92 protein-coding genes and 1 pseudogene (1 of these 93 running past the window's edge) are annotated in these 115,343 nt (G+C 42.8%); 44 read left to right on the forward strand and 49 right to left on the reverse strand.

The window, feature by feature from the left end; genetic code table 11:
- Together FQ082_RS07545 and glnE are read right to left on the reverse strand one after the other, a co-directional pair.
- Positions 1-89: pseudogene (locus FQ082_RS07545) on the reverse strand (IS1595 family transposase); the annotation flags it as partial.
- A gap of 145 nt (positions 90-234) precedes the next feature.
- Positions 235-3,081 (reverse strand): bifunctional [glutamate--ammonia ligase]-adenylyl-L-tyrosine phosphorylase/[glutamate--ammonia-ligase] adenylyltransferase, encoded by a 2,847-nt coding sequence (gene glnE, locus FQ082_RS07550; protein WP_149492637.1) that lies wholly within the window; start codon positions 3,079-3,081, stop codon positions 235-237.
- Positions 3,082-3,502: 421 nt separating this feature from the next.
- Between glnE and tusD the strand changes: the two genes are divergently transcribed.
- From tusD to FQ082_RS07570, 4 genes are all read left to right on the forward strand, one after another.
- Positions 3,503-3,934: a sulfurtransferase complex subunit TusD gene (gene tusD / locus FQ082_RS07555; RefSeq protein ID WP_149492638.1), complete on the forward strand. Its 432-nt coding sequence runs from the start codon at positions 3,503-3,505 to the stop codon at positions 3,932-3,934.
- Positions 3,935-4,003: 69 nt separating this feature from the next.
- Positions 4,004-4,327, forward strand: a complete 324-nt coding sequence (locus FQ082_RS07560; protein ID WP_149492639.1) for a hypothetical protein — start codon at positions 4,004-4,006, stop codon at positions 4,325-4,327.
- A 75-nt stretch (positions 4,328-4,402) separates the two neighbouring features.
- The gene (locus FQ082_RS07565) at positions 4,403-4,741 is read left to right on the forward strand and encodes a hypothetical protein (protein WP_020443373.1); all 339 of its coding nucleotides are present in this window, start codon (positions 4,403-4,405) and stop codon (positions 4,739-4,741) included.
- Positions 4,738-5,094, forward strand: a complete 357-nt coding sequence (locus FQ082_RS07570) for a TusE/DsrC/DsvC family sulfur relay protein (protein WP_149492640.1) — start codon at positions 4,738-4,740, stop codon at positions 5,092-5,094. The genes FQ082_RS07565 and FQ082_RS07570 overlap by 4 nt, the downstream gene beginning before the upstream one ends.
- A 65-nt stretch (positions 5,095-5,159) precedes the next feature.
- On the opposite strand, the gene FQ082_RS07575 is transcribed toward FQ082_RS07570, so the two are convergent.
- On the reverse strand, positions 5,160-5,723 hold the full coding sequence (locus FQ082_RS07575) for a tRNA (cytidine(34)-2'-O)-methyltransferase (protein WP_149492641.1): 564 nt from the start codon (positions 5,721-5,723) through the stop codon (positions 5,160-5,162).
- A 261-nt stretch (positions 5,724-5,984) separates the two neighbouring features.
- On the opposite strand from FQ082_RS07575, the gene FQ082_RS07580 reads away from it, so the two are divergent.
- Positions 5,985-6,125, forward strand: a complete 141-nt coding sequence (locus FQ082_RS07580) for an entericidin A/B family lipoprotein (protein ID WP_011280495.1) — start codon at positions 5,985-5,987, stop codon at positions 6,123-6,125.
- A 95-nt stretch (positions 6,126-6,220) separates the two neighbouring features.
- On the opposite strand, the gene hemW is transcribed toward FQ082_RS07580, so the two are convergent.
- On the reverse strand, positions 6,221-7,531 hold the full coding sequence (hemW, locus tag FQ082_RS07585) for a radical SAM family heme chaperone HemW (RefSeq protein WP_149492642.1): 1,311 nt from the start codon (positions 7,529-7,531) through the stop codon (positions 6,221-6,223).
- Positions 7,532-7,760: 229 nt separating this feature from the next.
- On the opposite strand from hemW, the gene FQ082_RS07590 reads away from it, so the two are divergent.
- From FQ082_RS07590 to accC, 4 genes are all read left to right on the forward strand, one after another.
- A complete protein-coding gene (locus tag FQ082_RS07590) occupies positions 7,761-8,258 on the forward strand; it encodes an EVE domain-containing protein (protein ID WP_149492643.1) in 498 nt (165 codons plus the stop codon).
- Between the two features lie 379 nt (positions 8,259-8,637).
- Entirely contained in the window at positions 8,638-10,005 is a 1,368-nt protein-coding gene (locus tag FQ082_RS07595) for an MATE family efflux transporter (RefSeq protein ID WP_011513501.1), read from the forward strand.
- A 261-nt stretch (positions 10,006-10,266) separates the two neighbouring features.
- Entirely contained in the window at positions 10,267-10,698 is a 432-nt protein-coding gene (accB, locus tag FQ082_RS07600; RefSeq protein WP_149492644.1) for an acetyl-CoA carboxylase biotin carboxyl carrier protein, read from the forward strand.
- A 204-nt stretch (positions 10,699-10,902) separates the two neighbouring features.
- Positions 10,903-12,264 carry an acetyl-CoA carboxylase biotin carboxylase subunit gene (gene accC, locus FQ082_RS07605; protein ID WP_149492645.1) on the forward strand — a complete coding sequence of 454 codons (1,362 nt, stop codon included), beginning with the start codon at positions 10,903-10,905 and terminating at the stop codon, positions 12,262-12,264.
- Between the two features lie 122 nt (positions 12,265-12,386).
- Here accC and FQ082_RS07610 read toward each other — a convergent pair whose 3' ends face one another.
- Positions 12,387-13,001 (reverse strand): hypothetical protein, encoded by a 615-nt coding sequence (locus FQ082_RS07610; RefSeq protein ID WP_149492646.1) that lies wholly within the window; start codon positions 12,999-13,001, stop codon positions 12,387-12,389.
- A gap of 278 nt (positions 13,002-13,279) precedes the next feature.
- Positions 13,280-15,064 carry a 2-isopropylmalate synthase gene (gene leuA / locus FQ082_RS07615; RefSeq protein ID WP_149492647.1) on the reverse strand — a complete coding sequence of 595 codons (1,785 nt, stop codon included), beginning with the start codon at positions 15,062-15,064 and terminating at the stop codon, positions 13,280-13,282.
- Between the two features lie 217 nt (positions 15,065-15,281).
- On the opposite strand from leuA, the gene FQ082_RS07620 reads away from it, so the two are divergent.
- On the forward strand, positions 15,282-15,770 hold the full coding sequence (locus FQ082_RS07620) for an Lrp/AsnC family transcriptional regulator (protein WP_149492648.1): 489 nt from the start codon (positions 15,282-15,284) through the stop codon (positions 15,768-15,770).
- Between the two features lie 19 nt (positions 15,771-15,789).
- Here the strand turns inward: FQ082_RS07620 and FQ082_RS07625 are convergent, their stop codons facing one another.
- From FQ082_RS07625 to FQ082_RS07645, 5 genes are all read right to left on the reverse strand, one after another.
- Entirely contained in the window at positions 15,790-17,091 is a 1,302-nt protein-coding gene (locus FQ082_RS07625) for a YbfB/YjiJ family MFS transporter (protein WP_149492649.1), read from the reverse strand.
- A gap of 103 nt (positions 17,092-17,194) precedes the next feature.
- A complete protein-coding gene (locus tag FQ082_RS07630) occupies positions 17,195-18,550 on the reverse strand; it encodes an ABC1 kinase family protein (protein ID WP_149492650.1) in 1,356 nt (451 codons plus the stop codon).
- 74 nt (positions 18,551-18,624) lie between these two features.
- On the reverse strand, positions 18,625-19,419 hold the full coding sequence (locus FQ082_RS07635) for a HesA/MoeB/ThiF family protein (RefSeq protein ID WP_149492651.1): 795 nt from the start codon (positions 19,417-19,419) through the stop codon (positions 18,625-18,627).
- A 15-nt stretch (positions 19,420-19,434) separates the two neighbouring features.
- The gene (gene prmC, locus FQ082_RS07640; protein ID WP_149492652.1) at positions 19,435-20,361 is read right to left on the reverse strand and encodes a peptide chain release factor N(5)-glutamine methyltransferase; all 927 of its coding nucleotides are present in this window, start codon (positions 20,359-20,361) and stop codon (positions 19,435-19,437) included.
- Positions 20,362-20,408: 47 nt separating this feature from the next.
- Positions 20,409-22,082, reverse strand: a complete 1,674-nt coding sequence (locus tag FQ082_RS07645) for an AmpG family muropeptide MFS transporter (RefSeq protein ID WP_149492653.1) — start codon at positions 22,080-22,082, stop codon at positions 20,409-20,411.
- Positions 22,083-22,577: 495 nt separating this feature from the next.
- Between FQ082_RS07645 and FQ082_RS07650 the strand changes: the two genes are divergently transcribed.
- The 3 genes from FQ082_RS07650 to FQ082_RS07660 all read left to right on the forward strand — a co-directional run bounded on the left by FQ082_RS07650 (position 22,578) and on the right by FQ082_RS07660 (position 27,654).
- Positions 22,578-23,507, forward strand: coding sequence for a LysR substrate-binding domain-containing protein (locus FQ082_RS07650; RefSeq protein WP_011280508.1), 930 nt, complete (start codon positions 22,578-22,580; stop codon positions 23,505-23,507).
- A gap of 238 nt (positions 23,508-23,745) precedes the next feature.
- The gene (locus FQ082_RS07655) at positions 23,746-26,310 is read left to right on the forward strand and encodes a membrane-bound PQQ-dependent dehydrogenase, glucose/quinate/shikimate family (protein WP_262498183.1); all 2,565 of its coding nucleotides are present in this window, start codon (positions 23,746-23,748) and stop codon (positions 26,308-26,310) included.
- A gap of 324 nt (positions 26,311-26,634) precedes the next feature.
- Positions 26,635-27,654 (forward strand): LLM class flavin-dependent oxidoreductase, encoded by a 1,020-nt coding sequence (locus tag FQ082_RS07660; RefSeq protein WP_149492655.1) that lies wholly within the window; start codon positions 26,635-26,637, stop codon positions 27,652-27,654.
- Between the two features lie 124 nt (positions 27,655-27,778).
- Here FQ082_RS07660 and FQ082_RS07665 read toward each other — a convergent pair whose 3' ends face one another.
- From FQ082_RS07665 to ispF, 5 genes are all read right to left on the reverse strand, one after another.
- On the reverse strand, positions 27,779-28,738 hold the full coding sequence (locus tag FQ082_RS07665; protein WP_011513488.1) for an AEC family transporter: 960 nt from the start codon (positions 28,736-28,738) through the stop codon (positions 27,779-27,781).
- A 248-nt stretch (positions 28,739-28,986) separates the two neighbouring features.
- On the reverse strand, positions 28,987-30,885 hold the full coding sequence (gene mnmG, locus FQ082_RS07670) for a tRNA uridine-5-carboxymethylaminomethyl(34) synthesis enzyme MnmG (protein WP_149492656.1): 1,899 nt from the start codon (positions 30,883-30,885) through the stop codon (positions 28,987-28,989).
- A 276-nt stretch (positions 30,886-31,161) separates the two neighbouring features.
- A complete protein-coding gene (locus FQ082_RS07675; RefSeq protein ID WP_149408418.1) occupies positions 31,162-31,689 on the reverse strand; it encodes a hypothetical protein in 528 nt (175 codons plus the stop codon).
- A gap of 255 nt (positions 31,690-31,944) precedes the next feature.
- Positions 31,945-32,295: a Grx4 family monothiol glutaredoxin gene (gene grxD / locus FQ082_RS07680; RefSeq protein ID WP_011280514.1), complete on the reverse strand. Its 351-nt coding sequence runs from the start codon at positions 32,293-32,295 to the stop codon at positions 31,945-31,947.
- Positions 32,296-32,444: 149 nt separating this feature from the next.
- Positions 32,445-32,951: a 2-C-methyl-D-erythritol 2,4-cyclodiphosphate synthase gene (gene ispF / locus FQ082_RS07685; RefSeq protein ID WP_149492657.1), complete on the reverse strand. Its 507-nt coding sequence runs from the start codon at positions 32,949-32,951 to the stop codon at positions 32,445-32,447.
- A gap of 252 nt (positions 32,952-33,203) precedes the next feature.
- Between ispF and mnmA the strand changes: the two genes are divergently transcribed.
- The 3 genes from mnmA to purB all read left to right on the forward strand — a co-directional run bounded on the left by mnmA (position 33,204) and on the right by purB (position 37,797).
- Positions 33,204-34,430 (forward strand): tRNA 2-thiouridine(34) synthase MnmA, encoded by a 1,227-nt coding sequence (gene mnmA, locus FQ082_RS07690; RefSeq protein ID WP_149492658.1) that lies wholly within the window; start codon positions 33,204-33,206, stop codon positions 34,428-34,430.
- 55 nt (positions 34,431-34,485) lie between these two features.
- Positions 34,486-36,324, forward strand: a complete 1,839-nt coding sequence (locus FQ082_RS07695; RefSeq protein WP_149492659.1) for a hypothetical protein — start codon at positions 34,486-34,488, stop codon at positions 36,322-36,324.
- 81 nt (positions 36,325-36,405) lie between these two features.
- Positions 36,406-37,797, forward strand: coding sequence for an adenylosuccinate lyase (purB, locus tag FQ082_RS07700; RefSeq protein WP_149492660.1), 1,392 nt, complete (start codon positions 36,406-36,408; stop codon positions 37,795-37,797).
- Between the two features lie 123 nt (positions 37,798-37,920).
- On the opposite strand, the gene FQ082_RS07705 is transcribed toward purB, so the two are convergent.
- Entirely contained in the window at positions 37,921-38,106 is a 186-nt protein-coding gene (locus FQ082_RS07705) for an NF038104 family lipoprotein (RefSeq protein WP_149492661.1), read from the reverse strand.
- Between the two features lie 131 nt (positions 38,107-38,237).
- Between FQ082_RS07705 and FQ082_RS07710 the strand changes: the two genes are divergently transcribed.
- A complete protein-coding gene (locus tag FQ082_RS07710) occupies positions 38,238-39,410 on the forward strand; it encodes a cupin domain-containing protein (RefSeq protein WP_149492662.1) in 1,173 nt (390 codons plus the stop codon).
- Positions 39,411-39,571: 161 nt separating this feature from the next.
- Here the strand turns inward: FQ082_RS07710 and guaD are convergent, their stop codons facing one another.
- From guaD to FQ082_RS07745, 7 genes are all read right to left on the reverse strand, one after another.
- Complete coding sequence (gene guaD, locus FQ082_RS07715) at positions 39,572-41,029, reverse strand: guanine deaminase (protein ID WP_149492663.1); 1,458 nt, start codon at positions 41,027-41,029, stop codon at positions 39,572-39,574.
- Positions 41,030-41,242: 213 nt separating this feature from the next.
- Positions 41,243-42,229: a xanthine dehydrogenase accessory protein XdhC gene (gene xdhC / locus FQ082_RS07720; RefSeq protein WP_262498184.1), complete on the reverse strand. Its 987-nt coding sequence runs from the start codon at positions 42,227-42,229 to the stop codon at positions 41,243-41,245.
- Entirely contained in the window at positions 42,222-44,792 is a 2,571-nt protein-coding gene (xdhB, locus tag FQ082_RS07725) for a xanthine dehydrogenase molybdopterin binding subunit (protein ID WP_149492664.1), read from the reverse strand. The genes xdhC and xdhB overlap by 8 nt, the downstream gene beginning before the upstream one ends.
- Positions 44,793-44,956: 164 nt before the next feature.
- Positions 44,957-46,615 (reverse strand): xanthine dehydrogenase small subunit, encoded by a 1,659-nt coding sequence (locus FQ082_RS07730; protein ID WP_149492665.1) that lies wholly within the window; start codon positions 46,613-46,615, stop codon positions 44,957-44,959.
- Positions 46,616-47,378: 763 nt separating this feature from the next.
- Positions 47,379-48,068, reverse strand: a complete 690-nt coding sequence (locus tag FQ082_RS07735) for a 1-pyrroline-5-carboxylate dehydrogenase (RefSeq protein WP_149492666.1) — start codon at positions 48,066-48,068, stop codon at positions 47,379-47,381.
- 11 nt (positions 48,069-48,079) lie between these two features.
- On the reverse strand, positions 48,080-51,337 hold the full coding sequence (gene putA / locus FQ082_RS07740) for a bifunctional proline dehydrogenase/L-glutamate gamma-semialdehyde dehydrogenase PutA (RefSeq protein ID WP_149492667.1): 3,258 nt from the start codon (positions 51,335-51,337) through the stop codon (positions 48,080-48,082).
- Positions 51,338-52,097: 760 nt separating this feature from the next.
- The gene (locus FQ082_RS07745) at positions 52,098-53,393 is read right to left on the reverse strand and encodes an NCS2 family permease (RefSeq protein ID WP_149492668.1); all 1,296 of its coding nucleotides are present in this window, start codon (positions 53,391-53,393) and stop codon (positions 52,098-52,100) included.
- Positions 53,394-53,904: 511 nt separating this feature from the next.
- On the opposite strand from FQ082_RS07745, the gene tolQ reads away from it, so the two are divergent.
- From tolQ to FQ082_RS07765, 4 genes are all read left to right on the forward strand, one after another.
- On the forward strand, positions 53,905-54,636 hold the full coding sequence (gene tolQ, locus FQ082_RS07750; RefSeq protein WP_020443339.1) for a protein TolQ: 732 nt from the start codon (positions 53,905-53,907) through the stop codon (positions 54,634-54,636).
- A complete protein-coding gene (tolR, locus tag FQ082_RS07755) occupies positions 54,633-55,091 on the forward strand; it encodes a protein TolR (RefSeq protein ID WP_133104210.1) in 459 nt (152 codons plus the stop codon). The genes tolQ and tolR overlap by 4 nt, the downstream gene beginning before the upstream one ends.
- 107 nt (positions 55,092-55,198) lie before the next feature.
- Entirely contained in the window at positions 55,199-56,206 is a 1,008-nt protein-coding gene (locus FQ082_RS07760) for a cell envelope integrity protein TolA (protein ID WP_149492669.1), read from the forward strand.
- Positions 56,207-56,342: 136 nt separating this feature from the next.
- Positions 56,343-57,635 carry a PD40 domain-containing protein gene (locus FQ082_RS07765; RefSeq protein WP_149492670.1) on the forward strand — a complete coding sequence of 431 codons (1,293 nt, stop codon included), beginning with the start codon at positions 56,343-56,345 and terminating at the stop codon, positions 57,633-57,635.
- A 117-nt stretch (positions 57,636-57,752) separates the two neighbouring features.
- Here FQ082_RS07765 and FQ082_RS07770 read toward each other — a convergent pair whose 3' ends face one another.
- The 3 genes from FQ082_RS07770 to FQ082_RS07780 form a co-directional block, all read right to left on the reverse strand.
- Positions 57,753-58,397, reverse strand: a complete 645-nt coding sequence (locus tag FQ082_RS07770) for a c-type cytochrome (RefSeq protein WP_149492671.1) — start codon at positions 58,395-58,397, stop codon at positions 57,753-57,755.
- Positions 58,398-58,441: 44 nt separating this feature from the next.
- Positions 58,442-60,043: a flavin monoamine oxidase family protein gene (locus tag FQ082_RS07775; protein ID WP_149492672.1), complete on the reverse strand. Its 1,602-nt coding sequence runs from the start codon at positions 60,041-60,043 to the stop codon at positions 58,442-58,444.
- 198 nt (positions 60,044-60,241) lie between these two features.
- Positions 60,242-61,696 carry a cytochrome c gene (locus FQ082_RS07780; protein ID WP_149492673.1) on the reverse strand — a complete coding sequence of 485 codons (1,455 nt, stop codon included), beginning with the start codon at positions 61,694-61,696 and terminating at the stop codon, positions 60,242-60,244.
- A 582-nt stretch (positions 61,697-62,278) separates the two neighbouring features.
- On the opposite strand from FQ082_RS07780, the gene FQ082_RS13015 reads away from it, so the two are divergent.
- Entirely contained in the window at positions 62,279-62,449 is a 171-nt protein-coding gene (locus FQ082_RS13015; RefSeq protein ID WP_020443333.1) for a hypothetical protein, read from the forward strand.
- A 92-nt stretch (positions 62,450-62,541) separates the two neighbouring features.
- On the opposite strand, the gene FQ082_RS07785 is transcribed toward FQ082_RS13015, so the two are convergent.
- The 3 genes from FQ082_RS07785 to FQ082_RS07795 all read right to left on the reverse strand — a co-directional run bounded on the left by FQ082_RS07785 (position 62,542) and on the right by FQ082_RS07795 (position 65,621).
- Entirely contained in the window at positions 62,542-63,159 is a 618-nt protein-coding gene (locus tag FQ082_RS07785; RefSeq protein ID WP_149492674.1) for a flavodoxin family protein, read from the reverse strand.
- Positions 63,160-63,426: 267 nt separating this feature from the next.
- On the reverse strand, positions 63,427-64,392 hold the full coding sequence (locus FQ082_RS07790; protein WP_149492675.1) for a polyphenol oxidase family protein: 966 nt from the start codon (positions 64,390-64,392) through the stop codon (positions 63,427-63,429).
- Between the two features lie 38 nt (positions 64,393-64,430).
- Complete coding sequence (locus FQ082_RS07795; RefSeq protein ID WP_149492676.1) at positions 64,431-65,621, reverse strand: RluA family pseudouridine synthase; 1,191 nt, start codon at positions 65,619-65,621, stop codon at positions 64,431-64,433.
- A gap of 760 nt (positions 65,622-66,381) precedes the next feature.
- Here FQ082_RS07795 and FQ082_RS07800 point away from each other — a divergent pair.
- The 11 genes from FQ082_RS07800 (at position 66,382) to yfaE (ending at position 79,409) form a co-directional block, all read left to right on the forward strand.
- Positions 66,382-67,461: an outer membrane protein assembly factor BamD gene (locus FQ082_RS07800; protein WP_149492677.1), complete on the forward strand. Its 1,080-nt coding sequence runs from the start codon at positions 66,382-66,384 to the stop codon at positions 67,459-67,461.
- A 178-nt stretch (positions 67,462-67,639) separates the two neighbouring features.
- Positions 67,640-69,790, forward strand: a complete 2,151-nt coding sequence (locus FQ082_RS07805; RefSeq protein WP_149492678.1) for a DNA primase — start codon at positions 67,640-67,642, stop codon at positions 69,788-69,790.
- 553 nt (positions 69,791-70,343) lie between these two features.
- Positions 70,344-72,263 carry an RNA polymerase sigma factor RpoD gene (gene rpoD / locus FQ082_RS07810; protein ID WP_020443327.1) on the forward strand — a complete coding sequence of 640 codons (1,920 nt, stop codon included), beginning with the start codon at positions 70,344-70,346 and terminating at the stop codon, positions 72,261-72,263.
- Positions 72,264-72,441: 178 nt separating this feature from the next.
- A complete protein-coding gene (locus FQ082_RS07815; RefSeq protein ID WP_011513459.1) occupies positions 72,442-72,801 on the forward strand; it encodes a YbeD family protein in 360 nt (119 codons plus the stop codon).
- A gap of 562 nt (positions 72,802-73,363) precedes the next feature.
- Positions 73,364-75,640: a class 1a ribonucleoside-diphosphate reductase subunit alpha gene (nrdA, locus tag FQ082_RS07820; protein ID WP_149492679.1), complete on the forward strand. Its 2,277-nt coding sequence runs from the start codon at positions 73,364-73,366 to the stop codon at positions 75,638-75,640.
- A gap of 99 nt (positions 75,641-75,739) precedes the next feature.
- Positions 75,740-76,609, forward strand: a complete 870-nt coding sequence (locus FQ082_RS07825; protein ID WP_149492680.1) for a cell division protein — start codon at positions 75,740-75,742, stop codon at positions 76,607-76,609.
- Positions 76,610-76,787: 178 nt separating this feature from the next.
- Positions 76,788-77,039: a type II toxin-antitoxin system Phd/YefM family antitoxin gene (locus FQ082_RS07830; protein WP_149492681.1), complete on the forward strand. Its 252-nt coding sequence runs from the start codon at positions 76,788-76,790 to the stop codon at positions 77,037-77,039.
- The gene (locus tag FQ082_RS07835; protein ID WP_149492682.1) at positions 77,029-77,316 is read left to right on the forward strand and encodes a type II toxin-antitoxin system RelE family toxin; all 288 of its coding nucleotides are present in this window, start codon (positions 77,029-77,031) and stop codon (positions 77,314-77,316) included. The genes FQ082_RS07830 and FQ082_RS07835 overlap by 11 nt, the downstream gene beginning before the upstream one ends.
- 39 nt (positions 77,317-77,355) lie before the next feature.
- Positions 77,356-77,739, forward strand: coding sequence for a hypothetical protein (locus FQ082_RS07840; RefSeq protein WP_149492683.1), 384 nt, complete (start codon positions 77,356-77,358; stop codon positions 77,737-77,739).
- Positions 77,740-77,811: 72 nt separating this feature from the next.
- A complete protein-coding gene (nrdB, locus tag FQ082_RS07845; protein WP_149492684.1) occupies positions 77,812-78,945 on the forward strand; it encodes a class Ia ribonucleoside-diphosphate reductase subunit beta in 1,134 nt (377 codons plus the stop codon).
- 197 nt (positions 78,946-79,142) lie between these two features.
- Positions 79,143-79,409 (forward strand): class I ribonucleotide reductase maintenance protein YfaE, encoded by a 267-nt coding sequence (yfaE, locus tag FQ082_RS07850; RefSeq protein ID WP_149492685.1) that lies wholly within the window; start codon positions 79,143-79,145, stop codon positions 79,407-79,409.
- A gap of 124 nt (positions 79,410-79,533) precedes the next feature.
- Here yfaE and FQ082_RS07855 read toward each other — a convergent pair whose 3' ends face one another.
- Positions 79,534-80,862 carry a S1C family serine protease gene (locus FQ082_RS07855; protein WP_149492686.1) on the reverse strand — a complete coding sequence of 443 codons (1,329 nt, stop codon included), beginning with the start codon at positions 80,860-80,862 and terminating at the stop codon, positions 79,534-79,536.
- A gap of 259 nt (positions 80,863-81,121) precedes the next feature.
- On the opposite strand from FQ082_RS07855, the gene FQ082_RS07860 reads away from it, so the two are divergent.
- Both FQ082_RS07860 and FQ082_RS07865 read left to right on the forward strand, forming a co-directional pair.
- On the forward strand, positions 81,122-81,940 hold the full coding sequence (locus tag FQ082_RS07860; protein ID WP_149492687.1) for a Nif3-like dinuclear metal center hexameric protein: 819 nt from the start codon (positions 81,122-81,124) through the stop codon (positions 81,938-81,940).
- 983 nt (positions 81,941-82,923) lie between these two features.
- Positions 82,924-84,132, forward strand: coding sequence for a transglycosylase SLT domain-containing protein (locus FQ082_RS07865; protein WP_011513450.1), 1,209 nt, complete (start codon positions 82,924-82,926; stop codon positions 84,130-84,132).
- Between the two features lie 92 nt (positions 84,133-84,224).
- On the opposite strand, the gene FQ082_RS07870 is transcribed toward FQ082_RS07865, so the two are convergent.
- The 3 genes from FQ082_RS07870 to FQ082_RS07880 form a co-directional block, all read right to left on the reverse strand.
- Positions 84,225-87,290 (reverse strand): LysM peptidoglycan-binding domain-containing protein, encoded by a 3,066-nt coding sequence (locus FQ082_RS07870; RefSeq protein ID WP_149492688.1) that lies wholly within the window; start codon positions 87,288-87,290, stop codon positions 84,225-84,227.
- 175 nt (positions 87,291-87,465) lie between these two features.
- Positions 87,466-87,960, reverse strand: a complete 495-nt coding sequence (locus tag FQ082_RS07875) for a hypothetical protein (protein ID WP_011513448.1) — start codon at positions 87,958-87,960, stop codon at positions 87,466-87,468.
- Between the two features lie 382 nt (positions 87,961-88,342).
- Positions 88,343-89,623, reverse strand: a complete 1,281-nt coding sequence (locus FQ082_RS07880) for a CNNM domain-containing protein (RefSeq protein ID WP_149492745.1) — start codon at positions 89,621-89,623, stop codon at positions 88,343-88,345.
- A gap of 502 nt (positions 89,624-90,125) precedes the next feature.
- Here FQ082_RS07880 and yajC point away from each other — a divergent pair.
- From yajC to FQ082_RS07900, 4 genes are all read left to right on the forward strand, one after another.
- Positions 90,126-90,452, forward strand: coding sequence for a preprotein translocase subunit YajC (gene yajC, locus FQ082_RS07885; protein ID WP_011513446.1), 327 nt, complete (start codon positions 90,126-90,128; stop codon positions 90,450-90,452).
- 305 nt (positions 90,453-90,757) lie between these two features.
- A complete protein-coding gene (gene secD, locus FQ082_RS07890; RefSeq protein WP_133104192.1) occupies positions 90,758-92,635 on the forward strand; it encodes a protein translocase subunit SecD in 1,878 nt (625 codons plus the stop codon).
- Between the two features lie 9 nt (positions 92,636-92,644).
- Entirely contained in the window at positions 92,645-93,889 is a 1,245-nt protein-coding gene (gene secF, locus FQ082_RS07895; protein WP_149492689.1) for a protein translocase subunit SecF, read from the forward strand.
- Positions 93,890-94,096: 207 nt separating this feature from the next.
- On the forward strand, positions 94,097-95,515 hold the full coding sequence (locus tag FQ082_RS07900; RefSeq protein ID WP_149492690.1) for an MATE family efflux transporter: 1,419 nt from the start codon (positions 94,097-94,099) through the stop codon (positions 95,513-95,515).
- On the opposite strand, the gene FQ082_RS13020 is transcribed toward FQ082_RS07900, so the two are convergent.
- A complete protein-coding gene (locus FQ082_RS13020; protein WP_188018929.1) occupies positions 95,488-95,631 on the reverse strand; it encodes a hypothetical protein in 144 nt (47 codons plus the stop codon). The genes FQ082_RS07900 and FQ082_RS13020 overlap by 28 nt on opposite strands.
- Before the next feature lie 77 nt (positions 95,632-95,708).
- On the opposite strand from FQ082_RS13020, the gene FQ082_RS07905 reads away from it, so the two are divergent.
- Both FQ082_RS07905 and FQ082_RS07910 read left to right on the forward strand, forming a co-directional pair.
- On the forward strand, positions 95,709-96,440 hold the full coding sequence (locus FQ082_RS07905) for an AzlC family ABC transporter permease (RefSeq protein ID WP_149492691.1): 732 nt from the start codon (positions 95,709-95,711) through the stop codon (positions 96,438-96,440).
- Entirely contained in the window at positions 96,430-96,789 is a 360-nt protein-coding gene (locus FQ082_RS07910; protein WP_149492692.1) for an AzlD domain-containing protein, read from the forward strand. The genes FQ082_RS07905 and FQ082_RS07910 overlap by 11 nt, the downstream gene beginning before the upstream one ends.
- A gap of 110 nt (positions 96,790-96,899) precedes the next feature.
- Here the strand turns inward: FQ082_RS07910 and purF are convergent, their stop codons facing one another.
- The 11 genes from purF to FQ082_RS07965 all read right to left on the reverse strand — a co-directional run bounded on the left by purF (position 96,900) and on the right by FQ082_RS07965 (position 108,151).
- Positions 96,900-98,435, reverse strand: a complete 1,536-nt coding sequence (purF, locus tag FQ082_RS07915) for an amidophosphoribosyltransferase (protein ID WP_149492693.1) — start codon at positions 98,433-98,435, stop codon at positions 96,900-96,902.
- A gap of 253 nt (positions 98,436-98,688) precedes the next feature.
- Positions 98,689-99,186 carry a CvpA family protein gene (locus FQ082_RS07920; RefSeq protein ID WP_011513439.1) on the reverse strand — a complete coding sequence of 166 codons (498 nt, stop codon included), beginning with the start codon at positions 99,184-99,186 and terminating at the stop codon, positions 98,689-98,691.
- Positions 99,187-99,284: 98 nt separating this feature from the next.
- A complete protein-coding gene (locus FQ082_RS07925; RefSeq protein WP_149492694.1) occupies positions 99,285-100,319 on the reverse strand; it encodes a quinone-dependent dihydroorotate dehydrogenase in 1,035 nt (344 codons plus the stop codon).
- Between the two features lie 309 nt (positions 100,320-100,628).
- Entirely contained in the window at positions 100,629-101,030 is a 402-nt protein-coding gene (locus FQ082_RS07930) for a DUF4870 family protein (protein ID WP_226939338.1), read from the reverse strand.
- Positions 101,031-101,268: 238 nt separating this feature from the next.
- On the reverse strand, positions 101,269-101,832 hold the full coding sequence (gspM, locus tag FQ082_RS07935; RefSeq protein WP_262498185.1) for a type II secretion system protein GspM: 564 nt from the start codon (positions 101,830-101,832) through the stop codon (positions 101,269-101,271).
- The gene (gene gspL / locus FQ082_RS07940) at positions 101,832-103,130 is read right to left on the reverse strand and encodes a type II secretion system protein GspL (RefSeq protein ID WP_149492696.1); all 1,299 of its coding nucleotides are present in this window, start codon (positions 103,128-103,130) and stop codon (positions 101,832-101,834) included. Before gspL ends, gspM begins: the two co-directional genes overlap by 1 nt.
- A gap of 117 nt (positions 103,131-103,247) precedes the next feature.
- Positions 103,248-103,706, reverse strand: a complete 459-nt coding sequence (gene sixA, locus FQ082_RS07945; RefSeq protein ID WP_149492697.1) for a phosphohistidine phosphatase SixA — start codon at positions 103,704-103,706, stop codon at positions 103,248-103,250.
- Between the two features lie 99 nt (positions 103,707-103,805).
- Positions 103,806-105,101: an NAD(P)H-dependent glycerol-3-phosphate dehydrogenase gene (locus tag FQ082_RS07950; RefSeq protein WP_149492698.1), complete on the reverse strand. Its 1,296-nt coding sequence runs from the start codon at positions 105,099-105,101 to the stop codon at positions 103,806-103,808.
- A 198-nt stretch (positions 105,102-105,299) separates the two neighbouring features.
- The gene (locus tag FQ082_RS07955) at positions 105,300-105,959 is read right to left on the reverse strand and encodes a nitroreductase (RefSeq protein WP_149492699.1); all 660 of its coding nucleotides are present in this window, start codon (positions 105,957-105,959) and stop codon (positions 105,300-105,302) included.
- A gap of 182 nt (positions 105,960-106,141) precedes the next feature.
- Positions 106,142-107,248: a cell division protein ZapE gene (gene zapE / locus FQ082_RS07960; protein ID WP_020443299.1), complete on the reverse strand. Its 1,107-nt coding sequence runs from the start codon at positions 107,246-107,248 to the stop codon at positions 106,142-106,144.
- 243 nt (positions 107,249-107,491) lie between these two features.
- Positions 107,492-108,151, reverse strand: coding sequence for an alpha/beta hydrolase (locus FQ082_RS07965; protein ID WP_149492700.1), 660 nt, complete (start codon positions 108,149-108,151; stop codon positions 107,492-107,494).
- 502 nt (positions 108,152-108,653) lie between these two features.
- Between FQ082_RS07965 and FQ082_RS07970 the strand changes: the two genes are divergently transcribed.
- The 3 genes from FQ082_RS07970 (at position 108,654) to xseB (ending at position 111,070) form a co-directional block, all read left to right on the forward strand.
- Entirely contained in the window at positions 108,654-109,022 is a 369-nt protein-coding gene (locus FQ082_RS07970) for a hypothetical protein (protein WP_149492701.1), read from the forward strand.
- A 199-nt stretch (positions 109,023-109,221) separates the two neighbouring features.
- A complete protein-coding gene (gene xseA, locus FQ082_RS07975; protein WP_149492702.1) occupies positions 109,222-110,766 on the forward strand; it encodes an exodeoxyribonuclease VII large subunit in 1,545 nt (514 codons plus the stop codon).
- A gap of 58 nt (positions 110,767-110,824) precedes the next feature.
- Positions 110,825-111,070: an exodeoxyribonuclease VII small subunit gene (xseB, locus tag FQ082_RS07980; protein ID WP_149492703.1), complete on the forward strand. Its 246-nt coding sequence runs from the start codon at positions 110,825-110,827 to the stop codon at positions 111,068-111,070.
- Positions 111,071-111,109: 39 nt separating this feature from the next.
- On the opposite strand, the gene pncB is transcribed toward xseB, so the two are convergent.
- From pncB to FQ082_RS07995, 3 genes are all read right to left on the reverse strand, one after another.
- The gene (pncB, locus tag FQ082_RS07985; protein ID WP_149492704.1) at positions 111,110-112,351 is read right to left on the reverse strand and encodes a nicotinate phosphoribosyltransferase; all 1,242 of its coding nucleotides are present in this window, start codon (positions 112,349-112,351) and stop codon (positions 111,110-111,112) included.
- A gap of 405 nt (positions 112,352-112,756) precedes the next feature.
- On the reverse strand, positions 112,757-114,607 hold the full coding sequence (gene msrAB / locus FQ082_RS07990; protein ID WP_149492705.1) for a bifunctional peptide-methionine (S)-S-oxide reductase MsrA/peptide-methionine (R)-S-oxide reductase MsrB: 1,851 nt from the start codon (positions 114,605-114,607) through the stop codon (positions 112,757-112,759).
- 575 nt (positions 114,608-115,182) lie between these two features.
- Positions 115,183-115,343 carry the end of an ATP-binding cassette domain-containing protein gene (locus FQ082_RS07995; RefSeq protein ID WP_149492706.1) on the reverse strand. 754 nt of this gene lie beyond the right edge of the window, so 161 of the gene's 915 nt are visible here — the last part of the coding sequence; its start codon lies off the right edge, out of view; it ends in the stop codon at positions 115,183-115,185.

The raw sequence follows: 115,343 nt of genomic DNA on the forward strand, positions 1-115,343 counted from the left end.
GCGGCTGTTCTAGCGGTTACTTCAGCCGTGAAAAACTCTAACAGTCGTCGCTGTACTTTTTTACTTAGTTTACAACGGGTTATCTTCATAAAAGCAGTCTAGCATAGTGCTTATCTACTACAGCCCCAATATTTTAGTTCATTACTGCAGTGCCTTTATTTATATGGCGTTAAATATCAGTGCCAAGACTGTCTTAACACTGTCCTTTCATTCAGCACAGCCGTTTTAATACCGCTATTCTGTCGATTCTACACCCATCAAATGCTGCCACTGCGCCTGTACGAGTGCACGGGTTTCAGTCCAAAGCGACTCATCGACCAGTAATGACTGCTCGGATAGTGCCAATTGATGCGTTGCAGCCCTTATGCGCAAATAAGCATCCGTCAAATCTTGACAGATCTCACTCTCCCAAATACCTAGTGTCGCCATCTCCTCAAAGATACGGACGTTATCGCTCCATTTGGTCAAGGTTGGATGCTCATGCGAATAGGCCAGTACGGCAAATTGTGCCAAAAACTCGATATCAATGACACCGCCTGCATCTTGTTTAAGATGAAACTTACCCGCTTGCTGTTGCCATTGGCTCGTACCCAGATGCTTTTGCATTTTGATACGCATACTTGTCACTTCGATACGTACTTCCTCAATTGTGCGCGGTAATGCTAAGACCGTACGGCGAATATCACAAAAACGGGCTGTGACGCGTTTATCACCGCAGATTGCACGCGCCCGTACCAGCGCTTGATGCTCCCATGACCAAGCTTTCTCAAGCTGATAGGTTTCAAACGCATGACAAGACACCACCATCATGCCAGCATTGCCGGAGGGACGCAGGCGCATATCCACCTCATAAGCACGGCCATCACGGGTTTGGGTATTAAGATAGGTCATGAGCTTTTGCGCCAAGCGTGCCGCAAACTTCATGCCACTGACCGAATTTTCACCCGTGGTCATACCCTGCTCTTTTATCTTATGCAAAAACACCAAATCTAAATCTGATGAATAAGACAACTCAAGACCGCCAAGCTTACCGTAGCCTATAATCGCAAAGCCGCAATCTGCTTCGGTCACCGGATCGCCATCTTGACCGATAGGATAACCATAACGTTTCACAATTTCAGCAAAAGCGCGCTCAAGCGCTGCTTCTAATACCACCTCGGCAATGTATGTTAAAGAATCCGACACTTTCATGATTGGACGTTCAGCCAACACATCACTGGCGGCAACCGCTAATACTTGATTCTTTTTAAATAATCGTAATACGCTAAGCAGCTTTTCTTCGTCATTAGGCTCTACTCTTAATAACTGCTGACGCAAGATATCACGCAGCTCAAGCTTGTCTGGTAAATGCCGATAGCGTTGCTGTAAAAATGTATCTAATAACACTGGATACTGTGCCAGCTCTTTGGCAATCCAAGGGCTAGCAGACAGCATCGGAATCAACTCAACCGTGGCGTTTGGGTTCTCTGCAATCATGACTAAGTAGATAGAACGACGACAAATCGCTTCAAGCAAGGCAATCAAGCGCGGCAATGCAGTATTCGCCAGTTGCTGCTGATCTTGATGAGCAAGTAGCGCATGCACAATTACTGGATACGCTCCGTCCAAGCGTTCACGAGCCTCATCGCTTAAATTGGCAACCATTTTTGACTGCCAAAAATTTTGCAATTGGCTATGATTCTCTTCCGTCAACACGTCATTTAAACGAGCCACTTGCTCATCCAAGTTAGCAGGTTCTAGCTCATCATCGTGATCCGGTACTTGCCTTTCAGTAACCATACGCTCAAACGGCACATTGACATGATATCGATGATAATTAAGCGTATTTAATAATGCAGCCCAGTCTTCAAACCCAAGCGTGAGCGCAAGATTGTGCTGCCAATGCACATCATGAGGAAGACGCTGGGTTTGCTGGTCATTGATTGCTTGAATACCGTGCTCAAGCCGGCGTAAAAACCGATAAGCACTCTGCAGTTCTTGATAAGTGGTTTCTTCTAAATACTTAAGCTCATACAGCGCCTGCATTGCCTTTAAACAAGATTTGACCTGTAGTTGCGGATGCCGTCCGCCATAAATCAACTGGAAAGCTTGAACGATAAACTCGATATCTCGAATACCACCAGCACCGAGTTTGATATTGTCCAAATCTTCACGCTGGGCGACTTGATTTTGAATCAGAGACTTCATCTCTCGTAATGCCGAAAAAGCACTATAATCGACGTAATATCGAAAGACAAACGGCTTAATAAGTGCTTGAATGTCATCATAGAACGGTCGCTCTATGTGTCCAACCACGCGGGCTTTTAACCAAGCAAATCGTTCCCATGCCCGCCCATGTTGAGAAAAGTACTTTTGTAACGCCGATAGATGAATCGCTAAATCGCTACCATCGCCCCATGGGCGCAGGCGCATATCTACCCGAAATACAAAACCATCCGCAGTATTGTTATCGAGCAGCTTAATAATACCTTGACCTAGGCGCGTCATAAAACGTTTATTGTCGATACTACGCGTGCCTTTAGCTTTATCACCGTCAGTTTCACCGCGCGCTTGATGGATAAAGATCAGGTCAATATCACTCGATAAATTCAGCTCATGAGCGCCAAGCTTGCCCATTGCCATAATCGCCATATCATCGACTTGTACATTGCCTTTCTCATTAATAAAGGTAGGCTGACCATATTGAGTCACCAACTGCTGATAGGTATAGTTTTTCGCAAATAAAATACAACCATCAGCGAATTCGGACAACTCGTCGGTCAATTGCTCAAGTTCAATCACTGCCAACGCGTCTTGCCATACCCAACGCATCATCAGTAGCATACGCAAATTGCGTAAACCACTCATCACTTTGGTTTCATGACCAAGCTGATAATTTTCGTCCAAGGTATAATCTTGTATTAGGTCATCAATCTGTTGGCGCGTTAAGGTCGTGTCTAAAGGATAACTGCGTAAAAACGTCTGGCAGGCGCCCGTGCGACTTTGCCAAATTTGATAAGCAAACTCACTGGCAGTTTGCAATACTTGTAGCTGTTCTGATGTGGGCTGATAGCCGTTACCATTTGGAGTGGTAGATAGCATAATGATGTTACCTCATTGCAGCATAGAGCCATAAGCCTACGTGAACTGGGCGAATAAGTTTATTGTTTTTTCTTACGGAACGGTCACAACTGCTATGGATCAGTGAAACACCATGCTTTTATAGTAACATAAATAAAGTAATGCGCTGCCAAGAGCAAGCATATAGCGAATTCAGTATTAAAGCGCTACAGTAGGACTGGGATGAATTTTACGCAGCCTCTGTCGGCGTAGGCACAGCACGCCAGAAAAATTTATACCAGTACTACGTTGGAACATAACGTATCTGTTTTATTTAGAATTGACTATACTTGCAAAAAATGAAAAAGCGCTGAATGATGATACAATATACAGCCACAGGGTCTCAGTTCTTTTTCAATACTCATTTATTCAATGCTTATTAATACTATGTGATACCGCGATTATGACACTCTCAACGCCTCTACTTTTGATCACCGCTGACCCAAGCCATCCACTTGCCTATCTGGCATTACGCTATGCGCGCGCTTATCTACAAAACGCCTCTTTAGCCGATAATGCGCCTAATAGCGCGGATCATGAAAACTCTGTATTAAGCATCTTTTTTTATGCAGATGCAGCACATACTGCCAATCGTTTAAGGTGGCAGTCAGCCGATCAATCAAATATTACCCAAGAGTGGCAGGCACTGGCAACACAGTATAATCTTGTACTGCCAGTATGCGTCAGTACGGCACTCAGTCGCGGTATTAGTGATACGGACAACAGCAGCCGCCATCAGTTAGAGACAGAAAATCTAGCGACAGGTTTTAAGCTAGTAGGTCTGAGTGAGCTTGCTATGATGATGCAAGGCGACTGTCGCTTACTACAATTCTAATAAAAATGATGGAAATAAAAATTCAGTTTGATACTAATAGATAGCGACAAACAAGATTAGGAATACCTCATGAAATTACTCATTCGGCTGCATACGCCCACTGAAATGGCAAGCTATGAAGGCTCTGCGCTGGCTTTGACTTTGGCAACCTTTGGGCACGAAGTGCAGCTGTATTTGGATGCGCCCGTCTTTGGATTTTTAATGCAGCCAAACTCACGCTTGCAAGGTATGATTCAAGCGCTTGAGCTTTATGACATGCCGCCAGCGTGGCTACCTGACGATGTTTTTAGTGGCTGGATAGCTGGCATGCTACCGACGGACTTGGCAATGCAGTTAGTCTTGATGCCAGAAGAAGTAAATTTACAAGTATTTGAGCAAATTCTCACTTTTTAATCTTAAAGCTATAAATAGCAAAGCTGATGTAAAATTTTATTGTTTCAAACCTATAGCAAGCAATCGGACACGAGTATGGCAACTTTATATCAATTACATAGCAGTATGGATACGCTCAGACGCACTACGGAACAAATGGCGTTGTCATGGCAGGCGGGCGATAGCATCCTTTTATTGGGTACAACCGTCGCATTTATAGATTGGTTCAATGCGTATTTGGGCGATATCGAGAATATGGAAATAGAAACCATTGCAGGTATTTACGCGCTTGCCGACGATGTGGCACAGTTGCATGAAAATACCGCAGCGAAGCTTAATCTAGCGGCAAAGCTCACTGGTATTTTAAGCGATGCCGAATGGGTAGCGATGACCCAAGACAGCCGCTTTGATAAAGTAGTGACGATTGCCTTATGAGTATGTCTACTAACTCGTCTACATCCTCTCTGACCTCAATCAATGTGGCATTAGACCAAGATGGGCATTTATGTGACCACACTATCTGGACGCCCATTATTGCACAGCAGCTAGCTAATACCTTGGATATCGTCTTAGATACTGAGCGCTTGGCTGTGTTACAGCAAGTACGAGCTTTTTTTGTAAAATTCAATCACGCACCTGCCACGCGCCCACTAATAAAATGGCTGCAGCAGACTTTACCTGATGATGACATCAGCAATCAAAAGTTGCAGCAGCTGTTCAATACTGGCTTGGTCGCCCGCCATGTCAATCGCCTTGCTGGGCTGCCCAAACCGCCTAATTGCTTATAAATGACCATAAAAAAGGCAGATAAATCATTTTCTTTATCTGCCTTTTTTAATTTTAATAATAAAAATCACTCTTTAGGGTCGTAGACGGTGAGTGTCTCATAGCCGATACTACGACCTTCATCACCGCCAAATCCTTGTTGTCGCCATACCTCGTATAAACATATTGCCACGCTGTTCGACAGATTCAAACTGCGTGAATCTGCTAGCATTGGCAATCGTAGCCAGTTATCAGCGCCAATATCTTCACGTATATCATCTGCCAGTCCCGCTGTTTCTGAGCCAAAAACCATGGCCACGTTATTTCCAGAAAACTCACTGCCCGATTCTGCAGTTGCTTGTCCACCAAAGTCATAATCATAAAAAGGCTTACTTAACTTGGTAGTCAACGCCGTAATGGCATGACAGTCAGCATCTTGCAGTGCTTGCTTTGCCATTGACCAATTGTCGTGCACTTGTAGATGAGCATACTCATGATAATCCAATCCTGCACGGCGCAATTTTTTATCATCCAGCTCAAACCCTAATGGTTTGACCAAATGCAGCTGCGCCCCACTATTGGCACACAGACGAATGATATTGCCCGTATTACTGGGCATTTTTGGCGCTACCAGCACGATATGAATGGTCATACTCTCTCCGTCATTAGCATTAGGGTTATTTTTCTGACTTATATAGCAAAGGTAATTAAAAGTTACAGTTTACTGCCAATAATTACATTTTGATACTGGGCACGTATTTTAACTTTGATTATGATGGCTGTAACGGACAAAGGGATGATATAAAAACATTGTCATCGTCTGTTATCATCTTGCAGTGCAACTTAGGATCAACATCAGGTTTCACTGTTACTACACTACTTATCTGTATCTGTCTTTTTTGAGGAATATACCATGAAAAAATTAGTTATCGCATCTTTGGCTGCTATGTTTGTATTAACTGGTTGTAACACTTTTAAAGGTCTAGGCCAAGACGTATCAAGCGCTGGTAGTGCTGTAAGTGGTACTGCACAAGAAGTACAAAACAAAATCTAAGCTTTAAATATTTAGGTTGTTTAAAGGGCTTATCATCTATGTGATAAGCCTTTTTTATTAAGCTTAAGTTCTGAACATTTAACAAGCATACTTCGCTATAAAAATGCTCTTAATATTTGATTGAGATACCTTTTACCAAGTTCTGTCGGTTGCAACTGTTCCGGATGATCTATCAATAGACCTTGCTCGATTAATGTAGCAACTTGTATGGCAATGCTGTCATAACTTAGCCCCGTACGTGCTTCAAATAACGACCATGCTACGCCACCATGCAAACGTAAGGCATTAAGCATAAACTCACTAACCAACTCTTCTTCATCAATCGCTTGCCAGCCAACCATTTTTGGCGCTGATATTGATGCCCCATCTTGGACATGAGCTTCTTCATATTCCATATAACTTTTTGGCATACGGGATTTACTAAAGCGATAGATACCTGCTTGGTTGGTTTCATTATCAATAGTCCAGAAATCAGTCGTCATCTCATTGCCAATACCTTGTCCAATAGTGACTTTTCCATGAGCACCCGCCCCGATTGCCAAATAGTCACCAAACTGCCAGTAGTTGACGTTATGTTGACAAGGCTTATCCGCTGCCCCAGACCATGCGGATACCTCATAATTGCAATAGCCTAAATTCTGTAATAATGTCTGACCAGATTCTTCTATATCTGCCAAGCGATCCTCATTGGGTAAAATTGGCTGACTGCGATAGAATACGGTATTTGGCTCAATGGTCAGCTGATACCATGAGATATGGGTCGCACCAGCATCGTGTGCCATTTGAATATCGTCTAACGCCTCGCTCATGGTTTGCTCTGGCAGTCCATGCATCAAATCCACGTTTACGCGCTCAAATCCAGCTTCTCGAGCTGCTTTAATTGCAGATAGCGCTTGAGTAGGATTATGAATACGTCCAAGCGTGGTTAATTGTTCAGCAGAAAAGCTCTGCACACCTATCGATAGGCGATTAATACCCACCTCTAAATACTCAGCAAATGGCGCATGCTCAAGGGTACCTGGATTTGCCTCCATGGTGATTTCGATGTCGCTAGAAAATTGATAATATTTCCGTAAACCATCAAACAAGCGCTGGTATTGAGCAATGGGCAACAACGACGGCGTACCACCGCCGATAAATATGGAGCTAATCTCACGTCCTTGGGTCAATATCTGCTGCATCGCAGCATCTTGCAATAATGCATCTACATATTCATCATACATGGACAGCTGACTATCAACTGGTAGCTCATGTGAATTAAAATCACAGTATGGGCATTTTTTGACACACCACGGGATATGGATGTATAACGCCAATGGAATGTCTGTCACTTCTACTGCATTCGAATGAGCATCATGAAAAGGCTTTGCTTGCTGAGACAGTTGATTAGGTTTGATATTTGACATAAGCGGACTTATCTATAAATAGGTAACTGCCATCAGTAGCAGAAAATACCGCTAGGATAACGGCTAAGCACAGTAAAAAAAAGCCTAACTTCAAGAAAATTCTATCGATAACAAAACCCATGACAAAGGCTCATGTTAAAAATTCTTAGTTATAGGCAAAATAACTAAGAATCACCATTATTATATAAAATAATTATAAATAACCAACTATATAAAAAGGATAAAAACCATGGCATATTGGCTTATAAAATCTAATCCAAGCTGTTTTAGTATAAAAGACTTAGAAGGTGCAGGAACAGAGATGTGGGATGGCGTGCGTAACTACCGAGCCCGCAATTTTATGCGTGATGATATGCAAGTAGGTGACAAGGCGTTTTTTTACCACTCTAGTGCTAAACCCTCAGGCGTTGCTGGTATCGTGACTATTAGTCAAGCTAGCTATCCTGATATTACTCAATTTCATCCTGAACACCGGCATTACGACCCGAAAGCCACCGCAGAGAATCCGCGATGGTATATGGTGGATGTGACTTTCAATCAAGCTTTTAACAATATATTACCACTGTCAGAGCTAAAGTTTCTGCCCGCGCTCGAGGACTCATTATTACTGAGAAAAGGCTGTGAGCAATTGACCATCATACCGCTTGAGCCTAAACACTGGTATGCAATCATGGATATTGCAGAAAATCTTAATTTAATGTCAGAAGATACTGACTCTATTGAATGAATAATTCTGGCTTACAAGCACAAAATTGATGTTTAATTCTTCTATTAAGGGCTGAGTACACCTATAAATGCGAGATTTATCAAACCTTTGTAAAACATTTACATTATAACCTAACTTCTTTACCATTCTATTAACTTATGACCTGTCACTTCATCACTTGGATTGACGGGTCATTTTTATTTTAGCATCAGTGATTCTTTTTTCACTCTGCATGCTTAGTGTTATTAAAAATGGACTTGCTCATATTATTTATCGGAGTATTATCGTCGCACACCTCCTATTTTACTGTCTCGCTATTGATTTATTAATGGCTGTGTTTGTTCATTAGTAAAATTTGTTTATCAAAAATAATTATTGTAAAGAATAAAAGTTGCTCATTATGGTTTTCCCGTTGTCTTTTGTAGATTTTAAAAGTTACAGTTTACGCTTAGGTATACTCGCGCTGCCCATCTTAATCACCCAGTTTTGTCAAGCTGCGCTTGGTGTTGTCGATGCCATTATGGCAGGTCAAGTTTCGGCACTTGATTTGGCTGCTGTCGCTGTCGGCTCAGGTATTTGGCTACCATTATTTTTATTAGCAACAGGTATTTTGATTGCGACTACGCCTCTGATCGGTGAAGCCATTGGTCAAAACCAACTCGATAAAGTACCACATATCACGCAGCAGTCATTATGGACGGCTGGTGTCATTGGTATCCTTGGTTTTATCATTGTCAACCTAGCACCCAATGTACTTGCCCTCATGGGTGTTCCTGAAAATATACAACCGATAGCAACTCAGTATTTGCATGGCGTATCATTTGGCTTCCCTGCAATTGCCGTTTATGCGGTGCTGCGTAGTTACTGTGAAGCGCTTGGTCGACCTGAGCCAGTGACAGTTATTAGTATCATAGGGCTGCTTGCAGATATCCCGCTCAACTATATTTTTATCCATGGCTTGTTTGGCATGCCTGAGATGGGTGGCGCTGGTTGCGGGGTAGCAACTGCTATCGTTTTGTGGATTAACGTCTTATTATTAGCCGCTTATACCAGCTTTACTAAGCGTCAGCAATTTGCCAGTACGCGCTTTTTTTATGCCTTTGCCAGCCCAAATCGGGCACAGATAAAAAAACTTCTCAAGCTTGGTATTCCGATTGGCGTCTCTATCTTTTTTGAAGCCAGTCTATTTAGCTTAGGCGCACTGGTGATTAGTCCATTGGGTGAGCTGGCAACCGCATCGCACCAAGTCGCCCTATCAGTGACCTCGCAGTTGTTTATGATCCCAATTTCGGTCGCGATGGCACTGACCATTATGGTATCCAACCGCTTTGGTGAAAAAAACCTAATGGCACTGCGTCAAGTACAAGCAACCGGTCTTATATGGACGGTACTTATTGCATTTGCTTGTATGATTGGTGTTTGGCTATTTAGACCACAATTGGCAGCGGCATTCACTGACAATCCTGTAGTACGAGCTCAAGCCATGCATTTGCTCATCTTTGCGCTTGCTTATCAGCTATTTGATGGCTGGCAAGTCAATGTCGCAGGCATATTACGGGGCATGCAAGATACTACAATACCGATGTGGGTTACCCTATTTTGCTACTGGATAGTGGCACTGCCGCTTGGTATTTATCTAGTACGCTTTACTGATATTGGGGCGCAAGGTTTTTGGATGGCTTTAATTACAGGGTTATTTTTATCGTCTATTTTACTTACCATACGTTTACGCTACCAACAAAAGAGATTGCTGGCAATGTGGGGATAATAATAAGACTAGGTTTACACAAGTTTATCTAAATGTTATCTCTCATAATCATCACTGGCGCTCGCAAGTCACATAGACTATGATAAATTCTTGAGCATTTCTTACTCAAACGAGCGCTTACGTCATAATATGTAAAAAAACTCAGTTAACAACTGTACATCGATTGCTCATTGCCGTGAATATAGGTATCATTAGCAATTATCTACACAATATTTAGTTACACTATTTTTCTCGAATTTGTTACAAGGCAAAAATACAATTATGGATATTGAAAAAATACGCACCCTCATTGCACTCATGGAAGAAAGCGAACTGGTTAATTTGGAAATCAGCTCAGATGACGAGCATATCAGTTTGACTCGTCACTATGATGCACCGGCGCCAACGATGATGGCTGCACCTACTGCTGGTGCTGCTACACCTCATACTGCCGAATCGCAGCCTGCGATGAAAGCAGGTAGTGTTGAGACATCACCTATGGTTGGCGTTTATTACTCAGCCCCTAGCCCTAATGATCCACCATTTATAAAGGTTGGACAAAAAGTGCAAGCTGGTGATACGCTTGGCATCATTGAAGCGATGAAAATTATGAATCCTCTTGAGGCGACTCAAAGTGGTGTCATTGATGAGATCTTGGTCACTAATTCTGAAGTGGTACAGTTTGGTCAGCCTATCGTACGCTATAAAGCGTAACCAGATTTGCCAACCTTTACCTCGTTCTGATGGAGAGCGTGCTATTTATCAGGCAATACCAACTTATGCTTAGGCTATTTTAGCTTAATCATATCTAAGCTTAAAGGTTTTAAAGTTAGATAATCATTATGCTTAATAATAAGTTTTGATATTGCTGAATATAGTGACTCCATTAAAAAACGCCGCTTCAATAAGGATGACCCCATGATAAAAAAACTGCTCATCGCCAATAGAGGTGAGATTGCTCTACGTATCGTTCGCGCTTGTAAAGCCCTTGGTATTCAAACCGTTGGTGTTTACTCTACGGCTGATGCCAATTTGATGCACTTACGCTTTGTTGATGAAGCCATTTGTATCGGCAAGCCTAATGCCAATCAAAGCTATCTAAATATCAATACTATCTTGACTGCTGCTGAGATTACTGGCGCTGATGCCATTCACCCCGGTTATGGTTTTTTGGCTGAAAATGCTGAATTTGCTGAACGTATTGAAGAAGCTGGACTAACCTTTGTAGGCCCTACTGCAGATCATATTCGTCTGATGGGCAACAAGGTTTCTGCTATCAATGCCATGAAAAAAGCGGGCGTGCCAACAGTACCTGGTTCAGTAGGTGCTGTAACGCTACACAATGCTGAAGAGCAAGCGCGCAATATTGGTTTTCCCTTGTTGATTAAAGCAGCATCGGGTGGCGGTGGTCGTGGTATGCGTGTGGTTGAGCGCTTTGAAGAAATTATCGGTCAAGTGCAAGCGGCTAAGCAAGAAGCTGAGCTATGGTTCGGTGATGATACGGTTTACATGGAACGTTATCTTCAAAACCCGCGACATGTAGAGATACAAGTACTTGGCGATGGTAATGGTAATGCCATTCATTTATATGACAGAGATTGCTCATTGCAGCGCCGTCATCAAAAGGTTTTAGAAGAAGCCCCTGCCCCTGATATTCCTGATGATGTCCGTCAGCCTATCTTAGATGCTTGTGTAAAAGCATGTAAGCTGGTCAAATACCGCGGTGCTGGTACTTTTGAGTTTTTATTTGAAAATAATGAATATTTCTTTATTGAGATGAACACTCGCGTACAAGTTGAGCATACTATTACTGAGATGATTACAGGCATCGATGTGGTCGTTGAACAGTTAAAAATTGCAGCTGGCTACGGTCTATCGTATCGCCAAAGTGAGATTGAAATTCAAGGTCATGCGATCGAATGTCGTATCAATGCTGAAGATCCAGTGACCTTTATGCCATCACCTGGTACTGTTACTCAGCTGTATTCACCTAGTGGGGCTGGTATCCGCTTTGACTCACATCTATATCCTGGCTATGAGATTCCAAGTTACTATGATTCTTTGATTGGTAAGCTTATTTGTCATGGTCAAACCCGTCAGCAAGCGATTTCTAAAACGCTACAGGCACTTGATGAGTTGGTTATCGAAGGTATCAAAACAAATATCCCGATGCATCGTGATGTAATCTTATCAGATGATAATTTTGTTCATGAAGCACAGAATATTCATTATCTTGAAAGAGAATTGTTAACTGCTAATAAAGAAAAAGCTAACTTGTGAACTGATCACATATTGTTATCCTAAAGATTTGTTCTCATTAAAAAAACCGCTATCCATGCAGATAGCGGTTTTTTAATGATGATTGTAATTAAAGCTAAAGCAAAGTCACCGAAAAACCATTACTATGGCAGAATTCTATTAAAATTCATAAAGCACTCTTTGCCATCAGGATCAGCACACCACTGCATTTGATTGCCATCATGATTTAAAAATGCAATCAACGCCTCATTGCTCTGATCTATCTGGCTGCCGGAGCAATCCACTTCATTGTTATCGTAAACGGTTTTAATAGCAATGATAGGTAGCCCCTCTTCACGGTGCGTAATCAAATAACGTCCATAAGTCCACTCTTTGCCACTGACTGACCACATTTCATTATCAGCAGCAAAGTTGTAAAGCTCACGGCACTGAGCAGATTTCTTTGCTGACGCAATGAGTTTTTTGCTGGTATCAGTTTGAATATTAATAAGACGTTTTTCGTTTTGTGTCAATAGTCCTGCACCGGCGTCGAATTTAGGTTCGTTACTTTTAATCTGACTCTTATCTTTTAACGCTGCTTGCCGCGCCTCAGCTTCTTTGGTCATCGTGATACTACTGTTTAAATCAATCTCCCACTGTCCAGCAATTGCAGGACTAATATGTGTGGTAATGGTCGGCTTACTAACTGCTTCGCCATTTACTGGCAATGATGCCAAAATAGCAGCTAATGAAAATGAAGCAAATGAGAGAGGTTCCATAATTAACCTTGTTATTTATACTATTATAATAATGAATGCTATGTACATTAGCGTAAGTCTTAGTCACCGAAAACACAAGTAACATTATGATATTAGGCTTTAACCTCTCAGTGGTAAGCACTTCAATAAGATCTCTAATTACTGAGGTTCAAACATAGGTTCAAGCATAAAAAATAACGCCATGGCTCTAATTTGCTTATCGCAATGAGCCATGGCGTTATACTTATATAAACGTAAACTTATATACCTAAATATTTAAATTCTTAAGTACTTAGTTCTCAAACAGCAGCGATACTAACTGATTGAGCAAAGGCTGACAATGCGCCCTTTAGCATGGCTGATACCGTGCTGCTACAAGTACCGATACCGGAATAAACTTCACCATCTACATTTAGCTGTATATAAGCAGCAGCATTGGCATTTGTCTTATTGTCTCTATTGTTATCATCATTGATACCATCACCGCTATTATGCTGCGGATTAATTGCATGCTCAGCGTAGTTAATGACATGGATTGATTTACCTGTGTGCTGCGCCAATCCATCGATAAACGAAGATAACGGCCCATTACCATCACCATCTATAGTGATGGTATCGCCATTCATCTGAACTTGACCGTTAAAGTAGACTTCGCCGCCTTTATTGTTGACCGTATAATCTAACAGCTCAAAACTGCCTTGCTGTAAATAAGTGTCTTCAAAGGTCTGTAAGATTTCATCATTCTGCAATTCACGAGCCGTGGTTTCAGCTTGTTTTTGTACCACACCACTAAAGTCAATTTGCATCCAACGTGGTAAATTAAAGCCATAGTTGCGCTGCAAGATATAAGCCACACCGCCTTTACCAGATTGGCTATTGATACGAACCACATCCTGATAGCTGCGACCAATATGTGCAGGATCAATTGGTAAATATGCCACATCCCAGACGTTTTCTGTCTTCTCCACATGCTTCTCATTATAGTCGAGGCACTTTTTGATTGCGTCTTGGTGCGAGCCGCTAAAGGCAGTAAATACAAGCTCACCCACATAAGGATGACGTGGATGCAGAGGCAAGTTATTGCACTCGCTAACGACTTGTACAATCTCACTCATGTTACTAAAATCAAGCTCAGGATCAATACCTTGGCTAAACAGATTCATCGCCATGACCATGATATCCATATTGCCGGTACGCTCGCCATTACCAAGCAAGGTGCCCTCAATACGATCTGCGCCAGCAAGCACACCAAGCTCAGCCGCTGCCACCGCACAGCCTCGGTCATTATGCGTATGCAAGCTAATAGTCACATGCTCACGCTTGGCAAGATTACGACAAAAATACTCGACTTGATCAGCGAATACATTGGGCATTGACGCCTCAACCGTCGCAGGTAAGTTTAAGATTACCTCTTGACCATTCTCGGGCTGCCAAACATCACAAACGGCATCACAGACTTCAACTGCATATTCAGTCTCAGTTTGGCTAAAGCTCTCAGGTGAATACTGGAATACCCATTCTGTTTCTGGATATTTAGCAGCATATTCAACCAATAATTTAGCACCAGTGACAGCTATCTCTTTGATTTCAGCTTTATCTTTAGCATATACTTTTTCGCGCTGAATACGGCAAGTTGAGTTATAAACATGAACGATGGCACGCTTTGCGCCTTTTAAGGATTCAAAAGTACGAGCAATCAAATGCTCACGTGCCTGCACCAATACCTGCAAAGTCACGTCATCAGGCACATGATTTTCCTCGATCAATTTACGAGCAAAATCAAACTCGACTTGTGCCGCTGAGGGAAAACCTATTTCAATCTCTTTAAAACCCACCTCTACCAAGGTTTCAAAAAAACGCATTTTTTGTTCAATAGTCATCGGATCAATCAATGCCTGATTACCATCACGCAGATCCACACTTGCCCATATCGGTGATTTCTCTAGCGTTTTGCTCGGCCATGTGCGATCTGGCAACAGTGGCGCAAATGCAAAAGGGCGATATTTACGGAAATCGAAAGCGGCTTTTTTTGGTGTGCTCTTTGCAGCGGCAGGCGCTACAGGGCGTGTTGCTTGGTCAGACATAATCAATCCTTAGATGGCATTAGGTTGGTATTTTTAGTGAGGCAATCAATGCCAAGATCCTGCTTTATCATACGAGATAATACGAACTTATGCCATTATAATAACAAAGTTTATAAGGTGAATATCGGCTTTATAATAAGTATATTTACCTTATATTAGTGAAATACGATAAATAAATCTCTATAATTGGCATAATCCACTAATAAAAATACTTATTATGCAATATACTCATTCTAATCAGCTGTTAATTGCAGATATTGATGACACAGATAAACGCTTATTGCGCTTATTACAGACCGATGCACGTATGAGCATTACTGAGCTTGCCGAGCGCGTTAATCTCTCGGCAACCCCTTGTGCGCGCCGTATTAAGCGCTTAGAAGATAGTGGCGTTATCACCGGTTATCATACTCAAACCGATGCCCAAAAACTTGGCTATCCCTTGGCAGTTTTCATTGCTATCAGTATGGACCGTCACACAGCTGACCGTTTTGAGCAGTTTGAGCGCAAGGTTAAAAGCTTCAATGAAGTCATCAGCTGTAGTATCGTCACTGGTCGCTCTGAGGACTACCTGATTAAAGTACGCGTACGGGACATGGCTCACTATGAGGAGTTTTTATTGCATCGGTTAAATCGTATCGAAGGCGTGGCACAAGTCCATACTAGCTTTGAGCTGCGAGAAGTATTCAGCCGCAGTATGGTTTAATCATACTAAAATGATTCGCTTAAATGATTATTTTTTGCAGTCGGTTCGTTTGACGCCAGAAAAAGAATACCAAAACCAGTCCTGTCAGTAGTCCTATAGCCGCTACCAACAACCCTGCATTAAAGTTATCATTCTCTCCCGCCAGCGCTACCGTTACTAATGGTCCGATGAACTGCCCTATTGCATAGGCTAATGTTGCCAGTCCTATCAGCAGATTTGAATAGATGGGATTTATGTTTTTAATAATCGTCAAGGTCATAGAGACCATACCCACAAAGGTTAAGCCTAAAATCATAGCATTAGCATATAAACCAATAGCGCCATCAAACCCTATTGGCAAATACATGCCAAACGCTTGCAATAACGTCAAGCCCATTAAGGTTTTGACTTCACCAATACGCTTGGCAAGAGCACCCCAAATCGGGTTTGAGAGCATGGCAAATATACCTACCACCAACCAAATAGACAGTCCAGCAGAATTTTGAGTGGTCAAGCGCTGAGCTGCCATTACCGGCAAAAAAGTCGCCGATGTAATATAACCAAAGCCTGCCAGCACATAACTGGTCAACAATAACGCAATGGGCTTGCTATGACCTGCTAGCGCCTCGTATAAAGAACGCTTAAAATTAATATAGGTTTGATATAGCGAGGAATAATGATTACTCTGGGGTGTTTCTGAGCTTACTGATGTTGGATTTGATGATGTTGAACCAGATAAAGTAACCATAGCAGACGGACGTATGCCATACAGCAACCATAAAACAGGTAAGCTAATCATTCCAGCGATCAGCCAAATCACGTCGAAATGGTAGCCAAGCGTCAGTAACCACCACGTCAGTATTGCGGAGGCACTGATACCGACGCCGATACCTGCATAGTGTACTGCCGATAGCACCGAACGGCGCTCAAGACTGAAACTTTGAATAACCAAAGATGAGCTTAAAATCATCGCCACACCACTTGCGATACCTGATATCAGCCGAATGCCATACCATAGATTTAATGACATATTTGGCACGACCAACAGCATGGTAGTAATGACACTAACTATTGTCCATAATATTAACATGTGCCATGTTAAACGCTGCGGCACAAACATCGCGATAAGCGCGCCAATAAAGTAGCCAATATAGTTGATTGAAGCGAGCCAACCTGCAATGGTCGTGGATAGCGACAATTGCAGCATAATATCAGGTAAAGTGGCTGTAAATAAAAAGCGTCCAAACCCCATCACCACTGCCATACAGTACATACCAATCAACGCAACAGCTGTTTCATTGGTGACAGTAATAACAGCACGGCTTTTGAGAGCAGTCATCATGACAGGGCCATTTTGTGGCAAAAAGCACACAATCCTTTGTGTTAAAGCAGTAAACAACAATTATGAACGAGTATTAGAACAGCATTAAATATAGTATTTAATCCTACGAAACATTGAGTGTTGGACGATTTTCTTGTTCATTTTTCTCTGCTTGTCCCAACATCTGCACGCGCTGATCACTAAACATATCCATATCAGGTGCAAGCGTACGCATAAAGCGGTCAAAATAGAGCATCTGCTTGGTCAATAAAGCAAAATCACGCGGAAAATGAATACCATGACGCTTACCGACCTCAACTATCTCCAGCATCATTGTATTCAGCTCATCCGCCTGCTCTTTCGTATTAAAAGGCACACCACTGGTAAAGGCTTTGTCCTCTGCCATAATGGTCTTCATCATACGCTGCAAATCATCACCCAATGCCACCACATCAACCTGATTACCACCATGTGTCATCTCCATATCTATCATATGGCGTGCCATCGCATAATAATCATTATCCTGCATGGCTTGCATCATTCCCATGCAAGCGCGCCAGCTTTCAGCCTTCAATTTACCGACAATACCAAAATCTAAAAATCCGATACGTCCATCAGTTAATAGCATTAAATTACCCGCATGCAAATCCGCATGGAAACTATTACACAGCATCAGGCTTGCAAACCAAGTATTGAGCGTATCTGCCATCACTTGGGCAGGATCAGTACAATATTGACGCATCAAAGTTTCATCTACCATAGAGACACCGTATAAGCGGCTCATGGTCAACACACGCTTGGTAGTGTACGCCTCATAGACTTTTGGTGCCACCACGCGTGTATTGCCTGATACTGCCAAAAACTGCTGAAAGTCACGAATATTTTGTGCTTCAGCGATAAAGTCTGTCTCCGCAAGCATACGCAAACGAATCTCATCAATAATCGGCGCAATGCTGGCAAATCTCATTGAAGGCATCAACAATTCAACCAGCTTTGTCACGCCATGCAATACACCCAAATCCGTCTGCATAATGGTTTCGACGCCAGGTTTTTGCACCTTTAAGACAACTTCATCACCATTATGCAAACGCGCTGCGTGGACTTGGGCGATAGAAGCAGAAGCCAGTGGTTTTGAGTCAATGTAGGCAAACGTCTCTTCAAGTGTGAGTCCATTAACAGCTAGCTCTTCTGTTAATACTTGCTCGATATAAGCATAAGACAATGGCGTGGTTTGATCCAAACAGCTTTGGAATGCTTGCACGTACTCACGGGGAAATAATGACGGGGTACTGGCAATAAACTGCCCTATTTTGATATAAGTCGTACCCAGTTGCTCAAAAGTTTCTTTTAACAGCATGGCATCAGGTTTTTCGCCCTTCGCCACTCTAAGCGCTGATAAACCAGCGACACTTGCTGTTTGACGAACACGATTAACGACATTAAAGGTATGTTTTAATAAATGCGGACGATGAATTTTCATAAAAGACAACTGTGGTCATAAGAAGGATATTTGAGAATCGGCGATTATAATTGGTAAAAAATCATTAATTGAAATTAGGAAAGGCTATTACAGACAGGACATTCTGACTCTTTTCGATATCCCATCAAGCGTTGCTGCATCCGACTACCATCCCATATCAGCAGTTTGTTTGTCAGTGGATTTTTGGTTAATCCTAGATATTGCAAAGCTGCATTGGCTTGTAGATTGCCCATGATAGCTGTAGTGCTGGCAAGCACCCCTGAATTGGCACACGTACGTTCATCCACCTCGGCATCCAGTACTACCGAACCAAACACACAGTGATAGCAGCCGGTATTTAGATGTGGCTCAAATAGTGCCAGTTGCCCTTGCATTGCAATAGCAGATGCCGATAATAATGGAATCTGATAGCGCACACTAATACGATTGATGATGTCACGGGTAGCAAAATTATCTGTACAGTCTAACAATAGGTCTGGCGTACCGGACGCCATATCAAGTAACTCATAAGCATTGTCTTCACTCAAACGCGCTATCGTACCGCGAGCTGTGATTAAAGGATTGATACGCATTAACATTTGCGCAGCAGTTAGAGCTTTAGGTTTACCAATATCCTCCGGTAAAAACAATGTTTGACGCTGTAAATTACTGGCTTCAATGTCATCGTCATCAATTAGGTGAATATGCCCAAGTCCTGCACGCACTAAGGTTTCAGAAGCTGGGCAACCTAGCCCACCCGCGCCTATCATGACGACACGTGATGATTTTAGTCGTAGCTGAGCATCAATATCCCAGCCATCAAGCAATATTTGACGCGCATAACGCAGCAGCTCATCATCTAACAATATTTCTGTTTCTACATTACTCATATGGATTACCAGTACTCAATATTGCCGCTTATTTTTATTAAACTGCCCAAGCGTCACTCTATCGTTCCCACCAAAATCTTTAATCGTTTGTATATTATCGAAGTGATTGTCCGCAAATAACTGGCGTGCAGCATGCCCTTGATCAAAGCCATGCTCAATCGCTAGTAGCCCGCCTACTTTTAAGTACTGCGGCGCATGATGGACAATATGTTCGATATCAGCCAAACCATGATTAGGGGCGCTCAAAGCACTAATTGGCTCTGCTAATAAACCTGCTAAATGCTCATCCGCCTCATCAATATAGGGCGGATTTGAGACAATCACATCGAATAAAGGTTCGTCCTGAGTAGACAGTGCATCATACCAGCTACTATGGATAAACTCGATATCTACAGCATTACTGACCGCATTATGCTGAGCAATTTTTAGCGCCTCTAGCGAGAAATCAACGGCAACGACTTGCCAGCTTACTGGTTCCAATTTGCGAGCCAGCTTTAACTCGTGAGCAAGACTGATGGCAATGCAACCAGAACCCGTGCCCAGATCAAGCAGACGCTTATTGCTAGCAGCATTAGGTACAAACTCTTTATTGGCAGTATTTATCCAATGTAGTACTTGCTCAACCAAAACTTCAGTATCGGGTCTGGGAATTAAGGTATGTTCATTAACGGCAAAATCAAGCGACCAAAATGCCTGTATACCCGTTAAATAAGCCAATGGTGTACCTTGCTGCATTTTGGTCACACCAGCATTAAATCGCTCAACCTCAACATCACTTAGCTGATAGCTATCATCCGTTATTAAAAACAGCGCAGGTTTATCAAGGATATATAACAGCCAATCCATTATCCAAAATTTCGGAACAGATAATTCCTCCGCTATTTGTATCGCTTGCTGCTTGATTTGCCATACTGTTACGTTTGCTGCTTTTTGCGCTGTCATAAATGACTCTTAATAATTATATCTGCTTTAATTTTATAACCTCTAACCTACTCTAACGCGCGCGGTGGCTCATTGGTATTGGTTAAATTAGGATTGGCTTTGGTTAACTCAACACCTTTAGTACTGCCACTATTGCCGCCATTGTTACTGTCGTCGCTGCCATCGCCGTAAATATTATCATTGTCACCAATGACGATATATTTATCAACATAATAAATCAGCGCTAAAATAGGAATACCAATTAAAAAAGTAAACATAAAGAAGAAGGGATAACTGGTGCTATCAACGATAGTCCCTGAATAACCACCCACCACTTTTGGTAATAATGTCATTAGTGATGAAAATATTGAATACTGGACGGCGGTAAATCGAATAGATGTTAATGCAGATAAAAAGGCAATAAATACGGCACTAGCAAGACCAGCTGCAAGGTTATCAAGGATCACCGCCAAATACATATACGGCAAGCTCCCAGGATGGTATGTCAGCAGAATAAATAACAAGTTGGTCACGCAGGCAAGGACTGCCCCAACCATCATTGCGCGCATGATACGCATCTTTTGTGCTAATAAACCACCTAAGAAACCACCAGCAATCGCCATGACAACACCAACCAATTTAACGGCGTTGGCAATATCAACTTTAGTAAATGCCATGTCTTGATAGAAGACGTTAGAGATAACCCCAGCAACAATATCGGAGATACGATAAAGACCAATCAGCGCCAATAACAATAACGCCTTTTTACCGTAACGGCGGAAAAAGTCAGCAATAGGCTCAATCCATGTGGTCTTAGCAAACTCTTGCTCCACAAGATTGGCTTTTACTAAGCCGTAACCGATAATCAAAGCCGCTGCCAAACTCGATACCATCCGCACTACTTCGATTAAGAAGCCTGCGAACACACTTTCTGTCTCAGGTAAGACCAAGCCTGCATTAGCAAATACCAGTACAAAACCTATGACTGATATAGCAAACACTAATACTAGACGGGTATATTCTGACGTTTTACGTTCAACAACCACTTGTTGTCTAATCGGCTCATGAATCACCAAGGTTGTAATAACCCCAATGCCCATCACCGCTGCCATAATCCAGTAAGTATTGCGCCACGCCTCATAGCTATAAAAGCTCTCGGTAGAACCAAAGTAATCGGCTAAATATAATGCACCAGCACCAGCGACGATCATCCCGATACGGTAACCCGTCACATACATGGCAGACAAAACTGCCTGTAGACTTGGTGGGGCCAATTCGATGCGATAGGCATCAATGACGATATCTTGCGTCGCTGATGAAAAGCCAAGTAGTACGGCACCTACTGCCATCAGGACTAGGCTGCCCTCATTCGCTGGATTGACACTCGCCATAATACAAATGGCTGCAATAATCATTATCTGCGAGACCAAAATCCAGCTGCGCCTGCGACCTAAGAGCTTGGTTAATATTGGCAATGGCACCGCATCAATTAGTGGTGCCCAGATAAACTTAAAGGCATAACCAAGCGCCGCCCAGCTAAACATCGTTACGACGCTACGATCAATCCCTGCTTCACGCAGCCATAATGATAAGCTAGAGAAAATTAGTAAGATAGGAATGCCAGCGACCAAGCCCAAGAACAGCATGATAAGTGAACGCCGATCAAGATAAGCCTGCATAGATGCGCTAAGTGACTTCTTGGCAATCGGAGAATTGGGCGGAATAGGTTGGACAGCAGACATAACGACTCACCAAAAATTTAGACAAAAAATACGACAGTGCGCTACTTTTTATCCAAAAATTTTATCTACTGGCAGTGTGACATCGAGACTATCAGGATAAAAAAGGACAAAAAATTGCCTAGCTCTGTACAAAGAAAATGACATTTGCTGCAAAATTGAATAATGGTACTTGAGAATGCTTAAATTGACTAGATGTTTTTCCACTAACTACTTGATTGAGCATATCGGATATACTCTATAGCTTGCCTTGGTAAGTACATGTATCTTAACCTTTCTTAAATATAAACTAAGCTATAATTTTTTGGTTTACTCCTATTGGATTTCTATCTAGCGTACTATCCAAGCGATTTTCCTATATTCCATATATGTATAAATAGATACCTATTTATTATATACAAGAATAATAACTTTGATTTACACTACACGCTTGTTATGTTTTTTGGGCGTTTTAACTTTTATAAAGATGACTGACTCTTTATATAATGGGATTAACTTATGGCAATCGACGTAGTGGTCAATCAGCGGCATCTGCAAATTCAACTCAAACAGTTGGAGACAGTATGGCATACCGTAATCAATGGCTATAATTTAAGTCAGGCGGCGACGGTACTGCATACCAGCCAATCAAGTCTCTCAAAGCATATCGCAGCACTTGAGAATCAGCTCAAAACTGAAGTGTTCGTCCGCCAAGGCAAACGTTTGACAGGGCTTACGACAATGGGTACGGCGCTTATGCCGCATATTGAGTCTATCTTTGCCGAAATCCGTACGATTGAAAACCTCAGCCTCGACTTTAACAATCCAAATGTCGGTACATTGACAATTGCCACCACTCATACTCAGGCACGTTACGTCTTACCAGAAGTCGTGAAAGAATTTAAAGAGCGTTTTCCTAAGGTTAATCTCATTCTGCAACAGGCAGATCCTGAAACAATTGCACAGATGGTGATACGTGGGCAGGCCGATATTGGTATTGCAACCGAGTCCTTACTACATAACAACTATCTGCGCTGCTATCGTTATTACGACTGGACACATCGTGTCATCGTGCCAAGCGATCATGAATTGGCAGGACTAGAATCTATCGACTTACCAACTCTCGCCAGCTATCCAATCGTAACTTACCATGGTGGTTTTACGGGGCGCGGCGCCATTGACAAGACTTTTAGCGATGCCGGTCTTGAGCCAGATATCGTGTTGGCAGCACTTGATGCAGACGTGATTAGCACCTATGTTGGACTTGGCTTAGGGATTGGTATTATCGCGGAGATGGCATTTGAGCCAAGTCATTATCAAAATCTAACCGCCATTCCAGTCGACCATTTTGGACGTTTTACCAGTTGGATGGCAGTACGTGATGACGCAGAGATTCGTCAGTATGGACGAGCGTTTATGGAGCTGTGTCAAAAACAGTTCAACAACTAAAACATCCCTACCAAACCGTTATTCCTAGCTTACCCCACCTTTACCGAACTTATGCATAAATGATAAAATAGAGTCTAGAACGTCATTTAGCGTTTGATTTATTTTTTATTATGCATGTATTGCTGGACGCCTAGACATCTCGTTATTAGTCATTATTACTGGGTGTCGATCACTGCATGTCCATTTGCTCTTATGTAAACAGGTGGTAGCGCTCATGGAAAAATTCGTAGCGATCATTATGACAGTTTTTGCCGCCCCCTTGGTTATCGGTGGCGCTTACCTGCTCTCTCTAGGCGGTAGTCCTTACTACCTTTTTGCCGGCGTTATCATACTGACGACGGCATTTTTATTGTTCAAAAAATATTGGAGTGCTTACGCACTCTACGCCATCTTTATAGTAACGACCATTGTTTGGGCACTTTGGGAATCTGGATTCTATTGGTGGGCGCTAGCGCCTCGTGTTGGCTTCCCGCTCATATTTGGTCTGTTGATGCTCTTGCCATGGGTATCAAATAAGATGCGTGGTCACAAGACTCAAGTATCGACGAGCTCTGCTAGTAGTACATCAACCATAGACACTGTTAAGAAAAACCCTCTTTATTATTGGGGATTGCTCGCTAGCGTAGGTGTGGGTGCACTGCTCTCTTTTGGAAGCTTAGCAAACAATGTTACTGACAAATTAGGTGAGCTCAATTTAACAGCCACCGATGATGGCGATCAAGATACCACTTCATCTGATACGTCTGCAAATCTTGGTGACCCACTATCAAATGGCCAACAAACACCAGACGGCGAGTGGAGCGCGTATGGTCGTACTAACTATGGGCAACGCTATTCTCCCCTAACTCAAATCAACACTGACAATGTCAAAAATTTAGAGCTTGCTTGGCAAATCCAAACAGGTGATGTCAAAGGTCCTAATGATATCGGCGAGACCACTTATCAGGCAACGCCATTAAAAATCGGCAATGCTCTGTATATGTGCACTCCTCATAACTGGGTGCTCGCATTGGATGCAGACTCTGGTCAGACACTATGGAAGTTTGATCCCAAAGTAGAAAAGAACCTGCAACGCCAACACCAAACATGTCGAGGCGTATCTTATTATGCTGGTCAAGCTGGCACGGATAGTACTCCTCTAGTTGCTAATGATGAGGCAAACAGCGATAGCGCCATCAATGATACAACGGCTAATAATACAGCCATAACCAACAAATCTGCTGTGCACAGCAATATGATGGTTCAAAAAGTTACTGGTAATACTTTTGAAAACGCATCTAAACAATGCGATGCCAAGATATTTATTCCAACCTCTGATGCTAAGTTATATGCACTTGATCCAAATACTGGGCAACGCTGTCAAGATTTTGGTGAAGATGGCGCATTAGATTTGATGCACAATATGCCATTTATACAGGCGGGCTACTACTATTCGACGTCGCCTCCGATAGTGGTAGGCAATACTATTGTTGTGGCAGGTGCCATCAATGACAACTATGATGTAAATTCACCTTCTGGTGTTATACGTGCTTATGATGTCAATACTGGTGAGCTATTGTGGAACTGGGATTCAGGCGACCCTGACAACACCGCGCCTTTTGATGTCAATGATCCTACTCAGACGTACAAAACCAGCTCGCCAAATTCATGGGCGATCGCTAGTGCTGATGAAGAGCTTGGTTTGGTTTACTTCCCTATGGGTAACCGCACGCCAGATCAGCTGGGCAGCTACCGCAACGCTGCTGAAGAAAAATATGCAACCTCTGTGGTCGCGTTAGATATTAATACAGGCGAAGCGCGCTGGGTACAGCAGTTTGTCCATCATGATCTTTGGGATATGGATACACCTGCTCAGCCAACGTTGCTTGACTTAGATACAGATGATGGCGTCCAACCTGCTTTGGTTGTACCGACCAAACAAGGTGATGTCTATGTCTTGAACCGCGCAACAGGCGAGCCTATTGTACCAATCAAAGAACGTGATGCACCGCAAGGCTATCTCATTTCAGGTGAACACGCCGCACCCACTCAGCCGTATTCTGGTTTGAGTTTTGAGCCACCGATGTTGAAAGAAAAAGACATGTGGGGTGCCAGCCTGATTGATCAGATGATGTGCCGAATTGAATTTAACCAGCTTAATTATGATGGTCGTTATACACCACCATCAACGAATGGCAGCATAGTCTATCCTGGTAACTTTGGTACCTTTAACTGGGGCGGAATCGCCGTCGATCCTGAAAATGGCGTGATGTTTGGTATGCCAACTTACCTTGCCTTTACGTCAAAACTCATTCCTAAAGAAACACTTGGTGATGTTGAAACCAATAAAGGTGAGCAAGGTGTGAATGCCAATGAAGGCGCAGATTATGCGGTAGAAATGGGACCGTTTTTATCACCGCTTGGCGTACCTTGTCAGCAGCCACCATGGGGCACAATAGCAGGTGCTGATCTGGCCACAGGTGAGATTGCTTATCAACGCAAAAATGGTACCGTACAAGACTTATCTCCTATTCCATTAAAATTGGAGTTAGGTGTCCCTGGTATCGGTGGACCTATCATTACTAAAGGCGGCTTAGCATTCTTATCAGCGGCGACCGAAGACAACTTCCGCGCTTATGATTTGAAAAATGGTGATGTCCTATGGAATGTGCGTATTCCAGCAGGTGGTCAAGCCACGCCTATGACTTACTTGAACTCTAAAGGTGAGCAAATGGTAGTATTAGTTGCTGGTGGACATGGTTCAGTGGGTACAACCATTGGTGATTATGTCGTGGCGTATAAGCTTGATGACCAATCTAAATAGTCATTCAACCAAATAACGTCATGTTGATAAAGTATTAATGATTTGATTCATTGCCGCTTTATCACTAGCCAATCAAAAAACAGGTAACTTAGGTTGCCTGCTTTTTTTAGTGCTGCAATATTGCTTGTGCCCTATTCATAATGTATTACAACTTTATAGGCACGCCTTTATATCTATAAACGCACATTGATAATTGTTAAGTGAGCTTAAATACTGAGTTAGTCTACTTTGTTATGATTCATTAACACTGACTAGAGGTACTTGAAACTATCACTGACTATAAGCATATCAGTGGAAAATAATTAATACACTACTGGATAATTTATGAGTAACAAAATCCCTTTATCTTTCCTAGATCTCGCACCTGTCCCTGAAGGTAAAAGCATTGCTGAAGGTGTCGCCCAAACCGTTGAAACAGCGCAGCAAGCCGAAAAATCTGGCTTAAATCGCTATTGGATGGCAGAACATCATAATATGCCCGGTATCGCTAGTGCAGCGACGTCAGTGCTATTGTCGCATATTGGTGCTCAGACCAAGCGTATACGTATTGGCGCAGGTGGTGTGATGTTGCCCAATCATGCCCCGCTCGTCATTGCTGAGCAGTTTGGTACCTTGCAAGCATTATATGGCGACCGCGTAGATTTGGGTTTGGGTCGTGCGCCCGGTACAGACGGTGCAACTTTTCAGGCATTACGTCGCCAGATGCAAGATGCTGATCGCTTTCCACAAGATGTGCAAGAGTTGATGTACTTTTTGGGGAATGGCACAGATGATAGTCCAGTACAAGCATTTCCGGGTGCAAAATCCAATATTCCTATTTGGATACTAGGTTCTTCCCTTTTTGGTGCGACCTTAGCAGCGCACTTAGGATTGCCATATGTGTTTGCTTCACACTTTGCACCGCCAATGCTTGGGCAAGCCATCAGTGCTTATCGCGAGCAATTTAGACCCTCGGCTTATTTAGACAAGCCTTATGTCATGCTAGCGGCAAATTTATTGCTTGCGGACGATGATGCCACCGCCCATTATCATTTTACCTCAGCACAGCAGAGCTTTGTGCGTTTACGCCGTGGTGAAACCGGTCAAATGCCAAAGCCTACACATGATATGGATAGCATTTGGAGCACTGCTGAGAAAATGATGGTGGATAGTGCGTTGTCGGTATCGTTTATCGGTTCTGTTGAAACTGTCAAGCCAAAGCTTACAGCGTTTCTTGCTACTCATCAGCCAGATGAGCTGATTGTGACAGCAAACATCTATGACCAAGCAGCACGTTTGCGCTCACTTGAGCTTGTCTCTGAGCTTAATTTGTTTGATTTACAATCAACAAAAGCATTTGTATAATTAAAAAAACCTCCCCTTCTTAAACGATGAGGAGGTTTTTTAATCAGGGGTTGATAAATTCTTAATAACTGTCTTTTGATTTAACCACTGTTTTATAAGTATGTAGTCATTTATAAAACAGTGGTTAAATTAGCCCCATAGCGCGTAATATTGCTGCGCCAATCGCCATGCCAAACATACCAACTACTGTCGTAAATGCCAAAATATTGGCCGCTAAAATATCATTACCGCCCATCGCTTTTGCCATCACATAGCTTGCTGCTGCTGTTGGTGATGCAACCATCAAAAACAGTACGCCCATATGTACGCCTGTTAAGCCAAAAGCAAAACCAACCGCTATAGCAACCAACGGTGCAATAACAATGCGTCCAATACTTGCCTGCATAGAAAGTCCAGAAGGATGCAACATCGACTTCAAATTAATACTGGCACCGGCACAAATCAGTGCAAGCGGTAAAGCAACTGCTGCTAATAGCCCACCGGTGATATGAATCACACCCGCTATCGGTGGTAGTGGCAATGCTTTATAAGTAAAGGCTGCAACGAGTGCAATGATGAGCGGATTGGTAAATAGCTTTTTAATAATCATGGTACTACGACTGAGCCAAGTATCCTCTATACTCTTAGACACTCGGCTGAGCGTAATCACCGCTAAGATATTAAACAGTATTGTCACCACACCCATATATACCGCGCCAATACTTAAGCCAGTTGTCCCATAGGCGTTGGCAACGGTTGCCAGTCCAATAATCGCCATATTGCTGCGAAAGATACCTTGTACAAAAACCCCTTGATTGGCAGGGTCGCTGATAAAGCGCTTGGCATAGAGCTCAGAGCCGATAAAAAGTATAAAGGTCACCACAATACCAGCGCCTATCAATACCACTTGCTTCGCATAATCAACGTCACTATCGACCACACTAAAAAACAGCAAACATGGCAGACAATAATTAAAAACGAAACTAGAGGCCTGATCGATAAACACTTGATCCGCCTCACCGCGTCTTTTCATAAAAAAACCTAACCACATTAAGGCAAGGTTGGGCAAGACGATGGTCATAGCAAAAATAATGGCATCAATCATAAATAGGCTCAGTTTAGTGACAAGCCCATCATAATGTGGACAATAGCGAGGTAAATTAATAAAAAAGATGTACGTAATAACAATAGAGTTGGTAATTCGTAGAGCCAGTATAAAGAGAAAGCAGCAACCAAGACAAGTAAGTACACCTCTTTCTTTTAACAACGGTAGTATTTTGGCAATAAAAAAGCCCATAGCGACTCTCGGTATGGGCTTTTTGTTTCTCTATTTTTTAAGTCATTGATACATTATTATGACGCGTTTAATGCTGCTTTCACTTTTTTCTGTTTCTTGACCGTCATTGCTAGTAGCTGGATAGCAGCCGGTGTGACACCACTGATACGTCCCGCTTGAGCCAATGTTGACGGACGGACTTGCGCAAGTTTTTGGACAATCTCATTAGACAACCCAGATACCACACTATAATCAAAATCTATTGGTAGCGCTGTATTCTCCAATCTCTTCATTTGATCAATATCTTCTTGCTGACGATCAATATAGCCTGCATATTTGACAGAAATTTCAATCTGCTCTCCCACTTGGGCATCGACTTTCGAATCAGTGATGGCAGCGATATCAGCAAAATGAATCTGCGGACGCTTGAGCAAATCAAAAGCTGTTGCCTCTTTGGATAGCACCTCGCCCGTTTGCTCTGTGACTTTTTTGCCCAATGCATTGGCAGGGGTTGCCCATATATCTTTGAGGCGTGCGGTTTCTGAAGCGATGGCTTCCATTTTTTCTTCATACGCTTGCCAGCGCACATCATCTACTAAGCCAAGTTTACGACCGGTTTCAGTCAAACGTTGGTCAGCATTGTCTTCACGTAGCAATAAGCGATATTCTGCACGACTCGTAAACATACGATATGGCTCAGTCGTACCATGGGTAATCAAATCATCAACGAGCACGCCAAGATAGGCTTCATCACGGCGCGGTGTCCACGTTTCAAACTCACTATTATTAGTCGTAACCAATGCCGCATTAGTACCTGCTAGCAAACCCTGTACGCCAGCCTCTTCATAACCAGTTGTACCATTGATTTGACCGGCAAAGTACAAGCGGTCAATCGATTTGGTTTCAAGCGTTGGTTTTAGGTTTTGCGGATCAAAATAATCGTATTCAATCGCATAGCCTGGACGGGTAATATGAGCGCTCTCTAAGCCTTTCATACTATGAATAAATTCTAACTGCACATCAAACGGCAAGCTGGTTGAGATACCGTTTGGATATAGCTCATGAGTGGTCAGACCTTCAGGCTCAATAAAGATTTGATGACTGTCTTTATCAGCGAAGCGATGGATTTTGTCTTCAATAGATGGACAATAACGTGGACCAACCCCTTCGATTTTGCCAGAGAACATCGGTGAGCGGTCTAGATTTTCACGGATGATATCATGGGTACGGGCATTGGTATGAGTGATATAGCAATTGACCTGCTCAGGATGCATGGACACATCGCCCATATAACTCATGACCGGTAGCGGTGTATCACCCGGCTGTACGGTCATCACACTAAAGTCAACACTACGTGCATCAATACGGGCAGGCGTACCTGTCTTTAGGCGACCAACAGGGAGTTTCAGCTCACGTAAACGATCAGCAAGCTTAATAGAAGGCTGATCGCCTGCGCGACCACCTTTTGAGCTCTCAAGACCAATATGAATCACCCCGCCTAAAAACGTACCTGAGGTTAACACGACCGTTTGCGTATTAAAAATAATACCAGTAGCAGTCACAACCGCTGTGGCACGACCGTTTTCAACTAGAATATCATCGGCTGCTTGTTGGAAAATATCAAGGTTTGGCTGATTCTCTAACGTATGACGAATGGCGGCTTTATAAAGAATACGATCTGCTTGCGCTCGAGTGGCTCGTACAGCGGCACCCTTACGACTGTTAAGTACTCGAAACTGGATGCCAGATTTGTCTGTTGCCAGTGCCATTGCGCCGCCAAGTGCATCAATCTCACGCACCAAATGCGATTTACCAATACCACCAATCGCAGGGTTACAGCTCATCTGCCCCAGCGTTTCAATATTATGCGTCAACAGCAAGGTTTGCGCGCCCATACGTGCGGCCGCCAAAGCAGCTTCTGTGCCAGCATGACCGCCACCGATCACCACCACGTCGTAATTTTTTGGGTATTGCATGTAATGCCTCACTTGACTGATCACGCTATGCTTAGCGACAGGCTATTATTCAATAACAGGAACTGGGTAGATAAGTGTCAGTCGAATTTAAAAAAGAAATAGCAACTAGAATATAGAACAAGCCGCTATTAGCTGAATAGATAACCATTAATTATAACAATTTTTTATCATTTAAAAAACGTTATACGAAAAACTATTGAGATTAACGATTAAGAAGTTTTAATTAACGTTGATAGCATTTACCAATGCTCATTCCCAACGTTTATTTGTCAGGGCTTATTTGCCAGGACTAAGCGGCACAATACGATCCGCCTGCCCACTCGCCAGCATATGTTGGCTGCCATAGCCTTCAGGGTTAATCTGTAAATAAGCATTCATCTGCCCAATCGCATCGCCATCATCACTCGCCAATATATACTGTTTAATCGTCTCAACGGGTGGTAGTGGCAAGTTTTTTAGCAATGCCAAACGTTGCTGGTTGTCGCCTTTATTAACGACCAGTTCAATAAGTTGACGCGCATCAATGGGTAAATCTGGCGTATTCTGTGCCAATAACGCCAAATGATAAGCGCCCGCAGCATCTTGATCCGCGACAATACGCTGTTCAATCGCAATATAAGTGGCTTCTGTTGCGCCGCCTGCCACGCTAAGCTGATGAATACATTTAAGCGCTGAATGTGGCTCATTGCCGGCGATTTCAATGATGCGCGTGGATTCATTTTTTAAGTGCTCGCGACGTTTTTCAATCGCAGCTTGCTCGGCATCTTGTATTTGAGTGGCTTGGCTATTTAATTCGTTAGTCATAGAACTCTCTTATTATTGATTCAATGTTTCTTAATGTTTCGAGGTATTGAATATCGATATTGAGAGTTATATGGGGATAAAGCTGGCAAAAACAATTGAACTTGCTGACTGTCAATATTAAAAAATAAAAAATCCGAGCAACCTTTAATAAGGCGACTCGGATTTGGGTACTTAGGCTCGAATATCAATTATATCAAAATCTTAATGCCACTTAGATATTTAAGCATTAAACGTCGATAGATAGTGCTATCGATATTAAGCAGCTGGGCTATTTGCTTCAACCAAAGGCTTAAGCTCGCCTGATTGATACATTTGCAAAATGATGTCTGATCCGCCCATCAATTCGCCATCAATCCATAGCTGCGGAAAAGTTGGCCAATTAGCAATTTGTGGTAACGTTGCGCGGATTTCTGGATTTTCTAAGATATTGACAAAAGCAAATGGGCGACCAATTTGTGTCAAGACTTCAATCGCTTTGGCAGAGAAACCACACTGTGGGAACTGCGGTGAGCCTTTCATATATAGAATGACTTTGTTGTCTTTGATTTGGTTACGAATCAGTTGTTCAATATCGTTGGCAGCAGTATTTGGGGTTTGCTCACTCATAAAAACTCCTATTAATTAAAACTATTTATAAAAAAGACAGGTAACATTAAATTTATCATGTGGCTGCTACATGGGGCAATCTTAACCATATTGCAAGCAGTTTTGAAAGCTGACAGCCATAATCATACGCACTGATATACTATTGAGAATTAAACGCCAGACGCATTCGGCACCAATAATACCACGGCATTGGCCATAATACCCTCTTGCCGACCGGTAAAGCCCAATTTTTCAGTGGTGGTTGCCTTAACACTGACATTACCCACATCGGTCTGCAAATCACTAGCGATGTTAGCGCGCATGGCTAAATTATATGGTGCCAGTTTTGGGCGCTCACACATTACGGTAATATCAGCATTGCCCAACATATAACCTGCCGCTAACACTTTGCCATATACATAACGAAGTAGTACGCGTGAATCTAAACCGGCATTTGCCGCATCGGTATCTGGAAAATGTTGCCCGATATCACCAAGCGCCAAGGCACCAAGCAAAGCGTCAGCAAGTGCATGCAGTACTACATCACCATCAGAATGCGCAAGTAAGCTGTGCGTATGATCAATAGGCACACCTGCCAGCACCACATATTGCTGCTGTTGACCATTATTATGAAACGCATGAACATCAATACCTTGACCAATTTTTATCATTATCATTCCAAGTAAATTAATGGTGATTAGGATAATTGAAAACCATTATCTAAATTTTTAAAGCGATTTTACCGCCAGTAAGATGCCATAGCTCGCCACCAGTTTCAATTAACTGGTATAATATGACGCTTATTTTATCATAATACCCAATCCAAAAGATAAGCTGACGTCGTTCTGCTGAGACTACGCATGGTAGTGATTGCATAATTTTGGCGTCAATATGTATTTTGGAGAACGTATAAATAGTTGAGCCGCTTTATGTCAGCCATACCAAACGCTTCTAACACATCAGCTTCTGCTTCTTTTGACGCCCATCGCCCTCTAACGCTTGCCGATATCAATGATCCTAGCACTAAGCATGTGATTGTTGGTATGTCAGGCGGAGTCGACTCTTCTGTGTCTGCCGTATTGCTTCAGCAGGCAGGCTTTGTGGTCGAAGGTCTTTTTATGAAGAACTGGGAAGAAGATGACGGTACCGAATATTGTACGGCGATGGATGACTTAGCTGACGCGCAAGCAGTGTGCGACAAAATTGGCATAAAACTGCATACCGCCAACTTTGCCATGGAATATTGGGATCGCGTCTTTGAGCATTTTTTAGCGGAATACAAAGCGGGTCGCACGCCAAATCCCGATATTTTATGTAATAAAGAAATCAAGTTTAAAGCATTCTTAGATTATGCCTTAACGCTTGGTGCTGATTATATCGCCACTGGTCACTATACCCGCCGCAGTGTGAACTATAAGAATAATGACGGTATTGAAGTGGCTCAATTGCTACGTGGGCTCGATAATAATAAAGACCAAAGCTACTTTTTACATGCGGTTGGCGGTGACAAGCTTGCCAGAACCCTGTTCCCAGTTGGTGAGCTCGAAAAACCAGTCGTTCGTCAAATTGCTGAAGAGCATGACCTTATTACCGCCAATAAAAAGGATTCAACTGGTATTTGTTTTATTGGCGAGCGCCGTTTTAAAGACTTTTTACAGCAGTATTTGCCGGCACAAAAAGGCGATATCGTCACTGACGATGGTATTACTATCGGTACGCATGATGGTCTTATGTACTATACATTAGGGCAGCGCGGTGGTATTGGTATTGGCGGAGTGAAAGATCGTCCCGAAGAACCATGGTTTGTACTCGCAAAAGACTTAGATAACAACTGTTTGATCGTCGGTCAAGGTCACGAACATCCGATGATGCTGAGTAATGAGCTGCATGCTTACAAGCTCGATTGGGTCGATGGTTTACCGCCTGCAGATATCTTTAGCGAAGATGGCTTACGTTGTAAGGCGAAATCGCGCTATCGTCAGCCTGACCAAGCTTGTACCTTATTTGCTAACAATGAAAATGGTAGTGAGGTAAGAGTGGTATTTGATGAGCCTCAACGTGCCGTTACTCCCGGTCAATCAGCGGTATTTTATATCGATGAAGTTTGTCTAGGCGGCGGCGTGATTGCTTCTATTGATGCGCCTTGCGGAATTTGATATCTCATTTATCCTTAATTAATAAAATGATTTGCCTTTGTTTTTAGGATATTGAATGACCGCTCGCTTTTTTGTCTTACTTACTCTTCCAACTTCTTTTTCGTTATGGGCGAAGCGAGGTCTTACGCTTACTTTTATGGCGGCGTCATTTAATTTGCAGGCTGCACCAACAAATATGGGTAGTATGACAGTTACCAGCTCTAATGCTTCGGCTGGTACTGCTTCTGGCACATATGTAGCAGCAGGTTCTGGTGCTACCGGTAGTTTTACTTTAGTTCGCAATGAAAATATTGGTTATAACAATAGCGCTGAGATAACACCAGCTAGTGGTACGCGCACCAATGGTATTGAAATCAGGAATGATTCTAATGCTAGTATTGATAGAGATAAGTTCAAGTACACCTTTACTATTACTCCTGATGACAATGCTTCTATACATACCATAAAAGTTGGTCAAGCTAGCTATTCAATGGGTGGTAACTCAGAGATTGCACGTCAAACATTAAGCTTTACCCAAAATAGTCAAATTAGTACACCTGCGCAAGCTACCATCAGAAATAACCCAAACGTCTCCTATTTTTATAATGCCATGGGTGATTATTTTATGGGTAAAAAACTGGCTGGAAATAGCTTTAGCTCTAACAATACGGTTACCTTGCCACAGCTACGCTTCGATAGCTCAAATGGTGGAGATAGCGGCTTATATTATTATGGAATCACTGCGCTTAACGGTAGTGGTAATAGTAGCTCGTTTACGCCTACTACCAATAGTAGTGGACAAGTATCTTTTGCATCTGGTCAAAAAAGAGGTACCTTGCCCCCTATTCCCACCTTTACCAATATTCTTAAAGAAACCTCTACCAGTCCCAATAATCAGACGACTTATCGGGCATTGAACGTAAACGACGTCATAGCTAATAATAGCAGCTACGTCAGCTATGGTATCGCTAATACGGACAGCAACTATGTTCTTGCGGTTAAGAATGCCAAGACTGTCATCTTAACTTACGAAGGCATCATGAGAGGTAATAGTGCTATTGAAGCGGATGTGGTTGGAGAAACCTATAATGAATGGATCAGCTTCGGGGTAGAAAGCGAACCTCTCTATTATGTTTTTTCAGGAACAGTATTTAACGATAATGGTGGTAATACCAATCCACAAATCAATAACTCTGGCTACTTTAACGGTATTTTTGATACCGTTTCCGAAAGCGGAATTTCTAACAGTGCTATTAAACTAGTCGATTGCAACAACTCAGATATAGTTTACGCTAGTGAAAATTTACCTATGACTGGTGTTGGGCAATATCAACTTAGAACGCCTATTGCCAATCTGAGCGGCAAAAACACTGTCTGTTTGACAGAAGAAAACAGTACGAATACACACCCTATTCGCACTACTAATAGTAAAAAACAAGTCGATTTAGCACCGAACAAATATTTTTATGATACCAATAATTTTGGTAGAGTCACTGCTGAAAATGCTGCTCTAGTACTTATAAAATACCAATATGTAAATAGCTGTCCGGCGACTATTGATTACCCCACTATTAGCAATACCGCTGCTGATAACCCTAATAGTGGTTTTAGTACTAAACCTATTGATAATATTGAGCCTGGAAACTGTATTGCCTATAAAATTACGGCAACCAATCGCGCCAACCTTTCTATTGATAACTTCATAATGCAAGATATGCTTCAAAAGAAGGGAGAAAAAGGGGCCACGGTCGACTCAAAACTGATTGCCCCACTTTATAAACCAAATGACTATGCTTCTGATAGTGTGGCTATCGGTAACAATGGTGTAATTAAAACCAAAATATTTACTGTAGCGGCAAAATCATCTTACGACTTTTACTTCAATACTAAGTACGGTACAACGCAATCTAATTAATACATGATGATTTTTTAGACTAAATCATTTTTTACATTTTTTTAACCAGCTGTAATTTCAATAACTTTTTGAGGCAATGATATGAATCTACTTACCGCACTCTCCCCAATCGATGGTCGCTATGCATCCAAAGCCGATAGCTTGCGCCCTTATTTATCAGAATTTGGTCTGATTAAAGCGCGCGTGACCGTTGAGATTCGCTGGTTACAGTCATTGGCTGATAATAGCGCGATTGGTGAGTTGGCAGAATTCGATACCAATACCAATGCGTTTTTAAATGCTATCGTAGATAACTTTAGCGAAGCTGACGCGCAAGCGATCAAAGACATCGAAGCAACGACCAACCATGATGTAAAAGCGGTTGAATACTTTATTAAAGATAAATTCCGTGGTCAGGCAGCACTTGAAGGTTCATTAGAATTTATTCATTTTGCTTGTACCAGTGAAGATATTAACAACCTATCTTACGCACTCATGCTCAAAGACAGCCGCGAAATCGTCATTGCTAAAATGCAAGAAGTAACGGACAGCATCGTTAATCTAGCAATTATCCATGCTGATCAACCGATGCTTTCACGTACTCATGGTCAAACGGCAAGCCCGACGACTCTAGGTAAAGAGATGGCAAACGTTGCTTATCGTCTAGCGCGTCAAATCAAGCAAGTCGGTCAGGTAGAGTTGCTCGGTAAAATCAATGGTGCGGTCGGTAACTATAATGCTCACTACGCCTCATATCCTGACGTTGATTGGCAGAATCATGCTGAAAAATTCATTAATGAACGTTTAGAATTGACGTTTAACCCGTACACCACACAAATTGAGCCGCATGATTATATCGCTGAATTGTTTGACGCAGTAAAACGCTTTAATACCATTCTAATCGACTTTAACCGTGATATTTGGCAGTATATTAGCTTAGGCTATTTTAAACAGCGCCTAAAAGATGGTGAAGTGGGTTCTTCTACCATGCCGCATAAGGTCAACCCGATTGACTTTGAAAACTCTGAAGGTAATTTGGGTGTGGCTAACGCTATGCTTGCTCATTTGGGTGAAAAGCTACCGATTTCACGTATGCAGCGCGATTTGTCTGACTCTACTGTGTTGCGTAATATCGGTGTTGGTCTAGCACAAAGCATGATTGCTTATGATGCGTGCCTCAAAGGCGTCAGCAAACTTGAATTAAATGCCCAACGTTTAAATGATGACCTAGATAATGCGCAAGAAGTGTTGGCAGAGCCGATCCAAACTGTGATGCGTCGCTACCGTGTTGAAAACCCATACGAGAAGCTTAAGGCTCTTACCCGTGGTAATGCCATGACTCGTGAAGCAATGCTTACTTTTGTTGATGGCGATGAATTATCGGCAGTCAGTGAAAGCGATAAAAACAGTTTGCGCGAAATGACGCCTGCTACTTATATTGGTAATGCGGCTGAACAAGCACGCACGATTAAAGAATGGATTGCTAAAATTTAACTGGCAATCAGCTCATCTCTATCAAATGCGAAAAAAGATATAAATGAGCACTCATTTATATCTTAATAAAAACCTTACTCTAAACACTATGATTTTTAAAATACATAGTTAATGGGTGAGGTTTTATTCTTTATCGTCTTTATCACTGCTATCGCCCGGTATAATAGCTTTGGTAACAGCGACCGTACCTTTAACCACGCCTTTGGTGGCTTTATAAGCGACTTTCACAGGGACGGTAACAATTTTATGTACACAAGCTTGCAGCATAAACATACTGGCAATAATAACGATAAAATGCAATTTTTTCATAAATTTCTCAAGAATCATTAGAGGCTCTGATGACAGTCATCAGATAAGCAATAATCATAAACTAATAAATCCTGCCTATAAAGCCATCATTTCTATTAATCTTATAACCAGTTAACCATACGGATTTATCCATGACTTCTATTCCCTTTTGTTTACCGAATACTATTACTCCTGAGCAATTCTTAAGCGATTATTGGCAAAAAAAACCCCTCTTGATTAAGCAAGGCTTACCACAACTCATTGGTATGTTTGAGCCAGAAGATATTCTAGGTTTAGCCATAGATGAAGATGCTACTGCAAGGCTACTGACTCAAGCTGCTAGCAAACAAGCTGGTCAGCCGCAATGGCAACTTAAAAAGAACCCACTAACTGAAGCCGACTTTGATAACTTACCTGAGCAATGGTCAGTACTGGTACAAAATCTTGAACAATGGTCGCCAGAACTTGGCGCGTTATGGCAAGCGTTAGACTTTATACCGCAATGGCAGCGTGATGATATTATGGTCTCTTACGCGCCAAAAGGCGGCTCGGTTGGCAAGCATTATGATGATTATGATGTATTTTTAGCGCAAGGATTTGGCTCTAGACGCTGGCAGTTAGGTAAGTTCTGTGATGAGCAAACAGAGTTTGTCGCCGATGAGCCGATACGTCTGTTTGATGATATGGGCGAGATTATCTTTGATGAGATTTTAGAAGCCGGTGATGTGCTGTATGTGCCACCAAAATTAGCACACTTTGGCGTCGCGCAAGATGATTGCCTAACCTTTTCCTTTGGCTGCCGTCGTCCAAATTTGATGCAAATCATCGACAGCCTTGCAGATGTCGCAACCAATGACAGCGCTTTATTTATCCCGATGTTATTACCACAAGCTGTACAAGCGTCAGGGGAGTTAAAAACCGACAGTATCGAGGCGATTAAAACGCAATTATTACAACTACTCCAATCTGAGCGCGGTGATACGATTATTCGCCAAGCCGTGTCTGAAGTGGTCAGCAAGCGTCAATATGATGTGCTCGTCCCTGAAGAGTCACTGACAACCGATGAGATGATAGCGGCATTGGCAAGTGGCGCGACGTTACAAGCCGATTATAGCAATCGCTTGTTATACACCCAAGTGGATAATGACATCGTTTTATATGCCAATGGGCAACGCCTAGATGATTTGCATGAAACATCGATAGCACTACTGGTACGCTTATCTAATGGCGAGCATTTAACCCTTGACGATATGGAAGGGATTGACCCTGATGAAGTGATGGAATGGTTAGAGAATGGTTGGATATGGATGAATCATCCAGAGTAATGCCATAGTTATTAGCCAATTTTTATAGCACATTGGCTATTAATCATTCGTTAAAAACCATCAGCGCCTATTTAATAAGATTTAAATGTCTTAATAAATAGGCGCTTATTTTTATGTAAACATTCTAAATTAAGCAAAAAAAATACTTTCAATACTTCCCTTTATGCAGCGACCGCTTTTTTATAACGACTCACGCCAGCGATAATCGTTTCTTCAATCACCCTATCATCACCTAACATCATCAGCACAAATAACTGCTCATCAAGCGACTTGGTCTGTGTCATACGGCGCTCCATTAAATCAGTGCCTCCCATATCTATTACCACAAAATCTGCTTCTTTATTTGGCATAAAGTTACCGATTTTATTGTCTAACAACAATGACTGCGCGTTGCCTAAGGTGATTTGATATAAGCCTTGATGCGCTGATAGCGGATTACTCTGTAATTGCTGGACTTTATAGGCTTCTGATAACGTGGTCAGCATCGATAAACTGGTACCTGCGCCGACGTCGGTTGCGATACTAACGCCGGTATAGCTTAAGGTTTTGGATAAATCAAATATACCGCTACCCAAAAATAAATTGGACGTCGGGCAATGGGCTATTTGGGTGCCGGTATCACGTAAGACTTCATATTCTGATGTCGAGAGATGGATACCATGCGCTAATGTCGTATGCCGACCAAGTAAGCCCATATCATGATAAACGTCTAAATAGCCTTTATGATTGGGATAAAGCTCACGTACAAAAGCGATTTCATCAAGGTTTTCAGCCAAATGTGTTTGCAAATACACACTGTCATAGCTGCGATATAGCTCGCCGGTCATCTGTAACTGCTTTGGCGTTGAGGTAATGGCAAATCTTGGCGTAATTGCCACATGCTGACGCCCGCGCTCATGCCATTTATCGATGATATTTTGTGTATCACGGATGCCCCGCTCTGTTGGCACACATAGGTGCTCAGGCGCGTTTTGATCCATCAATACGTTACCCGTAATCATACGAGTATTCAGACGACAACTTTCGTTAAAGAACGATTCTACTGACTGTGGATGGCTGGTAGAGAACACCAAGGCGCTGGTTGTGCCGTTAGACAGCAGCTGCTTTAAAAAGAATTTTGCGGTATCATCAGCAATCTTTGCATCGCCAAAATTGGCTTCGGTCACAAATGTATAGTTATTCAACCAATCAAGCAATTGCTCGCCAAAGGCAGCAATCATATCTATCTGCGGATAGTGCACATGGGTGTCGATAAAGCCTGGCATGATAAGCTTATCTTGATAATCGTGAATTTGTACTGGCGCTTGATTCTCTTGGTGACTGGCGTTGCCGTACTGCGACATCATTGACACACAGCTGCCATAATCTATAACGCGACCAGTCGCATCATCGACCACCAAGGCACCATTGGCAATATACTCAGGATAAACCTTGACGCCTGCCACTACTGGCAGCAAATTAACGTTTTTTTCTACCACTGTGATGCTAGGACGTTCAGCATTGGTTAAACTATCATTAGTTAAAGCATCCGTCTTTACATGGGTATGCTTGGCTCTTGCCGCCAGATTCCCTTCCGTTAAATAATGCAGCAATTGTGCTTGATAAATATGTATGGTCATAAAAAAATCTCACAATAATAGATAAGTATTTTGATTAAAAATTCATCCATACTCTGTGTCTATCCTAATACAATTATAGAAATATAAGCACAAAGTTACTGAGCGCAGCCTATATCTTATGATGGCTGACGAAGCTAAGAACAATGTCTTAATGCATTTAAGGCAGACAGATAAATAGAGAATTAAAAATTTTTTAATTAAGATGAATGTTAGTTATAAATCATGATAAAGCTGCATAACTTGCGCCGCGATAGATATAGCGACTGCCATTGGCTCTTTTCCGCCAGTATTAAGCCCTATAGGCATGGTCAATTTATCGACTATTTGCTCACTGTAGTCACGCTGTAGTAGACGATCTCTGAAACGCTTGGCTTTGGTCGCCGAGCTGATACAGCCAAGATAAGGTAATGAGCTGCTATCGATGCCCGTTTTCACATAAGAATCGAGCGCGGCACGTACCAAATCAAAATCAAGACTGTGATCATGTGTCATGACTAAAATAAAGTACTGAGTACCTTTTTTCATTGACGCATTTATTGAAGCACTTTTAATACTCTTGGCAACAAACGGTCGAACAAAATCGACTGGATCTTCATCAATATGCGGGCGAATGTGAGTAGGCAACTGATAAGTCACTTGCCCCTCTACAGTATCCGGATTATGGGTTAGATAACGCTCAAACATTTCAGCTCGGCTGTCTACCCAGTCGACTTGACAAGGTAGCTCAGCAAGAATGGTCATTAAGGCTGCGGCTACGTGTCCTGCACCAAATACTAATAACGACATGGGCGGCATTACATTAAAGCATTCAAACATGACCGTGACGCTACCGCCGCAGCATTGAGCCAATGTAGCACCCAATGGATAATGCTTGGTATAGACGGCATCGCGGCGTACTGCCTGTGCCTTTTCAGACTTGCCTTCTTTTAACGGTTGCGTGCTTCTAGCATCAGTGGCATTAATTTCACCATTTAACAATTGCCTAGCGGTTATCGTCACGTTATGTTCAAGGCTACCGCCGCCTAAGGTGTCACAGCATGCATCAAGCGTCACGATCATTTTTGATTGAAGCTCACGAGGTGCTGAGCCATTCACCGCAACGACCGTCGCCAAAACATGTGCAATACCTTGCTGCTGATATTGCGCCAGCCCGTCATACCATTTTGTTGGTGGCATCGGTGTGATTAGTGACTTATTCACTATGCGCCGGTCCACGAGCCGTTGATACATTTGGGTTTTGTATCGCTTCAGGCTGATCATCCGTTAGCTTACCTTCGACTTCTGTTGGATTAATATCTTTACCGTGTGCGACTTGCTGCGGCTTGACTTTATCATCATCAATACCGCAATTATCATCGGTTACTGTTAGGCTAGTAATCGTATCTGTATCCACTTTAGAAGCGATTTCCCATTCTTGACCTTGCATGCGCATGACAGATTTTAATACTGCTTCTGGCGTTGCCGGCATAGTCAGCTCAGGGTTTTTCTGGTAATCACCTAAGCTTGCAATCGCGTTGTTAATCGCGCACCAAACGCTAGCGGCTAGCATAAATGGCGGTTCGCCAACGGCTTTGGAGTTATAAATAGTTTGCTCTTCGTTTTTACGCTCGAACAGTTTGACGCTCCATTGTTTTGGTAAGTCATGTGCCGTTGGAATTTTATAATTGGCGGCACCGTTTGACGCAAGGTTTCCTTTTTTATCCCAAACCAACTCTTCAGCAGTCAGCCAGCCCATACCTTGAACAAAACCGCCTTCAATCTGACCGATATCAATTGCTGGATTAATCGACTGCCCAACATCATGTAAGATATCGCAGCGCAATACCCTATATTCACCCGTTAAAATATCAATCTCAACCTCAGAACAAGAGGCACCCAAGGCGAAGTAAAAGAATGGGCGACCCCACGCTTTTGAGCGATCATAAAATATCTTTGGTGTTTTGTAATAGCCAGTAGACGATAAGCTAACGCGGTGCTGATATGCGAGTAACACCATTTCAGCAAAGGTTAGTGTTTCTTTATCACCGATATGGACATGATTGCGCTCAAATTTGACATCTTCTGCACTTACTTCAAAATGTTCAGTAGCAAATTCAACCAAGCGATCTCTAATAGTAATACAGGCATTTTGTGCTGCTTTACCATTCATGTCAGTACCTGACGACGCCGCTGTTGGCGAAGTATTTGGCACTTTATCGGTACGAGTTGCGGTTACTTTTACGGTATCCAAGTCGACATCGAATTCATTGGCAACGATTTGGGCAATCTTAATATATAGCCCTTGCCCCATTTCAGTACCGCCGTGATTGATTTGAATGGTACCGTCGGTATAGATATGAACCAAAGCACCTGCTTGGTTTAGCGTCTGTACCGTAAATGAGATACCAAATTTGACCGGCGTTAGAGCCAGACCAAAACGTTTGTCACTACCTTCGGCTTCAGCTTTTCGATTAGCGAGTGTGATTTGCTCACGGCGCTTAGCATAATCGTTATCATCAGCTAACGTCTGCATAATAGTCGCCAAATCAAAATGCTCAATTGGCTGCCCATAATGGGTGCTTTGACCATTTTGATATAGATTTGCCAAACGTACCTGCAGAGGATCTTTACCCAGACTGTAGGCAATATCGTCCATCATGTATTCAGCAGTTAGCAAACCTTGTGGACCACCGAAACCTCGATAAGCGGTATTTGATACTGTATGGGTCTTGCAGCGATGACCAGCGATCTGAGCCGCTGGATAATAATAGGCGTTGTCACAATGGAACATCGCCCGATCGACAATGGCATCGGACAAATCTGGTGAATAGCCACACAATCCTGATAGCTGCATATCAACGCCAAGCACTTGACCAGCATCATTGACACCGACATCGTAGCGATTGGCAAATTCATGACGTTTACCAGTTACGACCATGTCATCTTGACGGTCTAAGCGCATACTTACTGGTACGTTTTGACGTTTGGCAACGATACCGCACAGACACGCCCACGCCGCTGCTTGTGTTTCTTTACCGCCAAAACCTCCGCCCATTCGGCGCACTACTGTCGTCACGGCATGAAAGGGTAAATCAACCACTTCGGCGACAAGTTGCTGTACTTCACTAGGATGCTGTGAGGATGTATAGACTTTAAGACCACCATCATCACAAGGGACGACATAAGACACTTGCCCTTCCAAATAAAAATGCTCTTGCCCCAGCATATGGATATGCCCAGCAATACGAGTAGTTGCACTCTCAAGCTCAGCCTGAGCATCGCCGCGCGTCATAAAGTGACTTGGACGTACAAACTGCTCTTTCTTTAGCGCCTCATCAATCGTCAAAATGGCAGGTAATGGCTCATACTCTACAATGGCTTTAAGCACGGCTTTTTTTGCTGCACGATGACTGGTGGCAACCACCGTAAATAGCGTTTGACCGACATATTCTGTGATCTGATCGACCATGAGTGGGTCGCCATCAAACACTGCTCCGATATCAGTCTTGGCTGGTAAATCTTTAAAAGTGATGACGTCGATTACCCCGTCCGCTTCTTGTACGGCGCTCAAATCCATACTTAAGACACGAGCATGCGCGTGAGCACTCTTACCAATTGCTAAATGCAGGGTATTTTGTGGTTTTAGCATATCGTCCACATAAGTAGCGGTACCCATAACGTGACTAATAGCACTGTCATGCTTTGCTTGGGTGCCAATCTTGTCTTTTGGTGGACGCTGTCTGCGGGTACTATAGCTGTCAAATAATGAAGAATGGTGGCTCATAATGGCTCTCTCTTATATTTTTAGCAAAACCTATCTCTCTAACAATAGCGTTTTGACTGTATCTTTTAGCGATGCGAAAGTTACGTGAGTTAGCATAATCAAGCAAGTTCAAACACTAGGGCCGTCTATTTAGCCCTTGCCGAGCTTACTTACTATATGTTTCCTTACGCATCTACCGCTTGCACATCAGCAACCAATTGCTTGCCACACTTAATGATTAACCGCTGCATCACATGCATACGATACTCTCGGCTGGCTCTCACATCGGTCATCGGTGAGACATCATTAGGTAGCCTTTGTGCTGCCTGCTCGAAACTGGCAACATTTACTGCTTGTCCAATTAGTGCCTGCTGACATTCTGCTGCCAATAAAGGTATCGCCGCCATGCCGCCAAGTCCAAATTTTGCATCTTGGATAGTCATGCCATCCGCTGACAAATCAAGTCGCGCAGCAAGCAAGCACGCTGAGATATCATCTTCGTAACGCTTACTAATCTTATGAATATAGAGATACTGATGATCTTGCATTAGCGGAAGATGAAGGGCAACCACGTAACTACCAGCACGTAGTTTGGTCTTTTTATAATCTAAAAAGAATTTAGATAAAGGAATGACTTCATCATTACTAGATACTTGATTTGAATGGACATTATTAACATTGAGATTGTCAGTAGCGCTGTTGATAGCATTGTCAATAGCGGCACAATGACGCAGATGAATATGAGCATCTAATGCCAATAGAATGGGAGGCAAATCGCCAATCGGTGAAGCGTTAGCGACGTTACCGCCGATAGTGCCCATATTCCGGATTTGCGGAGAAGCAATACGTTCAAACAAATTGGCAAACGCAGGGAAATGTTGTTCAAGCGCAGGCAGCATGCTCTTATAGCTCATGCCAGCACCCAATACTAAAAACTCTACTTCGCTATCGCCTTTAGACTGCTCATCGGTATTTAAGCTTAACGCTTGCAGTGACCAAGATTTTAGCTCGTCAATCGCTGACAGTTGTACGATAATATCGTGATCAACCAAGTGTTGCGTCACACTCAAACCTAAGTCCGTACCACCTGCCCAAATGGTCGCTTTTGGATGGGCAGCGAGCACTTGGTTAAGCTCAGCAACAGACTTTGGAATGAATAACTTACGTGACCCTTGAGTAAGCGCAGGCTCAATAGCGCCCATTTCGCTTGAAACGGTCTGTCTGCTATTTGCCATCGCATCTGTCGCTAAATTGATAGTCAAGTCTTTGGCGATCGTCTGATCAGCATCGCGTTGTCTACCAATCTCACTCATTGCCAAGCCCGCCTCGATAATAGGACGATAGCCGGTACAACGGCAAAGATTGCCACCAATTGCAGCCACGATATCATCGTAGCTTAAATCATCTTTAATGGTTCCTTTTGCGACTTGCAGACGATGATTCTCGTAGGTGCTGGCCAGCGTCATCACAAATCCAGGCGTACAAAACCCGCACTGCGAGCCATGGCATTCGACCATTGCTTGCTGCGCTGGGTGCAATAAAGCACGTTCTGGATGATGTTCAGGATTGTCCGCGATATAAGCTGACGTCATTATATGATGACAATCCATCAATGACAGTAGCGTGATACAGGCGTTAAGGGTATAAAAAGGCAAATCAGAAGAATCTTCACCACTGCTAGGTAAGCGCTGCGCCATCACCGTACAGGCTCCGCAGTCGCCACTGCCGCAGCCTTCTTTTGTATCAGTCTGGCGTTCGTGCAAGCGCAAATACTCAAGCACCGTGGTATTCGGATTGAGGTCAGTTAATTGCTTATATTGACCGTTCAAATAAAAATGAATCATAGCAATACTCAGCTGTCAGAATAAAAGGAAGATAAAAAACTGCTTTATCTTTAATCGAATCATAAAATCTTAACAATCAGTATCTTAAAGGATAACTGCACACAAATGCGCTGCCCTTAAGTGAGTACTTAATTACCATGTTAATAAAATTTATACGATGATGATCATCATACCTACATCAATACTGAGAGTTATAACTGTATTGAATAAGCTGACTGCCTATCTGACTACTGACTTGCTCAGGCTTAATCTGTTTGCGGTTTGAACTTTTTAATTTACCTATGATGGATGAGCATCTTTAGCAAATACAAAAGCATTATCAAGGGTTTGGGTATCGTCTTAATGACGACTACTCTATCGGAAAATCGAGGAATATAAGCACCGTTAAAACATACTTTCGAGGCTTAGCTTACGTCAACGTTCCGTGTTAAAGGGATTTATTAACCATTTAGTGAATAATTGCTGACTAAACGGTTAACTTATATTATCACCATCTTTGTTTAACTTACAACTCAAAAAATACCTTATTTTTGTTGAAAAGCCAAGAAACTTCATTACTAAAGTGAGTATTTACTAAAATACCTACCTATCCTACTTCTAAATTTAAGCATAAAAAAACGACCAGCAATTACTCACCAAATATTTGGGAATAATGACTGATCGTCATTTTTACTATTCGAGCTATTTCTTTATTGGCAATACGCTAATCTTTTAACTTCTAATGAGATTATTGGTTGCCTGTACTAAATTGTTGCTGTTACTTCTATGTGCCAAGCTCTAACAAGCTTGCATTTCCGCCAATGGCAGTGGTATTAATGGTTTTTACACGCTCAGTGACGAAACGGTATAGATAATCAGGTGTTAGCATCTCTGATAAGCCGTCCATATCAGTGACGCTAATGACTTGCGTCAACATACCATCAGTTTTGGCAAGCTCTTGACTGACCGCTTGCACCTCTTTCCGATTACCAGAAACAGCCACTTGCGCAAGGCGATCGATGTATAAAAGCGTGACGGTTTGCGAGTCATTGGCGACACTCAGCACATCATCACTGATGCCACTCTCATAGAGGATTTTTGCCGCTTCAATGCACATCTCATCTTGGCTTGGGCAATGCAATATCACCTCATTACCCGTTAATAATGCTGCTAGCAATTGCCCAAGTACTGCCATCGCGCGAGCAGACTCGCCGCCAACAACCATCGTCTTACCACGACCCGTCACGTACAAGTCATTTGACTCGCCCGTAGCACCAGTCATACGGTGCTCTTCGTCAAGCATGGGTGCTGCGCTCAATAAATGATTGAACAGACGCTTTGCCTTATTGGCATCACCGGTCAATAATGCCAGTCTTGGTGCGGCTTCTTGCAGATAAGTGGCACGATTCACTGCGCCAAGCAAACGCCAAGTTTCACAAACTTGGCCATGATTTTTTTTGAATTCAGTCACCATAGTGCTACTCCTTATGCGATTATTGTTTGAGTATTGGTTGCAGCGGTATTGTCTATCAAAGCCACTTGCTCATTAGCCAACTGCTCTGTCGTTAAGCTCATCAGACGGGCGACATAATGTGGACCACCTGCTTTGGGACCTGTGCCCGATAGACCGCAGCCACCGAACGGCTGTACGTTGACGACCGCGCCGATTTGGTTACGGTTGATATATGTATTGCCGACAAAGGCACGGCGCTCGATATGCTCTACCGTGTTTTCAATACGGCTATGGATGCCCAAGGTCAAACCAAAACCCGTCGCATTGATCGCATCAATCAGCTTATTTAGATCACGTGCTTCATAACGCAGTACATGCAAAATAGGACCAAAATGCTCTCCACCGATCACATCGATGCTTTTTACTTCTATGGCCGTTGGCAATACAAACGTTGCTTGATCTTGACTGACTTCTGAGCTGTCACTCATCGGTGTCTGCGCCAAAATAGTAGCCGTTGGCTCAGTACGCATGCGTTCGATATGCGCTTCAAGTCCGCGCTTGGCATCGATATCAATCACAGGACCTACATCTGTAGTCGCATATAGCGGGTTGCCAACGATTAATTCAGCCATATTGCCTTGCAATAGCTCAATCAAATCATCTGCCATCTCTTCTTGTACACATAAGATACGACATGCTGAACAGCGCTGACCTGCTGAACCAAAGGCAGATAATACCGCATCTCTAACCACTTGCTCAGGCAATGCCGTTGAGTCCATAATCATGGCATTTTGTCCGCCAGTCTCCGCGATAAAGACAGGCAGCTCACCGCTGACTTGAGCATGGGCATTTAGGCTTTGGTTGATGCGCTGCGCCGTTTGGGTCGAACCTGTAAAGATAACACCTGCGATATTGTCCGCAGCAGTCAATGCAGCACCAACGTCGCCCGCGCCAATCACGAGTTGCAATGCTTCTACTGGCACGCCAGCTTGATACATAAGCTGCGTACCGAAATGAGCGATTAAGCTCGTCTGTTCGGCAGGTTTTGCCACTACGGTATTACCTGCAGCCAGTGCTGCAACTACTTGACCGGTATAAATAGCCAATGGAAAGTTCCATGGGCTGATACAAATAAACGTGCCACGTGCTTTATAAACTTGACGCGACGGCTTGCCTGCCAAATCGGTAAACTCATAAATAACATCATCTAAACGCTCAGCTTCATCAGCATAAAAACGGCAAAAATCAACCGCTTCTTTGATTTCATCAATGCTGTCTTGTAAGGTTTTACCTGCCTCAACTTGGCATAATGCCATCAGCTCTGCATAGTTTTCTTCATATAAGTCCGCTATTTTACGCAATATAGCCGCACGTTTAGTAGCAGCAACCGCTTGCCATTCGCCTTGTCCAGCGACTGCCGCCGCAATTGCTTGCTGTGCGATAGTCGCATTGGCATAAACGACTTCACCGGCAATGACTTCATGGTTCCAAGGCGCACATATAACTTGCTTGTCAAGCTGATGAGTGTCGCCATCTACCGTATTTTCATTGACTGCGTTGCCATTAATAACCGAAGTCGCAAACCATGTTTTGTGTATATGCGTATCGATAGCTGCTTTAAACGGTATCCACTGCGATTCTACAAAGATATTGGGACCAAAGCTGGCACGGCGTGCACCATAGATAGCTAACGGTAATGGAATATCTGGATTATGTAGCGTTGCATTGGTTAATAGCTTGTCATACGGATGTACAGTTAGCTTGTCAATTGGATAAGACTTGTCTAATAACTGATGGACAAACGAGCTATTGGCACCGTTTTCGAGCAATCGTCGTACCAAATACGGCAGCAGATCTTTATGAGCGCCAACCGGTGCATAGATACGCACAGGGATTTGATAAGCTTGTAAGATATGGTCATAAAGCGCATCACCCATACCATGCAAACGCTGGAACTCAAAGTCTCTGTGCGAGCTCATGGTCATGATTGAAGCAAGCGTGTGCGCATTGTGCGTTGCAAACTGTGGCCAAATAAGACCACGCAAATGCTCTGATAATAAGAAACGCGCGCAGGCAAGATAAGCGGTATCCGTGCCTTCTTTGCGCGTCCAGACCGGATAGCCTGAGAGACCTTTTTGCTGAGCAAGCTTAATCTCTGTATCCCAATAAGCGCCCTTTACTAGACGTACAGGAATACGGTCGCCAACCTCAATTGCCAAGCGTGCCAGCCAAGCCAAAATAGCAATTGCACGCTTTGAGTAACCTTGTACAACTAAACCAAGACCATCCCAATCCGCTGTTAGATTGTCGCGATATAAAGACTCAAATAGTTTTAGCGATATCTCAAGACGATCGGCTTCTTCAGCATCAATACTGAGGTCGACATTGACTTCACGCGCCGCTTCAATCAGTAACAAGCAGCGTTGACGCAATAGACCCATGACTTGCTCTTCTTGAGTAGCTTCATAGCGCGGGTGCAATGCGGACAGCTTGATAGAAACCGATGGCTTAGGCATGCCCTCTTTAACTTTGATACTGGCCGTCGCTTTGATGGCATGCAAATAATCATTAAAGTACTTTTCGGCATCTTTATGAGTAATTGCTGCTTCGCCCAGCATATCGAATGAATAGGTATAGCCTTTATTGCGATATGGTTGGCTATTTTTATTAGCGCCTTCAATCGTTTCGCCAAGTACAAACTGGTGCCCCATGATACGCATGGCTTTTTGCATAGCACTACGAATAACAGGCTCACCCATCTTTTTGGTCATACGATCCAAAAATCCAGATGCCGTGGTATCACTATCGATGCTCACCACACGACCTGTCATCATCATGCCCCATGTTGAGGCATTGACCATAAAACCATTGTCATTTTTTAGATGTTTTTTCCAGTCAGCGACGCTCATCTTGTCATGAATCAGCGCATCAGCCGTATAATTGTCCGGCACACGAATCAAGGCTTCCGCCAAGCTCATGAGCAAAACACCTTCTTGAGTATCCAAGCTGTACTCGAGCAATAATGAGTCGACCATTTTTACCGCTTTACCATCATTGCGCACATGCTCAACCAGCTGACGCGTCTGCGTAGCTGCACTGTCACGCTCGGCATCTGTCGGTTTAGCAAGTGGCAATAACTGCGTCAACCAGCGCTCTTCATCCACGCTATACAAAGGCGATATACGCGTATGTAGCTCTGTTGATGACTGAGCAATATATTCTGGTGATAACAAATCAATAGGATTAAATAAAATCGGCTCTTGCGGGGTAAATTGCTCTACTGGGTTCATAACAACTCCATAACTTGAAAATCCATCATAAGTGATGCGCTGAGGCTTTTTAACATTGAAACTTTTAAATATTGTGGCGCTAAAACAACGTCGTAAGGCTAAAGTATTGAAACGGTTTATCATCTACCCTATCGAAAACAGCAATCGATCACAATCAGCTAGTAAGCAGTGTGAGTGATTCGGCTTTGATAACATACATAACAATGAACAGAGCACACGATAATATTAAAAAACGAGAAAATCCAGCATAAGCTGGAAAAGGTCAAGTAGATCGTTTGACTGTGCAACGGACTACGTCAACAATACAAAGGCAACAACATGAAACTAAGCGGCATTAGTGCCTTCTTCTTGTTAGTAGTGAAAGGAGAGTGTTTGCAATATAAAGTGGCAATATGCAATGCTGATTCACTGATAAGAAAAACCTCTACGGCGTTGATTGAGGTGATGCGCTTAATATCCGCATATTACCATGAAATAAATTTTCAAACTAACAATATTATGCATTTTAGCCAATTATAATAGTGTTAAAAAACAAACAGTTATTAACGCATTCACAAACGTGACGCTTTGGTTATAATTTCCGATTTACTATTTATGATTAATTGTTTTATGAATCAAATAGTTGGCGCTACTGTCTTGATATAATAAGAATAGTAAATACCAAAAAGCCCTTCTTATCATTTGATAATAAGAAGGGCTTAACTGATATCTCTATAGCAATATCAACCGTAATTAACAGTGCGCGTCGATTGATTAAAAACTAGATAAAGATAATTTTAGCCAGTAATACTACTGTCAATAGCAAAACAGGAATACTGATGTCAGAGAATTTACCAGCAACTACTTTGATGGCAGTATAAGTGATAAAGCCAAGTGCAATACCGTCAGCGACAGAATAGGTCAAAGGCGTAAACAATAGCACTACCACAACCGGAGCGGCTTCTGTCAAATCATTCCATTTGACGTCTTTTAATGTTTCCATCATGAGTACTGCTACATAAAAGATAGCGCCCGCAGTCGCATATCCTGGAATCATACCGGCAAGTGGTGAAAAGAATAAGCTGAGTAAAAACAACACGCCAACGGTCACAGCCATCAAACCAGTACGACCACCTGCAGCAATACCTGAGACACTTTCAACAAAACTGGTTGTTGATGAGGTACCAAGTACTGTACCTGCCACAGTCGCCGTCGAATCTGCTAGCAATGCTTTGCCCATATTTGGGATTTTACCATCTTTACCAATTAAACCTGCTTGAGTGGTGGTGGCAATCAGCGTGCCTGCTGTATCGAATAAATCAACGAATAAGAAAGCAAAGATAACACTAATCATGGCTACATCGAACGCACCAGCGATATCAAGCTGCATTAGCGTTGGAGCAATAGGTGGCGGCGCTGAAATAATACCTGAAAACTGCGTATTTCCTGTGAGCAGACTAATAAGCGCAACCAATAAAATACCAATAGTGACCGCACCGGGTACTTTTTTATGTGACAAACCAACGATAACAATAAAACCAAGGGCTGCCATCGCAGGTGAAAACGTGGTCATGTCACCTAGTCCCACTAGTGTCGCATCATTATTGACGATGACACCTGAGGTTTGAAGCGCAATAAAGGCCAAAAACGCACCAATACCAGCGACAACCCCTTGTTTGATACTGGTCGGAATAGAATTAATAATGATTTCACGGATTTTAAACAAACTTAATAGGATAAAGATACAACCTGACAAAAATACTGCGCCAAGCGCCGTTTGCCAAGCATAGCCCATACCCAAAACCACGCCATAAGTAAAGAAGGCATTGAGTCCCATTCCAGGCGCTAGGGCCACTGGCAGGCGGGCATAAATACCCATAATAAAACAACCAATGGCCGCGGCAAGACAGGTAGCTACGAATACCGCGCCTTTATCCATACCGGCATCAGCAAGTATGTTAGGGTTGACAAATATGATGTAAGCCATCGTTAAAAACGTGGTTACACCTGCTAAAATCTCTGTTTTGATCGTGGTATTGTGCCCATCGATCCCAAAATATCGTTCAATTGCGTTCATAGGAGTCGCTTCCAAATTGCAGTGAGTAAATTATCATTATCAAATGGTATTGATAAATGTCGCTTCCAAATTGCGACGATAAATGCCGCTTTTAACTCAAACATAAAAAATACACCTAAATTGCGACGATAAATGACGCTTCCAAATTGCGACTGTAAATGACGCTATAAACTACGGTTGGAGATGATGTTTTTAATCCTTTAGCCACACAAGACTTGCTAAAAATAAAACCACTGTGAAAAATTACAGCAACAAATCATAACATTCTATGGAAATAAATAGATAATTTCAATGAATGCCATGAACTTGTCAGTAAAAGAGCAAAAAATAGTTGACCATATGGACAATATTATAAAATGATAGTGCTGTCACCATAAATTTTAGGAAAAAACTGCTCATTATGTAATTAACACATTATTAATGATATTTACCAAGATTAGCAGTACACTAGGGGGTTAATATGAGCACCCTATTTTTAATGACTATTATTAATTATCCATGAGTCCTTTACATGCCTGAATCCTTAAATATTATCGACCTTATTACTCAAGCGAGCCTGCTGGTTCAGATCGTGATGGCTCTATTGTTATTAGCATCGTTACTCAGTTGGGTGATTATTTTTCGTATGAGTGCGCGGCTTGGCACTGCCAGAAACTTTGACCAACAGTTCGAGGCGTGGTTTTGGTCGGGTGAAGATTTGGCAAAATTGTATCAAGGTATTCAGGGCTCACCTGAGCGCCAAGGTCTTGAGCAGATTTTCTATGTTGGATTCTCTGAATACTTAAGAATGCACAAAAAACGTCAACCAAAAGATGACATTATCGATGGCGTTGAGCGTAAGCTTAGGGTGGGTCTTGGTCGTCAGCAGCTACTTTTGGAGTCAGGACTTACAACGCTTGCCAGTATCGGCTCCGTTGCACCTTACGTCGGTCTGTTCGGCACCGTTTGGGGTATCATGAATGCCTTTTTGGGCTTGTCACAAAATGAACAGGCTACCCTAGCCGCTGTGGCACCAGGTATTGCAGAAGCATTGATTGCCACCGCTATGGGTTTGTTTGCCGCTATTCCTGCGGTATTGGCTTATAACCATTTTACCGCTAAATCTAGTCGATTATATGATTCACGTGCCTTATTCTGTGATGAGATGACGGGTATGCTGCAGCGCGAAACCAGTAATGAAAGCCCGCAGCCTAGCACTCAAGTAAGCCAAGCTAACCAGAGCACTCAGGTGGCTGGTCTATGAAACAAAGTCCCTATCGCCGTGAGAAAAAAGCACTGAATGCGGAGATGAACGTTGTTCCTTATATCGACGTAATGCTCGTGCTGCTCGTGATATTTATGGTGACCGCGCCGATGCTGATTACTGGCGTCGATGTAGATTTGCCAAAAGAGCAAACCAACACCATGAGTCAAAGCCAGCTACCAGTCATTGTATCTCTGACCGGTAACGGTGAGATTTTTATCAGTTATGAGAGCAATGTTGACTTACCTGTTAGTGAGCCTGAGCTAATTGATACCTTATCAACTTTGCAAAGTCAAAGCAGTGATGCCGGTGCGCAACCAGTACAAGTGATGATCAATGCCGACCAAAACAATCAATATGGCGCTATCATGACTTTGATGGCAACGTTGCAACAAGCTGGTATCCAGAAGGTTGGACTATTAACTGGCGCTCCATTGCCTACACCAGCAGTTTAATCATTTTATAATATTAAAAAACAGCCGTTTTGGTGTAGCCGGTTATAATAAAGCAGATAATCTGATGTAGCTTATCTTTTAGTATCACGTTTTTGAGTATCACTACCATGCACAAGGCTCCAACCGTTTATGTACCAACTGAACCCGAAGGCAATGGGCTAACCTTACCCACGCTGCTCAGTTTGCTGGCACATGGTCTTGTCATTGGTATACTTATCTATACCTACCAAAATATGGACGTTGAGACCGCTGGTAGTATTGAAACGACCATGGTATCTCCTGAACAGTTAGCCGAGATGCAAGGTCAAATTCTTGCCAATCGCGCCGCCGCAGCCAGTGCTATGCAAGCGGAAAGCGGCTCAAGTAGTTCAGCTACGCCAACAGAAGCCTTTGCTGGCAGCGTCAGCACTCCAAATCCTGCTCAACCAAACTCTCAGCAAGTGCCTGTCTTCACACGCTCGGATGAATCTGCTACTAGTCCGATGCTAATGAGTGAAGAGCAGCATCAACGTCTGCTTGAGCAAAACCAAGAGTATGAGCGCAGTATGGCTGAGTGGGCCGCGCGCTTAGACGAATCCGTCTTAGAAGAACATGACCAGATTGAAAAAGAAAGACGACAGCAGCTGATTGAAGAGCAAAAAAGGCTTGGGGATTTCCGCAATAAACAAAACAATCCTCCCAAGATTAAGCGCCCAACTGCTACCGACCGAAATATAGAAATCAATACGGGCGGCTCTAGTAGTTCAGGTCAAACCCTTAGTCTATCAAACGATGGGCAGTCGACTTTATCTGGTGATAGCACAACCTCAAGCCCTTCAAAAGGCAACAGCCGCTCAGCGTCAGGTGGCAGTCGCGGCGCCAGTAATAGTGAAATCATTAACCTCATCAGACGTAACTATAACCCACCGACTGCGGCAAAGGGCTCAACCCAGCGTGCGACCCTCACAATTACGGTCAATGCCAGCGGTAATATCACCAATGTTACTGCGTCAGGACCGGATGAAGCTGTCAATGAAGCCGCCAAACAAGCCGTATTGAACACAGGCAGCTTACCAATCGATGCTGACGATCCCAAATACCCGACCTTTACTCTACAGTTTAAAGGTAGCAATTAATCAGTTGCTCATGTCTTATATTATTGATAACGTTACCTTAAACAGCTTGTACTGTAGAAGGGACTGCCTTATCTTTATGGCGGACTAATAACCTATAAAAATGATACTCATACTGTTTCAGGAGCTTAACTTACTCATGCACACTCATAAAAAACTACTCATATCATTACTTGCTAGCGCCTCAAGCTTACTTATCGCGCCAAGTGTGCTGGCAGCGCCTGTCGTTTTAGAATTGGATTACGAGATTCCTGTGCAACAGAATCAAGTGGCTTTTGTGCCTTTTGCTGGTGATAGCGTATTGTCACCTATCATTGTCAATGACTTAAGCAAAACTGAGCTCAAAGTTACCAGTCAAAATCTACCGCAGCAGCCACGCAGTAGCAGTGAGCTGGCAGGGACATTACCAGTCTGGCAAAGTATAGGGATTCCCTATCTTGTCGTAGGTAGCACGCGCAGTAGCCGCGGTAAAGTGGTGACCGATTATGAAGTGATTGAGGTTAAGACAGGACGCGTGATCGAAGGCAAGCAAACTTTAACCGCAGATAACAATAAAGACAGCATGCGCTATGCCGGTCACGTCATCGCAGATAAAGTGTACGAGCTCATTACCGGCATTCCAGGGGACTTCTCAGGGCGTATTGCCTATATTGAAGAAATTGGTGCCGGAAAAGCAAAAATCTCACGCTTAAAAGTCATGGATGCTGATGGCGAAAACGCCAAAACCATTACTGAGGTTTCAGGCTCTATCTTCTCTCCAGCATGGTCGCCCGATGGCAATCGTATCGCTTATTCAGTACAGCGAGATAAATCTTATCCTGTTATTTATGTGCAAAGCGTGAGCGGCGGCGGCGCAACGCCATTGACGCCTTTCCCTGGTAGCAACTTAAGTCCTTCGTTCTCGCCAGATGGCAGCAAAATACTGTTTTCGAGTAGTTTTGAAGGCAGTGCTGATATTTATGAGATGAGTGCCAGCGGCGGTCAACCAAGACGACTGACCAATTGGCCAAGCAGTGAAGTACAGCCAAGCTACGCCCCTGATGGCAGATCTTTTGTCTTTGTATCTGATAAGACTGGATTTAATAAGCCGCAGATTTATCGTTATGAATTTGGTTCAGGGCGCACAACCAAAGTATCTAATAGTGGTTATGCGACCAGCCCACAATTTAGTAGTGATGGCACGCAAATTGCCTTTTTAAATGGGCGCTCAGCGGCTGTTATGAACAGCGGCGGCGCGGTCACTGCTAATTTGGGCAATACCGGTATCGATGAAGCGCCGAGCTTTTCACCAAATGGTAAGCGTGTCGTTTATGCATCAAAGCAAGGTGGTAAGGGCGTACTGACTATCAAATCGCTAAACGGCGGCGAAGCCTTTGGTAAATCTGGGCAAGGTACGATTCGCTCACCTGTCTGGTCAGCCAGTCCCAGATAGGGCTAGAAATTCGTAATGTCTTAACCAAGAAAATCGCACAATCATCGATTGGGCGATTTTTTATATGAGAGTAAATCGATTAGCTTTTATTCTAAGGAAACATTGTTCACAGCAACACTATTCACTTGGATCATAACCGGGCGGATTGGCATGTCTGAGCTTGGCCACGTCTTCAGCGGTCACTGTATCCGTGTAACCATTTAAGTCACTGACGACGTATTGAGTCACTGCCGCCATTTGCTCATCATTCATCATCATATGAAACGATGGCATTCCGCGGAAACCATTGATCAGTATATTAATAATATAATATTTTGACTGCATTTTGCTATTGTTAGCCAGTGGCGGATAATAGCCTGCACCATAAGCGCCTTCGCCTTTATGCATATGACAGCCAGCACAGGAGTCATGATAGAGCTTTTTGCCATCGGTCGTAATAAAGGCATTGGATCCTTCAAATTTTGCTTCCCACTCGCTAATAATATGGTCATTTTCCATATTGGGTAATGAGCTGTCATCAACAACATTGATAGGCTGCGCTTTTAGCTCGTCACGGCTCATATAGACAGCGCCCCAGCTGCCAGTATTGCGACTTGCTTGATAGTCAACCGTTTGCTCAGCATCGTGTTTACTGGCTACCGTCTCTACATCGCCTACTTTTTGACTACAGCCTAATAATGCGCTGCTGCTTAGCAGCATGATCATCAGCATCTTAGGTGTCATGTTTTTCATGATAGTTGTTTTCATGATGATAGTGTTCATGATAGCCTCTGAATTTATAATGATTGTCTCTATGTGCGCCGCAATTAACCCAGCATTTTTGCTTTTTTATGCAAGCGTTTAGCTGCATCCATGCCAGATAATATAGCCCCTTCCTGCCACGCAGGAATATGAGAGCAATGCTCACCTGTCAGCACAATACGGTTGTCTATACTGCATAGGTTATCGTAATGCTGCTCACGACTAGACTCACTCCAAATACCGTAGCAGCCGAGTGTCCAAGGAATACGGTGCCAGACGACAGATGTTCCGGCGCGGAATTCTTTTGGGTACTGCGGATGGATATACTTACCGTAGGCAAGCGCCACATTGATACGCTCTTGCGGTGTTAGAGTATTAAACTTATAAGAAGTCGCGCCAAAACCATAGGCACCAAGCAATACACCCGAGCCATCTTTAAACATATTTTCTGACGGATAAGCAATTTGGGTAATAGGCATATTGGTATAGGTTAAACCGCCATAAATCCACTCATCTTCTTCCCAGAAGCGGCGATTAAATTCCAAACCTACTTTATAGGAAGTGTCATAAGGAACCGCTGCCAGCGCCTGTTTCATTGGTTTTGAGACATTGATATCGAGCTGGGTTAATACGGTTAAAGGTATGTTGCAGACACACCAGTCTGCCCGAATGGTTTTGGTTGCGCCATCGGGACTATTACTGTCCACATAGTCGACTGTAACGCCAGTATCATCTTGATGAATCTTAGTGACTTTGGCATTAAACTCAATCATATCTCGACATTCGCGGGTGAAAGCGTCACCGATTTTACCCATACCACCAACTGGCTGAAACATAGTCGGCTGATGTCCATATGTCATGTGATTGCTATAAATATCTCCCCACATGCCTGAATCTAGTATCTCACTGATTGGTAATGGCTTTGACGGCTTTTCATTTGGCATCAAACCGCCACCTGGGAACACACTAAAGCCACGATGTTTGGTAGTCTCATTACTGGCGCGGTAGCGATAGTCTTTATCGAGCACGCCCCAGCCTTTTAGCCCTTCTAGCAGCTTCTCTTTGTCCTCAGTATTGACTGAGCGATCCAGACCACCCACGTTTACTGACTTCGATAGCAGCTCCGCCACATGACCTTGAATGTCATTTTTGATGTCACCCAAACGCTGTGGTACGCCATTGAAATGATTAGTACGATGCAAATAAGCACGGTCATTGGTTTGTATAAAGGGTTGCATCTCAACACCGAACTGTTTGCAATAATGAAAGACGGCATAGTGGTGGCTTGGCAAACGCCATGGTCCACCATTGAAATAATTGCCTTCTTCAAAATCACAAGTGACCTCTTCGCCGCCAAGCTCAGTATATTTATCACCGCTGTTCAGTGTCCAACTACGACCGCCACCACGATTTTGAAACTCAAGCACTTTGACATCGTAGCCCGCTTTTCGCAGCTCATAGGCGGCAGTAAGACCACCAAGACCAGCACCAAGAATGACAATGCTCGCGCCAGCAGGTGCGCCTTTAAGATCCATTGCTTCTTTAAAACTGGACTCTGAAGCAAACCCCAAGGTCGTCATTGCTTGATACATGGCGGTCGCGCCCGCTGTTTTACCAATCATTGAAAGCAATTGACGGCGCGTGGGTGATTGAAGCATGTCTTTCATAATAATATCCTTAAAGTAGACAATGGTGCAGGATAGTAGATGCATCTTTATCAATGTACTTGGCGTGTTGTTGTCTATAATTGCCAAACGATAACGCTCTATCTAATTGCCATAACCCTTGTCTTATAATCAGTATCTAACATAGCGTTATAGTATTTATTACTACGCTGTTTAATGAAAGGTGAAATGAAACCCAAATCAGTGACGGTGCTTAGAGCGTATGATGGATCGAATAATAAATATAATGACGGCAATAGCGACGATAATACCCAATATCGCCAGCAAACCTGCATATTTAATTAAAAATGGCTTTTCGGCGCTAGTGGCAGCGATGCGCTCGACGTCCGCTGCACTCACATCACTGCTGGCAAGACCGCCAAAGCTGATGCGTACGTAATTGGCGATACTGGCAATTTGCTCGCTGCTCAGCTCATCAGAGAAGGCCGGCATAATCGGTGAGGTATTGGTGCTGCCAACGACCCCATGCAAAATCATATTGACGAGCACATCAGGCTTATCGCGGCGAAGACTGCTTAGCCCTACGATGGGTGAATACTGTGCATCAGGTTGACCATAGCCATCCACACCATGACAGCTGCCACACGTAGCCAAATACAAGGCTTCTGGTGAATTACTCCCCTTACTAACAGCAGTTTTGGCTTGAGCCAAATAATCTTTTTGGGCAAGTAAATCATGGGTGATAGACTCGTTTACACGGGTTGGCAAACGTGAGACATCGATGGCAGATACCTTATCATCGGTTTGAATGGCAGGTACTGTTTTTAGATAAGAGGCAATCGCGCTTAAGTCTTCTTGCTTTAGATACTGGGTACTATGCGCGACTGCCTCACCCATTGGACCACCAGCATAAGCGCGCTGATCAAGCTCACCGGTGCGTAGATAAGTAATGATATCTTGCTCACTCCAGCTGCCAATACCACTTGACTCGTCAGGGGTAATATTAGGTGCATACCAATGCCCTAACTGCGCTCCAGATAAATACATTTTTTTATCGAAGCCCATAGTGCTGTTGCGTGGCGTATGGCAAGTACCACAGTGTTCTAGATTATTGACCAGATACTCACCGCGCTTCTGCGTCTCATTGAGGCCATCACGTCCTTGGGTAGAAGGAACATTTAAAAAGTTCCAACCGAACATGAGCGCACGAATATTAAATGGAAATGGTAGGTCAGTTTTATGCTTTGGCGCTTCATCTACCACTGGCACGGTTTGCAGATAGGCAAACAGCGCGCTGATATCCTCTTCTTTCATACCACTATAAGAAGGATATGGCATAGCAGGATATAGCATATGGCTAGGCGCACGACCTTTTTGTAGGGCATTTTTTAGATCTTTTTCAGTATAATTGCCGATACCATAGCGTTTGGAGGGGGTGATATTCGTAGAATAAATCTCCCCCATAGGGGTCTCTATTGCTGTACCGCCAGTATAGTCTTCGCCATGACACGCCATACAGTCCGCTGCACGAGCAATATAGGCACCTCGATTGACGAGCACGCTATTGGCAGGACTGATATTAGGTAAGGTCGCATTAGGTAAGCTTGTATTAGTAAGGCTCGTATCCTCAGCCATCGCAGCGCTGGAGGCCATACCAATGACAAGCATCGATAACATCATAGAAAATCGCTTCATAATTCCCTCATTTCGCTAACATCTCATATACTTTCATGATTGTTGCGCATAACTTCCACTGTTAAGCTGAATTTTTATCATTATTTTTTGCTATTATCAGTACAAGATAAAACTGTAATAAAATATCCATTTATAGATCATTGCTAAAAAATGTCTGTTCACCTCACTACTGTAAGACTATTTCACTTCTATTACTTGGATAGTAACGTATTGCTATCATTTTTTTACAAAACTTAAAAAGATAAATAATTGGATATATTTTTTAATAGACGGTTATACCTTTTTATATTATAAATTTAGATAAAATAATTAATTCTTTATAAAACAATTAGTAAAGTTATAAAAGCTTGTTTTTATATATTTATAAACATGAATTACTGGTAGATTATTGCTAGATAATGAAGCCACCAGTTCTTCTTATCCTATTTTGGCTGTACATAATGGATACATAACGCCCATCCTAAACGCTTCTTACAGAGGGTACTACTTCCATTTATAATGAGATAATATCTTGCACAATCCCGTGCATTGGTTATGATGAGCGCTATTTCACCGTCGCCGATTGCCTTTTGAGATATCATTATGAAGTCATTAACCTTGACCTATATATTCACAGCTGCCTTATTTATGACAGGTTGTCAGTCGTTTCAATTTGTCGAAAGCCCGATTCCTGTCAAAAACGCTCCGAGCAAAAATCTGTTGGTTAAAACTGTCCCAGTTGCAGATATTGCCGTTGAAAATATCGAGCACTAAGATAGATATAAAAAGCTGACAATAAAAAAAGCAGATATCAGTTTGATATCTGCTTTTTGGTATTTACTACTTAATAAATAGCTTTTGAATTTTTATGAGGCCGGCTGATGTTTTATGATGGTTTTTGCCAGATGATCACCAAACCAAATCGCCGTATCTATATCACCCGCGCCTGGTGTTTCCTCAGGTGGACCATCAAGCGACTGGGTCATCAAACCCAAATTACTCGATAAACGGTTTAAATCATGGGGCTCATGTCCGGTCGGTCTAAGTGGCAACCCTATCCAGTTCATCCCATGCTGCATGCTATAAAGACAAATCTGTTGTAGTACAGCAAGCTTATCGCCGCTAAGCCCACCTGAGTTGGCAAAACCTGCTGCCCACTTACCTTGCCATTTGCCATGATACCAACGCTTCGATGTCGCATCCATAAAAGTCTTAAAGCCTGCTGTCACACTGCCCATATATACCGCACTACCAAAAACCAACAGATCTGCTTGATCTAAAAACTCCCAATCGACGTCATTGACATCGATAGCCTTGGCTTGCGCTTCAGGTAGTTGCTGACGAGCGCCCGTCACGATTGCTTCCGCGACACGTTGAGTATGACCGTAGTTACTATGGTAAATAACGGCCATCGATATATTAGATACGCTAAGAGAAGTCTCGTCAGGAGGTAGTACAATAGACGGTGTAACAGATGTATTCATATAAACTCTAATAATGGCTATAAGTAATGAAATAAAAAATAAAAAGGTAAATTAGGCTTATGATTGTTAACGATAAGAAGACGCACCTATTATGTGACAGTTACTCTTTTAAATGATCATGCTTTAGTTACTATAGTCAGTCCTAAATAAAAGAAATCCAAATATTATAAGGTACTACTGGTGTTACTTTTTCTTGCTTGCTGTGTCTACGCAGACAGAGGCTGCGAATAATTAACCCCAGTAGTTCTGTACCCTTTTAAAAGTGAATTAGCTATATATAGAAGCACTTCGCGTAATAATCAAGGCCATGCGTCCCGTTGCAGCTTGCTGCAAATGGGTCTGACGTCGATAAGAATAGTAATGCCCGTCAGCATAACTACAAGGGTTAGAGGACTCATTGCATACGACAATCCCTACTGCCTGCAATTGATCCGCGGCAATTTTTGGCAAATCTATCTTAATTTTTTCTGCATAGACTGGCGTATTGTCTGATAACTTGTCCGCTGTACTTGCTGCGTCTAACTCGCTAGTACCTGACACCATCACGTAGCGCTCATTAAAATTACTTATTGCATCTGTCGTCAAAGCGTTATTCGCGATGCAACCTGCCAATAACTTATCTCGGACTTGGCTACCCACTTCGTAATTATCTTGACTGATACAAACGCCTATCCATGCCATAATCTGGCCGCTGTCGCTAAAGCGTTCAGCCGTTGCTTTGATTACGCCGCATGCCAGCCCTTGCCAGCCAGCGTGAATCGCCGCTATCTGCCCAGTTGCTGGCTGATAAAGAACGATCGGTACACAATCAGCCGTCATTATGGCAAGCCCAGTACCATCTTGTTTGCTAACCATAGCATCAGCTGCCATAGGCGCCATACTCAGTACCGTAGCATCGGTATCATGTATATGATTACCATGGACTTGATTAACCCAATGTAGCGCTTTGACAGGCATGCTATGAACAGGTAGGTTTTGCTGCGCGATCATCTGCTCATTAATGGTAGCAAGCACACGCATCCGATTACTTAATACTACGCTTGCATCATCATTGACATGCAGCCCCAAGTTCAGCTCGCCATAACTTGCTTGCTGTCGTTGATGTGGCTGCTGATTGATTTTGGACTGAGATATATCAATACTTGCATAGTCTATATCAGAAAAAGCAGCCGTTTGAAACACAGCCACATCATCAAGCTGTGCTAGCAATGTCATGGGAAGCGTATTTTTCATGGCATATCTACCGTTTTAATAAAGCGTTTTTGTAGCGCTTACTCTTCGTCATAACCGTCACTTAAAACCGCCATTAGCTGCTGCATATCTTCAGGCATTGGTGTAGTGACCTCAACGTCTTCACCAGTCGTTGGATGAACAAAACCCAACGTATAAGCATGGAGTGCTTGACGCGGGAAGTTATTAATCGCTTGACGCTGCGCTTCTGTTAGACCAGCACGTAGCTGACGACGACCGCCATAGACTCTATCACCAACAATAGGATAAGTAATATGACTCAGATGCACACGAATCTGATGCGTACGCCCTGTCTCAAGCCCTATATCCAACAAACAATAGTTACCATTAAGCGCGGTTACATTCAACAGGTGAGTTACAGCTTCGCGTCCTGCCGTCATCACTGTCATTTTGGTACGCTGATTACGGTGGCGTCCAATGGGCGCGTCAATACGGCGATGACGAGATAGACTCGCTGCATCCCCTGCGACCACACATTGGTAATGACGATACACTGACTTGTCCTTTAGCTGCTCCATCAGTGCCAGCTGTGCGGGTTTGGTTTTACCAATCAACAATAGCCCTGAAGTATCTTTATCAATACGATGGACTAAGCCTGCACGCGGCAAATGGTGCTGCTGCGGATAGTGATACAATAGCGCGTTTACCAAAGTGCCTGTTTGATTACCGGCACCTGGATGCACAACCATGCCGACTGGCTTATTGATGACCAATACGTCATCATCTTCATAAACCACGTCGATTGCGATATCTTCTGGCTGATCCTCACTATGCTGCTCTAAAGTCGTTGACAGATGCAAGATATCGCCAGCTTTAACACGGATCTTAGGTTTTTGTATGCTACCGTTATAAAGCAAGCTGCCATCACTTACCCAGCCTTGTAACTGAACACGTGAAAAATCGGTAAATATTTTTGATGCCAGTTTATCAATACGCAAACCTGCTTCGTCTTCTATGACCGTATGCTTCACGTCAACCACAACAGGCACAGATTGCCCTGCGACCGAGACTTCATCATCGCCATGCTCGTCTTCGTCATTAAGCAGCTCATCATCTGACACGTTATCATCGTCTAAATGCTCGTCAAATTGCTCATTAATGGTTAATAATTCATTGGGTATCGTGGATTCTGGCACAGGTGAACCTTGCGTTGATAAGTCTGTCATTGATGAATCTTCAGTGGATTGGTTCGCGGGTAAATTGGTAGTCATAGCATCATGTATTCATAGCAGATTTATATATAGTAAAGCCTCTGACTATGTTCAGTCGGAGCACTTCATAAGAAAACAGATTGGCACTTATAGACCATAAATAATAATCGTGGTCAAAAATGGCAATAATATCGCTCTAGTGTAACATGCTGAGCGTTTAAGCCCTATAGAAGCTGCATGTTATCTGGCAATTTATAGCACTCATTAGCTCTCTAAAATATAACATGGCTGTAATTTACTATATATTTGTCACTGTCAGCACTATTGAATATCGCCCGTTGCAACCGCTCATGCTAAACTAGCGGGCGCAATCATGATAAGCGTGGCGATTCAAACGTTGTACTATATTAGTGGAATGTACTTAAGGTATCACTGAATAAAAACGCATTATAGAATAAGCCAGCGGTGCGCTTAACTACAAAATAGCTCATGAAAAAATAGACGCAGCAAATGTTATTCTATAAAGTAAGCCATGTTTTGCTGTATGCTATGGCACTGTGTCGTTATTGCAGCTCTTTTATATAAGCTTTACATGTGATGCACGCCTTATTGCGTAACATGTTTACAGAGTAAATTTTTAATAAATTAATAACTATGTTTTTTAATGAGCATGTTTTTATAACGATAATACGCATGCTTAGTGATTGGCATGTAAAATGATAGACCATTATTGATGCACCAAGCATCGTTTTTTATCATCAATCTACTAAATAGTATGATAGCGTCGCTGCTATTATACGTCTTGTGTCGGAGAAGAAGTATGCAAGCTGTTGGCAATACGTTTATCAAACTGTCCTCAATCACTTTACTTGCCCTAAGTGTCAACTTAGTGGGTTGTCAAACCTTTAAAAACCTCACCGGCGGTAAAGACGTGGATGCAGTGGTCACTGCTGAGAAGTCAGAGCAAGCGTACTATAATGACGCGATTGCTCAGATTGATAAAGGTCGCTATACCCAAGCGATCGAAGATTTAACCAACTTGCGTACTTTTTATCCGACTGGACAATATGCCGAGCAATCTTTGCTCGATATGATGTATGCACAATATGCCAGTGGTAAATATGAAACTGCGGCTGCCAGTGCTGAGCAGTTCATTCGTCTGTACCCGTCTAACCCGCAAGTGAGCTACGCTTACTATGTGCGCGGCGTTGCCAACATGCAAGGCTCGTCTGAAGGTTTAAAACTGTTTAAGCTCAATCAAGCGGAGCGCGATACTGCCTATTACCGTATTGCTTTCGCCAATTTCCAAGAGCTGTTGAACAAATACCCAAACAGTCCTTACGCACCTGATGCCGCTCAGCGCATGACTTTTATTTATAATCAGTTTGCTGAAAGTGAGATGAGCGCTGCTAATTGGTATATTGAGCGTGAAGCTTATGTGGCTGCTGTCAATCGTGCCAAATGGGTCTTTCAATATTATCCACTCAGTGAATCTGTGCCAGATGCGATTGCCGTCCTTGCTTATAGCCATGAAAAATTAGGTCTAACTGATTTAGCAAACGAGTATAAAACTTTATTGCAAATTAACTATCCAAACATGCTAAGTGCTGATGGACGCGTCAAGCTCAATACCAAACGTGAGCGTTCTCTAGTGAACAAATTAACTTTTGGACAGCTGAGTCGTTTTGATAAAGACACTTCAGTTTCCACTGCCAACTATAGCGGTGCGACCAAAACTCAAATCATTCGCAATGCCACTCAACTGAGATTGCCAAGCGACAATGCTGCAAATACAGCAGCGCCAAGCAGCACTTCTCCGCTGCGTCTGACTGATGACAATCGTCGTGTACGCTTAGGGGCGGTTGAAAATGACAGCATCGATATGACCGATAGCAATTAATCGTATTTTGGTATAATTGATTAACAGCGTTTATGCGCTTTAATCAATAACGCTGTCATGGCGTCAGACGTCAACTAAAAATAAGGTCAACGATACGGTTGGCCTTATTTTTTCTGTTTTATTTTTTGCATTATTTTGAGCATCAACAATATTGCACCTATGGTAAACTGTTTTTCGCATGAGTATCCCAAATCACATTCTTGAACAATTAAATAGCCAAGCTGATTTAGTCAGTATCATTGGGCGTCATACTACGCTTAAACGTGCTGGTAATGAGTTTAAAGGCTGCTGCCCTTTTCATGGTGAAAAGTCGCCGTCTTTTTATGTCAATCCACAAAAAAACATCTACCACTGCTTTGGCTGTAGTGTCGGTGGCAATGCCATCAGTTTTTTGCGTGATTATGAAAACCTCACTTTTATCGAAGCGGTCAATGAGCTGTCCAAGCAGACGGGCATTGAAGTCCCAAAAGAAGAACAGCAAAACGTCAGCTATCAGCGTGCCCCTATTAAATCAAAAGCTAAGCCAAAATCTGCTATTAAGCCAGCAACATTGGCAACGCATCTGCGAAAAAATGATAGTCAGCCAGTAACCAATAATCAGTCAGCCATAATCATGCCAGCTGATGATACGCAGCCGCCAATTTATGATGACCACCATAGTTATGACAATTACCCACCGTTAGATGCTTACGATACCGTTCCTTATGTAATGGATGGTTATGAGGCTCATTATCAAGATGACAATGGCTATCCGCCTGCATGGTTAACCGGCGATGATAATACTGCTCTCTACAATGATAATAGTATCTCTGATAAAGATGGCAACTTATATGAGCTGCTAGAGCAGATACAGCAGTTTTATCAACATAATCTCAGTATTCACCCTCATGCTAAGCATTACTTCTTATCGCGCGGTATTAGCGATGAAATCTTCGAAACTTTTGGCTTGGGCTACGCGCCTTTTGGTTGGCAACATCTTGAGCATCAATTTCCACAAGATATCGAAGGTCTCAAAGCGCTTGGCTTAGTGCGGCGCTCAGAATCTGGACGCGATTATGACCTACTTCGTGATCGGGTTATTTTCCCTATTCGAGACAATCAAGGGCGTACCATTGGTTTTGGTGGTCGTGCGCTTGATGATGAGGTAAAGCCCAAATATATCAACTCCTCTGACTCGCCCGTCTTTCATAAGCAGCATGTACTATATGGCTATTACGAATCACGCCAAAAACGTGCAAATGACTGGCTAGTGGTTGAGGGCTATATGGATGTCATTGCCCTATATCAAGTCGGTATTTATGGTGCCATTGCGTCGATGGGCACGGCAATTAATGAGAGTCAAATCTCACGTCTATTAACGCTAAATCCAACATTAACCTTAAGTTTTGATGGTGATAGCGCCGGACAAAAAGCCGCTTGGCGTACGCTTGAAGTGGCGCTACCGGTGCTCAGTGATGAAAAAGAGCTGCGTTTTTTAACACTGCCCAACAATCATGACCCTGATACCTTTATAAAAAGTCAGGGCGCGGATGCCATGCGTGAGCAGATCACCAACGCCATGCCGCTATCACAGTATATCTTTGCCTATCTAAGTGAGCGTCATGATTTGACCTTGGTTGAAGGCAAAGCCAAGCTCATGTCACAAGTACGCGCCTTGACTACTGCCTTACCAAAAGGCAGTAGCTTCCGCTACCTGCTCAATAATGACATTTATCAAAAGCTTGGCGGCAAACGTAGTCAAAACATCGAAGCCAAAGATGCCCTGCTGGATTTTGATGGTGAGATGACCATCAGTCAGCAGCTTCAACTGTGCTTTGTCTTCCAGCCGCGTGCCTTGATTGATGATCCTATCGAAGCCATTTGGCAACAAGCCGGTATTAATGACTTACACCTGCCCGCTCATCTTAAGCAAAAAGCCTCGGCTGATGTTTTACGCCCGCTGGCTTGGGAAGATATGCAGGACACGGCATTACTTGATGTCGTCAGCACTATTAAGCGCTGCCTGAAATATTTGCCAAAAGATGCCAATGCGGCGGCGCACTTTATTCTCTCTAACGTCAAACCCTTGACGCAAGAGACGCTTAGCCGTGATTGGGGCAGCTTTTATAAAGCCCTGACCAGTCGTAATATCTTGAGCCTCGATGGTTTGGTCGAAGAGTTGGTCAGCCAACTGATTGAACGCCATATGAAGAAGAAAACACAAGATTTGATTAAGAATCCTGACAATATAAAACTGGCGATTGTCCGCAAACAATCCCAGTTATTAAATGACTGGTTACGTGCGCAGCAAGCAGAGCAATCGGCACAAATGGCGACGGTTAAATCTTAATATGATTATTAGATTTTATTTATAAAACAGCTGCCCTTTAAAAGGGTCGACATTGTCCCCACTATTAATGATTATGCACTGTTGTCTTAGCTTATTAAAACAGCCTGTTATTAAAACTATGTTTAACATGGAATAGCGGGTAAATAATCAGTAAAAAACAGTCGGTAGATATCACTACCTCGTGCTTGATTACACTGGTCTGTGTTAAACTGTGTCGCTAACTATTTATAGCATGGCTTAATGAATAACGACAAAATGATGATACGCCCGTATGATTGAGCACAGTTTTAGGTATAAATTTTTAAATGTTATCGTTAAAGCGTATTTTAAAATATTTATTTTTAGGTATTAGCCTTTTGAAAATTTTTGAGCGTTAGCGGTTTTATAACATTGTAATTGTAGTATTTTGAGCCTTTATTCATATCCACTCATTTTTGATATTATTGACTACCTTTACGCCATATTTTGATCAATCGATTGATAAGATCAACGCACTCAGCGAGCGATAGCCAGTCACAATATAAAAATGTCCGATGCAAGTAAGCGAGTATTTATGAACGATAAGTCAGTTTCTAAGTCCACATCTCAACTGGCCACCTTAATCCAAATGGGTAAAGAGCAAGGGTATCTTACCTATGCTGAGGTGAATGACCAACTGCCCGACTCTATTACCGAAAGCGATCAGATCGAAGATATTGTACAAATGCTAACCGACGTTGGCATCAAAATCTTTGAATCTGCGCCTGATGCCGATGACATCTTGATGAACGACGATTCAAGTGATGATGACATGGCAGCGGACGAGGCAGCAGCGGTACTAGCTTCTGTTGAAACCGAACCTGGTCGCACCACTGACCCTGTGCGTATGTATATGCGTGAGATGGGTACGGTTGATCTATTAACGCGCGAAGGCGAGATTGCCATTGCCAAGCGTATCGAAGAAGGTATTCGTGACGTACAGCATGCCATGTCTTATTGGCCGGGCACGGTACAGTTCGTCCTTGACGAGTACCAAAAAGTCCAAGATGGCGAAAAAAAGCTTTCTGACGTTATCACTGGTTTCTTAGACCCTGAAACCGAAGAAGACAAAATCGCTGCTCAAGAAGCCAAAGAAGCAGCGAAGGAAGAACGCGAGCGCATTAAAGAAGAAAAAGAAAACCCGCCGATCATCAAAGAAAAAGCCAAAGTAAAATCTGGGCTCGATGATGACGAGGAGGACGACGAGGAAGTGGAAGAGGACGCTGAAGAAGAAACCAGCGGTATCGATCCAGAAGAAGTACGCCTGCGTCTAGAAGAGATCGAGCATCTATTTATTAAAGCCAAGCAAGCCTTACTTGATTATGGTCGTGGTAGCACCCAAGCCAATGAAGCTTATGAGCAACTGGCTAGCCGCTTTATGATGCTAAAGCTGAATAACCGTCTATCTGATCAAGTCATGGCCATCATGCATGACGTCTATGACGACGTGCGTAAGCATGAGCGTCAAATCATGCGCTTGGTGATTCGCCGTGGTCGTATGCCGCGCGAAGAGTTCCGTAAGACTTTTCCAAGTAATGAAACCAACGTTGATTGGTTGATTGAGCGTATTAAAGGTAAGCCTGCTTTTGCTGCCACGTTAGAGAAAGTCGCCGACGATGTTATCTTGTTACAACGTGCTATCCGTGATTACGAGCATAAGCTCGAGATGGAAATCCACGATATGAAAGATGTGGCGCGCCGTATGGCTATTGGTGAAGCCAAAGCCCGCCGTGCCAAGAAAGAGATGGTCGAGGCTAACTTACGTCTCGTTATCTCAATTGCCAAAAAATATACCAACCGTGGTCTACAGTTCTTGGATCTGATCCAAGAAGGTAACATCGGCTTGATGAAAGCCGTCGATAAATTTGAATATCGCCGTGGTTATAAGTTCTCGACCTATGCCACTTGGTGGATTCGTCAGGCAATCACCCGCTCTATCGCTGACCAAGCACGTACCATCCGCATCCCTGTGCATATGATTGAGACGATCAATAAGATCAATCGTGTGTCTCGTCAATTGCTACAAGAAATGGGACGCGAGCCGACGCCTGAGGAATTAGGCGAACGCTTAGAGATGGACGAAGCCAAAGTCCGTAAAGTATTAAAAATCGCAAAAGAGCCTATCTCAATGGAAACCCCTATCGGTGATGATGAAGATTCGCACCTAGGCGACTTCATCGAAGATGGCACGATCTCAAGCCCTGTTGACGATGCGACGGCTGCTGGTCTACGTGAAGCGACGCGTGATGTATTAGGCAATTTGACTGAGCGTGAAGCACGCGTGCTCAAAATGCGTTTTGGTATCGATATGCCGACCGACCATACCTTGGAAGAAGTTGGTAAGCAGTTTGATGTGACGCGTGAGCGTATTCGTCAGATTGAAGCAAAAGCATTGCGTAAATTACGTCATCCATCACGCTCTGAGCATCTGCGCTCTTTCCTTGAAAATGACTGATAAGCCCCCTATAAAGACAGTAGCTTTTTAGCACACTGTCTTTATATATCGCAGAGTATATAAGCCTAAAAGCTGAGCGCGTCTCAGCTTTTTTGTGGTTAATCGATAGTCGTTTGTTAAAATACTAGCCAATTTTAAGACTCAAGCCCCATTATAAAATAGCACTAAGGACTCACCCATGAGCGATAATCAACAAAACCCTAAAAAAGATGTCAACGTCTCTCAAATATCGTTAGGCAATGACAAAATTAAAGGCAAAAAAACCGACATTCAAAATCCTGAGTTGTGGGATTTTCCGATGAATTACCCGATGAGTATTATCGGTAATGAAGGTGAACATGAGACTTTGTTGAACGAAGTCAAACTCATTTTAGGCAGCCAGTTTCCGGATTTTGACTTAGCGTCTATGCAAGTCAAACCCTCAAAAACAGGACGCTTTCATTCTATACGGGTGAACTTATACTTAACGACTGCTGAGCAAGTCAATACCCTATATGCGTCTCTTGATGCGGCTAAGACCGTACGCATTGTGATGTAACTTATGATAGGGTTGACAGTCTCTTGCTGCCCTCTATCAAATCCTACTATCATGGGCGTAAATTCACTGAAGATAATGACAATCGTCACTCATTTGGGTGGCGATTTTTTGTGGTTTGATGTACAATCTGCGCCCGCATTATTATTGCCGTGACTGCTTTTACTAGTCAACAATTTACGAGAAAATAAAAAGCAAAGAGTGATTAGATTTTTACAAAAAATTTATTATCAAGCTCATTTGCGTCTAACCCTTATGCCATCGTCCTTTGCCCAAATTCGGACAACGTATAAGCCCTCAGCAACATAGTTTACCGCTAAAATCAATATAGCATTTTCAAAATTTTCCCGCTATATTGTGTCCACCTATTAACAAACACGCTATATGTAGTGCTCAGTGATTTTAACCATCACCATGAGCCGTGGCTAGCTTTTGCCTCAAAAAAACACTCTATCATGAGCATATATATCGCGTTATAAAGCATGCTTGGCGTCCTTACACCGCGCGGCATCACTAATAAGTCATTCAGTAAATAACTATCAAGCAATCAACTTACGAGGTCAGCATGACACATATCGATAAAATCCAAGTAACCAAACGTGATGGACGTTTAGAGCCTATCGAGTTAGATAAAATTCACAAGGTTATCGAGTGGGCAGCTCACGGTTTAGATAATGTGTCGGTGTCACAAGTGGAGCTAAAATCACACATTCAGTTTTATGAAGGCATCAAAACACGTGATATTCACGAGACCATCATCAAGTCAGCAGCAGATCTTATCTCTGAAGATACGCCTGACTATCAGTATTTAGCCGCGCGCTTGGCCATCTTCCATTTACGTAAAATTGCTTATAATAAATTTACCCCGCCGCACCTTTATGATCATGTCAAAAAGCTTACTGATGCTGGTAAATATGATCAGCATATCCTAGCCGATTATAGCCGTGCTGAATTTGATGAATTAGAAGAGTATCTGGATCACTGGCGCGATATGAATCTGGCTTATGCCGCTGTTGAGCAAATGGCAGGTAAATACCTCGTCCAAGATCGCGTTAGCAAAACCGTGTATGAAAGCCCACAGTTTTTGTACATGTTGGTTGGGATGTGCTTGTTTAGCCGTTACGAAAAGTCAGAGCGTATAAACTATGTGAAGCGTTTCTATGATGCGACTTCAGAGTTCAAAATTTCACTACCAACCCCTATCATGTCTGGTGTGCGTACGCCATCGCGCCAGTTTAGCTCATGTGTATTGATCGAATGTGGTGATAGCCTAGACTCTATCAACGCGACCACTAGCGCCATCGTACGCTACGTATCACAGCGTGCTGGTATCGGCATCAACGCTGGTCGCATCCGCGCCCTTGGTAGCCCTATTCGTGGCGGCGAAGCACAACACACTGGCTGTATCCCGTTCTACAAACTATTCCAAACAGCAGTGAAATGCTGCTCACAAGGTGGCGTCCGTGGCGGTGCTGCGACTCTATTTTACCCATTATGGCATTTAGAAGTTGAGTCATTACTGGTACTCAAAAACAACCGCGGCGTCGAAGACAACCGTGTCCGTCATATGGACTACGGCGTACAGTTAAACAAAACGATGTATACCCGCCTCATCAAAGGTCAAGACATCTCGCTATTCTCACCAGGCGATACCCCTGGCTTGTATGATGCGTTCTTTGAAGATCAAGACAAGTTCGAAGAGCTATATACCAAGTACGAAAATGACCCTGCTATTCGTAGCCGCCAAATCCCAGCAGCAGATTTGTTCAGCTTGATGATGCAAGAGCGTGCCAGCACAGGTCGTATCTACATCCAAAACGTCGATCATTGCAACACCCATAGCCCATTTGACGCGACGGTTGCGCCGATTCGCCAGTCAAACCTATGTATGGAAATCGCGCTACCGACCAAGCCACTTGATAACATCAATGACGAAGAAGGCGAAATTGCCCTTTGTACGCTATCAGCGGTCAACTTGGGTAAAGTCGAAAACGTCAGCGATATCGAAGAGCCAGCCGAGCTCATCGTCCGTGCGCTTGATGCCCTGCTCGATTATCAAGACTATCCAGTAAAAGCCGCTCAAAACGGCAGTATGCGTCGTCGTACGCTCGGTGTAGGCGTGATTAACTACGCTTATTACTTAGCTAAAAATGGCGTACGCTATTCAGATGATAGCGCCATTGGTTTGACGCATCAAACATTTGAAGCGTTGCAATTCTATCTCTTGAAAGCGTCAAACAAATTGGCAAAAGAGCAAGGCGCTTGTCCTGCGTTCAATGAGACCACGTACTCGCAAGGTATCTTGCCGATTGATACGTACAAAAAAGATTTGGATAAAATCTGCCAAGAGCCGCTACATCTAGATTGGGAAATGCTACGTACTGAAATCACCACGCACGGTCTGCGCAACTCTACCCTAACTGCCTTGATGCCGTCTGAGACCTCTAGTCAGATTGCCAATGCGACCAACGGTATCGAGCCACCACGCGGTCTAGTATCTATCAAAGCGTCAAAGGATGGCATCTTGAAGCAAGTCGTGCCTGAGATTGAGAAGCTGAAAAATCAGTACGAGCTACTATGGCAAATGCCGAACAATGACGGTTACCTAAAGCTGGTCGCTGTCATGCAGAAGTTCGTCGATCAAAGCATCTCTGCCAATACCAACTACGATCCCGTTCGTTATGAAGGTGGTCGTGTACCAATGAAGATATTGCTAAAAGATCTGCTAAACGCGTATAAGCTTGGCGTGAAGACGTTGTATTATCACAATACGCGTGATGGTGCGAACGATGCCCAAGCGGATATGGAAGATGATTGTGCTGGTGGGGCTTGTAAGATTTAGACTGATGGATGGCGGGTTTGGCTTTTAAGTTGAATCCGCTATTTTTCGTTATGATTAGACATCAAAATTTAATCAACACGTGCATACAAAGGGATTTTTATGTCTTCAAAACAGCAATGTGACAGTCGAAATATTCCTCTTCCTATCCAAAGAGAAGTTAGGCAACGCTGTGGTTTTGGCTGTGTCATATGTGGTTTACCTCTCTATGAGTACGAACACATGGCAGAATGGGCATCAGTTAAACGTCACGTCGCTGATGAAATAACCTTATTATGTGACCAACATCATAGAGAAAAAACTGGAGGTTTACTTCCTAAAGAGGTTGTAAGCAAAGCCAATTTAAACCCATTTAATCTCCGTGAAAACGTATCTAAACCATACAATTTACACTTTTCAGGAAAAGATGCTGAAATTGAGATTGGTGGTAATAGTTTTACTTGTGAAGACTTAGGCTATGGGACAGCAATGGTTCCTATAAGCGTTGACGGTACACCTCTAATTGGATTAATTATAGCTGATGGACATCTTTTACTAAATCTCGTTATATTTGATGAATATAATAATCCAGTTCTACATATTAAAAACAACCAGCTGTATTACTCTACTGAACCATGGGATATACAATTAGTAGGTACAAAACTAACTATCCGTGAAGCACACAGAAAAATACTAATAGAAATAAATTTTCAGCCACCGAATAAGGTGGTTATTAGTCGAGGTCGATTTTTAAGGAACGGTGTTGAGATTCTTGTTAGACCAGAAAATATCTTGATTACAAACAATTCTTGTTTAATTAGTGGATGTCGCGCCCATAATTGTCATGGTGGTCTTATAATTGGATACCATGAACATCCTATGGGAGGTTTTATGGCTTTAGGAGGAGTTCCTCGCTATTTAGGAAATCGCTCAGAAGCTCTGAGTTTTGAGCGCGAATCTATGGCTAAAAACGAAGTTGATAACTTTTTATAGCAAGCATAGGTTGGGTATGGTTTTAAATACTCAACACTTTAATTAAATAACTCGTTGGATTTCATCCTTCGACACCAACCTAATTACAACTTTGAAATTTAAAAAAAACAAATAAGACATAATTTTCGTGCTAATATTGTCTCTATATTTAGAGAAAAATTTTAGCGGAGAATAAATAATGCAACCAATATTTGCAACGCAAACAGCCAGTATCTCAGAGCTGAAAAACAACCCTTCGGCACTGATTAAGCAGTCAGATGGTGAGTCCATTGCTATTTTAAATCACAATAAACCGGTGGCTTACTTGGTTTCGACAGATATGTTTGAACGTATGATGGAAGCGATGGACGATATGATACTAAGCCAAACCGTTAGTGTACGGATAAATGATGGTCAAATACCTATAAAGGTAACATTGGATGACTTATGATCTTGAGTTTCACCCCTTAGCGTTAAAAGAATGGAAAAAGTTAGCACCAACTATTCAGCAGCAGTTTAAGAAAAAATTACAGCAGCGGTTATTAGACCCTCGTGTTCCTGCTGCACAGTTATCAGGTCATAACGATACTTATAAAATAAAATTGCGCACGATAGGCTATCGTCTGGTGTATACCGTCAAAGATGATGTTGTCGTTGTATACGTGCTAGCTGTAGGTAAAAGGGAAAATAATAAAGTATATGACAGTCTTGCGACACGCCAACCATAATTGAAACATAGATAGAATAAAAATGACGGAGGTCATAGAGTGCAATATACCGCAATCATCAAAGACGGTGGTTTGTTTATCCCAAACGTATTTTCAGACCTAAACGATGGTGGCTCGCATATCGTACAAGTGGAAGTCGACATCGCAGGCGTCCGTGAGCAATTAGGCGAAGGCACAGCAGCAAGACCAGAAGCATTAAAGAAAGTCACCACAAAAGTATTGAAAAAACCAGTAAAGAGAGTGACTAAAAAAGACGTACAGAAAGAAATGCAGCAACTATCAGATGATGAGGGTTTGAGTGCGCTGCGTAAGAGTGCGATCGATGAATTGGAAGGTTTGGACGATAGCGAGCTGAGTGAGATGTTTAAAGCGTATATGAATGATGGACAGATGCCAGAACAGATATCTTTAGAGCATTTGTAATATAATCCAATCAAACCAAATCTAGTCAAAACCCTATAACTTAATAACCCTATCAATGATAAAGGCAGTCCCATGACTTATTCGATTTTTTCCCAAACGCCAAACAATGCGCTAACAGAGCCGATGTTTTTTGGTAATCCGGTCAATGTGGCGCGTTACGACCAACAAAAGCACCCTATCTTTGAGCAATTGATCGAAAAACAGCTGTCATTCTTTTGGCGTCCAGAAGAAGTCGATGTGTCAAAAGACCGTATGGACTATGGCAATCTGTCCTCGCATGAGCAGCATATCTTTATCAGCAACCTAAAATATCAGACGCTGCTCGACTCTATCCAAGGTCGCAGCCCAAACGTCGTGCTATTGCCACTGGTATCGATTCCTGAGCTTGAGACGTGGATTGAGACGTGGACGTTTTCTGAGACCATTCACTCACGCAGCTATACCCATATCATTCGTAATATTATCAATGACCCTGCTATCGTCTTTGATGACATCATGCAGAACGAGCATATCCTAGGGCGCGCGGCGGACATCGCTAAGTATTATGATGATTTGTATTACAGCTCATCGCTATATAACCTATACGGTGCAGGCACGCATACGATCAATGGTAAGCAAATTACCATCGATTTAAAATCACTGAAAAAGCAGCTTTATTTGTGCTTGATGGCAGTCAATGTCCTAGAAGCCATTCGCTTTTATGTGTCGTTTGCTTGCTCATTTGCCTTTGCTGAGCGTAAGCTAATGGAAGGTAATGCCAAGATTATTAAATTGATTGCTCGTGATGAGGCGCTACATTTAACCGGTACGCAGCATATTCTTAACCTCATGCGCATCGGTCGTGATGATCCAGAGATGGTCGATATTGCCAAAGAATGTTTCGAGGAAAGTATCGAGATATTCCGTAAAGCAGCTGAGCAAGAAAAAGAATGGGCAGGATATCTGTTCAAAGACGGTTCAATGATTGGGCTGAATAAAGACATTCTTTGCCAATATATCGAATACATCACCAATTTACGTATGGAAGCAGTTGGCCTACCAGTGGCATTCCCGAACTCTAAATCAAATCCGATTCCGTGGATTAATACGTGGTTGTCGTCTGACAACGTACAAGTTGCCCCGCAAGAAACAGAGATTAGCTCGTACTTGGTCGGTCAGATTGATTCAGACTTATCAGACAGCGATTTTGATGATTTTGAGTTATAGAAGATAGTTTTTCAAGATTGAGCTTTTAATATAGTCGATTCATCATAGAATAAGTGTAGTGCTGCTGGGATAAGTTTTGCGCAGCCTCTGTCTGCGTAGGCACAGCAAGCAAGTAAAATTTATCCCAGTAGCACGTTATAATAATTGTACTTATTTTATTTAGGATTGACCATATTATAAAAAGATAGGATAAAACTATGACTTGGGTAATGACGAGTAAGAAGCAATTTTACTTGCATGATGACGAAAGCTTGCTTGATGGATTGCTACGCACCGGACATGATATCAATTATCAATGTAGGGAAGGTTATTGTGGCAGCTGCCGCATCAAGCGTATCGCCAGCTCACACGTTATTGATTATCCTTTTGAGCCGCTTGCTATGATTGAAAAAGATGAAATCCTACCCTGCTGTTGTAGAGTACAAGGCGTGATTTATGTCAATCATGAGCTGATAGAAAAGTAGCTGCTAAATCAATAAATTACTAACCATTCGATCAATCAAAACTTATTAAAAAAGCGCGCTATCTTATAGATAGCGCGCTTTTTGTTATTGCTCTTAGAGATCAGAGAATCGGTAAACACTCTTTTTACAAAGGTGCACCATCTCTTTCGAACAGTAATAAAAGCTCTTCACGCATGCGGTCACGTTCAGCCTCTGACATCATAGGGACATTTTGTTCTGGCGCTTGTAGCGTTGGTGGCTGCGCACCGCCAAGCGTCTCATCTTGAATCACAACGGGCACGGTGACTGGCTCTTCAACTGGACGCTCCTCTAGCAATATCTTCACTTGCGCATTTTTACCTTGACGTAAGATTTGCGCATGCAGCGTGGTATTAGGTGCTTTACGAGCGACATACTGAATCAAGGTATTGGCATCAGTCATCTCAACCCCATCAATGGTCAAAACAATATCGCCAACTTTTAGACCGCTCTTAGCAGCTGGGCTCTTAGGAACCACGTTAAGTACCTCTACGCCTGTTGATGATTCGAGCTGTGTCGGATCTCTCAGCTGCGATTGTATCTCAATACCCAGCCAACCACGACTGACCTTGCCATCTTTGATTAGAGCATTCATCACTTGCTCAACGATAGCGGTAGGAATAGCAAATCCAATCCCCATAGAGCCACCAGAGCGTGAGTAGATGGCAGTATTAATACCAATCAGCTCACCACGTGCATCAACCAATGCGCCGCCCGAGTTACCCGGATTGATAGCCGCATCAGTTTGAATAAAGTCTTCAAACTTATTGACGCCAAGCCCTGTACGTCCAGTCGCTGAAATAATACCTTGGGTAACGGTTTGACCGACACCAAATGGATTACCGATCGCTAGTGCTACATCGCCTACCAGCGTTGGTTTTTCACGAAAGCCCAACGGTGTAAGCCCAGTCATATCGACTTTAATCACTGCCAAATCACTATCTGGGTCTGTGCCAATTAATTTTGCACGGCTTTTACGACCATCATTAAAAGCAACGGTGATTTCATCGGCTTTTTCGATCACATGGGCATTGGTGACGATATAACCATCATCCGACACGATAACGCCTGAACCTAGGTTGGTATTGCCTTGCTCTTCTGACGGTGCGCCATGATATTCAAAAAACCGGCGCAACACCGGATCGTTCATATAAGGATGTTCTGCCATCGTCTGCGTGGTATAGATATTGACCACAGACTGGGAGGCTCGAGCCACACCATTATGATAAGAGGCGATAGGCGTTGGTGAATCCGATACCGGCTCGGAAGCTTGCTGCTCAGCAGGTGTGGTCTTTGGCGGCTCCCATTTTGCCTCCGATGCTGTCTTCATACTCGCAAATAACCAAATAAAGGCGGCTGTGACCAATAGCAGTAAAATCCAAGGTAACCACCTTAAGAGACCAGCCTTGTTCTTGGCATTCGGGGATGACGACATATAAAAACCTCTATAATTTCACATAGACAATCGATATTAAGCCATATCAGGCGTACGCCTTGATATAAGGCACTTTCACATGTGTAAATTATAGCTGTCCTCATAATACAATGGTAGCGCATCGTGTACCGTTTCAGTTATTGGGCTTATCTATTCTTTTGCCGCATCATGTTAAAATGGTGATTACGAGAAATAATTCATTATTTATAAATACTTGAGCTACTTCAATTATTAATTGGAACATTGATAAGGGAATACTATGAGCACGCACGATGTCTTAATCACATCATCAAATACCATCATTACTGCACAATCCCTAACTGAATTTTGCGATGATTATTTATCAGCGAATGTGTTTAAAGATTATGCACCGAATGGTTTACAAGTAGATGGCGGTCGGCCTATTCAGCGTATTGTCACTGGTGTGACTGCCTGTGAAGCATTGATTGATGCCGCCATTGCAGATAATGCTGATGCAATCATGGTACATCATGGCTATTTTTGGAAAGGTGAACCTGCCCCATTGACTGGTATGAAAGGTCAGCGTATTCGCAAGCTTATCCAACATGGTATCTCCTTGATCGGCTATCACCTACCACTCGATGCCCACCCCGTCATTGGTAACAATGCCACATTAGCGGCGGCGTTAGACATGACCATTATCGGAGCACTTTATCCGACTGAGACACACCCGGTTGGTAATATTGCCATTTGCACCGCACAGAATGCTCAAAGCCTTATCGCTCAAATTACTCAAACATTGGGGCGCATGCCATTACATATTGCCGCTGAGTATAACGTCGATACTAATACCAGTAATAAGTTAATTGAACGGATTGGTATCTGTACGGGCGGCGCCCAAGATATGATTGAGCAAGCAGCATTAATGGGCTGTGATGCATTTATTTCTGGTGAAATATCAGAGCGTACCACTCATATTGCCCGTGAGCTTGGCATTGACTATTTTGCTTGCGGACATCATGCGACAGAACGCGGCGGCATTGAAGCATTAGGTAGGATTGTTGCTCAGCAGTTTGACTTACCAGTGACATTTATCGATATCGATAATCCTGCTTAAGCAGCAGAAACTTATTTTTCTCCTAAAAAAGATAGGTAAGCAGATTTTTGCCTACCTGTCTCTTCTATTTTTGCCAGTAACAGAACAAACTTATATTCACTAAATCGAAATTATGCTGCAGAAAACAGGCTAAATCATTACCGTCTATAGTGCTATTGTTAAGTTTTATCGCAATTTTCTTAACCACACTTGAATAATCAGATGAATATCTGCATATTACTATCTGTAGAAAGAATGTCTTGTCATGAGACTCCCCATTATTACAGCTTCCGGTTATGGCACTAAAATGATGATTGAGGTCCAAAATCCTATTATTTTTACTTTTTCAATAGGGCTGTAGATAGCAATCAATATAATATCACCTCGGCTTATATATTCTTGAATAAGGTGATATTTTCTATTTTAGTGTTGCAGTAGCGGTACAGCAAACTGCTTGATGGTTTTTTAATCATTGGCTTTTATTGATCAGTCTTATTTATCAGACAGATTAACTTGCTTGTCTTTATTGCTGGATAAACGGTATGAGTGACCATTTACTCTCAACATAGTCAGAGTATTTGATTATCCATACCAGCGTAACAACTCTGAGCATATCCTGCTCACGCCACGTTTTTCCAATAATTTATTCATGACCTTACCGATGTTAAAGTGTCTTTTAAATAATGTCGTTTAAATAGTTCGAATCACAGCCAAGTCTATCATTGATGAAGGAATCATCTGATTTAGCGCCTTTGCGGTGTTTTGCAGCCTTTTTTTAGCAATCAGGTATTAAAGTGCTTTTTTATGCTCTTACACCCCTTGCTATAAGGTTGCCAGCTGAGACTGTACGGCTATATTTAAACAAGATGTTATGAGATTTATATGCTCAATAAGTATGTAAATTTTATAGTATTTAAAATGCATCTCTATTTATGCTGCTGATATTGGCGTAAATGAGCACGTATTTTTATGGTAAGTAGGATGGCTAAAATTAGGAGACATCCATGCAGCGAATTACTTATCGTGCGAAAGCATCTGCGCGAGGGGCTAAACGCCGTATCTCATATATATTGCGTCCATCTAAACGCTTGCTAAACACCGAAAGTAACATCGTTCCAGCTATTGCATCTATCAAAGTGACTCGTTTCGCCAAAACCAAGAAATTGGCGCAAATCTCAAGCATCGCCCTACTCTCACTCCCTGCTGAGAGTCTGACGACCATGAATAACCAAGTACCAGCTTATGACCATGTTATGCTGGAGAAGACCTTGACCATCGCTGCTGTTCCAGGCGATAGCACTTATTTTGCGACCGATGGCTTCCAACATGGATTTGGTTACGACTTAGTGCGTAACTATGCTGATGAGCTTGGGGTAAAAGTCACTCTCAAAGCTTATGCTGATGAGGAAGCTGCGCTAAGAGCGTTACAGTCAGGCGATGCGGATATGGCATTGACCACGGCCAGCACCCAATTAAAAAGCCAGCTGAATTTGTCTTCTATTAATGTCAGCTGTGGTTATGATGCCAGTTTGACCAAAAATGGCTTGCATCCTAAAGTAAGCTGGACGTTTAATTCTGCCAATGATCCATTGTCACAAAAAGCCAGCTATTTTTTATGTGATAGCATCAAGCTTGATAATACTCAAAAGCTAGCCGCCTTTTATAACCAAGACTTATTAAAAGATGCCTATAGTCAAGATCATTTCAAGACCACACTGACAGAAAAGCTTCCTGATTATCAGTCTTCGTTTGAAGAACAAGCGCGCAACTACAATCATGATTGGGAGCTTTTGGTTGCCATGGGTTATCAAGAGTCGCACTTGGATGCCAATGCAGTCTCTCCGACCGGAGTACGCGGCATTATGATGCTGACTAATAATACGGCAAAGGCAATGGGCGTCTCAGACCGTGTTGACCCTTACCAAAGTATCGGCGGCGGCGCTCGTTACTTAGAGCAGATGAAAACTGATTTTGCCGATGTGCCAAAAACGGATCGTATTTGGTTTGCGCTTGCCGCTTATAATATGGGACCAAATGCTGTTAAAGGTATTCAGCGTAAATTGAGTGCCAAAGGTATCGATGATAAAAGTTGGGCAAATATATATGCCTATCTGTCTGATAATAAAGCGTCAAATAGCCGCTATGGTCAAGCCATGCATTATGTGAGCAATATCAGAAGCTATCTTGAAACGATAAAAACCGCCACGGTTTAATCAGATATTGATAATTGATACTGCCATAAAAAAAGCTGCTCTTTGATAAGAGCAGCTTTTTTATTAACAACATTTATTCAAATACGAACAGATTAGCGATTAGGCACCGTTAAGCGTTGACCGCGTTGCAGCATGGTATCGACTGCAATATTATTCATATCCGCAAGCTCTTTGGTTGAAACGTCGTATTTACGTGCCAAACCAATCAAGCTGTCTCCTGAGCCAACCGTATAGCTGACCGTTACTTTCGGCACTTTGATGGTCTGACCACGTTGTAATTGAGCTTTAGTCGAAATATCATTGGTAGCAGCCAAGTCTTCAACTGAAACACCGAAGCGGCGTGCTAAAGCGATGAGTCCATCGCCAGACTGCACCTTATAGCTTTCTGTGTTGCCGAGCTTTTTGCCGCTATTACTGGTAGCTGGCGCGCTATCAGACTTACTATTTGTCTCTGTGCTCACCGAACTACTGCTCTTGCTACTGGCCGCAGCATTGGCACTAGTACTCACGCTACCTTTAGCAGGAATGGTAATCGTGCGACCTAAGATCAAGTTAGAATTGGTCTTGAGATTATTAGCTGCTGCCAAATCACCCAAGCCAATATTGTAACGCTGAGCAACACCCGTCAAAGTATCGCCTGATTTTACCTTGTAGCTGACTGCCTCATCGTTTAGCTGACGATCAACCAATTCTTTTGATACAGGAACTTTAATCGTTTGTCCACGTTGCAAACGCGCCTTAGCATCAAAGTTACTGTTTACGGCAGCAATATCTTCTGCGCTGACCCCAACACTATTAGCAATGCCAATCAAGGTATCCCCTGATTTGACTTTATAATTACTAGTCGGCGCTGAGCTTGAACTGCTGGCTTTGGTTGTGGTGTTATTGCTACTAGCAGTGCTCTGTGTAGCAGTAGGCGCACTGTTAGAAGTAAAGTCTACACTAGCAGGTACTTTTAAGGTCTGACCGACGTATAATGAATCTGTCGTACCAATATCATTAAGACTGGCCAATGTCTCAGTCGTTATATTAAATTGGCGTGCAAGTGCAATCAAGCCATCACCCGCTTTTACTTTATAGTTTTTGGTCGCAGTCGATGACTTCTTAGGTTTAGTAGATGGCGCGGCAGGAGTGCTGACTGGCGCTGTTACTTTGCCTGGGATAAGCCATAGTTTCTGACCTCTTAATAAGTCTGCACGGCTGCTCAAATTATTATAACTTGCTAACTGCGTCACTGATAAACCAAAGCGATTGGCAGTACCTATAAGCGTGTCGCCGCCTTGTACCACATAACTTTCAGGCTGGCTCGCGACAGTACTGCTGGTAGCGCTCAATGGCTCGATAGTTTTGGCATTATATAGATACAAAGTACTACCAGAGAGTAGCTTGGCACTGGCATCCATCTGATTCCATTCTGCAATATCGCGCCAGCTCACACCAGAGCGACTGGCGATATTAGCCAAAGTATCACCGCGTTTAACCGTATAAGTGGTACGTGTGCCTTGCGGTTTTGGCTTACTAACTGAGGTTTTTGGGAAGCTCAGTTTCTTCTCTTGTCCCGTGGCTTCTAAGACGGACTGCTGCGTCTGTACGGCAGATAGATTGATATTACCATCGGCGTTAATGACATTGGTTTCAGGCGTATTAATACGAATTTGATTGGCAATAAAATCACGCTCCGCTTTACTTAGTGGCGGCTCTTGAATAATGGTATTGTTTTGAGTGATTTGTGCTGATGTGGTCGGTAAGCTGTTACTACTTTTCAGCTCAGCATTGATTTTTTTGGTCTCTGCTGAGGTTAAAGGTGGCTCTGTACGCACTGAGGCACTGCTACTATAAACTGAGCTGCTGGTCGTTGATGACGATGGCGGAATATAGCTGGTGGTTTGCTGCGGGACGCTCGCACTGGCAGCATAGTCAGCAAGACCTTTGCCAGTACCCGGTAATGATGAGCTGGTAGTATATGGCTTATTATTATAGCTTGGCGTTGTTGACCCAGAGTAGCTTGGCGTAGTCGTCGTAACAGCATTGCTAGAGGCGAGAATATTACTACTGCCATTACCCCTCAAAGCGCTCAGCTTCACATCAGTGGTCAGACTGACATCATTAGGAATAATAATACGCTGCGGCCCTGATGAATCGATACGTGCTGAGGTTAACGCTGTATTTAATCTTTCTAATTCATCGTAGCTAACACCCGTGACTTGCGATACTTCAGCTAAGCTTACGCCATAGTTGACAGGCACACTACGGAAATGCTGACGGTTAGCGATAGCCGGTAAATAGACACCGTATTTTTCAGGTTTGGCAACGATTTCGGCAACTGCCAAAAAGCGTGGTACATAGTTCATGGTTTCAGTCGGTAATCTGAGTGACCAATAATCGGTAGGTAAACCTTGAGCTCTATTGGCATCAATGGCTTTTTGCACACGACCAGGACCGGCATTATAAGCGGCCAACGCCAGCTCCCAACTACCAAACTGATTGTGCAATGCCGTCAGAAAGTCATAAGCGGCACGTGTTGACTCAATCACATCACGGCGACCATCATATGTACTGCTTTGATTTAGACCATAAATACGTCCCGTACTTGGAATAAACTGCCATAAACCTGCTGCTGCCGCACTACTGGTGCCACTTGGATCGTAGGAGCTCTCAATCACAGGTAACAAAGCCAGCTCAGTTGGGATATTGCGACGCTCTGCCTCTCTTACTGTGTGATAAATATAGCGACTGGCACGCGCTGTTAAACGGTTTAAATAATCCTGTCTACTGGTAAACCAGCCTTTTTGTGCTTCAATACGCTGATTATAAACAGGCTGTCCACCGTTCATCCGATACCCAGCTCGCAGGCGATTCCACAAGTCACCATACTGTTGAATAGCAAGTTTGTTGCCCTCAACCATAGTCATATCAGTGGCTTCCAATAAATCAGCAAGCTCATCTAAGCTTTCAGCATCCAAAAATGCAGTCGAATAATCTGCATTTCCCGTTGGCTGAACTTGCGTGGTAGGACGCTTAACCACAGCTGTGCTGCCAGTCGCCCCCGTCTTTTTCACCGCTGATGTATTACTACACGCACTAATAAGAAGAGTTGACACCGCAAGCGTCAATGGTAAAGCTATGAATGAGCGATAGTTTGATGACACAGTAGACATGATAATGGAAGTTTCCTAACAACGAGAAGTGATGAAATAAAGTTGATCGACAGTATAGTACGCAATATCGAATAAAGACCAGCTCAATATAAAAGATAATGCACAAAAATTAATGTGCCCTATCATTGATGGCTAAAGGTTCCGCTCATTGGCTGACTTTATTATTGAACGAAGACTAATTAATCGTAACTTGGGATACAGCACGCAAAAGTATGGCGTCACCAGTAGACAAAGCCAGTGTCACTCTTGAAGTAGTAACAAAGGAGACCTTTTGACCATCTTTGACCCAGCTTTCATTGGTCGTTACATTGGCTTTTGCTTGTTCACCTGAAATTACAATGTTATCAACATTGATGTCATAGCGATAGTTTGAGGTATTGCCCCAACTATTTTGCAGCAATTTTAAATAAGCCTCTTTATCCAAACTGGTAGACTTGCCTTTTCTTGACAACGAAATCAATGCCTCATCAGAAACCAAACGCGCCACCTGATTAATATTTCGATTATTAGCGGCAGACTTCATAGCAGTTGCGTAGTTTTGTACCAAGGCTTCAGTCATGGTTGCTGCTTGCGCAGTGATAGTTATGGTGCTGACAGCAGCAACGATTGCCGCCAAGCTGGCACCTTTTATCAATAGAGCCAATAGCCCTTTTCCCCATAGTTGTTTCATGATATTCCTTAATGGTGGCTTTATAATCATTACTATTGAACGACAATGAAATAGCTACGATTTAATTATAGAGTGCTATTTATATCCAATAAATCTTATACTCTAAACTTTTAACTACTGACGAACTAGTATCTTCAATCGATGCAGTAATTAACGAGTATTTCTATTGATAGGCATTTCTAACAAGTGCTTTTATATTAGATTTCTAGCAGCGTCTTATTAGGATACTTTTAGCCTATCACTTAATTCTCACAGCCATGTGACACCCTGTGTAATTATTGCGACTACCTCAGTAAAGTATGCTTTTTGAATAAATGAGCTATCTTATAAAAAGCATACGATAAACTATCAGTAGTTTACGCAGTAAAAACTGACTAAGTTTTTACTGCTTATTCTCAGCCGTATAGTCTTCATAATGCTCATCATCGCTCAGCTTCATACCCAAACGCTCGACACGTCTGTCCATCATTTGCCGTGCCAATGCTTGCATGTCTTCAACGCGATCTATCTCATCGACAATCTCAAGACCTAAGAGAGTTTCAAACACATCTTCTAGAGTAACTAAACCTTTGACTTCCCCGTATTCACCGACCGTAATGGCAATATGGATACGGTTTTTCAGCATCAGCTCAAGCAAATCAAACAATTTCATCTTTGAAAAAACAAAAGTAATGTCACGTTTAAACTGCGTCAATGGCTTGTGTACAGCATGATTCACTTTTGCTAACAGCATATCTGTTTTCAATACAAAGCCTGTAATATTATCCAAATCACCATCATAAATCGGTAGTCTAGAAAAGGTCAATTTTGGACGATCAACCAGCAACTCTGCTACTGTTTTATTCTCTTCAAAAGCCAGCATCACCGAACGCGGCGTCATAATATCTTCAACCTTAATAGCACCAAATGCCAGTAAGTTTCGGATAATACGCGACTCTAATGGATCGATTTGTCCGGCTTCTTCACCAATACTGGCAAGCGCGGCAAATTCGCGACGGCTAAAGGTTTGTGGCTCTTTACCACGTACCAGCAGCTTGGTGAGTTTTTCTGAGATCCAAATTAGTGGATATAGCAGTAAAATAATACCACGTACAAAGTAGGCAACCATGCCACTGAGTTGACGCCAGTACATCGTACCTAAGGTCTTTGGAATAATCTCAGATAAGAATAAAATAGCAAGGGTCATGATGGCAGAAAACAAACCAAACCAAGCACTACCAAATACAATCGTCGCTTGCGCACCTGCGCCTATCGAGCCTAGTGTATGTGCCACTGTATTCAAGGTCAAAATAGCAGCCAAGGACTGATCGATATTATCAATCTTTAGGCGTCTTAACATATGGGCTTTTTTTGGATTGCGCTCTTGAACATCAGCGATATAAGACGGCGTCATCGTCAGGAGTGCTGACTCTGCCAGTGAACAGATAAATGAGATACCAATGGCAACGAGTACATATAGTATGAGCAGCAATATGCTACTTGTACTTGGGTCCGCTACTCCTTCAGCTGCCCAGACCGTTTGCGGTAGCAGCAGCGTTATCCAGACAGATAACGCCAACAATGATTTGATACTCAATCGAGTATCGCCAAGCATCGTCGGGGGAGGTTTGGCAGAGGCGTCTTTACGACAAGCACGCGAACGATGTAAACGAGGTACAGACATAAAAGAGGTGAACAAGTTAGGTAACCTAAACAAAGAAGTAAAAGGAAGTCACAATATATCATGAGCAGAGCCAAGCAGATAGAAAATATTATCTGATATGGTCTGGATCTTTGATATATAAATGAGCACATATCGCTCAGCACAATGGCTTAAATCTTACTGTAAAAACTGGCGACTATTTGCTTTCGATAGTAGCATTGATGCGCTTATTTCACAATAAATCGCTATATATTTCAATAATCAAGACACATTTGAGAATGAGAGAAATACGGGTTTCGCTTGATGGCATGTTAACTATTTGCTATTGGGCTTGTTTTATAAGTCAATGGTTTCTATATAATGTAGACAGTTTAAAAAGTAAGATAGGCAAAGTAATGCGCTATCAACATGCCTTTAGCTTAAGAAAAACATAACCAGCTTATGATTAACAGTTACCAAGTCTGGTATTTTTTGCTACTATGCGTCTAAATTAATTGTTATCTATAACTTGTCGAGAGAAACTATGTTGTTATTTATCCAAGCCGCTCATGCTGCTGAAACTGCCGGTGCGGCATCACTGTTCGGTCAAATCTTATTACCAGTTGCTTTTTTTGCTATTTTTTACTTTTTGGTGATTCGTCCACAATCAAAACGTACTAAAGAACATCGCGCTATGGTAAGTGCTTTGACAGTCGGCAGTGAAATCATATTTGCTGGTGGTTTGATGGGTCGTATCAAACATTTGGAAGGCGATTATGCAGTGGTAAGCTTAAATAATAATACAGATATCAAGGTACAACGTGCTTCTGTTATTTCAGTATTGCCAGCTGGTACCATCGAAAGCGTTTAAACGTCATTGGCATCTTTGATAATTGATATATGTGATCGTTAAAGTTATTCAGCACGATAATGACTGGCTATTACTGTATCAGCATCAATTAACAGTTGTAATGATTATAAAATGACCGTACATTATTTACGGTCATTTTTGGCTTTACCGTTTTATGCTTTATTATCATCGCGGATGATCACAGTGGTGCACTATCATGGCTTCTATGGCAGCTAAATAAGCACCTCACCATTGTTATCGCTAACTTCCCATCTGCTAACTTGTGGCCTGCGTCGCCAGTAGTTTATCAACCTAAAGAAGTGATTATGCAATATCCCGCTTGGAAATACCTACTCATCACCGTCGTACTTATCATTGCCGGTCTATACGCTGCTCCTAACTTATATCCTGACGAACCTGCCGTACAGATTACCAGTGCTGCAGCAGGCACACAGTTGTCTGATGGCATTTTAACGCAGTCACAAGACTTGTTAAAAGAAGCTGGCTTGAACTACCATGATGGTACGTTTAAAGGTAACAGTGCATTGGTACGTCTTGACAATCCAGTCGATCAGCTCAAAGCTCAGGAAGTATTGAGAAAAAACTTGGGTGAGAACTATGTGGTCGCACTGAACTTAGCGCAGACAACGCCGCAGTGGTTGCGTGATATCGGCGCAAAGCCCATGAAACTTGGTCTTGATTTGCGTGGCGGCGTTCGTTTCGTCTTAGAAGTTGATATGGATAAGGCGCTCGAACAACGTCTGACCAGTGCCAGTCGCGATATTCGACGAGATCTAAGAGCTGAGCGCATTGCTGTTAAAGGTATCAAAAACGACAAGCGTAGCGTGGTATTGCATTTTTCCGATACAGACACTCGTAACCGTGCCCAAAACGTTTTGCAAAGCTCAATGGGTAACACCTTTGCCCTGCAATCTTCTATTGATGAGCAAGGCCCTGCCCTGATTTTGGCGTATAACGATGCAACGCTTGATGAAATCAACAGCTATGCGGTCAATCAAAACTTGACTACCCTACGCAATCGTATTGCTGAGCTTGGGGTAACAGAAGCCTTGGTACAATCACAAGGTGCTAGCCGTATCGTCGTTGAGCTACCAGGTGTACAAGATACCGCTGAGGCAAAACGCGTCCTTGGTCGTACGGCCAATCTTGAATTCCGTATGGTCGCTGAAGGTGCCGAAAACTATACAGGCGGTATTCCGCCTGCCGGTACTGAAGCATTCCCATTTGAAACCCTTGATGGTCCGCCAGTATTATTAGAGCGCCAAGCGATTGTCACTGGTGATAAAGTTACCAATGCTCAAACCGGTATTGATGAAAGTGGTTCACCTGAGGTTAGTATCACCTTAGACAGTGCTGGTGGTAAGCTGATGCAGAATGCTACCCGTACAGCGGTTGGCAAACAAATGGCAGTATTGTTTATTGAAAATAAACAGCGCATCGCTTATGAAGAAGACCCAGTTACTGGCGAAACGATTGAAGTTCGGACGCCATATGCTGAAACAAAAGTCATTAACCGTGCAAATATCCAAGCAGTACTAGGCTCATCTTTCCGTATCACTGGTCTGGATAGTAGTGCTGAAGCCGCTGAGCTTGCATTGTTACTACGCTCAGGCGCGTTAGCGGCACCAATGTATTTTGTTGAAGAGCGCACCATTGGTCCATCACTGGGTCAGGAAAATATTGATAAAGGCTTATTCTCTACGCAGGTTGGTTACTTACTAGTCTTTGCATTTATGATTATCTTCTATCGTCTGTTTGGTGTGATTGCCAATATTGCTCTAGCAGTTAACGTTATTATTATTATCTCTATTATGTCCATCTTAGGCTCATCACTGACGTTACCGGGTATCGCTGGTATCGTATTGACCATTGGTATGGCGGTCGATGCTAACGTTCTAATTTTTGAGCGTATCCGTGAGGAGATAGCTAATGGAGTGAGACCGAAATCGGCTATCGTGGCAGGTTTTGATCGCGCCTATAGTAGTATTTTCGATGCCAATATCACAACCTTACTGGTCGCCTTTATCTTATTTGCAATTGGTACAGGTCCGATTAAAGGCTTTGCGATTACTTTAGCCATTGGTATTGTCAGCTCGCTGTTTACGGCTATTTTGGTCACCCGTGCACTGATACAAATTGCTTATGGTAAGCGTAAATCTATCAAACGTCTGAGCATCGGTTAGGAGAAAACTATGGCAATCGATAATAACAATCCTCTAGAAAAACAGAACAATCCTGAACCGAATGGCTCAAATAATGAAGCAACTACGCGTCGCCGTAAAAAGCCGCGCCGTGATGGCAAAGGCAGTAATACCCAAACCAATAACGCCACTGCTAAAAAATCAGCTAATAAAAATCCGCGTAGTGGCAAAAGCGCTGATAAAGATAGCCAGGTGCTCGCGCCTGCTGCTATCGATCCTAACTTAGCATTGGGTGACGCTGCTGACGATGCAGCTGCCTATGCCGAAGGCGGTATCAAAGCCGTTGGTGATCAGCGTATCATCCCTTTTATGAAGATAGAAAAGCCAATGGGTATTTTATCAATCATTTTGGTGATTGGTAGTATCATTGCAATTGCGGTCAATGGCTTAAACCTTGGTCTTGATTTTACCGGTGGCGTGTCAGCAGATGTGCGCTATGAGCAATCTGTCGAGCAAGGTGATGTGGTTACTGCGTTGGCAGATAATGGCTTTGATGATGCAGTCGTGCAGTACCTAGGCACCTCGCAAGAGCTGCTAATACGTTTGCCGCCTCAATCTGATAACATCGATGGTCTTAACACCAGCTTGAGCGAAGCATTAGCGCTACCTAATAACGATGTTGAAATCAGCAATGTGAATATTATCGGTAGTCAAGTGGGTAATGAGGTTTACTTAAGCTCAGTCATGTCGATTGTGCTTGCACTAGCGTGTATGCTGGGATATGTCGCCCTGCGCTTCCAGTTCAAACTGGCGCTTGGCGCGGTATTGTCCTTGTTCCATGATGCTATCGTGACCATCGGTGTCTTTGCCTTATTTGGCTTCCCATTTGATTTAACAGTACTAGCAGCCATCTTGGCATTGATTGGTTATTCATTGAACGATACCATCGTTGTCTATGACCGTATCCGTGAAAATTTCCGCCGTGTCCGCGGTATTAGTCCGCGTCAAACGATTGATTTGTCATTGACAGAGACACTACGCCGTACGATTATGACCATTTCAACCGTGCTATTAGTGGTATTAGCAATGCTGTTCTTGGGCGGTGATGGCTTATTCTGGTTCTCAGCTGCACTGTTTATTGGTTTACTTGCTGGTACTTACTCCTCTACCTATATTGCAAGCTCGATTCCTCTAGCGATGGGTCTGTCACGTGATGACTTTATCGTCAAAGTAAAACCTGAGTTTGAAGAAGAAATCGTGACTTTCAATGATCCAAAGATGTTTGAACAAGATTGATAATGGCACCCCTGCTCACTTGGTAAATTCTCTATTAAGTGAGTAGATAAGCGTGATCATGAAAAAAGCACCTAGACTCTAGGTGCTTTTGTTTATGTATCATGGTCAAAATCAAATCAATACCTAAAAATTTTAGCGCTGCTATAAGTTATTATCCTTAGCACTACCTATGAGCATTCTTAATCTGCCTATCTAAGCGATTGCCTTATGTCATCTATCCTACCGCCACGTCCTATGCCGCCTATTGATACTCGCTATGCACGTATTATCGCTATTGCATTGCCAGTATTATTGGCAAATCTTGCAATGCCACTACAAAGCGTCATTGATACAGCTATTATTGGTAATATGAATGATACGGCAAAACTTGCTGGTATCGGACTTGCTGTACAACTGCTATCACTATTGCTCGTCAGTTTTAACTTTTTGCAATATGCCTCGTCTGGACTTTCTGCTCAAGCTCTTGGGCAATTAGATAATAGAAGCACTGCTCATAACGGCGAGTTAAAAGATAACCGTGGTCAGCAATCACCGCTGTTGTCCATCTTGCAACGCGCTTTGGTTTTGGCATTTATGATTGGTGCCGTTTTACTACTGGTAAAACCTTGGCTCATTGATTTTGGTCTACAAGCGCTTGCCGCCAATCCTGATAGCGGCGATGCAGCAAAGACCTATTTAGATGTGCGCTTTTGGGGTGTGATTGCTGAGCTAATGAACTTTGCTTTTATTGGCTGGTTTGCAGGTCAAGGCAAGACCCGTTATATGCTATATCAACAAGGTTTTATCGCTATACTCAATATCATTCTGACACTATTTTTTGTTTTTGCAATGGATATGGGCTTGGTCGGTGTCGCATTGGGTACAGCGATTGCCTTCTGGCTAGGCGTAGTATTGGCATTATGGTTAAGTCGTCTACATTTGAAAATCTCTTGGCAGGCGTTATTTACCGCTGACCCGCAGCATTTTAATAAAGATGAGATGCTTAGGCTATTTTCACTAAATAAAGATATTTTTATTCGTACGCTTATTTTAACGTTAAGCTTTGCTTGGATTACTCGACTCTCTGCTCAAAGCGGCGATGTCATACTTGCTGCCAATGCTATTTTATTACAAGTATTGAGCATCTCAGCCTTTGCCCTTGACGGGGTGGCAGTCTCTGCTGAGACGTTAAGTGGACAAGCAGCAGGTCGACGAGATTGGTCGCGCTTTCGCATTATTGTGAAGCGTACTGGCATCGTGAGCTACGGTCTTGCTATCCTGCTAAGTACGATATGGTGGCTTGCCATGCCCACATATTTACAGTTTATGACCAATATCGAACCTGTTTTTACGCTCGCTTACGACTATCATTTATATGCTGTCCTGTTACCACTTGTCGGGGTTGGTGCTTACTGGTTAGATGGGATATTTTTTGGTTTAACAGCAGGTAGCATTATTCGCAATGCAGCCCTTATATTAGCGGCTATCTTTTTCCCATTGAGTTGGTTGTTTTATCAGCAGTGGGATATGACGGGCATCTGGCTCAGCGTATGGTGTTTATTGTTGCTAAGAATGTTGATACTTGCTGGATTTTTATACCGTGCTCATCAAACTGGTGGCTATGAAAAACTCCAACTTGACCATTGACCATTGACCATTGACCATTGACCATTGACCATTGACCATTGACCATTGACCATTGACCATTGACCATTGACCATTGACCATTGACCATTGACCATTGACCATTGACCATTGACCATTGACTGATCAGCATTACACTATTAAGCTCCCTTTAAAATTTAATAACAAACAAAAATGGTAAAAACTAGGATGTGACGTGAATACTCAATCAAATGAGATCAATCAAACTCAGGTACAGGGCTATGACTGGACAGAAGGCTTTAAAAAAAGCTTACCAGTTGCCATGGGTTATTTGCCAGCGGGCATCGCCTTTGGTGTGCTTGCGCAAGTTGCCGGTATACCAGTATGGGCAACGATTATGCTCAGCGTGGTGTTGTATGCGGGTGCCGCTCAATATGCCTGCCTACCAATGTTAAGTGCTGGATTACCGATTGGCAATATCGCAACCAATATTGCTGCTATTAACTTGCGTCATGTTTTTTATGGCATGCCGTTGTTACAATATCTACCAAAGAATAAAATAGCCAAGACCTATTGCTTGTTTGCTCTAACTGACGAAACTTTTTCGGTGATGACCAGTTTGCCGAATGAATCACGACAAGCGTTGATAGTGCCCATAAGCTTATTCAATCAAAGCTGGTGGGTATTAGCAGGTGCGATTGGTGTAATGATCGGTAGTGCACTGAGTGATTTAGTACCGCATTTGGATTTTGCCTTGGTCTGTCTGTTTGCGATTTTAGCTTATGAGCAATTTCAAAGCATCAAACGTTATTTCCCTATTATTATTGCTGTCATTGCTTTAGTTATCGCCTCGTTCTTTACCAGTAACTGGTTATTATTGGTAGCGATTACGATTTGTATGCTTATGATTTTAGTCCGTGGATTTTGGGTGCAGCGCAGTGTGCAAGGAGGCAGTAATGAACAGTAGTTATCTAATTTTTGCAACGTTCGCGATGGCAGCAGTGACTTTTATTACCCGCGCTCTACCCGCTTTAATACCCAAAAAGCTACTGGATACGCCTTGGCTGCATCGATTAAATGAAAGTTTACCGTTATCGGTCATGGTACTACTGATTTTAACCAGTTTGTCTTATCAAGGACTGTCACACAATATTGCTTTGAACAGTGCAGAGGTGCATTTATTAATGGCACAAATTGGCGCTTTATTATTGGTATTGTTTGTCTATCATATTAGCCGTCAATTACTGGTCAGCATGGTGGTCGGTATCACTGCGATTAATGGCTTTTTATGGTTATTTAATGATTTTTTAATCTAAAGAATCACTCTTAAAACTATATATTTCGACAATAAATTTAATAGCAAAAAGGCTGAATTCATTGAGAATCCAGCCTTTTTTACTTACTTTATCTTAAGATATAAAGAGGCTTAAAGTTCTTCTACACCCATCATATCTACTGGCGTATCAGCGACTATTTGTACCCCTTTTTTACCCTTTTTAGCAGTGTCGTTACGCTGTTCTTGCAGATGCTCAAGATACGCTTCATTGATTTGACCAGTGATGTAGCAGCCATTAAATACGGCACAATCAAAACCTTCAACTTTACTATGCTTAGTATCTTTGACCGCTTCAATCAAATCGTCCAAATCTTGGAAAATTAAGCGGTCAGCACCAATGATATCACGCACTTCTTCAACGCTATGTCCTGACGCAATAAGTTCGCTACGCACTGGCATATCAATACCATAGACATTTGGATACTTAACCGGTGGCGCTGCACTGGCAAAGAATACCTTGCGCGCACCTGCATCGCGTGCCATTTGGATAATCTCATGGCAGGTTGTACCACGGACGATTGAATCATCAACTAAGAGTACGTTTTTACCTTTAAACTCTAGTGGCACTGCACTTAGCTTTTGACGCACTGACTTTTTGCGTTGCTGCTGACCTGGCATGATAAAGGTGCGACCGATATAGCGGTTTTTCATAAACCCTTCACGGTACTTGATATTCATCTTTAGCGCTAGCTCCATCGCTGAGGTACGCGAGGTATCAGGGATAGGAATGACCACATCGATATCATGATCTTCACCCCATTCAGCAAGGATTTTATCGGCCAGTTTTTCACCCATACGTAGGCGTGATTTATAAACGGAGATATTGTCCATAATAGAATCTGGACGGGCAAAATACACATATTCAAAAATACAAGGTGTATATTCTTTTTGCTCAACGCACTGATGCGTATGCAATTTATGGTCCAAATCAATAAATATAGCTTCGCCTGGCTTAACATCACGAACAATACTAAAACCTGAACCGGTCAGAGCAACCGATTCTGATGCCACCATATATTCTGTGCCACCATTAGCTGCCATGCGCTTACCAAATATAAGCGGACGAATACCGTTTGGATCACGAAATGCTAGCAAACCATGACCAGTAATCAAAGCGACTACACCATAAGCGCCTTCAACACGGCCATAAACCGATGTCACGGCTTCAAAGATGTCAGCAGGCGTTGGATGGGTTTTGCCTAGATTTTGCATTTCATGTGCCAGCACATTGAGCAAAACCTCAGAATCTGAGTCGGTATTTAGATGACGACGATCTTCTTGATAAAGCGACTTCGCCAAGCTCTCAGCATTGGTCAAGTTACCATTATGTGCCAGCGTGATACCGTAAGGCGAGTTGACATAAAAAGGCTGCGCTTCAGCACTGCTTGACGTTCCAGCAGTTGGATAACGCACATGACCGATACCAAACTTACCGACCAGCTTTAACATATGGCGATTCATAAAAACGTCACGTACCATGCCGTTTTCTTTGCGTAAATATAAACGTCCATCCTGTAAAGTCACAATACCTGCCGCATCTTGCCCACGGTGCTGCAACATGGTTAAGGCATCATACAAAATTTGGTTGACCGGCTCATGAGCTGCGACCCCAACGACTCCACACATAGTTGTATCCTATTTTGAATTTGAACCACACATTAAAAACACAATAACGGCATCACTACTGATAAAATCGCTTTAGTTTGTGACCTATCATATGCCGCCAAGCTGATGATGTTTGCTAAGATTAAAATCTTTTTAAGAAGAGAATGATCTATGACACAAACGGTTGATGATTAAGCTAATAATTAAGCAGTGATAATTGATGGATGGTATTTTACGAATATTAGATGCGGTTGAATAGCTTTTTATTCAACCCTTATGATTGATTGACCTGATCCCAAGCCATCCCAAACATGTCTGAGACGAGCGCTTTACCGACAGGCGCATAAGGTAACAGCTCAGGTGCCAGTACAGATGTCTGCCACTGCGGCATTTGTACCAATAGTGGCGCACTAATGCTAAGAATCACCAAAACCATCAGCACATTTTTAGCAGCACCTAATAGGCCACCTGCCATCTTATCAAGTACACCCAAACGTAAGGTTTTTAAGACACCTGAAAAGACAAAAGCAACCAAGTGCATGATAGCCAATATCGCAATCACTACCAATAAAAAAGCAGCAGCCATCTGTAAGACAGGGTTCTGGATGATACTCGATAACTGCGGTGCTACGGAAGCGGCCAATCGACTTGCTGCAATAAGAGCGATAAACCAACCGACCAAACCAACTGCCGTCTTAATCAGACCCACTTGAAAGCCGCGCCATAAGCCTATTAGCACCACAACAGCAATCACAATGTCTAAACCACTCATGTTTACCGCCTCGTTACTTTATATCTTTTGTATCAGGTGTTGAATTAAGTATTAGATAACAAGCCTTCATACTTTTAATCTAATCCATATAGCTTCAATTAATTTTCCATCGCGTCGTAATAACCACCGATAGACTGTATACAAGACTGTACAAGCCCAGGCCCTTTGTAAATAAGCCCTGAATAGAGCTGAACCATATCTGCGCCCGCTTCGATTTTCTTGACAGCTTTAGCGCCGCTATCGATACCGCCGACCCCAATCAATGCCACTTTACCATCCAGCTGATCAGAGAATTGTTGTAAAATCTGCGTACTAATGTGGCTGACCGGACGACCTGATAAACCACCTGCTTGATCGCCATCGGGCAAATCTTCAACGCCTACGCGGCTCAACGTGGTATTGGTCGCAATCAAACCATCAATCTCGAAATCCAGCAGTTGCTGAGAGATATAATCTACCTGTATTGGATCTAAATCAGGCGCGACTTTAAGAACCAATGGCACATAAAAACCGTATTCTGTTGCCAATTGACTGTGACGGTTTTTGATCGCATCTAACAGGTGGGTTAATGCTTCTCCGCTTTGCAGGTCACGTAAATTTGCGGTATTTGGCGAAGAGATATTGACAGTGATGTAGGAAGCATGTGGGTAAACACGCTCTAAGCAGTAAACATAGTCATCAGCCGCTTTTTCAACTGGCGTTGCAGCATTTTTACCGATATTAATGCCGATATTGCCTTTGTATTTACAGCGCTGCACATTTTCAATGAGGTAGTCGACACCTTTATTGTTAAAACCCATACGGTTAATAATGGCGTCTGCTTGTTTGAGCCTAAATAAACGCGGTCTATCATTACCAGCTTGCGGCTTTGGCGTGACCGTGCCTACTTCGATAAAGCCAAAACCAAGCTCAGCTAAGGCGTCAATATAATCGCCGTTTTTATCCAGTCCGGCTGCTAGCCCAACAGGATTAGAGAATTGCAAGCCCATGCAATCAGTTGGCTGCATAGATTGACCATAAACCAAACCTAAAACCCGCGCTTTATGAGCTTTATCCAATAAGGATAAGGTCATTTCATGCGCGTGTTCAGGGTCCATATTAAACAAAAAAGGGCGAAGTAAGGCATAAGACATAGTAACGACAGACCCTGCTTGAAAGTGAAAATGAATAAAGAAAACCAATGTGGTCAAGCGCAGCGATTATATCAGCTTAGTCGAAATAAGACCAAAGTTTCATCAGCCAATTTTACTATAGAGAATATATAGTGAATTCAGTATTAAAACGATACAGCGGGACTGGAGTAAATTTTACGCAGCCTCTGTCGGCGTAGGCACAGCACGCCAGAAAAATTTATTCCAGTTCCGCGTTGCAATATAGCGTATCTATTTTATTTGGAATCGACTATAGATAGCTACTCTCTATAATAAGATGTAGCTCAATTATTAAGGGACAGGTCGACCATCCGCTAAAGCAATCCAGCCTCGCACGATACGGTATAAATGCCAAATAAAGGCAACACCCATAATAATAAAACCAATGCTAGCCAGTAATACCGAGCCGACAGCGATATTACCGCTATCCGCCATAATACTCACGCCAAAGCTACCAAGAGCAAAAGTGATGATGCCAATACCCACGATAAACCATACGATGCTGTACCAAAATGTTTTAATCTGCCAGTCAAAGTGCGTGGCAAGCCATGTTCCATCAGCATCACGACGTTTGGCATAATTCATAAAGATAGGCACAATCCACAGTAAACCGGCAGTAAAATAACTGAGTACATATAATAAATACGTAATGTGGTTATACGTTACTAAAGAGCGGCTTTGTTTATTATTCATATTATCACTCATCGGATTATTTATATGATCACCTGTCATGGCATACATAGCATATTGTGCTGATTATAAAACCCTACACATAAATGAGGCATGAATTTTAAAGTGAAACATTTGTTATAGCTATTTTATAGTGTCTAAGAAGTACTTTTTCAATAAGGTCTGTTGTATAAATGGGTTTGTTAGCATAAAAGCTATTGGCTACTTCTGAGTAAACTTTATCCCAATGCCCCTTGCCCCTTTATGATGAGGTCACGGTAGCCTGAACCTGAATCGCTTTAGTGAGTAAATCTTGCTGCATAGACAACTGAGTGAATTGCCAGCCTTGTTGTTCAAGCTTACCAAGGGCAGCACTCACCACTGCTTGACTCGGATTATTAAAGCTCAATTGTACCGTCTCACCATTAGCAATTACTTGCGCCTCTACAATGCCTGAGTTAGTCAACAGCGCATTGACACTACTAGCAGCAGGTATTACCTCTGCACCATCAGTAGTATTGGCAGCCACTAACGCATTACTATCGATATTACCTGCTTGAGCACGCAACCAAAAATAATCAGCAACCTGCTCTTGATACTCGCTTTTACTATTGTTGGCTGCCTGATGAATGCTGTAACCGCCATAACCGCCAACAAACAATAGTAAAAAAGCAGACAGTAGTAGCAAAGCTAACTGGTCACGAGAAGACAATGCTTGCCAGCGTACAAATAGCAGGTTTTGATAGCCTGTTATTCGCGCTGATAATCCACTTGTCTGCAGCATCGTTGAGCTACGTTTGGTACGGCGCTGTAGTATTTTCATCATTACCCTTTATTGCCGACACTGCTGTTGTTTTCTATGACATTGACCGTTACTTGACCGCTAAACTGCCCTTGCTCATTGCCATTCACTTGCTCTAGTTTTGCCGTTAGACCTTGCGCGACGAGTGTAGCAGTAAACTGATCAAGACTGCCGCGATCAGGAGCAATCAACGTAAAGCTAAGTGCTGAAGGCTGCATAACCAATGCTTGCGCTTTTAATGACGACTGTTTAATCAAAGGGGATATACGCGAAAGGACTGCCATATGTGACGCGGGTGCTTGGCTATCGCTACGCAATTTTGGTTGTAGTTGAACTTGTAGTTTGGTACGCGTACTGAGTGGCTCATTTGGAAACCAAGACTGATATTGTGTCGCAATCTCAGTCTTAGTCGCAGTTGTTGCCTCATTATATTGATACCACTGCACCGCATCGGTCGCCATCTGCAATACTAGTGCTGATAACGCCACCATCATCGCCACACGAAGATAAGGTGACAACTGCGAATCCGTTGACTTAACAAAAAAGTTCAGCGCATGACGCTCTGCGTTATCAAGTGGTTTTGGCGTCGTTACTAGTGTGGTTAATAACAGTTGATGCTCAGCTATCATGTCAGCTGTAATCGCGGTAAAGCTGCCTGCTGCTATAGAGTTTTCGAGCTCAGTTCGATTAGCAAGCTCATTATCAGTCGTAATGATATCAGAAACGTAGCCGTTATCGTAAACAGGGTCATCAATGGCAGGTACTATCAAGATCTCGCTTAAATGCGGAAAACGCTCAAAGATTAGCGGTAAATAGCTGACTGCCATCCCTTGATATAAAGATTGGCGAAGCAACACGGTTTCTTTGTCTTGATATAGGGTAATTTGCTGCCCAGCCCCTTCTTCTGGCAGTGGCAATAATAGAAAATCAGGCAGCAAGGCGATGATATTCATGCCAGCAATCTTTGCGCTTTGTTGCCATAACTCGATATCACTTTGTGCCAGCGCATATAGATGGTGCGTGTTGTTATGACTCATTTGCCGAATAGCCAATTGCTCAACAGGCGTTAAAGACGTTTCTTCAAACAAGTACTGCTTGCCACTACTGCCTAACTGCTTAAGCTGAGTGCTGTTTAGCTCCGTATCGACCTGTAACATATGGGTAGATGGAAAATAAAGACAAATGGCTTTTTGGCTATTTGCTTTATAGCGACTATAGATATCCTGTAGCTGCTGCCAACCCTCGACCAACTGCCAGTGTTGACTGTCTTCATGCCAGACCGCTAGTGGACTGTGCTGCGCTCTTAACCAAACATGTAACACCAAATGTGTCCTCAATTGTTAAAGCCATAATATATCAAAGCTATCGTTTAGCTAAAATGCAGATGATCTAGGACCATCAACAGCAGCACTATTATTAACCATCAATAATAACTTATATTAATAAGGCTGATCCGGTACAAAGCGGGCAATCTCGCGTGCCATACCTGCCATCACAAAATCCATCTCAAACACACGTGCTTCTGCCAAAGCAAAAGACTCAGGATAGTCATTGATTAGTAACCCTGCGATATAAGCAACGATAGACATATGACAAACCACCACCAGACATTCAGCTTCAATGTCAGCAATCTCATTCAACGCTTGACGCGCATCGTCAGACGGCGTGAGATTGTCTTGTATGCTCGATGGAACAGTAGGCAGTTGTGCCTGGAGTTCTGCCAGTGTTTGCTGTGCCCTCGCATAAGGACTGACCAAAAAATAATCGGGATGATAATGCGTAGTGATATATTTTGCGGTCTGCTTTGCTTGCTGCTGACCAAAATCCGTCAGCTGGCGGGCGCTATCGGGACGCGTCTCGTCTTCTGCTTGACCATGGCGCATCAAAATAATTTTCATAAGTTATCAGCCTTTTTTATTGTTGTTATATCGCCAGTGCAAATTATAAGTAACTCTCTTTTAATGACACGCTATTGCTATTGCGCTAACAACCTCTTATTACTTATTACCCTGCTTACTTTTATCCTCTTTTGATTGGCTGTTTGCAGTTTGCATTTGCGCGGTCAGCGAAGCATTACTGTGGTCGTGCTCCATGACAAATTCAACATCACTACGGAACCCTGCTTCCATCAAATGTAGCGCAACACCAAGCGCCGCTTTGTCTTCATAAATGACGGCATGTAACGCATGAGTAATAGGCATATAAATGCCTTCTTTGGTGGCTTTTTCATGTACTTGCTGAATGGTATTCACCCCTTCAGCAGTTTGTCCCAGTTTTTTGACCGCTGCATCAATCGTCATACCACGACCAAGCATATTACCGATACGATAATTACGACTTAACTCGGAGCTACAAGTGGCATACAAATCCCCGACACCTGATAGCCCTAAAAAGGTCAGCGGATTGGCACCGGCATGTACACCAAAGCGACTCATTTCCGCTAAGCCACGGGTCAATATCATGGCTTTGGTATTTTCGCCAACTTCGTAAGCAGCTGCCATACCCATAGCAATGGCATAAATATTCTTTAGCGCACCGCCAAGCTCAACACCGCGGATATCATCACTAGCAAATACTCTAAAGAATGCACTATGTAATGCCGCTTGTACGGCATGACGTAATGGTTCAGATTCACTAGCGATTACCGTAGCAGATGGCATATTTTTCATGATTTCTATAGCAAGATTTGGACCAGACATCACGCCAAAATTTACTTCAGGTAGCTCGTCTTTGATGATGTCACTCATCAGAGAAAAAGTGTCTTTTTCCATCCCTTTGGTCAAAGAAACAATAGACTGCCCACTAATAAAAGGGGCGATACTTTTAAGCGTTTCGCGAAACGCCAATCCCGGTACGGCAATGAAGATAATATCCGTATCTTTGACTGCGGCTTGCAGCTCATGACTGTATTTTAGGCGGTCATCAAGCTTATAGCCTGGCAGGTATTTTTTATTCATTTGCGATTTTGCCATCGCTTTGACCGTACGCTTGTTGCGCACCCACAACGTGGTATCGCAGCCATTGCGTGCCGCTAGGTTTGCCATGGCGGTGCCAAAGCTACCGCCGCCTAACACTACTAAACGCAGCTTGGTCGGATTTTTATGTATCTCTTCCATTTTTTTTGCTACGGCAGATTCCACCACACTTGGATTTAACTTTTTACGTCCAAGACTAGATTTGGTGGCACGCTCAATGATACCAGACAACAATTTATTTTGTTTTTCAGCTATTTTTTGCTCAGCTTGTGTGCTGTCTACGTTGGTATCTGTGCTTTTGTCATTAGCGCTTATCATATGTTTTATCCGAATTGACTGACTTTGTGATAAATTCATTTATGCTGAGTATACAGTGAGCGCAGCAAAATGTATGAACAATTATTTGTACAAATTAACAGTATTCTTTAGGCTACTAGCTCAGCCAAACAGCCATTCTCGTTAAGTCATTATTTAGCTATGCCCTTGGTTGCCCACTATATTACGCAATAAAGACTTTTATTGCTCAAAGCGCGTCAGTGGTTCAATATCAATCGGCTTGCGCGTAGGCATATCACAAGGGCTGCTACCGGTATAAACAAAAGCCGTGACATAATCATCTGCACTTACATCGAAATATGCTTTAACAGCAGGCTCATTACAAAGTAACCCAGTACGCCACACCGTACTAAAACCTTGTGCCTTTAGCGCTAAGATAAGGTTTTGAACTGCCGCACCCGCACTAAGCATCTGTTCAAAGGGTGGTACTTTTTTATGCGCTTGCATTTGTGTGACGACAGTAATAATAACAGGTGCACGTAATGGCATATTATAAGTTTTTTGCCGATCTTTTTCAGATAGGGTATCGCCTTCTTGTGCTGCTTTGGCTTCAGCTGCCACCAAAAATGCACGACCTAGCTCATGACGAGCATTACCCTGTGTGACGATAAAGCGCCACGGCTGTAGTTTCTTATGATCTGGGGCAGTCACTGCGCAATCAATAGCGGCTTTTATCTGGCTTTCTGTCGGTGCAGGGATACTCAGATTACCGATACTACGCCTCGATTTAATCCAATTGATCAGTTGTTCATCGGTCACTTGTGAGTTGGTTACTATCGGACTTTCAGTATTATTTGACTCATCATTATTATGGTCGTGACTCTTTTCAGAGGTACTCATGGTCTATCCTTATTCATTATTATAAGTGTTTAGCGGTTAGGCACATTTGCCCATTATAAGTAATATTATTATAGTTTTATGAGATATAAGTAGAAGCAAACCAGCTGCTGCTATATTGTTATAGAGTAGCCAACAGTATTTGACAGCAACTGGTTTTTAATATTTAAAGAATTGAATAAAATCTATGCTGCATCCGAATCTTCAGTACGATGCTCCATTTTCAGATAATCTTCTGACTGCATCTCAAGCAGGCGCGAACGTGTACGTTCAATCTCGAACGCCAGTTTTTGTCCTTGATATAACTCAAGAATCGGCTGTTGCGCGCGCACCAATAATTTGACACGGCGATCATAAAACTCATCGACTAAATAAATAAAACGTCGTGTTGGATCCCGCAAATCATCATCGAGCGCTGGTACGGCATTGATAAGTACGGTGCTGAACTGCTTAGCGATTTCAATAAAATCAGATGCCGACCGCGGCTCCATGCATAAATGACGGAAGTCGCAGAATAAGATGTCATCGGTACGCGCATTAATCCTGATTTCACGACCATTAACAGTGATAGGCTCATTGCTGAATTTTTGATTGTTAGACAAGCTGGCAAAACGGTTGGCGAGCCAGTGATGATTGGCTTTGGTCATGGGCGACTCGTATAGCTCGGCTTGTTGCAGCACACGCAAGCGATAATCAATACCGGAGTCGATATTCATAACGCTGGTATGCTTCTCAACTTCGGCAATAGCTGGCATAAAGCGATCTCGATGCAAGCCATCTTTATAGAGTCCAGATGGCTCAATATTTGATGTCGCTACCAATGTAATACCGCGATTGAATAGCATCGTAAACAGATCACCCAAAATCATCGCATCAGAGACGTTAGAGACAAAAAACTCATCAAAACAGATAATCACCGCTTCAGCATAGATGATATCAGCGACTTTTTCTAACGGGTCGCTCTCGCCTTGCAGCTTATGTAGCTCTTGATGTACTCGCTGCATAAAATGATGAAAATGTTGACGCATTTTGCGCTCAATGGTTAATGAATCATAAAACATGTCCATCATCCATGTTTTACCACGTCCTACCCCGCCCCACATATACAAACCTTTGGGTGCAACAGGTTTTGCTTTTAAAAAACTAAAAAAGCCTTTTTTCTGTACCGCGTTATCATTGAGCTGATGGTAAAGACCATCCAAGTAACTCATCGCCAAATACTGCTGCTCATCACGAGTAAACTCATCCGTGCTGATGGCTTGCTCATAACGCTGTAAGGGAGATAAACTCATAATACGACTCATCATTAAACAAAATAAATATCAGAATAAAGTATTAATACCGACAATCGCTACTAACTTATGATTTTTACACTGAGATAGTAGCAACTGGTTTATCAGAATGGCTTATCACAACCATTCTTTAGGTTAACACAGCTTAAAGTTGTAAAAATAATCCGTTAACTCTTAACAATACTGATTAGCGCAAAGCTATTTTAGGTAGCTTAAAGAGTATCAAGCGATCTGTAGCCAATACTATATGTCGCCGTTATACGTATGCTGCTCCAAAAGCTTTTTCAGCTCAGACAAGCGCCCATGGAAAAAGTGTCCTGCGCCATCAACGATACTGACATCAATCCCCAAGCGCTCTGCAAATGCTTGCATATTACTTGGATCAATGACCTCATCCGCATTCCCATAAATCTCAAAGGTTTTATCAGCAGGTAAGTCTATATCACTGCTGTCATTTTTTTCGACTGAGGGAGCAATGAGAGCAATCTTAGATATCTCAAAATCATCCAGTCCCCATATATGAGGTGATACCAGTACTTGCTCAGCCACTCGCGCTGTCACATAACCACCAAAGGAGAAGCCGCCAAGCCACAATTTGCGTGCCGGAGTTTGCTCAGCAATCCATTGTAGCACGGTCAATGCATCGACTACTTCTCCGTCTGCATAATCATGCTCACCTGTTGATTGTCCAACACCGCGAAAGTTAAAACGTACCACGTGCATGCCATTATCACGAGCAAAGCGGTACATGGTCGTCACCACTTTATTATTCATCGTGCCATCGAACAACGGATTGGGATGGCAAAGCAGCGCAACGGTATCCGTATTTGGATCATTAGAATTGTCTTGTTGCCAAAGCGCGTCAACTTCTAACACGCCAGCAGGAGCGGGAATCAATTGCATATAATACTTATTAGTTAAGAATGAATAGCTCAATTATCCTAGATATGGTTTATATTTCAAGTGATTTGCTGTGTATTGCTGCTATCTGTCGAATTTTTACTATTAATCATAGAAAATTGTCAAAAAATATAGCAGACAGATATTGCTTATGACAGACATTGCTTATGACTTTTGGGCAAACTTAGCGCACCTTTATCGCTGTCTATTTCGGTAGGTAATACAAGCGCAATATCGAACACAATAACCGTCTAGACACTCAATATATCAATAGGGTAAATTCATCGTTTGATAAAAGCTTTAACGTATCTATAGTCAGAGAAAAGTAATATCGATACATCAAGTACTGCTGATATTACTTTTTCTTGCTTGCCGTGCCTATGCAGACAGAGGCTGCAAAAAATTTATACCAGCAGCACTGTAGCGTTTTTGAGATATTTTAACTATATCTGTCACTTTTAAGTTCATGCTTTCATTTTTACTTTACCGGAATTAGGAAATACTTATGAAGACTTTTAATAAAACGGCTACTTTAGCAGCCACCTTAGTCGCTGCCCTCACTTTGAGTGCCTGTCAAACCACGCCTTCATCGCCCGTTATTCAACGTGCCAACTCTATTTATGAAACAACTGGTATTGCCAATACCAAGATAAAAGCTCAGCAAAACGCACTAGATAGTGCTAAGACTACTTGCCGAGGCAAACAGGTGATTATCGTTGAGGATCAAGTGAAATATAATGGCATCTTAAATGAGAGTACAGGGCGTATGATTGGTCAAGCGAGTGCCGTGCTCGGTACCATCCTTGGCACAGGCTCACCAAATTTATCACGTGATGATGACTATGAGTATATGATCAGTTTCCGCTGTCAGTAAGTCATGTCATAAAGCTGCAGTTATATATGTAGTGTATTAGCGATAACTTAGAGCCAATAAGCTTGCGATAAAGATACAATATCAATCGCTGCTTGTTGGCTTTGCTTTTTGTGTAGAGGCTTTTAGGTTAAACTACCCTATCTTGTCTTTTACGTCACCTAGCTGGTCTCTAAGCCCTCACTATCTTTGGTCTATTATTATGCGCAAACCCAACCTGTCAAATACCAAGCACACTAAAGTATTAGCGCCTGCCAAAGATTTAGCGACCTTGGAGGCAGAGTTGGCAGAACAAGAAAACAGTCTAGAGGGTAACTTAGAAGATACTGTCCTGCGCCTTAGTGATTACTTATCAGCGGTCGATATGGTGATCAAGCAAACTTTTAATCACCGTGTTTGGGTCAAAGCTGAGATACGAAACTTATCCAGCAAAGGTGGGCATTATTATTTTGAATTGGCAGAAAAAGATGACGACGGTAAAGTCATTGCCAGCTGCCGTGGCAATCTATGGCGCTTTAAAGCGGCGCGGGTTTTAGCCAAGTTTGAGCGCGCAACGGGTATGCCACTGGACCGTGATTTGACGGTTTTATTAAAGGTATCGGCAGGTTTCCATGCGCAATACGGCTTCTCTCTCACCATTGAAGATATTGACCCAAGCTATACGTTAGGCGATTTAGCGCGTCAATATGCTGAGATGGTTGACCGCTTGGCAGGTGAAGGATTATTAAACCTGAATCAGCAGTTGCCAACTCCGTTTGATATCGAGCATGTGTTGGTCATCGCTCCTGAAAAAGCCGCAGGGCTAGGCGATTTTCAAGCGGACGCCAATAGACTCGCTAGTACAGGCGCTTGTCATTTCCATTATCATAACGCCACTTTTCAAGGCAATCATGCCCCAGCGGAGATTCGTCAAGCAATCATCAGTGCTCAGCAGCAATTTGAAAATACTTATCAGCGCCTGCCAGATTTATTAGTCATTATCCGTGGTGGCGGCGCTGTTGGTGATTTGGCTTACCTTAATGATTATGAGCTTGCTGCTTTAGTCGCTGAGCAACCTGTCCCTGTTTGGGTTGGGATTGGTCATGAGCGTGACAAAGTTATCTTAGATGAAGTGGCTCATACTAGCTTTGATACGCCATCAAAAGTCATTGCGGCTATCATGGCGCATTTAGCACAGCTGGTCACTCAGACACTGCAATATCAAATGCAGATCAAACAAGCTGCTCAGCGTCAATTAAATACCGCTGAACAACAAACTGCGCGCCAATTGAGCCAAATACAATCGCAAACCATTGGTCAATTAACGGCACTACAAAAAGACAGTGCTTATGCGTGGCGTAGTATCCAACAAAGTGCACATCGTCAAGTGAAACAAGCAGCCAGACAAGCAAGCGAGCTGCATATACAGACTCAAGCCTCTGCTTATCAACAACTTTCACTCGCCTCTACTTATAGTAAAAATCATCAGAAAATGATTATGCAAAGTGCTCAGCAGCAGTTAATACAAGCAAAGCGTGATAGCGCACATCTGCGTGATATCGTACTTTTACATCGACCGTCTCGCGTGCTTAAGCAGGGCTATAGCATGCTGACTGATGAACAGGACCAACGAATACTGACCAGTAGCAACCAGCTTTACCCGGAGCAGACCATTCATATCGTCCTAAAAGACGGTAAAGCAAAAGCACAAATCATTGACATTAAAATGGATAAGAAGCCCACAAAATTTACAGAAGCTTCCACTTAACCCCATAATAATATTTCACAATTATTTATTACTTTTACTTTAGATATTAGGAAACCTTATGACTACCCCTATACGTAAACGCAAAAAAGCCGCCCCAAAAACTTTTAAGGCGGCCTACGATATCTTAAAAACCAATGCTGCTGAATTGCAGCAACAAGATGAGCCTGATATTGATAATCTCATGACCACTGTTGAAGAATCGATTGCCGCTTATCACATTTGCGAGACTCGTATTAACGCAGTACAACAAGCTTTAGATGCCGCATTCTCTGAAGAAAACAAAACGGTTGCAAGCGAGAACTAAATAGCCGTTTTGTCGTGCCTAAATGGCTTTTAATGAAAGCTATTCAGGCTCGTCCACTTCAAACACTTGGCGCAGGTAGGCAAGATAGGTATCATTATTGATCATTGTCTTGCCTGGACTATCAGACAGTTTAGCGACCGGCTGACCGTTGCATTCAACCAATTTCAGAACAATATTCAATGGCGTGATGCCCATATCATTGGTGAGATTGGTGCCAATACCAAAGCTGGTTTTGATTTGACCTTTAAAATACTGATGCAAATCCCACGCCTTATTCAGATCCAAGCCATCACTAAAAGTTAACACTTTGGTTCTTGGATCTATTTTTAGCTTTTGATAATGAGCAATCGCCTTATCACCCCAAAGATACGGGTCGCCGCTATCATGACGCAAACCATCAAAAAGCTTGGCAAAATACAAGTCAAAATCGCGTAAGAACGCATCCATGCCAACGACGTCAGTCAGCGCAATACCCAAATCACCGCGATACTCGTGTACCCAAGCTTCAAGTGCGGCTTTTTGCGAATCACGCAAACGTACATCCAGTGCCTGAAATGCCTGCATAAACTCATGTGCCATCGTACCAATGGGCGTCATGCCAAGCTTTTTTGCCAAATAAACGTTGGACGTGCCGCCCACTATATTTGGCTCAGCTTTGTGCAAAGTCTCAACCACATGAGCTTGCCAGTCTTTATTAAACCGTCTACGTGTACCAAAATCAGCAACGATAAAAGGAGGAATATCACGGCTATTGCCTGCTTGTTCGGCAGCATAACGATGTAACAACTCCACTTTCTTCTCTAAGCGGCGCTGCCCTTCTTCAAGCACACTTGCATCCGTTAATACTTTAAAATATAGCTCATTGACAATGGCTAGTACGAATACTTCGAAGAACATCGCCTGAATCATCGGACCTTCGATATCGATAAATAGGCGACCTTTGTCATCGGTAGTTACCGTGATAAAACGACGTTTTAATTTAAACAATTCCAAGTAATCAACGAAGTCTGAACGCATAAAGCGCAAGCCACGTAAGTATTCTAGTTCATCTTCTAAAAATCGCAATTCACATAAGCTGTCTAGTTGCTGCTCTAATTGCTCTTTAATATCAGCAAGTGGATAAGCGGCATCTTTGTTATTACGGCAGCGAAAGCGGTAGACACCATGGGTCTGAGGAAACTGATGTAGCATGGCTTGTAGCATAGTAAATTTGTACAAGTCGTTATCAAGTAACGAGGTAATAATAGGCTCAAAAGTAGTAGAAGTATGGGTAACGGTCATGTTACAGCCTTAAATACAAAAATGAAAAATCGCTAAACGAAGCAAGCGACAAATAGGTGGACATAACGATATAGTCAATGAAAAGTAATATCGACACATTATGTACTGCTGATATCAATTTTTCTTGCTTGCTGTGCCTACGCAGACAGAGGCTGCAAAAAATTTGTACCAGCAGTACCGTAGCGTTTCTAGAGTATTTTGACTATATATATTACTGATAGAACAATCATAAGCGTTTGAGTATAACGAACTTTAGATTATTTTTCAGAGTTCACTATGGATTGCAGCAAAATTACTACGATTCATAGCAGTATTCATCACATTATTAGCCGACTATCACCTATAAGAAAGACGCTAAGAATACTCTTAACGTCTTTTTATAAAATTATTAAACCATGTTATTTACTAAGGTTTCGCAGGTTTAACCAACTTCACCAGTGGCGCATAGCCTGACTGAGGCATCACACTGACTGGGATAAACTGCAATGCCCCGCCATTGATGCAATAACGCAGACCGCCACGGTCTTTTGGACCATCAGGGAACACATGACCCAGATGCGAATCCGCTACTCGTGAACGAATCTCAGTACGTACCATGTTAAATGCCATATCGTCATGTTGCGTAATCACTTGCTTATCAATTGGCTTGGTAAAACTTGGCCAACCACAGCCTGAGGCATATTTATCAGTTGATAAGAATAAAGGCTCACCGCTGACCACATCGACATAGACACCGGGTGCAAACAAGTTATCATATTCATGACTGAACGCCCGCTCAGTACCTGCATCTTGAGTGATATCATATTGTGCTCTGGTCAAAGTGTTTTTTAACGCGCCTTTATCAAACCCAGCATAACGCTTAGGATCTAACGTCTCAGCGACAGTAGTTACTGATGCAAGCTTAGTACGTACCGTGTCTTCAGGCTTGTCATCGGCAAGGCTTAAATCAACATGGCAATAGCCATTCGGATTTTTCGCTAGATAATCTTGATGATACATCTCAGCTAAGTAAAAGTTGTCCAATATTTTGTTTTCGACGACTATCTTTTGCTTATATTGACTTTGTACACGCTTGATTGCAGCATCAACTACTGCTTTATCTGCTTTGTCGGTGTAATAAACCCCTGAACGATACTGTACGCCGCGATCATTACCTTGCTTGTTTAAACTGGTTGGATCAACCACGCGGAAATAATACTTTAAAATCGTATCAAGGTCGGTTTTATCAGCATCATAGGTGACTTTGACTGCTTCGGCATGCCCTGAACCACGGATTACTTGCTCATAGCTTGGATTGACCGTATCGCCATTGGCATAGCCTGATACAGCATCTACGACACCATCGACTCGCTCCATATAGGCTTCTACGCCCCAGAAACAGCCACCTGCTAGGTAGATTGAGCGGGTATTAATTGCCTTACCCTTATTATTATAATAAACGCCATTTTTTTGCTTAATAGTCTCAATTTTACTGTTGTTATCTAATGTTTGTACATTTGCAGGCTTAGCACTACCAGCTTTGAGTTCAGCAAAATCATTATTCGCATTTTCAGCAAGGGCGTAGGCTTGCTCTGCTGACATATTACCTTTGACCAAATGCACCAAATTACCGTTTTTATCGAGTATTGCCCAGCTTGGATAAACCTGTACGCCAAGCGTATTAATCAGCTCGCCTGAGGCATCAATCAATACTGGCAGCTTAGGATAATCGGCTTGCACGCCAGCATACCAAGTGCTGAATTCGCCATCGGCTTTTTCATTCAGATGACCGGGGCTTGCCACAGTGACGACATTTAAACCAGAAAATTTAGGATCCGTGCGCCATTCTTCAGTTTCTGCTAGCGTCCCTAAGCATAATGGGCACCAGCTCGCCCAAAACTTAACCAAGGTGGGTTTATTAGGGTCAATCACAGCAGAGCCATTTTTACCCAGACCCTTGGTCAGCTGCGGCAATGCTTGCATTGTTTTGAGCATATCGGATGGCAACATATTACGTGAGCTTTTCATGCCGCTGTTTTGCTTGCTTGTGCTATTACTGACGTTATTCTCTGCACTACTCATCTGCCCACAAGCCACCAATATACCGGCACTCAAGACCGTCGTGACGCCAAACGCACTGATATTCTTTAACCAATGTGACGCAGCATGCGGTGAGGCTGTCGCTAAATCGTTAGCGTTTTTATTTTCATGACTATTAGCGTTATAACTATTAGTGTCATGATTGTTAGTGTCATGGTGGTTTTTTTTATGTGGCATGAGATATCCTTTTGACGAAGTCTTACGACCATAAGCTACAGGTTATAGGGCAGCTTATGGTCTTCTTGCGCTATTAGTTAAAGTGAATGAGTAAAGGTTTTGGAGCGATAAACATACTGTAAAAGGGTGATTCAGGCTTAGTAAAAGCTATAAAACAAAATAGAAATAGAGTGTGAGGCTAGAGTTGAAACCTAATGCTGTATCTGTACCTATAGTGGCTTTAGCTTAGATAAAGATATGATATGCTTTAAGTATAACTACCATATTAGAGTATCTTAATAGTATATACTGATAATGGAGTTTTCTTTAATAGTAAAAGAGGTGCTGCTACACTTTTTTAACAGCATGGAAATAGTAGAGTGATAGATTACTTTAGTCGAACTGTCTTTTTGATAAAATAATGATGATGACACAAGTCGCTATATAGTCAGTTCAAAATAAAAGCGATACGATTGTAATAATGTGCTATTGGCTATAATTTTTTTGCAGCCTCTGTCACGCCTGCGAACAGCAAGCAAGAAAAATTTATAGCCAATAGCACTGTATCTTTTTTAAAATGAATCGACTATATATACCTACTGCTTAGCACCCATAAATCTAGCGACATACTCATCAGTGGGATTATGACGTAAGTCGCTTGGTGTGCCTGTTTGCACCAAACGTCCACCATTCAAAATACTAATACGCTGACCTACCTTGATGGCTTCGTCAATATCATGGGTGATAAACACGATCG

The organism is Psychrobacter sp. ANT_H56B, assembly GCF_008369245.1.
Lineage (GTDB): Bacteria > Pseudomonadota > Gammaproteobacteria > Pseudomonadales > Moraxellaceae > Psychrobacter > Psychrobacter cryohalolentis.

Excerpts from the sequence above, each read along its gene's own strand:
- glnE (WP_149492637.1), bottom strand. The coding sequence starts at position 3,081 with ATGCTATCTACCACTCCAAATGGTAACGGCTATCAGCCCACATCAGAA.
- tusD (WP_149492638.1), top strand. The coding sequence starts at position 3,503 with ATGACACTCTCAACGCCTCTACTTTTGATCACCGCTGACCCAAGCCAT.
- FQ082_RS07560 (WP_149492639.1), top strand. The coding sequence starts at position 4,004 with ATGAAATTACTCATTCGGCTGCATACGCCCACTGAAATGGCAAGCTAT.
- FQ082_RS07565 (WP_020443373.1), top strand. The coding sequence starts at position 4,403 with ATGGCAACTTTATATCAATTACATAGCAGTATGGATACGCTCAGACGC.
- FQ082_RS07570 (WP_149492640.1), top strand. The coding sequence starts at position 4,738 with ATGAGTATGTCTACTAACTCGTCTACATCCTCTCTGACCTCAATCAAT.
- FQ082_RS07575 (WP_149492641.1), bottom strand. The coding sequence starts at position 5,723 with ATGACCATTCATATCGTGCTGGTAGCGCCAAAAATGCCCAGTAATACG.
- FQ082_RS07580 (WP_011280495.1), top strand. The coding sequence starts at position 5,985 with ATGAAAAAATTAGTTATCGCATCTTTGGCTGCTATGTTTGTATTAACT.
- hemW (WP_149492642.1), bottom strand. The coding sequence starts at position 7,531 with ATGTCAAATATCAAACCTAATCAACTGTCTCAGCAAGCAAAGCCTTTT.
- FQ082_RS07590 (WP_149492643.1), top strand. The coding sequence starts at position 7,761 with ATGGCATATTGGCTTATAAAATCTAATCCAAGCTGTTTTAGTATAAAA.
- FQ082_RS07595 (WP_011513501.1), top strand. The coding sequence starts at position 8,638 with ATGGTTTTCCCGTTGTCTTTTGTAGATTTTAAAAGTTACAGTTTACGC.
- accB (WP_149492644.1), top strand. The coding sequence starts at position 10,267 with ATGGATATTGAAAAAATACGCACCCTCATTGCACTCATGGAAGAAAGC.
- accC (WP_149492645.1), top strand. The coding sequence starts at position 10,903 with ATGATAAAAAAACTGCTCATCGCCAATAGAGGTGAGATTGCTCTACGT.
- FQ082_RS07610 (WP_149492646.1), bottom strand. The coding sequence starts at position 13,001 with ATGGAACCTCTCTCATTTGCTTCATTTTCATTAGCTGCTATTTTGGCA.
- leuA (WP_149492647.1), bottom strand. The coding sequence starts at position 15,064 with ATGTCTGACCAAGCAACACGCCCTGTAGCGCCTGCCGCTGCAAAGAGC.
- FQ082_RS07620 (WP_149492648.1), top strand. The coding sequence starts at position 15,282 with ATGCAATATACTCATTCTAATCAGCTGTTAATTGCAGATATTGATGAC.
- FQ082_RS07625 (WP_149492649.1), bottom strand. The coding sequence starts at position 17,091 with ATGATGACTGCTCTCAAAAGCCGTGCTGTTATTACTGTCACCAATGAA.
- FQ082_RS07630 (WP_149492650.1), bottom strand. The coding sequence starts at position 18,550 with ATGAAAATTCATCGTCCGCATTTATTAAAACATACCTTTAATGTCGTT.
- FQ082_RS07635 (WP_149492651.1), bottom strand. The coding sequence starts at position 19,419 with ATGAGTAATGTAGAAACAGAAATATTGTTAGATGATGAGCTGCTGCGT.
- prmC (WP_149492652.1), bottom strand. The coding sequence starts at position 20,361 with ATGACAGCGCAAAAAGCAGCAAACGTAACAGTATGGCAAATCAAGCAG.
- FQ082_RS07645 (WP_149492653.1), bottom strand. The coding sequence starts at position 22,082 with ATGTCTGCTGTCCAACCTATTCCGCCCAATTCTCCGATTGCCAAGAAG.
- FQ082_RS07650 (WP_011280508.1), top strand. The coding sequence starts at position 22,578 with ATGGCAATCGACGTAGTGGTCAATCAGCGGCATCTGCAAATTCAACTC.
- FQ082_RS07655 (WP_262498183.1), top strand. The coding sequence starts at position 23,746 with ATGACAGTTTTTGCCGCCCCCTTGGTTATCGGTGGCGCTTACCTGCTC.
- FQ082_RS07660 (WP_149492655.1), top strand. The coding sequence starts at position 26,635 with ATGAGTAACAAAATCCCTTTATCTTTCCTAGATCTCGCACCTGTCCCT.
- FQ082_RS07665 (WP_011513488.1), bottom strand. The coding sequence starts at position 28,738 with ATGATTGATGCCATTATTTTTGCTATGACCATCGTCTTGCCCAACCTT.
- mnmG (WP_149492656.1), bottom strand. The coding sequence starts at position 30,885 with ATGCAATACCCAAAAAATTACGACGTGGTGGTGATCGGTGGCGGTCAT.
- FQ082_RS07675 (WP_149408418.1), bottom strand. The coding sequence starts at position 31,689 with ATGACTAACGAATTAAATAGCCAAGCCACTCAAATACAAGATGCCGAG.
- grxD (WP_011280514.1), bottom strand. The coding sequence starts at position 32,295 with ATGAGTGAGCAAACCCCAAATACTGCTGCCAACGATATTGAACAACTG.
- ispF (WP_149492657.1), bottom strand. The coding sequence starts at position 32,951 with ATGATAATGATAAAAATTGGTCAAGGTATTGATGTTCATGCGTTTCAT.
- mnmA (WP_149492658.1), top strand. The coding sequence starts at position 33,204 with ATGTCAGCCATACCAAACGCTTCTAACACATCAGCTTCTGCTTCTTTT.
- FQ082_RS07695 (WP_149492659.1), top strand. The coding sequence starts at position 34,486 with ATGACCGCTCGCTTTTTTGTCTTACTTACTCTTCCAACTTCTTTTTCG.
- purB (WP_149492660.1), top strand. The coding sequence starts at position 36,406 with ATGAATCTACTTACCGCACTCTCCCCAATCGATGGTCGCTATGCATCC.
- FQ082_RS07705 (WP_149492661.1), bottom strand. The coding sequence starts at position 38,106 with ATGAAAAAATTGCATTTTATCGTTATTATTGCCAGTATGTTTATGCTG.
- FQ082_RS07710 (WP_149492662.1), top strand. The coding sequence starts at position 38,238 with ATGACTTCTATTCCCTTTTGTTTACCGAATACTATTACTCCTGAGCAA.
- guaD (WP_149492663.1), bottom strand. The coding sequence starts at position 41,029 with ATGACCATACATATTTATCAAGCACAATTGCTGCATTATTTAACGGAA.
- xdhB (WP_149492664.1), bottom strand. The coding sequence starts at position 44,792 with ATGAGCCACCATTCTTCATTATTTGACAGCTATAGTACCCGCAGACAG.
- FQ082_RS07730 (WP_149492665.1), bottom strand. The coding sequence starts at position 46,615 with ATGATTCATTTTTATTTGAACGGTCAATATAAGCAATTAACTGACCTC.
- FQ082_RS07735 (WP_149492666.1), bottom strand. The coding sequence starts at position 48,068 with ATGGTGACTGAATTCAAAAAAAATCATGGCCAAGTTTGTGAAACTTGG.
- putA (WP_149492667.1), bottom strand. The coding sequence starts at position 51,337 with ATGAACCCAGTAGAGCAATTTACCCCGCAAGAGCCGATTTTATTTAAT.
- FQ082_RS07745 (WP_149492668.1), bottom strand. The coding sequence starts at position 53,393 with ATGAACGCAATTGAACGATATTTTGGGATCGATGGGCACAATACCACG.
- tolQ (WP_020443339.1), top strand. The coding sequence starts at position 53,905 with ATGCCTGAATCCTTAAATATTATCGACCTTATTACTCAAGCGAGCCTG.
- tolR (WP_133104210.1), top strand. The coding sequence starts at position 54,633 with ATGAAACAAAGTCCCTATCGCCGTGAGAAAAAAGCACTGAATGCGGAG.
- FQ082_RS07760 (WP_149492669.1), top strand. The coding sequence starts at position 55,199 with ATGCACAAGGCTCCAACCGTTTATGTACCAACTGAACCCGAAGGCAAT.
- FQ082_RS07765 (WP_149492670.1), top strand. The coding sequence starts at position 56,343 with ATGCACACTCATAAAAAACTACTCATATCATTACTTGCTAGCGCCTCA.
- FQ082_RS07770 (WP_149492671.1), bottom strand. The coding sequence starts at position 58,397 with ATGAACACTATCATCATGAAAACAACTATCATGAAAAACATGACACCT.
- FQ082_RS07775 (WP_149492672.1), bottom strand. The coding sequence starts at position 60,043 with ATGAAAGACATGCTTCAATCACCCACGCGCCGTCAATTGCTTTCAATG.
- FQ082_RS07780 (WP_149492673.1), bottom strand. The coding sequence starts at position 61,696 with ATGAAGCGATTTTCTATGATGTTATCGATGCTTGTCATTGGTATGGCC.
- FQ082_RS13015 (WP_020443333.1), top strand. The coding sequence starts at position 62,279 with ATGAAGTCATTAACCTTGACCTATATATTCACAGCTGCCTTATTTATG.
- FQ082_RS07785 (WP_149492674.1), bottom strand. The coding sequence starts at position 63,159 with ATGAATACATCTGTTACACCGTCTATTGTACTACCTCCTGACGAGACT.
- FQ082_RS07790 (WP_149492675.1), bottom strand. The coding sequence starts at position 64,392 with ATGAAAAATACGCTTCCCATGACATTGCTAGCACAGCTTGATGATGTG.
- FQ082_RS07795 (WP_149492676.1), bottom strand. The coding sequence starts at position 65,621 with ATGACTACCAATTTACCCGCGAACCAATCCACTGAAGATTCATCAATG.
- FQ082_RS07800 (WP_149492677.1), top strand. The coding sequence starts at position 66,382 with ATGCAAGCTGTTGGCAATACGTTTATCAAACTGTCCTCAATCACTTTA.
- FQ082_RS07805 (WP_149492678.1), top strand. The coding sequence starts at position 67,640 with ATGAGTATCCCAAATCACATTCTTGAACAATTAAATAGCCAAGCTGAT.
- rpoD (WP_020443327.1), top strand. The coding sequence starts at position 70,344 with ATGAACGATAAGTCAGTTTCTAAGTCCACATCTCAACTGGCCACCTTA.
- FQ082_RS07815 (WP_011513459.1), top strand. The coding sequence starts at position 72,442 with ATGAGCGATAATCAACAAAACCCTAAAAAAGATGTCAACGTCTCTCAA.
- nrdA (WP_149492679.1), top strand. The coding sequence starts at position 73,364 with ATGACACATATCGATAAAATCCAAGTAACCAAACGTGATGGACGTTTA.
- FQ082_RS07825 (WP_149492680.1), top strand. The coding sequence starts at position 75,740 with ATGTCTTCAAAACAGCAATGTGACAGTCGAAATATTCCTCTTCCTATC.
- FQ082_RS07830 (WP_149492681.1), top strand. The coding sequence starts at position 76,788 with ATGCAACCAATATTTGCAACGCAAACAGCCAGTATCTCAGAGCTGAAA.
- FQ082_RS07835 (WP_149492682.1), top strand. The coding sequence starts at position 77,029 with ATGACTTATGATCTTGAGTTTCACCCCTTAGCGTTAAAAGAATGGAAA.
- nrdB (WP_149492684.1), top strand. The coding sequence starts at position 77,812 with ATGACTTATTCGATTTTTTCCCAAACGCCAAACAATGCGCTAACAGAG.
- yfaE (WP_149492685.1), top strand. The coding sequence starts at position 79,143 with ATGACTTGGGTAATGACGAGTAAGAAGCAATTTTACTTGCATGATGAC.
- FQ082_RS07855 (WP_149492686.1), bottom strand. The coding sequence starts at position 80,862 with ATGTCGTCATCCCCGAATGCCAAGAACAAGGCTGGTCTCTTAAGGTGG.
- FQ082_RS07860 (WP_149492687.1), top strand. The coding sequence starts at position 81,122 with ATGAGCACGCACGATGTCTTAATCACATCATCAAATACCATCATTACT.
- FQ082_RS07865 (WP_011513450.1), top strand. The coding sequence starts at position 82,924 with ATGCAGCGAATTACTTATCGTGCGAAAGCATCTGCGCGAGGGGCTAAA.
- FQ082_RS07870 (WP_149492688.1), bottom strand. The coding sequence starts at position 87,290 with ATGTCTACTGTGTCATCAAACTATCGCTCATTCATAGCTTTACCATTG.
- FQ082_RS07875 (WP_011513448.1), bottom strand. The coding sequence starts at position 87,960 with ATGAAACAACTATGGGGAAAAGGGCTATTGGCTCTATTGATAAAAGGT.
- FQ082_RS07880 (WP_149492745.1), bottom strand. The coding sequence starts at position 89,623 with ATGTCTGTACCTCGTTTACATCGTTCGCGTGCTTGTCGTAAAGACGCC.
- yajC (WP_011513446.1), top strand. The coding sequence starts at position 90,126 with ATGTTGTTATTTATCCAAGCCGCTCATGCTGCTGAAACTGCCGGTGCG.
- secD (WP_133104192.1), top strand. The coding sequence starts at position 90,758 with ATGCAATATCCCGCTTGGAAATACCTACTCATCACCGTCGTACTTATC.
- secF (WP_149492689.1), top strand. The coding sequence starts at position 92,645 with ATGGCAATCGATAATAACAATCCTCTAGAAAAACAGAACAATCCTGAA.
- FQ082_RS07900 (WP_149492690.1), top strand. The coding sequence starts at position 94,097 with ATGTCATCTATCCTACCGCCACGTCCTATGCCGCCTATTGATACTCGC.
- FQ082_RS13020 (WP_188018929.1), bottom strand. The coding sequence starts at position 95,631 with ATGGTCAATGGTCAATGGTCAATGGTCAATGGTCAATGGTCAATGGTC.
- FQ082_RS07910 (WP_149492692.1), top strand. The coding sequence starts at position 96,430 with ATGAACAGTAGTTATCTAATTTTTGCAACGTTCGCGATGGCAGCAGTG.
- purF (WP_149492693.1), bottom strand. The coding sequence starts at position 98,435 with ATGTGTGGAGTCGTTGGGGTCGCAGCTCATGAGCCGGTCAACCAAATT.
- FQ082_RS07920 (WP_011513439.1), bottom strand. The coding sequence starts at position 99,186 with ATGAGTGGTTTAGACATTGTGATTGCTGTTGTGGTGCTAATAGGCTTA.
- FQ082_RS07925 (WP_149492694.1), bottom strand. The coding sequence starts at position 100,319 with ATGTCTTATGCCTTACTTCGCCCTTTTTTGTTTAATATGGACCCTGAA.
- FQ082_RS07930 (WP_226939338.1), bottom strand. The coding sequence starts at position 101,030 with ATGAATAATAAACAAAGCCGCTCTTTAGTAACGTATAACCACATTACG.
- gspM (WP_262498185.1), bottom strand. The coding sequence starts at position 101,832 with ATGATGAAAATACTACAGCGCCGTACCAAACGTAGCTCAACGATGCTG.
- sixA (WP_149492697.1), bottom strand. The coding sequence starts at position 103,706 with ATGAAAATTATTTTGATGCGCCATGGTCAAGCAGAAGACGAGACGCGT.
- FQ082_RS07950 (WP_149492698.1), bottom strand. The coding sequence starts at position 105,101 with ATGATAAGCGCTAATGACAAAAGCACAGATACCAACGTAGACAGCACA.
- FQ082_RS07955 (WP_149492699.1), bottom strand. The coding sequence starts at position 105,959 with ATGAGTACCTCTGAAAAGAGTCACGACCATAATAATGATGAGTCAAAT.
- zapE (WP_020443299.1), bottom strand. The coding sequence starts at position 107,248 with ATGAGTTTATCTCCCTTACAGCGTTATGAGCAAGCCATCAGCACGGAT.
- FQ082_RS07965 (WP_149492700.1), bottom strand. The coding sequence starts at position 108,151 with ATGCAATTGATTCCCGCTCCTGCTGGCGTGTTAGAAGTTGACGCGCTT.
- FQ082_RS07970 (WP_149492701.1), top strand. The coding sequence starts at position 108,654 with ATGAAGACTTTTAATAAAACGGCTACTTTAGCAGCCACCTTAGTCGCT.
- xseA (WP_149492702.1), top strand. The coding sequence starts at position 109,222 with ATGCGCAAACCCAACCTGTCAAATACCAAGCACACTAAAGTATTAGCG.
- xseB (WP_149492703.1), top strand. The coding sequence starts at position 110,825 with ATGACTACCCCTATACGTAAACGCAAAAAAGCCGCCCCAAAAACTTTT.
- pncB (WP_149492704.1), bottom strand. The coding sequence starts at position 112,351 with ATGACCGTTACCCATACTTCTACTACTTTTGAGCCTATTATTACCTCG.
- msrAB (WP_149492705.1), bottom strand. The coding sequence starts at position 114,607 with ATGCCACATAAAAAAAACCACCATGACACTAACAATCATGACACTAAT.